Annotated in this window: 94 protein-coding genes, 1 tRNA gene and 2 pseudogenes (1 of these 97 running past the window's edge); 59 read left to right on the top strand and 38 right to left on the bottom strand. The window is 62.7% G+C overall.

Annotation, left to right across the window (positions count from 1 at the left end; genetic code table 11):
* The 4 genes from xdhA to IQ26_RS16145 form a co-directional block, all read left to right on the top strand.
* A protein-coding gene (gene xdhA / locus IQ26_RS16160) for a xanthine dehydrogenase small subunit (protein WP_145718929.1) crosses the window boundary here: on the top strand, positions 1–1,142 show its 3' portion. The gene continues 340 nt to the left of window position 1, outside the view; only the last 1,142 of its 1,482 coding nucleotides appear in the window; its start codon lies beyond the left edge, outside the window; its stop codon occupies positions 1,140–1,142.
* Complete coding sequence (gene xdhB / locus IQ26_RS16155; protein WP_145718927.1) at positions 1,142–3,490, top strand: xanthine dehydrogenase molybdopterin binding subunit; 2,349 nt, start codon at positions 1,142–1,144, stop codon at positions 3,488–3,490. Before xdhA ends, xdhB begins: the two co-directional genes overlap by 1 nt.
* A 62-nt stretch (positions 3,491–3,552) precedes the next feature.
* Entirely contained in the window at positions 3,553–4,542 is a 990-nt protein-coding gene (gene xdhC / locus IQ26_RS16150; protein ID WP_145718925.1) for a xanthine dehydrogenase accessory protein XdhC, read from the top strand.
* Between the two features lie 108 nt (positions 4,543–4,650).
* Positions 4,651–5,487, top strand: coding sequence for a PhzF family phenazine biosynthesis protein (locus tag IQ26_RS16145; protein WP_145718923.1), 837 nt, complete (start codon positions 4,651–4,653; stop codon positions 5,485–5,487).
* A 6-nt stretch (positions 5,488–5,493) separates the two neighbouring features.
* On the opposite strand, the gene IQ26_RS16140 is transcribed toward IQ26_RS16145, so the two are convergent.
* Genes IQ26_RS16140 through IQ26_RS16130 form a run of 3 tightly spaced genes read right to left on the bottom strand, consistent with a single transcriptional unit; the run spans position 5,494 to position 8,716 of the window.
* Entirely contained in the window at positions 5,494–6,759 is a 1,266-nt protein-coding gene (locus IQ26_RS16140; protein ID WP_145718920.1) for an LLM class flavin-dependent oxidoreductase, read from the bottom strand.
* The gene (locus tag IQ26_RS16135) at positions 6,756–7,760 is read right to left on the bottom strand and encodes an LLM class flavin-dependent oxidoreductase (protein ID WP_145718918.1); all 1,005 of its coding nucleotides are present in this window, start codon (positions 7,758–7,760) and stop codon (positions 6,756–6,758) included. Before IQ26_RS16135 ends, IQ26_RS16140 begins: the two co-directional genes overlap by 4 nt.
* A gap of 35 nt (positions 7,761–7,795) precedes the next feature.
* Positions 7,796–8,716 carry a LysR family transcriptional regulator gene (locus IQ26_RS16130; RefSeq protein WP_145718915.1) on the bottom strand — a complete coding sequence of 307 codons (921 nt, stop codon included), beginning with the start codon at positions 8,714–8,716 and terminating at the stop codon, positions 7,796–7,798.
* A 140-nt stretch (positions 8,717–8,856) separates the two neighbouring features.
* On the opposite strand from IQ26_RS16130, the gene IQ26_RS16125 reads away from it, so the two are divergent.
* The 4 genes from IQ26_RS16125 (at position 8,857) to IQ26_RS16110 (ending at position 13,231) form a co-directional block, all read left to right on the top strand.
* Positions 8,857–10,074, top strand: coding sequence for a urate hydroxylase PuuD (locus IQ26_RS16125; RefSeq protein WP_145718913.1), 1,218 nt, complete (start codon positions 8,857–8,859; stop codon positions 10,072–10,074).
* Between the two features lie 2 nt (positions 10,075–10,076).
* Positions 10,077–11,390: a guanine deaminase gene (gene guaD / locus IQ26_RS16120; RefSeq protein ID WP_145718909.1), complete on the top strand. Its 1,314-nt coding sequence runs from the start codon at positions 10,077–10,079 to the stop codon at positions 11,388–11,390.
* Positions 11,391–11,465: 75 nt separating this feature from the next.
* The gene (locus tag IQ26_RS16115) at positions 11,466–11,969 is read left to right on the top strand and encodes a heme-degrading domain-containing protein (protein WP_145718907.1); all 504 of its coding nucleotides are present in this window, start codon (positions 11,466–11,468) and stop codon (positions 11,967–11,969) included.
* Positions 11,966–13,231, top strand: a complete 1,266-nt coding sequence (locus IQ26_RS16110; protein ID WP_145718905.1) for a glycerate kinase type-2 family protein — start codon at positions 11,966–11,968, stop codon at positions 13,229–13,231. Before IQ26_RS16115 ends, IQ26_RS16110 begins: the two co-directional genes overlap by 4 nt.
* A gap of 2 nt (positions 13,232–13,233) precedes the next feature.
* On the opposite strand, the gene IQ26_RS16105 is transcribed toward IQ26_RS16110, so the two are convergent.
* The 4 genes from IQ26_RS16105 to IQ26_RS16090 form a co-directional block, all read right to left on the bottom strand.
* A complete protein-coding gene (locus IQ26_RS16105) occupies positions 13,234–13,959 on the bottom strand; it encodes a UdgX family uracil-DNA binding protein (RefSeq protein ID WP_276316428.1) in 726 nt (241 codons plus the stop codon).
* Between the two features lie 85 nt (positions 13,960–14,044).
* Positions 14,045–15,466 carry a glutamine synthetase family protein gene (locus tag IQ26_RS16100; RefSeq protein WP_145718901.1) on the bottom strand — a complete coding sequence of 474 codons (1,422 nt, stop codon included), beginning with the start codon at positions 15,464–15,466 and terminating at the stop codon, positions 14,045–14,047.
* 13 nt (positions 15,467–15,479) lie between these two features.
* Positions 15,480–16,862, bottom strand: coding sequence for an aspartate aminotransferase family protein (locus IQ26_RS16095; protein WP_145718899.1), 1,383 nt, complete (start codon positions 16,860–16,862; stop codon positions 15,480–15,482).
* Positions 16,863–16,970: 108 nt separating this feature from the next.
* Complete coding sequence (locus IQ26_RS16090; RefSeq protein ID WP_145718897.1) at positions 16,971–17,402, bottom strand: MarR family winged helix-turn-helix transcriptional regulator; 432 nt, start codon at positions 17,400–17,402, stop codon at positions 16,971–16,973.
* Positions 17,403–17,466: 64 nt separating this feature from the next.
* On the opposite strand from IQ26_RS16090, the gene IQ26_RS16085 reads away from it, so the two are divergent.
* Positions 17,467–17,922 carry a hypothetical protein gene (locus IQ26_RS16085; protein WP_145718895.1) on the top strand — a complete coding sequence of 152 codons (456 nt, stop codon included), beginning with the start codon at positions 17,467–17,469 and terminating at the stop codon, positions 17,920–17,922.
* 2 nt (positions 17,923–17,924) lie between these two features.
* Here the strand turns inward: IQ26_RS16085 and IQ26_RS16080 are convergent, their stop codons facing one another.
* Both IQ26_RS16080 and IQ26_RS16075 read right to left on the bottom strand, forming a co-directional pair.
* Entirely contained in the window at positions 17,925–18,899 is a 975-nt protein-coding gene (locus tag IQ26_RS16080; protein WP_145718893.1) for a WD40 repeat domain-containing protein, read from the bottom strand.
* A gap of 262 nt (positions 18,900–19,161) precedes the next feature.
* Positions 19,162–20,238, bottom strand: a complete 1,077-nt coding sequence (locus IQ26_RS16075; RefSeq protein ID WP_145718891.1) for a CobW family GTP-binding protein — start codon at positions 20,236–20,238, stop codon at positions 19,162–19,164.
* A 190-nt stretch (positions 20,239–20,428) separates the two neighbouring features.
* On the opposite strand from IQ26_RS16075, the gene IQ26_RS16070 reads away from it, so the two are divergent.
* Both IQ26_RS16070 and IQ26_RS16065 read left to right on the top strand, forming a co-directional pair.
* Positions 20,429–21,160 carry an intradiol ring-cleavage dioxygenase gene (locus IQ26_RS16070; RefSeq protein ID WP_145718889.1) on the top strand — a complete coding sequence of 244 codons (732 nt, stop codon included), beginning with the start codon at positions 20,429–20,431 and terminating at the stop codon, positions 21,158–21,160.
* A gap of 220 nt (positions 21,161–21,380) precedes the next feature.
* Positions 21,381–21,851 (top strand): MarR family winged helix-turn-helix transcriptional regulator, encoded by a 471-nt coding sequence (locus IQ26_RS16065; RefSeq protein ID WP_145718887.1) that lies wholly within the window; start codon positions 21,381–21,383, stop codon positions 21,849–21,851.
* Between the two features lie 16 nt (positions 21,852–21,867).
* On the opposite strand, the gene IQ26_RS16060 is transcribed toward IQ26_RS16065, so the two are convergent.
* The gene (locus tag IQ26_RS16060; protein ID WP_145718885.1) at positions 21,868–22,746 is read right to left on the bottom strand and encodes an AraC family transcriptional regulator; all 879 of its coding nucleotides are present in this window, start codon (positions 22,744–22,746) and stop codon (positions 21,868–21,870) included.
* Positions 22,747–22,781: 35 nt separating this feature from the next.
* Between IQ26_RS16060 and IQ26_RS16055 the strand changes: the two genes are divergently transcribed.
* From IQ26_RS16055 to IQ26_RS16040, 4 genes are all read left to right on the top strand, one after another.
* A complete protein-coding gene (locus tag IQ26_RS16055; protein ID WP_145718883.1) occupies positions 22,782–23,189 on the top strand; it encodes a DUF2000 family protein in 408 nt (135 codons plus the stop codon).
* A gap of 158 nt (positions 23,190–23,347) precedes the next feature.
* A complete protein-coding gene (locus IQ26_RS16050) occupies positions 23,348–24,232 on the top strand; it encodes a DMT family transporter (RefSeq protein ID WP_162457965.1) in 885 nt (294 codons plus the stop codon).
* A 123-nt stretch (positions 24,233–24,355) separates the two neighbouring features.
* Positions 24,356–25,378 carry a LacI family DNA-binding transcriptional regulator gene (locus IQ26_RS16045; protein ID WP_145718979.1) on the top strand — a complete coding sequence of 341 codons (1,023 nt, stop codon included), beginning with the start codon at positions 24,356–24,358 and terminating at the stop codon, positions 25,376–25,378.
* Positions 25,375–26,358, top strand: a complete 984-nt coding sequence (locus IQ26_RS16040) for a 2-hydroxyacid dehydrogenase (protein ID WP_145718880.1) — start codon at positions 25,375–25,377, stop codon at positions 26,356–26,358. The genes IQ26_RS16045 and IQ26_RS16040 overlap by 4 nt, the downstream gene beginning before the upstream one ends.
* Before the next feature lie 13 nt (positions 26,359–26,371).
* Here the strand turns inward: IQ26_RS16040 and IQ26_RS16035 are convergent, their stop codons facing one another.
* Positions 26,372–27,145, bottom strand: a complete 774-nt coding sequence (locus tag IQ26_RS16035; protein WP_145718878.1) for a gamma-glutamyl-gamma-aminobutyrate hydrolase family protein — start codon at positions 27,143–27,145, stop codon at positions 26,372–26,374.
* Between the two features lie 254 nt (positions 27,146–27,399).
* Between IQ26_RS16035 and IQ26_RS16030 the strand changes: the two genes are divergently transcribed.
* The gene (locus tag IQ26_RS16030) at positions 27,400–28,509 is read left to right on the top strand and encodes a TRAP transporter substrate-binding protein (protein ID WP_145718876.1); all 1,110 of its coding nucleotides are present in this window, start codon (positions 27,400–27,402) and stop codon (positions 28,507–28,509) included.
* 59 nt (positions 28,510–28,568) lie between these two features.
* Here the strand turns inward: IQ26_RS16030 and IQ26_RS16025 are convergent.
* The 4 genes and pseudogenes from IQ26_RS16025 to IQ26_RS16010 form a co-directional block, all read right to left on the bottom strand.
* Positions 28,569–29,590: pseudogene (locus tag IQ26_RS16025) on the bottom strand (zinc-dependent alcohol dehydrogenase family protein).
* 19 nt (positions 29,591–29,609) lie between these two features.
* The gene (locus IQ26_RS16020; RefSeq protein WP_208760168.1) at positions 29,610–31,388 is read right to left on the bottom strand and encodes a TRAP transporter large permease; all 1,779 of its coding nucleotides are present in this window, start codon (positions 31,386–31,388) and stop codon (positions 29,610–29,612) included.
* Positions 31,385–31,969 carry a TRAP transporter small permease subunit gene (locus IQ26_RS16015; RefSeq protein ID WP_145718874.1) on the bottom strand — a complete coding sequence of 195 codons (585 nt, stop codon included), beginning with the start codon at positions 31,967–31,969 and terminating at the stop codon, positions 31,385–31,387. Before IQ26_RS16015 ends, IQ26_RS16020 begins: the two co-directional genes overlap by 4 nt.
* A 198-nt stretch (positions 31,970–32,167) precedes the next feature.
* Positions 32,168–33,073, bottom strand: a complete 906-nt coding sequence (locus tag IQ26_RS16010; protein WP_145718872.1) for a branched-chain amino acid ABC transporter permease — start codon at positions 33,071–33,073, stop codon at positions 32,168–32,170.
* Between the two features lie 101 nt (positions 33,074–33,174).
* Here IQ26_RS16010 and IQ26_RS16005 point away from each other — a divergent pair, with 101 nt between their 5' ends.
* The 11 genes from IQ26_RS16005 to IQ26_RS15955 all read left to right on the top strand — a co-directional run bounded on the left by IQ26_RS16005 (position 33,175) and on the right by IQ26_RS15955 (position 46,942).
* Positions 33,175–33,786: a CGNR zinc finger domain-containing protein gene (locus IQ26_RS16005; RefSeq protein ID WP_145718870.1), complete on the top strand. Its 612-nt coding sequence runs from the start codon at positions 33,175–33,177 to the stop codon at positions 33,784–33,786.
* Positions 33,779–34,342, top strand: coding sequence for a hypothetical protein (locus IQ26_RS16000; RefSeq protein WP_145718868.1), 564 nt, complete (start codon positions 33,779–33,781; stop codon positions 34,340–34,342). The genes IQ26_RS16005 and IQ26_RS16000 overlap by 8 nt, the downstream gene beginning before the upstream one ends.
* A gap of 190 nt (positions 34,343–34,532) precedes the next feature.
* Positions 34,533–38,012, top strand: a complete 3,480-nt coding sequence (locus tag IQ26_RS15995) for an indolepyruvate ferredoxin oxidoreductase family protein (RefSeq protein ID WP_145718866.1) — start codon at positions 34,533–34,535, stop codon at positions 38,010–38,012.
* 134 nt (positions 38,013–38,146) lie between these two features.
* Positions 38,147–40,459 (top strand): putative bifunctional diguanylate cyclase/phosphodiesterase, encoded by a 2,313-nt coding sequence (locus IQ26_RS15990; RefSeq protein ID WP_145718864.1) that lies wholly within the window; start codon positions 38,147–38,149, stop codon positions 40,457–40,459.
* Between the two features lie 149 nt (positions 40,460–40,608).
* Positions 40,609–41,388 carry an N-acyl amino acid synthase FeeM domain-containing protein gene (locus tag IQ26_RS15985; RefSeq protein ID WP_145718862.1) on the top strand — a complete coding sequence of 260 codons (780 nt, stop codon included), beginning with the start codon at positions 40,609–40,611 and terminating at the stop codon, positions 41,386–41,388.
* Between the two features lie 127 nt (positions 41,389–41,515).
* A complete protein-coding gene (locus tag IQ26_RS15980) occupies positions 41,516–41,665 on the top strand; it encodes a DUF3096 domain-containing protein (RefSeq protein ID WP_065006071.1) in 150 nt (49 codons plus the stop codon).
* Positions 41,666–41,852: 187 nt separating this feature from the next.
* Positions 41,853–42,077, top strand: a complete 225-nt coding sequence (locus tag IQ26_RS15975) for an aa3-type cytochrome c oxidase subunit IV (RefSeq protein ID WP_126037163.1) — start codon at positions 41,853–41,855, stop codon at positions 42,075–42,077.
* A gap of 85 nt (positions 42,078–42,162) precedes the next feature.
* Positions 42,163–43,431 carry a Re/Si-specific NAD(P)(+) transhydrogenase subunit alpha gene (locus IQ26_RS15970; protein ID WP_145718860.1) on the top strand — a complete coding sequence of 423 codons (1,269 nt, stop codon included), beginning with the start codon at positions 42,163–42,165 and terminating at the stop codon, positions 43,429–43,431.
* On the top strand, positions 43,431–43,856 hold the full coding sequence (locus IQ26_RS15965; RefSeq protein WP_145718858.1) for an NAD(P) transhydrogenase subunit alpha part 2: 426 nt from the start codon (positions 43,431–43,433) through the stop codon (positions 43,854–43,856). The genes IQ26_RS15970 and IQ26_RS15965 overlap by 1 nt, the downstream gene beginning before the upstream one ends.
* A 6-nt stretch (positions 43,857–43,862) precedes the next feature.
* Positions 43,863–45,260 carry an NAD(P)(+) transhydrogenase (Re/Si-specific) subunit beta gene (locus IQ26_RS15960; protein ID WP_145718856.1) on the top strand — a complete coding sequence of 466 codons (1,398 nt, stop codon included), beginning with the start codon at positions 43,863–43,865 and terminating at the stop codon, positions 45,258–45,260.
* A 176-nt stretch (positions 45,261–45,436) separates the two neighbouring features.
* Positions 45,437–46,942: a hypothetical protein gene (locus IQ26_RS15955; RefSeq protein ID WP_145718854.1), complete on the top strand. Its 1,506-nt coding sequence runs from the start codon at positions 45,437–45,439 to the stop codon at positions 46,940–46,942.
* A 33-nt stretch (positions 46,943–46,975) separates the two neighbouring features.
* On the opposite strand, the gene gyrB is transcribed toward IQ26_RS15955, so the two are convergent.
* Complete coding sequence (gene gyrB, locus IQ26_RS15950; RefSeq protein ID WP_145718852.1) at positions 46,976–49,447, bottom strand: DNA topoisomerase (ATP-hydrolyzing) subunit B; 2,472 nt, start codon at positions 49,445–49,447, stop codon at positions 46,976–46,978.
* A 320-nt stretch (positions 49,448–49,767) separates the two neighbouring features.
* Here gyrB and IQ26_RS15945 point away from each other — a divergent pair, with 320 nt between their 5' ends.
* On the top strand, positions 49,768–51,138 hold the full coding sequence (locus IQ26_RS15945) for a cytochrome P450 (protein ID WP_145718850.1): 1,371 nt from the start codon (positions 49,768–49,770) through the stop codon (positions 51,136–51,138).
* Positions 51,139–51,160: 22 nt separating this feature from the next.
* Here IQ26_RS15945 and IQ26_RS15940 read toward each other — a convergent pair whose 3' ends face one another.
* The 7 genes from IQ26_RS15940 to IQ26_RS15910 form a co-directional block, all read right to left on the bottom strand.
* A complete protein-coding gene (locus tag IQ26_RS15940) occupies positions 51,161–52,135 on the bottom strand; it encodes a complex I NDUFA9 subunit family protein (RefSeq protein WP_145718847.1) in 975 nt (324 codons plus the stop codon).
* A 119-nt stretch (positions 52,136–52,254) separates the two neighbouring features.
* Complete coding sequence (locus IQ26_RS15935) at positions 52,255–52,707, bottom strand: DoxX family protein (protein WP_145718845.1); 453 nt, start codon at positions 52,705–52,707, stop codon at positions 52,255–52,257.
* Positions 52,708–53,092: 385 nt separating this feature from the next.
* Complete coding sequence (locus IQ26_RS15930) at positions 53,093–54,094, bottom strand: Ldh family oxidoreductase (RefSeq protein ID WP_145718843.1); 1,002 nt, start codon at positions 54,092–54,094, stop codon at positions 53,093–53,095.
* A gap of 35 nt (positions 54,095–54,129) precedes the next feature.
* Positions 54,130–54,942, bottom strand: coding sequence for an ABC transporter permease (locus tag IQ26_RS15925; RefSeq protein WP_145718841.1), 813 nt, complete (start codon positions 54,940–54,942; stop codon positions 54,130–54,132).
* The gene (locus IQ26_RS15920; RefSeq protein WP_208760171.1) at positions 54,942–55,607 is read right to left on the bottom strand and encodes an ABC transporter permease; all 666 of its coding nucleotides are present in this window, start codon (positions 55,605–55,607) and stop codon (positions 54,942–54,944) included. Before IQ26_RS15920 ends, IQ26_RS15925 begins: the two co-directional genes overlap by 1 nt.
* A gap of 190 nt (positions 55,608–55,797) precedes the next feature.
* Positions 55,798–56,592, bottom strand: a complete 795-nt coding sequence (locus tag IQ26_RS15915; RefSeq protein ID WP_145718834.1) for a transporter substrate-binding domain-containing protein — start codon at positions 56,590–56,592, stop codon at positions 55,798–55,800.
* Between the two features lie 54 nt (positions 56,593–56,646).
* Entirely contained in the window at positions 56,647–57,459 is an 813-nt protein-coding gene (locus tag IQ26_RS15910) for an ABC transporter ATP-binding protein (RefSeq protein ID WP_145718974.1), read from the bottom strand.
* Positions 57,460–57,678: 219 nt separating this feature from the next.
* Between IQ26_RS15910 and IQ26_RS15905 the strand changes: the two genes are divergently transcribed.
* From IQ26_RS15905 to IQ26_RS15895, 3 genes are all read left to right on the top strand, one after another.
* The gene (locus tag IQ26_RS15905; protein WP_145718972.1) at positions 57,679–58,527 is read left to right on the top strand and encodes a dimethylarginine dimethylaminohydrolase family protein; all 849 of its coding nucleotides are present in this window, start codon (positions 57,679–57,681) and stop codon (positions 58,525–58,527) included.
* On the top strand, positions 58,524–60,104 hold the full coding sequence (locus IQ26_RS15900; RefSeq protein WP_145718832.1) for a 5-guanidino-2-oxopentanoate decarboxylase: 1,581 nt from the start codon (positions 58,524–58,526) through the stop codon (positions 60,102–60,104). The genes IQ26_RS15905 and IQ26_RS15900 overlap by 4 nt, the downstream gene beginning before the upstream one ends.
* Before the next feature lie 181 nt (positions 60,105–60,285).
* Positions 60,286–60,993 carry an SDR family NAD(P)-dependent oxidoreductase gene (locus IQ26_RS15895; protein WP_145718830.1) on the top strand — a complete coding sequence of 236 codons (708 nt, stop codon included), beginning with the start codon at positions 60,286–60,288 and terminating at the stop codon, positions 60,991–60,993.
* A 139-nt stretch (positions 60,994–61,132) separates the two neighbouring features.
* Here the strand turns inward: IQ26_RS15895 and rpsA are convergent, their stop codons facing one another.
* From rpsA to aroA, 4 genes and pseudogenes are all read right to left on the bottom strand, one after another.
* The gene (rpsA, locus tag IQ26_RS15890) at positions 61,133–62,830 is read right to left on the bottom strand and encodes a 30S ribosomal protein S1 (RefSeq protein ID WP_145718828.1); all 1,698 of its coding nucleotides are present in this window, start codon (positions 62,828–62,830) and stop codon (positions 61,133–61,135) included.
* A 203-nt stretch (positions 62,831–63,033) separates the two neighbouring features.
* Positions 63,034–63,684 (bottom strand): (d)CMP kinase, encoded by a 651-nt coding sequence (gene cmk / locus IQ26_RS15885; RefSeq protein WP_145718826.1) that lies wholly within the window; start codon positions 63,682–63,684, stop codon positions 63,034–63,036.
* Positions 63,685–63,714: 30 nt separating this feature from the next.
* Positions 63,715–63,993 (bottom strand): annotated as a pseudogene (locus IQ26_RS41460) (DUF6881 domain-containing protein); the annotation flags it as partial.
* Positions 63,990–65,348, bottom strand: coding sequence for a 3-phosphoshikimate 1-carboxyvinyltransferase (aroA, locus tag IQ26_RS15880; RefSeq protein WP_145718824.1), 1,359 nt, complete (start codon positions 65,346–65,348; stop codon positions 63,990–63,992). The gene aroA and the pseudogene IQ26_RS41460, both read right to left, overlap by 4 nt.
* A gap of 194 nt (positions 65,349–65,542) precedes the next feature.
* Here aroA and IQ26_RS15875 point away from each other — a divergent pair, with 194 nt between their 5' ends.
* The 11 genes from IQ26_RS15875 to IQ26_RS15820 all read left to right on the top strand — a co-directional run bounded on the left by IQ26_RS15875 (position 65,543) and on the right by IQ26_RS15820 (position 79,752).
* Positions 65,543–65,932, top strand: a complete 390-nt coding sequence (locus IQ26_RS15875; RefSeq protein WP_145718822.1) for a TIGR02300 family protein — start codon at positions 65,543–65,545, stop codon at positions 65,930–65,932.
* 172 nt (positions 65,933–66,104) lie between these two features.
* Positions 66,105–66,180, top strand: a tRNA-Ala gene (locus IQ26_RS15870).
* Positions 66,181–67,033: 853 nt separating this feature from the next.
* Complete coding sequence (locus IQ26_RS15860; protein WP_145718818.1) at positions 67,034–67,633, top strand: ANTAR domain-containing response regulator; 600 nt, start codon at positions 67,034–67,036, stop codon at positions 67,631–67,633.
* A gap of 2 nt (positions 67,634–67,635) precedes the next feature.
* On the top strand, positions 67,636–68,874 hold the full coding sequence (locus IQ26_RS15855; protein WP_162457963.1) for a CmpA/NrtA family ABC transporter substrate-binding protein: 1,239 nt from the start codon (positions 67,636–67,638) through the stop codon (positions 68,872–68,874).
* 356 nt (positions 68,875–69,230) lie between these two features.
* Positions 69,231–70,631 carry a CmpA/NrtA family ABC transporter substrate-binding protein gene (locus IQ26_RS15850; protein ID WP_407660290.1) on the top strand — a complete coding sequence of 467 codons (1,401 nt, stop codon included), beginning with the start codon at positions 69,231–69,233 and terminating at the stop codon, positions 70,629–70,631.
* 74 nt (positions 70,632–70,705) lie between these two features.
* The gene (locus IQ26_RS15845) at positions 70,706–71,791 is read left to right on the top strand and encodes an ABC transporter permease (protein ID WP_145718814.1); all 1,086 of its coding nucleotides are present in this window, start codon (positions 70,706–70,708) and stop codon (positions 71,789–71,791) included.
* A gap of 12 nt (positions 71,792–71,803) precedes the next feature.
* A complete protein-coding gene (locus IQ26_RS15840) occupies positions 71,804–73,555 on the top strand; it encodes an ABC transporter ATP-binding protein (RefSeq protein WP_145718812.1) in 1,752 nt (583 codons plus the stop codon).
* A gap of 43 nt (positions 73,556–73,598) precedes the next feature.
* A complete protein-coding gene (gene nirB / locus IQ26_RS15835) occupies positions 73,599–76,052 on the top strand; it encodes a nitrite reductase large subunit NirB (RefSeq protein WP_145718967.1) in 2,454 nt (817 codons plus the stop codon).
* Between the two features lie 5 nt (positions 76,053–76,057).
* Positions 76,058–76,387 (top strand): nitrite reductase small subunit NirD, encoded by a 330-nt coding sequence (gene nirD / locus IQ26_RS15830; protein WP_145718810.1) that lies wholly within the window; start codon positions 76,058–76,060, stop codon positions 76,385–76,387.
* Between the two features lies 1 nt (position 76,388).
* A complete protein-coding gene (locus tag IQ26_RS15825) occupies positions 76,389–79,097 on the top strand; it encodes a nitrate reductase (RefSeq protein ID WP_145718808.1) in 2,709 nt (902 codons plus the stop codon).
* Positions 79,098–79,266: 169 nt separating this feature from the next.
* Positions 79,267–79,752, top strand: a complete 486-nt coding sequence (locus IQ26_RS15820) for a hypothetical protein (protein WP_145718805.1) — start codon at positions 79,267–79,269, stop codon at positions 79,750–79,752.
* A gap of 30 nt (positions 79,753–79,782) precedes the next feature.
* Here the strand turns inward: IQ26_RS15820 and IQ26_RS15815 are convergent, their stop codons facing one another.
* Positions 79,783–80,814: a hydroxyacid dehydrogenase gene (locus IQ26_RS15815; protein ID WP_145718803.1), complete on the bottom strand. Its 1,032-nt coding sequence runs from the start codon at positions 80,812–80,814 to the stop codon at positions 79,783–79,785.
* 178 nt (positions 80,815–80,992) lie between these two features.
* Between IQ26_RS15815 and IQ26_RS15810 the strand changes: the two genes are divergently transcribed.
* On the top strand, positions 80,993–82,429 hold the full coding sequence (locus IQ26_RS15810; RefSeq protein ID WP_208760169.1) for an aldehyde dehydrogenase family protein: 1,437 nt from the start codon (positions 80,993–80,995) through the stop codon (positions 82,427–82,429).
* A gap of 182 nt (positions 82,430–82,611) precedes the next feature.
* Positions 82,612–83,622: a hypothetical protein gene (locus IQ26_RS15805; RefSeq protein ID WP_240547135.1), complete on the top strand. Its 1,011-nt coding sequence runs from the start codon at positions 82,612–82,614 to the stop codon at positions 83,620–83,622.
* On the opposite strand, the gene IQ26_RS15800 is transcribed toward IQ26_RS15805, so the two are convergent.
* From IQ26_RS15800 to IQ26_RS15780, 5 genes are all read right to left on the bottom strand, one after another.
* Positions 83,573–85,147, bottom strand: coding sequence for a glycosyltransferase (locus tag IQ26_RS15800; RefSeq protein ID WP_145718799.1), 1,575 nt, complete (start codon positions 85,145–85,147; stop codon positions 83,573–83,575). The genes IQ26_RS15805 and IQ26_RS15800 overlap by 50 nt on opposite strands.
* Positions 85,148–85,186: 39 nt before the next feature.
* Positions 85,187–87,319, bottom strand: a complete 2,133-nt coding sequence (locus tag IQ26_RS15795; RefSeq protein WP_240547134.1) for a glycosyltransferase — start codon at positions 87,317–87,319, stop codon at positions 85,187–85,189.
* Positions 87,320–87,339: 20 nt separating this feature from the next.
* A complete protein-coding gene (locus IQ26_RS15790) occupies positions 87,340–87,990 on the bottom strand; it encodes a bifunctional DNA primase/polymerase (protein ID WP_240547133.1) in 651 nt (216 codons plus the stop codon).
* Positions 87,991–88,143: 153 nt separating this feature from the next.
* Positions 88,144–89,487: a glucoamylase family protein gene (locus IQ26_RS15785; RefSeq protein WP_240547132.1), complete on the bottom strand. Its 1,344-nt coding sequence runs from the start codon at positions 89,485–89,487 to the stop codon at positions 88,144–88,146.
* 47 nt (positions 89,488–89,534) lie between these two features.
* Complete coding sequence (locus IQ26_RS15780) at positions 89,535–90,287, bottom strand: SDR family NAD(P)-dependent oxidoreductase (RefSeq protein ID WP_145718790.1); 753 nt, start codon at positions 90,285–90,287, stop codon at positions 89,535–89,537.
* Between the two features lie 454 nt (positions 90,288–90,741).
* Here IQ26_RS15780 and IQ26_RS15770 point away from each other — a divergent pair, with 454 nt between their 5' ends.
* Positions 90,742–92,007, top strand: a complete 1,266-nt coding sequence (locus IQ26_RS15770; protein ID WP_145718786.1) for an O-antigen ligase family protein — start codon at positions 90,742–90,744, stop codon at positions 92,005–92,007.
* 259 nt (positions 92,008–92,266) lie between these two features.
* On the opposite strand, the gene IQ26_RS15765 is transcribed toward IQ26_RS15770, so the two are convergent.
* From IQ26_RS15765 to IQ26_RS15755, 3 genes are all read right to left on the bottom strand, one after another.
* Positions 92,267–93,025 carry a class I SAM-dependent methyltransferase gene (locus IQ26_RS15765; RefSeq protein WP_145718783.1) on the bottom strand — a complete coding sequence of 253 codons (759 nt, stop codon included), beginning with the start codon at positions 93,023–93,025 and terminating at the stop codon, positions 92,267–92,269.
* Positions 93,026–93,602: 577 nt separating this feature from the next.
* On the bottom strand, positions 93,603–94,811 hold the full coding sequence (locus tag IQ26_RS15760) for a polysaccharide biosynthesis/export family protein (RefSeq protein WP_145718781.1): 1,209 nt from the start codon (positions 94,809–94,811) through the stop codon (positions 93,603–93,605).
* Between the two features lie 160 nt (positions 94,812–94,971).
* Positions 94,972–95,646: a sugar transferase gene (locus tag IQ26_RS15755; RefSeq protein WP_145718779.1), complete on the bottom strand. Its 675-nt coding sequence runs from the start codon at positions 95,644–95,646 to the stop codon at positions 94,972–94,974.
* Positions 95,647–96,200: 554 nt separating this feature from the next.
* On the opposite strand from IQ26_RS15755, the gene IQ26_RS15750 reads away from it, so the two are divergent.
* The 8 genes from IQ26_RS15750 to IQ26_RS15715 all read left to right on the top strand — a co-directional run bounded on the left by IQ26_RS15750 (position 96,201) and on the right by IQ26_RS15715 (position 104,330).
* Positions 96,201–96,515 (top strand): exopolysaccharide production repressor exox, encoded by a 315-nt coding sequence (locus IQ26_RS15750; RefSeq protein WP_240547131.1) that lies wholly within the window; start codon positions 96,201–96,203, stop codon positions 96,513–96,515.
* 530 nt (positions 96,516–97,045) lie between these two features.
* Positions 97,046–98,059, top strand: a complete 1,014-nt coding sequence (locus IQ26_RS15745; RefSeq protein WP_145718777.1) for a glycosyltransferase family 2 protein — start codon at positions 97,046–97,048, stop codon at positions 98,057–98,059.
* A gap of 283 nt (positions 98,060–98,342) precedes the next feature.
* Entirely contained in the window at positions 98,343–98,744 is a 402-nt protein-coding gene (locus IQ26_RS15740) for a single stranded DNA-binding domain-containing protein (RefSeq protein ID WP_145718775.1), read from the top strand.
* 145 nt (positions 98,745–98,889) lie between these two features.
* On the top strand, positions 98,890–99,774 hold the full coding sequence (gene exoK, locus IQ26_RS15735) for an endo-1,3-1,4-beta-glycanase ExoK (protein ID WP_145718773.1): 885 nt from the start codon (positions 98,890–98,892) through the stop codon (positions 99,772–99,774).
* Positions 99,775–99,835: 61 nt separating this feature from the next.
* Entirely contained in the window at positions 99,836–101,167 is a 1,332-nt protein-coding gene (locus IQ26_RS15730; protein ID WP_145718771.1) for a UDP-glucose dehydrogenase family protein, read from the top strand.
* Between the two features lie 96 nt (positions 101,168–101,263).
* A complete protein-coding gene (locus IQ26_RS15725; protein ID WP_145718769.1) occupies positions 101,264–102,724 on the top strand; it encodes a GMC oxidoreductase in 1,461 nt (486 codons plus the stop codon).
* Positions 102,721–103,170: a hypothetical protein gene (locus tag IQ26_RS15720; protein WP_145718768.1), complete on the top strand. Its 450-nt coding sequence runs from the start codon at positions 102,721–102,723 to the stop codon at positions 103,168–103,170. The genes IQ26_RS15725 and IQ26_RS15720 overlap by 4 nt, the downstream gene beginning before the upstream one ends.
* An 80-nt stretch (positions 103,171–103,250) precedes the next feature.
* Positions 103,251–104,330 carry a glycosyltransferase gene (locus IQ26_RS15715; RefSeq protein WP_145718766.1) on the top strand — a complete coding sequence of 360 codons (1,080 nt, stop codon included), beginning with the start codon at positions 103,251–103,253 and terminating at the stop codon, positions 104,328–104,330.
* 144 nt (positions 104,331–104,474) lie between these two features.
* Here IQ26_RS15715 and IQ26_RS15710 read toward each other — a convergent pair whose 3' ends face one another.
* A complete protein-coding gene (locus tag IQ26_RS15710; RefSeq protein ID WP_145718764.1) occupies positions 104,475–105,497 on the bottom strand; it encodes a phosphoribosyltransferase in 1,023 nt (340 codons plus the stop codon).
* A 38-nt stretch (positions 105,498–105,535) separates the two neighbouring features.
* Positions 105,536–107,032, bottom strand: coding sequence for a lipopolysaccharide biosynthesis protein (locus IQ26_RS15705; protein ID WP_145718762.1), 1,497 nt, complete (start codon positions 107,030–107,032; stop codon positions 105,536–105,538).
* 190 nt (positions 107,033–107,222) lie between these two features.
* Here IQ26_RS15705 and IQ26_RS15700 point away from each other — a divergent pair, with 190 nt between their 5' ends.
* From IQ26_RS15700 to IQ26_RS15675, 6 genes are all read left to right on the top strand, one after another.
* On the top strand, positions 107,223–108,395 hold the full coding sequence (locus tag IQ26_RS15700; protein WP_145718760.1) for a glycosyltransferase family protein: 1,173 nt from the start codon (positions 107,223–107,225) through the stop codon (positions 108,393–108,395).
* A gap of 25 nt (positions 108,396–108,420) precedes the next feature.
* On the top strand, positions 108,421–109,416 hold the full coding sequence (locus IQ26_RS15695; RefSeq protein WP_145718758.1) for a glycosyltransferase family 2 protein: 996 nt from the start codon (positions 108,421–108,423) through the stop codon (positions 109,414–109,416).
* The gene (locus IQ26_RS15690) at positions 109,416–110,366 is read left to right on the top strand and encodes a glycosyltransferase family 2 protein (protein ID WP_145718756.1); all 951 of its coding nucleotides are present in this window, start codon (positions 109,416–109,418) and stop codon (positions 110,364–110,366) included. Before IQ26_RS15695 ends, IQ26_RS15690 begins: the two co-directional genes overlap by 1 nt.
* Positions 110,356–111,303 carry a glycosyltransferase family 2 protein gene (locus tag IQ26_RS15685; RefSeq protein WP_145718754.1) on the top strand — a complete coding sequence of 316 codons (948 nt, stop codon included), beginning with the start codon at positions 110,356–110,358 and terminating at the stop codon, positions 111,301–111,303. The genes IQ26_RS15690 and IQ26_RS15685 overlap by 11 nt, the downstream gene beginning before the upstream one ends.
* 72 nt (positions 111,304–111,375) lie before the next feature.
* The gene (locus tag IQ26_RS15680) at positions 111,376–112,272 is read left to right on the top strand and encodes a UTP--glucose-1-phosphate uridylyltransferase (RefSeq protein ID WP_145718751.1); all 897 of its coding nucleotides are present in this window, start codon (positions 111,376–111,378) and stop codon (positions 112,270–112,272) included.
* A gap of 270 nt (positions 112,273–112,542) precedes the next feature.
* Positions 112,543–114,924, top strand: coding sequence for a polysaccharide biosynthesis tyrosine autokinase (locus IQ26_RS15675; RefSeq protein WP_145718749.1), 2,382 nt, complete (start codon positions 112,543–112,545; stop codon positions 114,922–114,924).
* The last annotated feature ends 419 nt before the right edge of the window (positions 114,925–115,343 follow it).

The raw sequence follows: 115,343 nt of genomic DNA, 5'->3' as shown, positions 1-115,343 counted from the left end.
AATGCGGCTTCTGCACGCCGGGCTTCGTCATGTCGCTTTATGCCCTGTGGATGCGGTCACCTGAACCTTCAGGTGCAGCCGTCGAAAAAGCGCTGCAGGGCAATCTCTGCCGCTGCACCGGCTACGAGGCAATCGCCCGTGCCGCACGCGCCATTTCCAGCTACGGCGAGGCCGCAAAGGATCCGCTGGCGGCGGAGCGCAAGACGATTGCGACGAAGCTCGCGGCCATGAAAGACGGCGCGCGCATCGAGATCGGCTCGGGCAAGCAGCGGCTGGTTGTGCCGGCCGATGCCGATGATCTGGCCAGCGTGTTCGACAAAGAGCCAGGTGCCACCATCGTTGCCGGTTCGACCGATGTAGGCCTGTGGGTGACCAAACATATGCGCGATATTGCGCCGGCGATTTTCATCGGCAATCTCGACGGGCTAAGTACGATTTCTGAAGACAACGGCATCATCTCGATCGGCGCTGGCGTCACCTATACCGAAGCCTTCTCGACGCTAGCCAAGCGCATCCCGGCGCTAGGGCCGCTGTTCGATCGGATCGGCGGCGACCAGGTGCGCAATATGGGCACGATCGGCGGCAACATCGCCAACGGCTCGCCGATCGGCGACACGCCGCCGCCGCTGATCGCACTCGGTGCGCGGTTGACGCTGCGCCGGGGCAACAGGCGGCGGGCGATCCCGCTCGAAGATTTCTTCATCGCCTATGGCAAGCAGGACCGGCAGCCGGGCGAATTCGTCGAGGCCGTGCATGTCCCGGTGCCGGGCAGAGACATCAAATTCGCCGTCTACAAGATCACCAAGCGCCGTGACGAGGACATCACCGCGGCACTTGGCGCGTTCCTGCTGACCCTGGCCAGGGATGGCACGGCGGCGGAGGTGCGCATAGCCTATGGCGGCATGGCGGCGACGCCGAAGCGGGCTTTCAGCGTGGAAAATGCGTTGCTTGGCAAGCCTTGGACGGAAGAGACGGTGCAGGTGGCGATGGCCGAGTACGCCAGGGATTTCACCCCGCTGACCGACATGCGCGCTTCGGCCGAATACCGGGCGCTGGCGGCGCGTAACCTGCTGCTGCGCTTCTTTGCCGAAACCAGTGGTACCAAGGCGCCGATCCAGATGTCGCGGCACGAGGCGGCTTGATGACCAAGCACGCTCCTAACCTCAAGGCGCAAAAAATTTCCGGCGGCGTTGCCACCGACCAGCGCCATGATTCCGCGCACAAGCATGTCCGCGGAACGGCCGTCTATATCGACGACATGCCGGAACCGGCAGGCACGCTGCATGGCTGCCTCGGGCTTTCGACGGCCACCCACGCCATGATCGCCAGCATGGACCTGTCGGCGGTGCGCGCAGCACCTGGTGTGGTCGACGTGCTGACGGCCAGCGACGTGCCGGGCGAAAACGATATTTCGCCGACCGGCCGCCACGACGAGCCGGTGCTGGCCGACGGCAAGGTGCAGTTCTTCGGCCAGCCGATCTTCTGCGTCATTGCCGAAACGCGCGAGCAGGCGCGCCGCGCCACAAGGCTGGCCAAGGTCGAATACATGGAATTGCCTTTCGTCACCGACATCGGCGAACTCGATCCCCGCAAGGACAAGCTGGTCACCCCGCCGCTGACTCTGAAGCGCGGCGATGCCGCGGCTGTGATCAAAGCGGCGCCGCGCCGCCTCAAAGGCCAGATGCGGGTCGGCGGCCAGGACCATTTCTATCTCGAAGGCCAGATCGCCATGGCCATTCCCGGCGAGGATCAGGACGTCACGATTTATTCCTCGACCCAGCATCCGAGCGAAGTCCAGCACATGGTCAGCCACGCACTGGGCGTGCCGAGCCATGCCGTCACGGTCGAAATCCGCCGTATGGGCGGCGGCTTCGGCGGCAAGGAAACACAGGGCAATCAGTTTGCCGCGCTCGCGGCGATAGCTGCCAAGAAGCACCATCGCGCCGTGAAGATCCGGCCGGACCGCGACGACGACATGATCGCCACCGGCAAGCGCCACGACTTCCTCGTCGACTACGAGGTCGGCTTCGACGACGACGGCAATATCCTCGGCGTCGATTTCATGTTCGCGGCGCGCTGCGGCTTCTCGGCGGACCTGTCCGGCCCGGTCACCGACCGCGCGCTGTTCCACTGCGACAACACCTATTTCTGGCCGGCGGTGCATGCGCAATCGGCGCCGCTCTACACAAACACCGTGTCGAACACCGCCTTCCGTGGCTTCGGCGGGCCGCAAGGTATGGTCGGCGCCGAACGCGTCATCGACGAAGTCGCCTTTGCCGTCGGCAAGGACCCGCTCGAAATCCGCAAGAAGAACTTTTATGGCACCTCAGACCGCAACATCACGCCCTATCACCAGACGGTCGAGGACAACATCATCCACCGCATCGTTGCCGAGCTGGAGGCGAGTTGCGACTATGCGAGGCGCCGCCGCGTCATAGAGGCCTTCAACGCCAACAGCCGCTTCATCAAGCGCGGGCTGGCGCTGACGCCGGTCAAGTTCGGCATCTCGTTCACCGCCACGCACTACAATCAGGCCGGCGCGCTGGTCCATGTCTATACCGACGGTTCGGTGCATCTGAACCATGGCGGCACCGAGATGGGGCAGGGCCTCTATGTCAAGGTGGCGCAGGTCGTGGCCGAAGAATTCCAGATCGACCTCGACCAGGTGAAGATCACCGCGACGACAACCGACAAGGTGCCGAACACCTCGGCCACCGCCGCATCTTCCGGCTCCGACCTCAACGGCATGGCGGCGCAGAATGCAGCCCGGCAGATCAAGGAGCGCCTGACCAATTTCGCCGCCGAAAAATACCAGGTGCCGCGCGACCAGGTGCTGTTCCTGCCAAACCGGGTGCGCATCGGTAACCAGGAGATCGCCTTCGCCGACCTCGTCAAGCAAGCTTATATGGCGCGCATCCAGCTTTCGGCGGCTGGCTTCTACAAGACGCCGAAAATCCACTGGAACAGGGATAAGGGCGAGGGTCATCCCTTCTACTATTTCGCCTATGGCGCGGCTTGCTCGGAAGTCTCGGTCGACACGTTGACCGGCGAATACATGGTGGAGCGCACCGATATCCTGCACGAGACCGGCCGCTCGCTGAATCGCGCCATCGATCTCGGCCAGGTCGAGGGTGGCTTCATCCAGGGCATGGGCTGGCTGACGACGGAGGAATTGTGGTGGGACGACAAGGGCCGGCTGCGCACCCATGCGCCTTCGACCTACAAGATCCCCTTGGCTTCCGACCGGCCGAAGATATTCAACGTGACGCTGGCCGACTGGCCCGAGGCACACGAGCCGACGGTGCACCGCTCCAAGGCGGTTGGCGAGCCGCCATTTCCGCTCGGCATGTCGGTGCTGCATGCGCTGTCGGATGCGGTGGCGAGCGTTGCGGACCATCGGATCTGCCCGCGCCTCGACGCGCCGGCGACGCCGGAGCGGGTGCTGATGGCGATCGAACGGCTGAAGGGCGAGGTCAGGGCGGGGGTCTGAGTCGGACGAAAACGTGCAAATCGGGCTGAAAAACTCTATATTTCCCTTCGGGAATGCGAAAAATGAACTCGAAAGTGCAAAGCCTGAAAGCCTTTCTCGCCGGCGCCGGCCGGGTCGCCCTGGTCGAGGTGGCCGGGACAAAAGGTTCGACCCCGCGCGAGAAGGGCGCATTCATGCTCGTCTCGGGCGCGGCGATTTTTGGCACGATCGGCGGCGGCCAGCTCGAATATATGGCGATCGACAAGGCGCGGCAGCTGCTCTTCTCCCCCCTTGAGGGGGAGATGGCCGCGAAGCGGCCAGAGGGGGTCGGTAGAGGGAGCACGAGACCTAAGAAAATGTCGAGCACTGCCGCGGCGACCCTACCCGGCGGCTTCGCCGCCCCCTCCTCAAGGGGGAGGGGTGTCAGCGCCACGCTCGACGTCCCGCTCGGACCCGAGATCGGCCAATGCTGCGGTGGCAGAGTCGAGGTATCGATACGGCCGGTTGACGCGGCCCTCGAGGCCGAACTCATTCGCAATGCGGAAGCCGAGGAAGCGCAGCTGCCGCATGTCTACGTCTTCGGCGGCGGCCATGTCGGCCAGGCGCTGGCGTCGGCGGTGGCCTTGCTGCCGGTGCACCTCATCGTCGTCGAGACGCGGGCCGAGGCGCTGGAGGGCATGCCCGACACGGTCGAAACCATCCTGACGCCGATGCCCGAGGCGATGGTGCGCCAGGCCCCTGCCGGAACCGCCTTCGTCATTCTTACCCACGATCACGCGTTGGATTTCCTGATCCTCGCCGAGGCTCTGAAACGCCGCGATACCGCGTATGTCGGCATGATCGGCTCGAAGACCAAAAAGGCGACGTTCAGCAACTGGTTCCTGAAGTCGGCGGGCGGCAGCGAAGCGGAATTCGCCCGCCTCGTCTCGCCGATCGGCGGCGATGCGGTCAAGGACAAGCGCCCGCAGGTGATCGCGGCACTTGCCGCCGCCGAGATCATGACGGCGCTGGTTGGTCGTGCAACTGCCTCAGCGGCTCCGCCCAAATCCCATGGCAAGGTGTTGGCCGGCTAACGCCGCTTGACGGTGTGAACAACGGTCACAGCTGCTCCTCGCTTTCTTCGTTTCTCAAATCACCCGGGAAGGTGTTTCCTGTTTGCCTTGCAACGGAAGGCGGGCCAGATGGACGTACTGAGAATCGCGGCTTTTTCGGATGGAGACACCGGCGGCAATCCTGCTGGGGTTGTCATAGGAGACGTCTTGCCCGATGTCGCCGAAATGCAAAGCGCCGCAGCGGAGGTCGGATTTTCGGAAACCGCCTTTGCCGCACCCGAGGGTGACGGCTGGCGGGTCCGCTATTTTTCACCGGAGTCCGAAGTTCCCTTCTGCGGGCACGCCACGATCGCCTTGGGCGCGGCACTGGTCCGGCAATTTGGCGATGGTGTTTTCGCATTGATCCTTAACCGAGCGAGAATAACCGTCGAGGGTTTCCGTGACGGCGCTAACATTGCCGCCGCGTTGCAGTCTCCGTCGACGCATAGCAAACCTGCTCCGCAAAAGCTCATCGCAGAGGCGCTGGCGCTGTTCGGCTATTCGGCTGGCGATCTCGATGCGGCCATTCCGCCGGCGTTGATCCATGGCGGCGCTGACCACCTTGTGCTGGCGCTGAATTCGCGCAACGCACTGGCTGCCATGACCTATGATCTGAAAATCGGCCAGGCGCTGATGCGGCGCGAGCACCTGGTCACGATCCTGCTCGCCTATGCCGAAACGCCGCGCCTGTTCCACACCCGCAATCCGTTTGCATCCGGCGGCGTCTATGAAGATCCGGCAACAGGGGCTTCCACGGCAGCCTTCGCGGGCTATTTGCGCGACCTTGGCTGGCCGCATGGCGGCGCTATCGATGTCGTCCAAGGTGAGGACATGGGCATGCGTTCGCGCCTGCATGCCGACATTGCGCCTGCAGCGGGCAGCTCGATCAGAGTGTCCGGAACCGCCCGAATGATGGACGCCGGCTGAGGCGCGTCATGCCGGTCGTTTCAAGCCGAGATGATGGCGCAGCGTGCGGCCTTCATACTCCTTCCGAAACAGTCCGCGCCGCTGTAATTCCGGCACGACGAGCGCGGCGAAGGTATAGAGTTCGCCAGGAAAATAAGATGGCATGACGTTGAAGCCGTCTGCCGCACCGCCCTCGAACCGCGCTTCGAGTTCGTCGGCGATCTGCGCCGGCGTACCGACGACGCGCCAGTGGCCGCGAGCGCCGGCGAAGTGACGCGCAAGCTGCCGGATCGAGAGGTTGTCCCGGCGCGATTGCTCGATGACGAGCGCCTGCCGGCTCTGCATGCCTTCGCTGGCCGGCAGCTCCGGCAGCGGCCCATCGATGGGATAGCGCCACAGATCGGAAATGCTGAGATAGCTGGACAGCAGCGCCACGCCGACATCATCGGGGATCAGCTCCTGCAGCTCCTCATATTTCTCGCGGGCTTCCGATTCCGTTTCGGCCGCCACGGGCGCGACGCCGGGCATGATCTTGATGTCGTCCGGTTCGCGCCCGTAGGCCGGCAGGCGTCGCTTGAGATCGTCGTAGAAAGCTTTCGCCTCCTCGAAAGTCTGCGCCGCCGTGAACACGACGTCAGCGGTCCGGGCGGCAAGATCCCTGCCCTCGTCCGATGCTCCGGCCTGAACCATCACTGGTGCGCCCTGAGGCGAGCGCTGCAGATCGAGTGGGTCCCGCACCGAAAAGCTTCTGCCGTCGTGGCCAGGTCCGGAAACCCCGTCGAGCTTGCCTCGCCAAAGCGCGGTAACCACGGCAGCGAATTCACGCGCGCGTTCATAACGGTCGGCATGCGGACGCAGGCCGGTCGAGCCGAAATTGGCGGCTTCGATGGGACTGGCGGAGGTGACCAGGTTCCAGCCGGCTCGCCCGCCGCTCAGATGATCGAGCGACAAGAAGGTTCGCGCCAGCCCGTAAGGCTCGTTGTAGCTCGTCGATGCCGTGGAGACGAGGCCGATGCGGCTAGTCTGGACCGCGAGCGCCGCCAGCAGGCTGATGGGTTCGAAGCCGATCGAGCGGGACGTCTGGCTGGCGATATTGACATTGGCTTCGCGCACGCCGGCTGCATCCTCGCAGAAAATCATATCGAACTTCGCAGCTTCCGCCGTCCGCGCCAGCTGGATGTAATGATCGATGTCGACGCCCGCCGTGACATGCGCCTGTGGATGGCGCCAGGCGGCGATGTGATGGCCTGTCGCCCACAAAAACGCGCCGAGCTTCATCTGACGGCCGCTCATCGTCCCTCCTCCCCGGCCAGTCCGAGATGGGAGCGCAGCGCGGCGTTGCGATAATCCGGGTGAACAAGGCCGCGTCGGCGAAGCTTCGGCAGCACGAGGTCGACGAAATCGTCGAGCACAGACTCGAGCGGCGGCATGAGTATGTTGAAGCCGTCGCAGCAATTCGATCGGAAGGACTCTTCAAGCCTGTCCGCGATCACGTCCGGCCTGGCGGCCATTTCAGCCCCCGGCGCGACGTTCATCAGCACCTTTATCGCGCCCGGGTTGCGCCCGAACGCAACCGCGTGGCGCTTCAGATCGTCAGCCTTCGCGCCTGCGACCAACGGCTCGTCCAGCAGGATGACATCGGCGACGCGGGCGCCGATGTCCATGTCGGGTCCCGACAGGCCCGATAGGACGAGCACGGGCGTATCCTGCGGCGACCGCGCCACGTTCAGCGGCCCACGCACGGAGAAGAACTCGCCCTTGTGGTCGAGCAGGTGCATCTTTTCGGGATCGAAGAAGCGGCCGCCGTGTTGGTCGAACAGCAGGGCATCCGCATCCCAGCCTCGCCACAGGCCTTGCACGATGCCGATGAATTCCTCCGCGCGTCGGCGAAAATCGTCGCGGGAAAAGCCTTCCTGCCGGCTAAAATTGGCCGCCTCGGGCGGATCCGGGACCATGGTCGCGTGCCAGCCGGCACGGCCATGGCTGATGACATCGAGCGATGCGAAACGGCGCGCGAGATTGTAAGGCAGGTGGGCGACCGTCGACGCCGCGGCGACGAGACCGATCTTGCTGGTCACCGTCGCCAGCGCCGCCAGCAGGGTCGTCGATTCGAAGGGTACCTGGCTGTTTGATGGGCCGCCAGCAACCGGTGCTGAATCGGCAAGCAGCACCATGTCCAGCCCGGCCGCTTCGGCCTTTTGCACGAACCGAGCCAGAAGAGTGAAATCCGGACCGGCCGATGCTCGCACATCGGAAGGAGCCTCGCCCGGGCGTAACGAAACGGCTAGTTTCATTGCGGCACCGTTGCCTCGATCGTTCGAGCCACGCATCATTTGCCCGCCAGAATATCCTTGATCAGCCGCTGGCAACGCTCGGCCATGAAGTCGAGCAGCAGCCGCACCTTCGGGTCCTGCAGCTTCTTGTGCGGGTAGACGGCGGCGAACTGCACCGGCGTCGGCGGCGTGTCGGGCAGGATCACCTTCAGCCGCTGGTCGCGGATGAACGGCTCGACCTCGAAGCGTGGCTTGTTGATGATGCCGCGGCCCGACAGCGCCCAGCCGGTCAGCACGTCGCCGTCGTCCGTGTCATAGGGTCCGTGCACCTCGAATTTCCGCGGGCCGTCGGCTGTCTGCAGCGTCCAGACGTATTCGCGCGCGCCGGCATAGCGCAGCATCAGGCAGTCGTGCTTCTTGCCGATCAGTTCCTGTGGTTCGCTCGGTTCGCCGCGCGCCTCCAGATATTTCGGCGCCGCCACCAGCACCCGTTCGCACTCCATGATGCCGCGCATTCTGAGGCTAGAATCCTCGATGATGCCCAGCCGGAAGGCAACGTCGATGCCTTCCTTCATGATGTCGACATTGTGGTCCGAAAGCCTCAGCCGCACCTCGATATCAGGGTATTTGTCGTGGAAATCGGGGATGCCCGACGCCACCAGCCGGCGGCCGAGGCCGAGCGGGGCCGTCACCCTTATCGTGCCGCGCGGCTGGCCGGACAGTGCCGACACTGCGGCTTCCGCCTCGGTGACCGCCTCAAGCACCTGCTTGGCGCCGGAATAGAACACGGTGCCGTGCTCGGTCGGCATCAATTGCCGCGTCGTGCGGTTGAACAGCCGGACACCGAGGTGTTTCTCGAGCTCCTTGATGCGATTGGAGGCGACCGCCGGCGAGATGCGCATGTCGCGGCCAGCCGCCGACAGATTGCCGAGCTCGACGACACGAACGAAAACGGCGATGTTGTCGAGATAGGCCATGCGTATTTCGTGGCTCTCATGCGGCTGCGTATGAAGAGCCTAGTATTTTCCATTTTTTTTTGAAAGTCATCGTGCAGCTCGGCCCTTTCCGTTTGCGTCCCAGTCCGTAAAGTCACCCAATCGGCAGGGACGACCTTTCAATGATGGATTTCGCGATTTTCTGGGACTGGCTGAGTTTCGCTGTGCGCTGGCTGCATGTCGTCACCGGCATCGCCTGGATCGGCTCATCTTTCTATTTCGTCGCGCTCGATCTCGGCCTGCGCCAGCGCCCGGGAATGCCCGCCGGCGCCTTCGGCGAGGAATGGCAGGTGCATGGCGGCGGCTTCTACCACATCCAGAAATATCTGGTGGCGCCGGCCGAAATGCCCGAGCATCTGACCTGGTTCAAATGGGAATCCTACGCCACCTGGCTGTCGGGCTTCGCCATGCTGTGCGTGGTTTACTACGCCGGCGCCGATCTGTTCCTGATCGACCCCAATGTGCTGCCAATGTCGGTGCCGGTGGGCATCCTGCTGTCGCTGGCCACGATCGGCGTCGGCTGGGTGGTCTACGATCTCCTGTGCCGCTCGCCGCTCGGAAAAAGCGATCCCGGCCTGATGCTGGTGCTCTACGGCGTGCTGGTGTTCATCGCCTGGGGGCTCCCCCATCTGTTCACCGGCCGCGCCGCCTTCCTGCATCTGGGCGCCATCACCGCAACGATCATGTCGGCCAATGTCTTCATGGTCATCATCCCCAACCAGAAGATCGTCGTCGCCGACCTGATCGCCGGCAGGAAGCCCGACCCGAAATACGGCAAGATCGCCAAGCAGCGCTCGCTGCACAACAACTATCTGACGCTGCCCGTTCTGTTCCTGATGCTGTCGAACCACTATCCGCTGGCGTTTGCTACCCAGTTCAGCTGGGTGATCGCCTCGCTGGTGTTCATCATCGGCGTGCTGATCCGGCACTATTTCAACACCGTTCATGCGCGTAAGGGCAATCCCACCTGGGCCTGGCTGGCCGCCGGCGTCCTGTTCGTCGTAATCATCTGGCTGTCGACCGTGCCCAAGATACTGACCGGGGAGGTCAAGGCCTCATCGTCTGCACAGGTCTATGTCGCCTCGGCGCATTTTCCCGCGGTGCGCGACACGGTGCTTGGCCGTTGCTCGATGTGCCATGCGCAGGAGCCGTCCTACGAGGGCATCTATCACGCGCCGAAAGGTGTGATGCTCGACACGGACGCTGGTATCGCCGAGCAAGCCCGCGAGATCTACCTGCAGGCCGGCCGCAGCCACGCCATGCCGCCTGCCAACGTCACGGAGATTACCGACAAGGAGCGGGCGCTGCTGGTGGCATGGTTCGAGGAGGCGGGAAAATAAGCATGACCAGCACACTCTTGCGCGGCCGCACGCTGTCCTTCCTGCGCTGGCCCGAAAGCATCGACGATCATGCCGCCTGGCGTTACGAGGACGATGGCGGCCTGCTGCTCCGCGATGGTAGGATCGTTGCATCAGGCGCCTATGCCGATGTCGAGGGAAAGGCTGATGAAGGCGCGAAAAAGATCGACCACCGCCCGCATCTGCTGCTGCCGGGCTTCATCGATGCCCATGCGCATTTCCCGCAGATGCAGGTGATCGCGTCCTATGGCGCGGAACTGCTCGACTGGTTGAACACCTACACCTTCCCGGAGGAAACAAAATTCCACAACGCGCAGCATGGCCGCCGCATCGCCAGGCTGTTCCTCGACGAGGTTGTGCGCCACGGCACGACGACGGTCGCCGCCTATTGCTCTGTCCACAAGGAGTCTGCCGAAGCGTTTTTCGCCGAATCGGATGACCGCAACATGCTCAACATCGCCGGCAAGGTGATGATGGACCGTAACGCACCGGAGGGCGTGCTCGACACGCCGCAATCGGCCTATGACGACAGCAAGGCGCTGATTAGGGAGTGGCACGGCAAGGGGCGCCAGCACTATGCCATCACGCCGCGATTCGCCATCACCTCGTCACCTGAGCAGTTGGAGATGGCGCGCGCGCTCTGCCGCGAGTATCCTGATCTGCACATGCAGACGCATCTGTCGGAAAACCACGCCGAGATCGCCTTTACGCTGCAACTCTACCCGCAGGCACGCGACTATACCGACGTCTACGAGCACTATGGGCTGCTGGGACGCAAAAGCCTGTTCGGCCACTGCATCCATCTGTCGGACCGCGAGGCGAATGCGCTGTCGGATACGGGCTCGGTGGCGGTGTTCTGCCCGACCTCGAACCTGTTCCTCGGTTCGGGCCTGTTCAATTTTCAGCGCTACCGCACGCGTGACAAAGCCCTCCGGATCGCGGCCGCTACCGATGTCGGCGGCGGCACCAATTACTCGATGCTGAGGACCATGGATGAGGGCTACAAGGTGATCGCGCTGAACGGCGAGAAGCTGAACCCGTTCCAGTCCTTCTGGCAGCTCACCCGCGGAAATGCCGAGGCGCTGTCGGTCGTGGAAAAGATCGGCACGCTGGACGAGGGCAGCGATGCCGACATCGTCGTGCTCGACGCCCGCGCCACGCCAGCGATGCGGCTCAGGATGGAGACAGCCGACACGCTGGCGGAGGAGTTGTTTCTGCTGCAGACGCTCGGCGACGACCGCGCCGTGCGAGAGGTCTATGTCGCCGGGCGGGCGGCCAAGACGGATATGGCGGTTTAGTTCTCCCACAGGTTCCGGCTTGACCGGGCGGCAGCCATGAGTCAAAGCCTGCGGCGAAGTTGACAGGGGAACGACATGGCTGTTGCGGATGATATCGCTCTGATCAGGAAACAGGAAGCCACGCTGGTCTTCCCGGCCTTCGACGAGGCTGTCGCGTTCAAGATCGGCTCAGCGATCCGCGACCGGGCTCTGAAGGAAAACCTGCCGATCATCGTCGATATCAGGACCTTCGACCGGCCGCTGTTCTACGCTGCGATGCCGGGCTCCAACGCCTCCAACCCGGACTGGGCGCGGCGCAAGATCAATGTGGTGCGGCGGTTCTTGAAAAGCACCTATCGCATGGTGCTGGAGCAGCAGCGCCCCGACCGCAGCTTCAAGCCGGGCGAGGGGCTCGACATATCAGATTATGTGCTCGCCGGCGGCGGTTTTCCGGTAACGGTCAAGGGCGCCGGTGTGATCGGCGTGATCGCGGTTTCCGGCCTGCCGGAGCGCGAGGATCACGGCGTCGTCGTCGATGCGCTTTGTGAGCATCTGGGTGTCGACGGGCGCGAACTTGCATTGCCGCCGGAAGCAAAATGACAGAGATAGATCCCAAACCCTTCCTCATCTCGATCTTCAATGCCGCCGTCGCCGCTGCCGATCCGGAAAGGACGATCAGGGATCATTTGCCGGCAAAGCCAAAGGGACGCACCGTCGTCATCGGCGCCGGCAAGGGCTCGGCGCAGATGGCGGCGGCTTTCGAGAAGGTGTGGGACGGGCCGATCGAAGGGCTGGTCGTCACCCGCTACGGCTATGGCGCGAAGTGCGAGCGCATCGAGATCATCGAGGCGGCGCATCCGGTTCCGGACGCAGCAGGTCTCGAAGCCTCGCGCCGACTGCTGGCGAAGGTCCGGGGGCTGACCGCGGACGATCTGGTCGTGGCGTTCATCTCCGGCGGTGGCTCGGCGCTGCTGCCGTCGCCTGCCGATGGCCTGACGCTGGCCGACGAGATCGCCGTAAACGAGGCGCTGCTTGCCTCCGGCGCGCCGATCGCCACTATGAACACCGTTCGCAAGCATGTTTCCACGATCAAGGGCGGCAGGCTGGCCGCAGCCGCCTATCCCGCCAAGGTGGTCTCCCTGGTTGTATCAGACATTCCGGGCGACAATCCCGCGCTGGTTGCCTCCGGTCCGACCGTTTCCGATTCGGGCAGTCGCCAAGACGCGCTGGCGTCGATCGCCGCCTATGGCATGGAACTGCCGGCCCCGGTGATGGCGCATATCAATTCGTCGGCCGCAGATGCGCCGCGCGCCGACGATCCGCGTTTTTCGCGCAACGAGGTGCATCTGATCGCCTCGGCCGGCGTATCGCTTGAAGCCGCTGCAGCCGAAGCTAGGCGCCATGGCATCGAGGCGGTTATCCTCTCCGATTCCATCGAGGGCGAAGCACGCGAGGTCGGCGGTGTCCACGCCGCGATCGCCCGCGAAGTGGCCGCGCGCAACCGGCCTTTCCCAAAGCCGGTGCTGATCCTGTCGGGCGGCGAGACCACGGTGACCTTGCGGGCAAAAGGCAAGGGCGGCCGCAATTCGGAATTCCTGCTTGCCTTCGCCATCGGGATCAGCGGCGCGCAAGGCATCCATGCGCTGGCCGCCGACACCGACGGCATCGACGGTTCGCAAGACAATGCCGGCGCCTTTGCCGATGGTTCGACGGTTTCGCGGATGCGGGCGGCAGGCGTCGATGCCAAGGCGATGCTTGCCGGCAACAATGCCTGGACGGCGTTCAATGCCGTCGGAGACCTTTTCGTGCCCGGCCCGACCGGAACGAATGTCAATGATTTGAGAGCGATCCTGATCAGATAGGTTCAGGCCGCCATCAGCGTCTTCACCGCCTTCATGTCCTGCAGGAACCGCTCGCGTTCGGCCTGCTTGTCCGCCGGCTCGCGAATGCGCAGGATGAAGGACGGGTGGATGGTAACGAACACACGCAGTCCATCGTCCCGCTCCACGACCTGGCCGCGCATCTTCATGATCGGCACCACCTTGCCGAGCAGCGACTGCGCCGCCCTTGCGCCGAGCGCCACTGCCAGGTTGGGCTTGATCAGGTCGAACTCCTTGTCGAGCCACCAGCGGCAGGCCCGCACCTCGCCGGCATTCGGCTTTGAGTGGATGCGCCGCTTGCCGCGCGGCTCGAACTTGAAATGCTTGACCGCGTTGGTGACATAGACTTTCAGCCGGTCGACGCCGGCATCGTCAAGGATGGCGTCGAAAACCTTGCCGGCCGGACCGACGAAAGGCTTGCCCACCAGATCCTCTTGGTCGCCTGGCTGTTCACCGACGAAGATCACCTTGGCCCTATCGGGCCCTTCGCCGAACACGGTTTGCGTCGCGTTGCGCCACAGCGGACAGCGGCGGCAGGCTTTCGCCACGTCGCTGAGTTCGGGAATGGTGCTTGCGTCGTCACCTTCCGCCGTCTCAGGCGATTCACGCTTGGGCCAGCGTCTTGCCTGCACCTTGGCGCGGTGTGACGCGGGATTTGTCGACATCCTGGCGATCATGGCTGATGCGGCCTTGTCCGCTGCTGCGATCAGATGCGCAATGAGCGAAGCCCCGGAAAGGTTCCTTCAAATAGCCGCGGACCAGGCTTTCCGGGAGAATGGCGGCGGGGCGATGCCTTCACACCTCATGCAGATAGAGGTGGTAATCCAACTCGCCAACCGTGCGCGCCACCCGAAGATATTCGGATTGCTTGATCGCCACGAATGTCCGGTGCAGGTCTTCGCCCAGCGCTTCTTTGAGGAATGTCGAGGCCCTTGCCGCCTCTATCGCGGCGCGCCAATCCACCGGCATCGTCGTGCGCGTGATTGCCGATTCGTAGCCGTTGCCGGTGGTCTCAGGCCCAGGGTCGAGACCGTCGTCGAGGCCTCTGGTGATGCCGGCCAGCACCGTTGCAGCGACCAGATAGGGGTTGGCGTCGACGCCCGACGGCCGGTGCTCGATGCGCCGGTTTTTCGCATCGCCCGCCGGCACGCGCAGCGCCACCGAGCGGTTGTTGACGCCCCAGGTCGGCGCCACAGGCGCATAGGATTGCGAGACGAAGCGCCGCCACGAATTGGCATGCGGGGCAAACACCAGCATCGATTCCGCCATGGTCTGGATGAGGCCACCGAGACCGCGCAGCAACGGCAAGGACCAGGTCTCGCCGCTGGCCTCGGTGAAGACGTTCTTGCCGGCATCGTCCAGCAACGAGACATGGAAATGCATGCCGGAGCCGGCATATTTCTCGATCGGCTTGGCCATGAAGCAGGCGGTGACGCCATGGCGGCGCGCCTGCGCCCGCACCAGCCGCTTCAGCATGACGAGATCGTCGGCCGCCCGCATCACATCCTTGCGGTAGTTCAGCGTCAGTTCGTATTGGCCGGGCGCATATTCGGAAATGACCGTCTCGGCGGGGATGCCTTGCAGCCTGGCCGCGGCATAGATGTCGGAAAACAGCGGCTCCATGCCATGCAGATGGTCGACGGAATAGACCTCGGTCTTGGCCGAGCGGCGGCCGTCGAGCACGGCATTGGCCGGCTGCACCTTGCCATCTGCGTCGCGCTCGTTGGCGAGAAGAAAGAATTCGAGTTCGAAGGCGCCGGCCGGGTGCAGGCCTTTCGCGGCCAGGATGTCGACTTGCCTCGCCAGCGCCAGCCGCGGATCGGAAGACATCGCCTGACCGTCGAGATGGTACATCGCCATCAGCACCTGGCCGCGCGGCGGCTGCGTGCCGAACAGCGGCACCAGCGTACCGGGGATCGGCCATGCCCGCAGGTCGCCGTCGCCGGTCGTCCAGATCAGCCCGGTCTCATGCACGTCCTCGCCGGTGATGTCGAGGCCAAGGATCGAGATCGGCATATGCCGGCCGTTCTCGAAGATGCTCATCAATTCGTGCCGGCGCACGATCTTGCCGCGCCCGACGCCGTTGGCGTCGGTCAGCACGACATCGAAGGCCTCGATCTCGGGATGGGCGTCGAGAAAGGCTTGCGCCTCGGCGGGCGTCGAGCCGGAAGGGAAGGTGATGATGGCGTTCAAAGTGTGCTTGGGCGCTTCTCTCATGCGCAAGCTTGTCTCATGCCGCGAGCCTTGCCGCAACCGCGCCGAAGGCGGTGATCAGGCGGTTGACCTGGGCCGCACGGGTCGCCGGCGAGATCAGCATCATGTTGTGGAAGGGGGCGATCAGCACGCCACGATTGACCAGCGCGACATGGATCGTCGCTTCGAGCTCCGGCGCATGCGCTGCCTCCGCCTCGCCGCCATTCCTCAGCGGGCCGGGCGCGCAGATGAACTCGACGCGCGCGCCGACCCGGGCAACATGCCAGGGCAGGCGGCAGCGGTCGATGACGGCGGTCAGCCCCGCGTCGAGCCGTCGCGCCAGATGATCCATTCGCACATAGTTCTCATCGGTCATCACCTCTTCGAGCGTGGCGCGCATCGCCGCGAACTGCAGCGGATTGGCCGACAGCGTCGTGCCCATGCCGGAATAGCCGGGCTCTTTGCAGCTGTTGTAGGCGGCATAGCGCATGGCGGTGTCTTCGCTCATGCCCCAGACGCTGGCCGGCACACCGCCGGCAATCGGCTTGCCGAGCACGAACAGGTCCGGCTCCAACCCGTATGTCTTCGTATAGCCGCCGGGGCCGGTCGAGATCGTATGCGTCTCGTCGATCAGAAGCAGGGTGCCGGCCGCGCGGGTAAGGCCGCGCAGCGTGTCGTGGAAGCCAGGGTCAGGCAGCACCATGCAAGAATTGGTCAGCACCGGCTCGGTGATGACACAGGCGACATCCCTGTCTCGTAGTGCCGCCTCGAGCGCCGGCAGGTCATTGAATTCGACGATCTTGGTTGCCTGCGTCAGGTCGCGGAATTCGCCGGCCAGTCCCAACCGGTTGGCCGGTCTGCCATCGACGAGCCGCACCATCGTCTCGTCGACCGAGCCGTGATAGCAGCCGTTGAAGACCAGGATCTTTTCCCGGCCGGTGATGGCGCGGGCGACGCGCAGCGCAAAGCGGTTTGCATCGGTCGCCGTCGTCGCGATCTGCCAATATGGCAGGCCGAAGCGCTGTTGCAGCAGCGGGCCGATGGCAAGCGCATCTTCGGAAGGCAGCATATAGGTCAGCCCGCGTCCGGCCTGCCTGCGGATGGCGCGGGCGACCGGCGGCGGCGAGTGGCCGAACATCGAGCCGGTATCGCCCAGGCAGAAATCGTCGAGCCGGTTGCCATCGATGTCGGCGATGGTGGCGCCCTTTGCGCTGTCGACCAGGATCGGAAAGGGCGTCGGCCAGTCGTTCATCCAGTGCATCGGCACGCCGCCGAAGAAGCCGGGCAGACCATTGCCGACCTTGGCCGCCGACTTCGGCCGCGCCCTGCGGAAGATTGCGGCCTCGCTCTCGCGCAAGTCGGCGATGCGGGCAGTGCTGATGCCACCGATGGACGTCTTTGAATGGTCGATTGTATGCATGAAGGCCCCTCTCGTGCTCACTCTAGCCAATCGGCATCCGGAACCGCAATTGGCCGCGCGGCTGCCCTGCATTGGTTCAGCGGCTCATGGTGTTTCGATCGGGGCAGGTCAGTCCGCCTGCATCGAGGCGATGGCGCGCCGCATCAGGTCAAGAAACACCAGCCGTTCATCCTCACTGAAACCGGCCAGCGCAGTCTCGTTTTGTGACCGCGCCGCCTGTGTCGCCGGTTCGCGCAGGGCGATCGCTTTCGGGGTGAGATGAATCGACTGGGAGCGCCCGTCTTCGGGATGCAAGCGCCTTTCGATCAGCCCGTCCCGCTCCATGCGGATCAGCGTGTTGGCCATGGTCGCCTGTTCCACGTTGAGCCGCTGCACGAGTTCGCGCTGCGTCAGGCCGTCTTCCTCCCACAAAGCTAGCAGCGTCATGAACTGGGCCGGCGCCAGTCCAAGTGGCCGGATGCGCTGTTGCAGCCCGTTGGCGAACAGCCGCGCCATGTGGTTTGCCAGGAATCCGGCGGACCGTTCCTTCTGAAATTTCATGGCCTCAAAATAACAGTTGAATAGCATGCTATGCAACGATATATAGCTTGCTATGGAGATGAAGATGAAAACAAAGGTTCACGCAACCGCCGGCGCCATAGCGCTCATCACGGTATCGGCCTTCTGGCTGTCGACGGTAACGGCCGAGCTGTTCGGCGACGCGGCAACGATCGCAACGGTCAAAACCTGTGTGCTGGCCGGAATGGCCGTGCTCATCCCGGCAATGATCGGTGCCGGGGCGTCCGGTTTCTCGCTCGGCAAGGGCTGGAAGAGCCCGGTCGTCGCGCGCAAGAAGCGGCGCATGCGCATCATCACGGCAAATGGGCTGCTCGTGCTCGTGCCCTCGGCGTTCCTGCTCAGTAACTTTGCCGGTTCGGGACGCTTCGACACCGTGTTCATGATCGTCCAGGCGATCGAACTGGCGGCCGGCGCCGTGAACATCGCGCTCCTGTCGCTCAATATGCGCGATGGGCTGTCGCTGCGGCGAAAGGCCATTCCCGTCGCCGCGCGGGCGAGGTGAGCTCAGGCCGAGATATCGATGACGCCGCAGTCGCCTGCAGCGCTGCCGAAGGCGACGCGCCGCTCTTGCCCGTCCCACATCATCGATGTGATGGCGCCCTTGCCTGGTCGTCGCAACAGCACTTCCTTGGCGTCGGTGAAGCGCACCGCCATCACCATGCCGTCGTCATAGCCGACGGCCACGACATCCTGGCTCGGATGGCAGGCGACCGAGGTCACCATGGCGTTGCCGCGGGTGCCGAGCTCCAGCGGCGCCTTGCCCATCGGCCCGTCCTTGCCCGAAAACGGCCAGACGATCGCCGCCGGCGCGCCGGAACTCGCCAGCCATTTTCCCTTGGGCGCCCACGACAGGCTTTTGACCTTGCCGGGATAGCCGGTCATGCGCATGTGCTTGCCGTCGGCGAGTTTCCAGCCATGCAGCGCGTTCTCCTGCATGGTGGTGACGACAAAGGCGCCGTCCGGCGAGAAGGTGATGCCGGTGTGGGCGCCGGCCCATTCGAGATCGACCGGCTTGCCGTCGGCCGCCGGGAAATGCAACGTCGCGCCATTGTAGCGGGCGACGCCGAAGCGCATGCCCTTGGGCGAGAACGCCAGCCCCTCGACCGAACGCGGATGCGAGAATTCCCTGATCTTGCCGTCGGCGAAACGCACGAAGGCAGTCTTGCCCGAGGCATAGGCGATGGCGCCTTGCGGCCCGGCGGCAACGCTGGTGATCCATTTCTTGCCCGCACTCGCCAGTTCCGCCACCTCGCCGCCTGCTCTGACGGCAAACACCTTGCCGTCCTCGCCGCCGGTGATCAGCCGGTCTTTAGCCCCATCATGGAAGGCGGAGAGCAGCCCGTCATTGGCTTGCACCGTCTTGTGGCCATGATCGAGCCGGTGGACGGCGCCGTCGGCCAGCGCGAAGTGCGGCACGTCGTCGAGAAAGACGGCGGCGATGCAATGTCCCTGGAGATCAAGCGGGGCAACGGTCGGCATGAGAGACTGTTCCATTCGAGATCGTTGTGGTCGCCTTGCCGCCGCAGAGGAATCATTAGCGTGGTTAGGTGCAACGCGGCCTTCTCCCCTTGTGGGAGAAGGTGGATTGGCGCGCAGCGCCAAGACGGTTGAGGGGTGCTGGACGGAGCGCGGCCGGTGCCAAGCTGGAACATCCCTCATCCGACCGAGCGTCGCTCGGCCACCTTCTCCCATAAGGGGAGAAGGAAAGAAGGGGCAGCGCTAACGTTATAAGGTTTGGAAATCAAGCTGCCTGGCAGGCGTCGAAGCTCTTCTTCAGCCGCTCGGCGTCGAGCTCGCGGCCGATGAAGACCAGCCGGCTCTCGTGCTTCTCGCCGTCCTTCCAGGCACGCTGGTGGTCGCCCTCGATGATCATGTGCACGCCCTGGATGACGTAGCGGTCGGCATCGCCCTTGAAGGCGATGATGCCCTTCAGCCGCAGGATGTTCGGGCCTTCCATCTGGGTGATCTTCTCGATCCACGGGAAGAACTTTTTCGGGTCCATCTCGCCACCGCGCAACGACACCGACTGCACCGTCACGTCATGAATATCGGAAGGGTGTGCGTGATGATGGTGGTCATGCCCATCGTGATCATGGTGATGATGGCCGTCATGGTCATGATGGTCGTGGTCATGATGATCATGGTCGTCATGCGCCTCGAGGAAATGCGGATCGTTCTCCAGCGCCCGGGAAAGATCGAAGGCGCCGCGGTCCAGCACCTCGGATAGCGCCAGGCCGGCGCGTGTGGTGCGATGGATCCTGGCCGCCGGGTTGATCGCGCGAACCGTCGCCTCGACCTTGTTCAGTTCCTGCGGCGTAACGAGATCGGTCTTGTTGAGCACGATGACATCGGCGAATGCGATCTGGTCCTCGGCTTCGCGGGAATCCTTCAGCCGCAACGGCAGGTGCTTGGCGTCGACCAGCGCCACCACCGCGTCGAGCTTGGTCTTGGAGCGCACGTCGTCGTCCATGAAGAAGGTCTGCGCCACCGGCACTGGATCGGCCAGGCCGGTCGTCTCGACCACGATGGCGTCGAAGCGGCCCGGCCGGCGCATCAGGCCCTCGACGACGCGGATCAGGTCGCCGCGCACCGTGCAGCAGACGCAACCATTGTTCATTTCGTAGATTTCCTCGTCGGATTCCACGATCAGCTCGTTGTCGATGCCGATCTCGCCGAATTCATTGACGATGACGGCATAGCGCTTGCCATGGTTTTCCGAAAGGATGCGGTTGAGCAGCGTCGTCTTGCCGGCGCCGAGATAGCCGGTGAGAACGGTTACGGGAATCTGCGTCAGTGCGTCGCTTGTGGCATTGCTCATGTTTGGCCTCGAAATGGATTGTTGGCTCCATATAGGATGTGCGCCGTGCTTTTGCACGCGGCAAACCCGATGGGCCAAAACAGGTCGCCTACAGGTCGCCGGCATTGCCGAACTTTCATTGGCGCTGGCTGGTCTCACCGCCTAGATAAGAACAAGGCAGCTTGCTCGAAAGAACCAGAAGAGGCGCCGGATGTCCGACAAACCGTCCTCCTTGCCGTTGAGCCGACGTCAGGCGCTCAACTTCATCGCCGTAACCGCAGGCGGCGGCGTCTTTCTGCCGGGCATCGCGCTGGCCCAGCAGGCTTCGCCCTATGCGGGGCTTGCCCTGTTCGACGATGGCGCCGGTGTCTGCGCCATCACGCCGGAAGTGACCGAGGGGCCGTTCTATTTCGATCCGAAGCTCGAACGTGCCGATGTTACCGAAGGCAGAGCGGGCATTGCCCTCAATGTGCGGCTGCAGGTGGTTGACGCGGCCTGCCGGCCGCTTGCCGGCGCGCGCGTCGACATCTGGCATTGCGACGCGCAAGGGCATTATTCGGGCTATCCGGGACAAGGCGACGGCCAGGACGTTGACACCTCCGGCGAGAGTTTTCTGCGCGGCTGGCAGAAGACGGATGACACCGGCATCGTCTCCTTCGCCACCATCTATCCCGGCTGGTATCGCGGCCGCACCACCCACATCCACTTCAAGGTCTTCCCCGATGACAATTCCGTGATGACCGGCCAGCTGTTTTTCCCCGACAGCCTCAGCGAGCAGATATTCACCACTGTCGCACCCTACGCCGACCGGTCCGGCAGGCGGGATACGCTGAACGCCAGGGACGGTATTGCGAGGCGCGCCGGGCCATTGTCGCAGGCGGCGCTGCGCGAGGTGGCGGACGCCTACCAGGCCCTGATGATCGTCGCGGTGAAGGCCGATTGAGTCTCGTTTCGTGCGTGCGGCGCTCCTGCGGAAGGTTCCACCTGCACTGAAAAGTCTTTTGTCATCTAACTGAAATAAACATCTGGCATTCACCACGGCGGACATTGCATTGCTTGCCGGCAAAGCTGTTTTGCAAAGCCGGAATCTTTTTGATCGTCGATTGCCAACCGGGCGACGGCCTCTATGCTGTCCGTACCGGTTCGGCCGAAGAGGGATGACCATGGCCAAGGCGGACAAGACTGCGACAATGAGCCGGCTGCATTCGGCGGCGCGGCTGGCACGTACGGCACTCGCGGCGCGGCTTCTGGCGCACGGATTCTACGCCGGCCAGGACCAGATCATGCTGGCGCTCGATCGTGAGGACGGCCAGACCCCCGGCAATCTTGCCGGCCGCCTCGGTGTTCGCCCGCCGACCATCACCAAGACCATCAACCGGCTGCAGGCGCAGGGCTTCCTGGAAAAGCGCGCCTCGGCGGCCGATGCCCGCCAGGCCCATATCTTCCTCACCGACACTGGCCGCGACATCATTCACGCCATCGAGAAGTCGGTGAAGAAAACTGAGAAGCAGGCGCTGAAGGGTCTCGACAAAAAGGACCAGAAGGCGCTGTTCAAGCTGCTCGCCCGCGTCGAGGCGAACCTGTCGAACGGGGAGATGGTTCTCATCGATGATGAGATCGACGCCGACGAATGACCTGCGGCTGACGCCATCAGGCGGCAGTTTCTGACGACCCATGGACCAATGCCAACCAGCGGCCCGGCGTGACACCGAACGCCTTCTTGAAGTGCCTGATAAAATGGCTTTGGTCGCTGAAGCCGGCCGTTATCGCTATCTGCGCCATTGGCTCGCTCGCTTCGATCATCCGGCGTGCCCGTTGAAGCCGGCGCATCAAGAGAAAGCGATGCGGGCTGGTGGAGAAGGCGGCACGGAAATGCCGCGATAGGGCGTAGCGATCCAGCCCAGTGATCGCCTCCAACTCCTCGGAACGGACGATACGGAAAACATTTTCTTGGAGATAGTCGCGCGCTAGGCTGGCTGCCCGCCATGCTGTCCTTGGGATCGGTCTCGCCGGCAGGCTCGCGTGCCGCACCAGGCTTTGCATCAGTTGCGCAATGAAGTCGGTGACAAAGAGATCGTCCAGCTTCTGGTCCAGTGGCCCCAGTGCCGAAAGCAGCCTCGTGCGAAAGACGGGGTCCGTCACCACGGCGTCCCTGACGAAGGGCAGCGATGCGCCGACGGTGCCGAGGCAGTCGAGCACAAGCGACGGTTCCAGATAGAGCATCCTGTAACGCAAGCCGTCTTCGGTGCCGGCGCCCCCGTCATGCAATTCGTCGGGATGGAGCACGATGATCTGACCGGGCAGACTGTGATGCCTCGCGCCGCGATAACGGAAACTCTGCACGCCATGCAGCGTCACGCCGATGGCGTAGGTGTCGTGGCGATGGAGATCGAAGGCGCTGCCGCGGAACCGTGCCTCGATACGCTCCATGCCGGCGGAATCGGGAGCCGAGACGACGCAGTTTTCGGCCACGTCAGCGCACAAACGTCCAAGACCCTGGAAGGCCTCGCCATCTAGATCGTGTGACATCGCTTCATTCACAAACCTCGAATGGTAAATGTCTCATGTTTGACACGAAATTTGCAATCGTGCTGCAGGACGACCTTCCCGTCTGGCAAAAGCTCAATGTCACCGCCTTCCTGACCAGTGGCATCGTAGCACAGTATGCCGACATCATCGGCGAACCCTATCGCGACCGTGCCGGCAACATCTACAATCCGCTCTCGATCCAGCCGGTCATTGTGCTTTCGGCCGACCGCCCGACGCTCAGTGCGATCCACCAGCGGGCGCTGGAGCGCGGTGTAACAATCTCGCTTTACGTCGACGAAATGTTTTCGACCGGCCACGACGCGGCGAACCGCTCCGTCTTTGCCGAATTCGCACCCGATGACGCCAAGGTCGTCGGCATCGCGCTGCGCGCCGAGAAGAAGCTTGTCGACAAGATCACCAAGGGCGCCCGCATGCATCCCTAGTGCATGTCGTCAGCTCTGTTGTGTCAGCCTCTTTTGGCTTGCCGGCAGGGGACAATTGCCTCAAAAGTAGGGCTCTGTCCTGCTTCCCATCCGGCCTGAAATTGAATGCTCCCCCAAGACAAGACGAAAGCGCGACGCCTCCGGCGGCGATCCTTTGCATGCTTGCCGTCTATGTGTTTTTCACCTTCCTCGACACCAGCAGCAAATATCTTGTCCTGGCCGGCGTCTCGGCGCTGATCGTCGCCTGGGCTAGATTCGCCGTCCATGTTCTGCTCGTCGGTATTTTTCTGCGCGGCTGGCGCGCGCCATCGCGCTTTCGCGCCAACAACCTGCCGTCGCATATCCTGCGCGGCGCCTTCCTGTTCGGATCGACCATTTGCAACGTCATGGCGCTGCGGACCTTGCAACTGGCCGAAACCACTTCGATCTATTTCTTCGCGCCGATGGTGATCACGGCACTCGCCGGCCCTTTGCTCGGTGAATGGGCGGGCTGGCGGCGCTGGCTGGCGATCCTGAGCGGCTTCGTCGGCGTCCTCATCATCACCCGGCCGGGGGTCGGCGCCTTTGGCGTCGGCCACCTTTTCGCGCTCGGCTCGATGCTGTTGAATTGTCTCTACGTCATCATGACGCGGCGCATGTCGGCGACCGAAACCTCCGAGAGCCTTATCCTCTTTTCGGCGCTCGCGCCGGCCGTGCTGCTCCTGCCCATGCTGCCGTTTTCACTTTCCCTGCCGCAGGATGGCTGGCAGTGGTTCATCCTGCTGATGCTTGGCGTCTTCGGCTCCATCGGCCACTGGCTCCTGGTGCAGGCCTATCGGCTTGCGACCACCACGGCGCTGGCTCCCTATCCCTACTCGCAGATGATCTGGATGATCACTGCCGGGTGGCTGGTCTTCAACCAGTTTCCCGACCGCTGGACGCTCGTCGGCGCGGCCGTCATCGTTGCCAGCGGCCTTTATATCGTCCATCGCGAGCACCGGCTTCGCGTGCGCAACCGCGCGGCCCTCGATGTCGAGATGGAAGCGGTGGCAAAAAAACTTTGATTTGTCCCGGAAGGGTGGCATAAGGCCGCGTTTAAACTGTTTAGATCATGATCCCGAAAAGTGGAATCCGGTTTTCGGAAAAGATCATGGATCAGCTCTAGATCGTCGGGGGAGCGCAAGGCGCTGGCACAGAAGATCAAGCTTTCGACGATCGCGGATGCGCTCGGCGTGTCCACGGCCACGGTCTCGCTGGCCCTGCGCGACAGCCCGCTGGTCGCCGGAACCACTCGCGACCGCATCAAGGAACATGCCCGCGCCATCGGCTATATCTACAACCGCCGCGCCGCCAGCCTGCGCACCTCGCGCTCAGGCATCGTCGGCGTCGTCGTCCACGACATCATGAATCCCTTCTTCGCCGAGATATTGCGTTCGATCGAAAGCGAGCTCGACCGCAGCCGGCAGACCTTCATCCTGTCGAACCATTACGACCAGCTCGAAAAGCAACGCACCTTCATCGACACGCTTTTGCAGCTCGGCGCCGACGGCGTCATCATGTCGCCGGCCATCGGCACGCCGCCCGAAGACATCATCATGGCGGAGGAAAACGGCCTGCCGGCGGTACTGATCGCGCGCACGGTCGAAGGGGCTGACGTCCCCGTTTTTCGCGGCGACGACGCCTATGGCACCGGGCTCGCCACGAACCACCTGATCTCGCTCGGCCACAAGCGCATTGCCATGATCGGCGGCACCGACCAGACCTCGACCGGCCGCGACCGCTACCAGGGCTATGTCAATGCCATGGAGACGGCCGGGCTGGAGGTCAGGCCGTCCTGGCGCATTGCCGGCCCGCGCACCAAGCAGGCCGGTTTCGAAGCCGCCGGGCAGTTCCTGGCGCTGAAGGACAAGCCGACCGCGGCCTGCTGCTGGAACGACCTCGTCGCCATCGGCCTGATGAACGGCATTGCGCGCGCCGGCCTGGTGCCGGGCATTGACATCTCCGTCACCGGCTATGACGATCTCGAGGAGGCGGCGATCGCGACGCCGGCGCTGACCACCGTCTGGAATGGCCAGCGCGAGGTCGGCCGCCGGGCCGCCAGCGCACTGCTCGACAAGCTCAACGGCCAGATGGTGCGACCGTCGCAGGAACTTATCAAGCCGGAACTGCATGTGCGCCAGTCGACCGGCAAGCCGGTGGAACGAGCATGACAAAAGCCGAACAGCAGCAAGCGGTCGCCATTCTGGTGGCGGGCCAGTTCAACGATCATGCGGTCAGCCGCATCGACCGGACTTTCCGCCGCGTGTGGATCGAACGGCCTGATGCGTCGCAGGTCACCGACGAGCTGCGCCGGACGGTGCGCGGCATTGCCGCCTTCGGAGGTGTCGGCGCAGCGCTCATCGATGCGCTGCCGAACCTTGAGATCATCGCCAATTTCGGCGTCGGCTACGATTCGGTCGATGCCCGCCACGCGGCACAGCGCGGCGTCATGGTCACCAACACGCCCGACGTGCTGACCGAGGAGGTCGCCGACACGGCGATCGGGCTTTTGATCAACACCATCCGCGAATTGCCGCGCGCCGAGACCTGGCTGCGCGACGGCAGTTGGGCGCGCAACGGCAATTATCCGCTAAGCCGGCTGACCTTGCGCGGCCGCAGCATTGGCATTTTCGGCATGGGCCGCATCGGTCTCGCCATTGCCCGGCGGCTGGAGGCCTTCGGCCTGCCGATCGCGTATCACAACCGGCGCCGGGTCGAAGGCCTGTCCTACGACTATCACCGGACACTGAAAGGCCTTGCCGAGGCGGTCGATACGCTGATCTCGGTGGCGCCCGGCGGCGCCTCGACCGAAAAGGCTGTCAATGCCGAGATCCTGTCAGCCTTGGGCACCAATGGCGTCTTCGTCAACATCGGCCGCGGCAGCACGGTGGACGAGGCGGCACTTGCCGCAGCACTCGCCAACGGCACCATCGCCGCTGCCGGGCTCGACGTTTTCGCCAACGAGCCGAACGTGCCGCCGGCGCTGCTTGCCGCCCCCAACACCTCGCTTTTGCCGCATGTCGGCTCGGCTTCGGAGCATACCCGCCGCGCCATGGCCGATCTGTGTGTCGACAATCTGGTTTCCTGGTTTTCGCAGGGAAAGGCGCTGACGCCGGTGCCGGAGACGGAAAAGATCAAGGCGCGGAGCTGAGCGGCGGTGCCTCTTACTCAGCGGCGGCTCGCGCGCTGGATTTCGCGGCTGCGTGCAGGCGCGCCGCATCGCCGAAGGCGTGGAATATCCTTGCCGAGACGCTGTCCGACTTGACCCAGTATTCGGGATGCCATTGAACGCCCACGGCGAAGGCGCGGGCGTCCCGTACTGAGACAGCCTCGACCGTGCCGTCGGCGGCGACCGCCTCTATTTGCAGCTTCGAGCCGAGCCGGTCGATAGCCTGGCGATGCACCGAGTTGACCATGATCTCGCCCGCCCCGAACACGCCGGCGAGGCAGCTTCCGGGCTTGATCGAAATGGTCTGGCGGATAGCGAAGCGTTCGTCCTGATTGTCGCTTGCCGGCGCGCGATGGTCCAGCGCCCCCTCGCGCTCCTGGATTTCCGCGGCCAGCGTGCCGCCCAGCGCCACGTTCATCTCCTGGATGCCGCGGCAGATGGCGAGCAGCGGCACGCCGCGCTCCACCGCTTTGCGGATCAGCGGCAGCGTGGTGGCGTCGCGTGCCGGGTCGTAGGGACCGTTGGCCTCGCTGGCGTCGCCGCCGTAGAGCGAGGGATGCACATTGGACTTCGAGCCGGTGACCATGACGCCATCGACGGAGGAAAGCAGTTCGTCGAAATCGAGCCGGTCGCCGAAGGACGGCACCAGCACCGGGAACACGCCGGCGCCCGAGAGTGCCGCCTCCAGATATTGCTGCGGAGCGGCATGCCAAATGTAGTTGTCGAACTGGCGGACGTCGGTCGATATGGCGACGAGCGGCTGCTGCATTTTGGATACGGGTTCCATTGGTGTTAAGGAATTATTCTGCTTACAAAATAGGCGATCCGAAGACAACTTTCCATGACAAGTTTCAGCGTGTCGTGTGGGCCACGAAATCCGCATTAGACTATAGTTGCATGACGCGCGCTTGATCCGGCTGCCGTGCTGGACTCGACTTCTTGCCTGTGTATTGTTCCCCCCGAGCCGGCCGGGGCAGCGAGGATTCCCGAACGTCGGTCTGTTGATCCAATAGGGAGGACTTCATGGATCGTCGATCATTCATCCGCAAGGCCGGCGTGACCGGTGTGGGCGCCGCGGCGGCTGCCGCAACGCTTGCCGCGCCGGCTATTGCCCAATCCAATCCGAAAGTGACATGGCGCCTGGCGTCGTCCTTCCCGAAATCGCTCGACACGATCTATGGCGGCGCCGAGGTCTTTTCCAAGATGCTTTCGGATGCAACCGACGGCAACTTCCAGGTCCAGGTCTTCGCTGCCGGTGAACTGGTGCCCGGCCTGCAGGCCGCGGACGCCACCACCGCCGGCACCGTCGAGGCCTGCCATACGGTGGCATATTATTATTGGGGCAAGGATCCCACATGGGCATTGGGTGCCGCGGTCCCGTTCTCGCTCAACGCGCGCGGCATCAATGCCTGGCATTACCACGGCGGCGGCATTGACCTGTTCAACGAGTTTCTCGCCACGCAGGGTCTTTTTGGCTTGCCGGGCGGCAATACCGGCGTGCAGATGGGTGGCTGGTTCCGCAAGGAGATCAACACCGTCGCCGATCTCTCGGGCCTCAAGATGCGCATCGGCGGCTTTGCCGGCAAAGTGGTGGAAAGGCTCGGCGTCGTGCCGCAGCAGATCGCCGGCGGCGACGTCTATCCGGCGCTGGAAAAAGGCACCATCGACGCCGCCGAATGGGTCGGTCCCTATGACGACGAGAAGCTCGGCTTCTACAAGGTCGCGCCCAACTATTACTATCCCGGCTGGTGGGAAGGCGGGCCGACCGTCCATTTGATGTTCAACAAGGCGAAATACGAGGAACTTCCGCCTGCCTACAAGGCGCTGCTGCACACCGCCGCGCAGGCCACCGACGCCAACATGCTGCAGAAATACGACTATCTGAATCCGGCGGCGCTGAGGCGGCTGGTGGCCGCGGGCGCCAAATTGCGCCCGTTCAGCCAGGAGATCATGGCCGCCTGTTTCGAGAAGGCGAACGAGGTCTATGCAGAGATGGAAGCCTCGAACGCGCCGTTCAAGAAGATCTGGGACTCGATCAAGGCCTTCCGCAAGGAGCACTATCTCTGGGCGCAAGTGGCCGAGTACAATTACGACACCTTCATGATGGTCCAGCAGCGCAACGGCAAGCTCTGACAACAGTTACTGCGCCACGCGTTCTTTGCGCGTGGCGCCGTGAAGCTTCAATCTGCTGATCAGTTCGGCACCACCAGCACCTTGACTTCACCTGGCGCAGGCGGATTGGCGATCACTGTGGCCGCGTCTTCAAGCGTGACCTGCCGTGAAATGAGCTTGTCGATCTCGATCGCACCCGAGGCGACGAGATCGGCGGCCCGGCGATGCGTAAACGGATTGAGGAAGAGCCCAGAACCTTCAATTCCCGGAACAACAGATCGAAAGGTTCGAATTCCGCCTTCATGCCTTGAGGTGTCACGCCGACGACGATGATCGTGCCGCCGGCCTTGGCGAGCCGCATCGATTGCTCGACCGTCTCTCTTACGCCAGCACATTCGAACACCACATCGACACCGCCCGGCAGCAGAGCCGACGGACCGACAATTGCATCGATGATATCGTAAGCGCTGGGATCGACCGTCGCCGTCGCGCCCAATTCTTCGGCGAGCGCGCGCCGCGAGGCCTGGCGCGTCGACAGGATGATTGTTGTCGCGCCGGCAAGCCTTGCCAGTTGCACGGTGAGCAGGCCGATCACGCCGCCGCCAAGCACGGCGACCGAGGAGCCGGGCTTGATCTGCGCCAGATCCAAGCCATGCAGGCAGCAGCCAAGCGGCTCGCAGAACGCGCCATGCGTCGGCTTCAGGTCTTTCGGAAGGGGGAAGGCCTGCTTCTGAGGCAGCACGACATATTCGGCGAAGCCGCCGTCGCGACGGATGCCGATGGCAATCAGATTATGGCAGAGATTGATGCGACCGGCATGGCATTGCGGACAGCGCCCGCAGGCGATGTTGGGATCGCCGGTGACGCGATCGCCGACAGAAAAGCCAGACACAGCGGTTCCGGTCGCCTCGACGATCCCGGAGAATTCATGTCCGAGCGTCACCGGTGGCGTGCAGGGAAATTCGCCATGGAAAAGATGCCGGTCGGTGCCGCAGACGCCGCACGCCTCGATCCGCACCAGGAGGTCGTCAGGTCCGGCAGACGGTTTGTCCACCTCGCGCAGAACGATGCTGCCCACTCCTTCCAGTCGCACCGCTTTCATGTCTGTTGAGCCTCCAACGTCAATCGAAACTCGGTGGTTGGGACAGATCGGGTGCTGGCGCTGCTGGCTCGGCAGGCGGCGTTTCGCCGAAATTCGGCGGCTGCGACAGGTCCTGGTTGCCTGGAGCCGCAGGTGCCGTGCCATCTCCCGGCGGTGTCGCGAGGGGCGACAGGCCAAGGCCCTGCGTTTCCGGCACCTTGTAGTCGATCGTGCCCGGGTCGACCGCCGTGCCCTTGTAGTGCGTCACCATCTGCGGGAAGGCGATGGTCAGGCCGATCATGATGACCTGGATACAGACGAACGGCACTGCGCCCCAATAGATCTGCCCCGTGGTTACCGGCGCGATCTGCTTGCCGGTGAGGCGGTCGAGATAGGGCACGCGGGCGGCGACCGAGCGCAGGTAGAACAACGCGAAGCCGAAGGGCGGATGCATGAAGCTGGTCTGCATGTTGACGCCGAGCAGCACGCCGAACCAGATCAGGTCGATGCCGAGCTTGTCGGCGGCCGGCGCCAGCAGCGGCACGATGATGAAGGCGAGCTCGAAGAAATCGAGGAAGAAGGCCAGGAAGAACACCAGGATGTTTACGCCGATCAGGAAGCCTACTTCGCCGCCCGGCAGCGAAGTCAGGAGGTGCTCGACCCAGACCTGTCCATTGACACCGTAGAACGTCAGCGAGAAGACGCGCGCGCCGATCAGGATGAACAGCACGAAGGACGACAGCCGCGTCGTCGAGGCCAGTGCCTGCTTGACCACGTCGAGCGACAGTCGCCCTTTCACGGCCGCCATGATCAGCGCGCCGACCGCGCCCATGGCGCCGCCTTCGGTCGGGGTGGCGATGCCGAGGAAGATGGTGCCCAGCACCAGGAAGATCAGCGCCAGCGGCGGGATCAGCACGATGACCACCTGCTGTGCCAGTCGCGACATCATGTTGATGTTCAGGCGCTGGTCGGCGATCGCCACGACATAGATGAAGATCACGCCGATGGTGGCGCCAAGGATATCGGCATTCCCGCCATGCGATGGCGCGAGATAGCGATACGCCGCGTAGGAGGCCACAACTGCCGCCAGCACCGCCGCCAGCAGCGACAGCACGCCGTGGCCGAGCGTGCGGGCCTCCAGCGGAAGGGCTGGCATCGACTTCGGCCGGACGATCGACATGATCACGATGTACATTGTGTAAAGAGTGGTCAGAACCAGGCCGGGGATCAGCGCACCCGCATACATGTCGCCGACGGAGCGGCCGAGCTGGTCGGCGAGAATGATCAGCACCAGCGATGGTGGAATGATCTGGGCGAGCGTGCCAGATGCCGCGATAACACCGGATGCCATGCGCCGGTCATAGCCGTAGCGCAGCATGATCGGCAGCGAGATCAGCCCCATGGCGATAACGGAAGCCGCCACGACGCCGGTGGTTGCGGCAAGCAGCGCGCCGACGAAGATCACGGCATAGGCGAGGCCGCCGCGGATCGGCCCGAACAGCTGGCCGATCGTGTCGAGCAGGTCTTCGGCCATGCCCGACCGTTCCAGCACGATGCCCATGAAGGTGAAGAACGGGATTGCCAGCAGCGTGTCGTTCGACATCACCCTGCTTCCGTAGAAATTTTCCGGAAGCGCATAGAGAAGTGGCCAGGCGAGATTGATCGATCCGCCCGAATAGGGTGACAGCACGACGCCGATGAAGAAGAACACCAGGCCGTTGGCGGCGAGCGAGAAGGCGACCGGGTAGCCGATCAGCAGGAAGATGACCAGCGAAGCGAACATGATCGGCGCCATGTTCTGGGCGATGAACTCGATCACGAGCGCACCTCGTCGGCGAGCGCCTTCGCTTCGAGCTCGGCCTGCTCATGAACCGATATGAACGGAGTGGGATCGTCCATGTCGCCGCGCATGATGGCGATCTTCTTGATGATCTCCGAGATGCCCTGGAGCGCCAGCAGGAAAAAGCCGGTCAGCAGGATCGCCTTTGCTGGCCAGATGATCAGCCCGCCGGAATTGTTCGACATTTCGCCGATGCGAAACGACAGCGACACGTAGGGGACGAAATAGATCACCATCAGCGTCACGAACGGCATCAGGAAGAAGACATGGCCGAAAAGGTCGATCCAGTGCTGCACGCGGCGCGAGAACATCCCGTAGACGATGTCGATGCGGATATGGTCGTTCTGCTTCAGCGTGTACGCAGCGGCCAGCATGAAGGCGGCGCCGAACAAATACCACTGCAGTTCCAGCCAGGCGTTCGACGACATGTCGAACGTCTTGCGGATGACCGCATTGGCGGCGCTGACCAAGACTGCCAGCAGGATCAGCCACGACACCCATTTGCCGATGAATTCGTTCATGCGGTCAATGGTTCTGGATAGAGCGAGAAGCCCTGCCATGCATTCCTCCCTTACGTCAGAGGCGCGCCGATTCCCGCTTGTTCTCCGTCGCCTCGCTGTGGCCCAACCGTATGCCGTGCGTGGCCCGGCGGGTCAACACGCGAGAGAGCCGTCAACGTCGTTGTGAGGTGAGGAAGAGACGAAAACGGCGGTTGACCCCACGTCATGCAACCAAAGTCTATCCAGGTCTGGTGCGGCTCAGGCAATCTTGCCCTGGTCGCGGCCGGCGCCGACCAGCACCAGCATGGCGACGAGGAACAGGTACATCCAGGCGTCGCGCCACTCGACCGGGAAATAGCCGGCCCACAGCGATTCGGCCATGCCGAAGGCTGCGGCACCAAGCGCCGCCCGCAACGGCGAGAGATAGCCGCCCACCGCTGTCACGAACAGGATTTTCAATCCGTAGACCAGGCCGGAGCCGAAGCTGATGTTGCCATAGTAAAGGCCGGCAAGCACACCGGCCAGCGCTGCGCAAAGGCCGCCGGCGAGCACTGCGTGCCGAAACACAGCGCGCACGTCGACGCCGCACACGGCCGCGGCTTTGGGGTCGTCAGACACGGCGCGCCAGCGCCGGCCGAAGCTCGAGCGGGCGAGTGCCCAGGCGGCGAGCGCGATGGTTGCCGCGACGACCGCGCAGTCGAGCAACTGGATGAGCGTCAGCGTCACCTTGAAACGGGCGTCCTGCGCGAAGACGACGGGCTCGGCCAGCATCGGCGGCAGCCACAGGTCGTGGGTGTCGGCGGCGATTCGGCTTGCCTCCGACAGGAGCAGCAATATGCCCAGCGTCGTCACCACGATGGCGTTGGGCGTGCGATCGGCCAGCGGCTCGAAAATGCTGCGCGACAGGACATGGCTGATCAGCGCCGCATACACGAACGCCGCGACGATGCCGAGCGCGACGGCCGCGAACAGGGTCAGCCACAGGGCCTGATAGCCGAAAGCTGCGGTGAGGATCATCGTCTGTCCGCAAAAGGCGAACAGCGCGCCATAGGCGAGGTTCGTCCGGTGCAGAATGCCGTTGGTCAGCACATACCCGAAGGCGAGCAGCGCATAGAGCGCGCCGGAATGCAGCCCGTTCAGGACCTGCTGGAAGAAATAGAGCATGCGAATTTCCTTGGATCGCGGAAAACCGCGTCCATGCGCAGCAGATTTGCATCGAGCAATCTAACTTGTCAAATACCAGTTATCGGTTAGAAATAGCGCTCATGACGGTTTCCTGGACCCCGCACCGTTTCACCGGCGGCCTTCTTGCGCTCGACACGGCGAACACCGTCGTGCTGCGTGGCGATCCCCAAAAAACCTTCGACCGTTTCGACAGCCCGGCGGAGATTGCCCGTTTCGCCGATGCGGCAAGCGACTTTCGCGCCGCCGAGCTTGGCGGCAGGCGGCTCGAAGCGCCGTTGCCGGATAAAATCGCGCCGGTCGTGCTGGCGATCCGTGAGGCGACCGACCGGCTGTTTCGCGGCGCGGTGGCGAAAGGCGCGGTCGCCACAGGCGATCTGCCCCCGTTTCTGAAGGCCTGTGCCGAGGGTCTCGCGCACAGCCACACCGAGATCGGTGCGTCGGGACGGCCGTTCGGCGATCCGGCGACGCCCATCGCCTTCGAGGCGGCACTGGCGGTTTCCGCACTGTCTCTGCTGCAGGGCGACGCGTTCGCAAGGCTGAGGATCTGCCCCAATTGCACTTGGCTGTTCCTCGACAGAAGCCGCAATTCCAGCCGCCTTTGGTGCGACATGGCGGTGTGCGGCAACCGCCAGAAGGCAAGCCGCCATTATCGCCGCCGTCGAGCGGCCGCCAGAGGAACCACCAATGTCTAGGAAATCCTTACGCTTGATCGTTGTCGCGCTCGTGGCAGCGGCAACGCTTGGCGCCTGCCGTGATACCGGCACGGACGGCGAAGGCGGATTGTTCGAAATCTCCGGCAAGCTGTTCGTCTTCAACTACCGACTCGCAAGGGCGACCTATGTCGTCACGCTGAGACCCTTGCGGCCGATGCAGGAAGGACAGGTCGCGGTCGCCAGCTTCCAGGATCCGGCCGGCGGCGAGCCGCTGGTCGTTGAACAGAAAATTTGGCCGAAGCTCGGCAAGGTGTCGCTGGAGAGCCCGGCGCTTTTCTGCATCGTCAAGGACAAGCCCTATGCGATTGCGATCAGCATCAAGGATGCCGAGGGTGCGGTTCTCCAGACGATCGACACCACGCTGATGTCGACGCAGGACCAATCGGTCCTGCCCGATCGGCCGCTGGTCATCGATCAGCTTTATACACCCAATCCCGACCTTGTCGGTCATCCGGACGGCAAATTGCCGGGCGCGCACAAGCCCGACTGTTCGAATGCTACTGACGCACTAGCGCCAGTATCGGCTGCGGACTGAATTTTCATGCGCTGACGGAGCAGCCCATGTGCGGTTTCTTACGCCATCGGACGCGGGGCGGATCGTTTGTTGCGCTTCGCCTGGAGCCTTCGATTTTGTTTGACCTGCCCGGCAAGGGGAGAAACACTGCAGCATCCGACTCCGACGTTGGCTGCGCGTGAAGTTGCGGCCTCCGCAGAGGAAATGCCTGATGACGCTGCATGATGTCGCGCTCGACGACAAGTTCGACTTGGGAAAGGAGCGCATTTTCCTTTCCGGCGCGCAGGCGATCATCCGCATGCTTTTGATGCAGCGCGAGCGCGACCGCCGGGCTGGCCTGAACACCGCCGGCTTCGTCTCCGGCTATCGCGGCTCGCCGCTCGGCGGCCTCGACATGCAGCTTTGGAAGGCCAGGAAGCAACTCGCCCAGTCGGACATCGTCTTCCAGCCCGGCCTCAACGAGGAACTCGCGGCCACCGCCTGCTGGGGGTCGCAGCAGGCCGAATTGCTGGGTGAAGGCACGCATGACGGCGTCTTTTCGGTCTGGTACGGCAAGGGGCCGGGCGTCGATCGCTCCGGCGACGTGTTTCGCCATGCCAATCTCGCCGGCTCGTCCAGACATGGCGGCGTGCTCGCCCTGATGGGCGACGACCACATGGCCGAATCCTCGACCAACGCGCACGCCACCGAATTCCTGTTCGTCGACACCATGATCCCGATCCTCAATCCGGCCGGTGTCCAGGAGATCATCGACTACGGGCTCTACGGCTTTGCCATGTCGCGTTTCGCCGGCACCTGGGCGGCGATCAAATGCGTCAAGGACAACATCGAATCGACGGCTTCGGTCGATGCCGCGCTCGAACGGCTTGATATCGTCGTCCCGGACTTCGACATGCCGCCCGGCGGCCTCAACATCCGCAACGAGATCGACATGCTCGGTCAGGAGGAGCGGCTGCATGAATACAAGCGCGCCGCCGCTTCGGCCTTTATCCATGCCAACGGGCTGAACCGGATCGTCTATTCCGGTGGCAGCAGCCCGAAGCTTGGCATCGTCACCATCGGCAAGAGCTATCTCGATGTTCGCCAGGCACTGGAAGACATCGGCGTCGACGAGGCCGCCGCCAACCGCATCGGCATCAGGCTGTTCAAGGTCGGCTGCCCGTGGCCGCTCGACCTGCAGCACATCGCCGACTTCGCGCGCGGCCTCGACACCATCGTCGTCGTCGAGGAGAAACGCTCGCTGATCGAGGTGCAGCTGCGCGAGAACCTTTACGGCACCGCCACGCAGCCGGTCATCGTCGGCAAGAAGGACGAGCGCGGCGACGGGCTGTTCCTGGCCAAGGGCGCGCTCGATCCCAACGACATTGCCGTCGCGCTCGGCGAGAGGATCTTGCGAACGATCGGTCCGTCGGACGAGATTGCCGCGCGGGTGGCGAAACTGCGCCAGTTCCAGGCGATGCTCGCCGACACGTCGGACATCGCCTCGCGCACGCCCTTCTTCTGCTCCGGCTGCCCGCACAATTCCTCGACCAAGGTGCCGGACGGTTCGCTCGCCGCCGCCGGCATCGGCTGCCATTTCATGGCGCTATGGATGGATCGCAACACCGTTGGCTTCACCGCCATGGGCGGTGAGGGTGCGCAATGGGTCGGCCAGGCGCCGTTCTCGAAGCGCGACCACATCTTCCAGAATCTCGGCGACGGCACCTACAACCACTCCGGGGCGCTGGCGATCCGCTTCGCGCTGTCGACCGACGCCAACATCACCTACAAGATACTGTACAACGACGCCGTCGCCATGACCGGCGGCCAGCCGCACGAGGGTGGCCTGACCGTGGACATGATCGCCAGGCAGGTGCGGGCCGAGGGCGTCGAGCGTATAGCCATCGTCACCGACGAACCGCGCAAATATGCCGCCAAGGTCGAATTCCCCGCCGGCGCCACCATTCATCACCGCGACGACCTCGACCTCGTCCAACGCGAATTACGCGCGGTTAAGGGTGTATCCGTGCTGCTTTACGACCAGACCTGCGCCGCCGAAAAGCGTCGCCGCCGCAAGCGCGGCACCTTACCCGATCCCGACAAGCGCGTTTTCATCAACGAACTGGTCTGCGAAGGTTGCGGCGATTGCGGGGTACAGTCCAACTGTGTGTCGATTCAGCCGGTCGAGACCGAATTCGGCCGCAAGCGCAGGATCGACCAGTCGAGCTGCAACAAGGATTTCTCCTGCATCAACGGCTTCTGCCCGTCCTTCGTCACCGTGCATGGCGCCAAGATCAGGAAGGTCGAGGGTATTGCCGGCACGACCGATCCGCTCGACGGCGTGCCCGCGCCCGCCGAATTCCCGCTTGGCGAGCAAGGCTGGGCGGCGATCATCGACGGTGTCGGCGGCACCGGCGTCGTCACCATCGGCGCGGTGCTCGGCATGGCCGCCCACCTCGAAGACAAGGGCTGCGGCATGATCGACATGGCCGGCCTTGCCCAGAAGGGCGGCTCGGTGTTCACCCATGTCCGCATCTCCCGCAGCCCGGACGATATCCATGCCATCCGCGTTTCGGCCGGCAAGGCCGACCTCGTGCTTGGCTGCGACCTCGTCGTTTCTGGCGCCCAAAAGGTGCTTGCCGCGGTGCGCGAAGGCCACACGATCTTCCTCGCCAACACCGCCGAGATCATGCCCGGCGAGTTTACCCGTTCGGCGGACTTCTCGCTGCCTGTCGAGCGGCTGAAAAAGGCGATCCGCACCGCCGCCGGCGACGACAAGGCGCATTTCTTCGACGCCACCCGCACCGCCACCGCGCTGTTTGGCAGTTCGCTCGGCGCCAACATGTTCATGCTCGGCTTCGCCTTCCAGCATGGCGGCTTGCCGCTGTCGGCCGAGGCGGTGGAAAGGGCGATCGAGCTCAACGGCCAGGCCGTGGCAATGAACGTCGCCGCGTTCCGCTGGGGCCGCCGCGCCGCTCACCAGCCGGAGTTCGTGCGCGGCCTCGTCGCCCAGCCGGGCAAGGTTGCACAGACTGCCGCTGTCGCCGAAACGCTGGACGATATCATCGCCCGCCGCGTCGCTTTCCTCACCGCCTATCAGAACGCCGCCTATGGCAAGCGCTATGCCGACAGACTGGCCGCGCTGCGCAAGGCCGAAGCCAGGGCGGTGCCCGGTTCGACTGATGTGACCGAGGTTGCCGCGAGGAACCTCTTCAAGCTGATGGCGATCAAGGACGAATACGAGGTGGCAAGGCTCTACACCGACGGCTCCTTCGCCGCCGAACTGGGGAAGCAGTTTCAGAGCTACGACAAACTCGAATTCCATCTCGCGCCGCCGATCATGGGCAGGCGCGGCAGGGACGGCAAGCCGAGGAAATCGAGCTTCGGTCCTTGGATGATGGAGGGGTTCCGCCTGCTGGCGGCGATGAAGGGCTTGCGCGGGACGGTCTTCGATGTGTTCGGCTACAACGCCGAAAGGCGTATGGAACGGCGGCTTCTTGCGCAGTACGAAGCCGATCTGGAGCTTGTCGCCGGTGCGCTGGCGCCGGGTAGGGTCGAGGCCGCGGCAGCGCTTGCCTCGGTGCCGGCGCTCATTCGCGGCTATGGCCATGTCAGGCAGGCCAGTGCCGAAAAGGCCGACGGCGAACGCCAGAGGCTGCTCGATCGCCTGGCAAAGACGCCGGTGCGGCCGGATCTCCAGGCCGCTGAGTGATCGATATGCCTTGTTTACCTGAAGAAGAGTTCCCTTGCGTCAACCGGCTTGACGGTGAGGCCCGAAACGGCCTCTCTAAACCTTTCTTAAGGCGAATGTGACACAGCTTGGCTCCCCAGGGTTGGGATTCAGGCGTGAGTCTAAAAAGAAAAAACGAGATTCCGGTCGACGTCTATATCCCGTTCGTGGAAACGTTGTTTCGCGACGGCCTGACGCTTTCGATTGGATTCTTTGCCCAAACCCTGCTGGTCATGCTGGTCTACTGGAAGACCAGGGATCCGACCTACATTGCGGTGGCCGTCGGACTGCTGACCGTCGCCTTCCTTCGCCTGCGCAACATCAGGAAATATCGCAACGCCCCATCACCCAGAAATTGGGCGGAGGCCCGCCGCCGCGAAAATGATTATATTCTCTACGGCTCCATGCATGGTTTCATGCTGGGCGCCTTCTGTTTCGCCGGCATCTATCTGGCGCATGACAACTATGCCGAAATAGCCGCTGTCTGCGTTACGCTGGCGTCCGCCACTTCGATCGCCGGTCGCAATTACGGCTCCCCGAGGATGGTCGTGATCTTCATCATGACGATGACGTGGCCGATCTCGCTGGGCTTCATCCTGCGTGGTGATGTCTACCATGTGATACTCGGCCTGATGTCGGCTCCCTTCCTGTTCGCGATCAAACGCTTCGCCGATCTGGTCAGGGAGGTGCTCTTCACCGCATTGTCCGAGGAAAAGAAGGCGAACCGCATCGCCCAGCGCTTCAACCGGGCGCTGAACACCATGTCGCATGGCCTCGTCATGCTCGGCCCCGACGGCCGGGTAGCGGTGGCCAATGCCGAAGCCGCGCATTTGATGTCGCTCAAGTCGGCCGACGCGCTGCTCGGGCGGTCGATCCACGGTCTGCTGATGCGTGGCGTTGCCGGCGGCATGCTGGCGCCGAAGGACTGCCGCTATATCGAAGCCCAGCTTACGCGTGCTTTGCGCGAGGGCCGCGACCGCAAGGTCCTCGTCTCGCTCGCCAATGGCCAGCACTATGAGTTTTCGGCGCGTGAAGGCAGCCAGGAACTGGGCGTCGTTACGTTCGAGGATGTGACGGCCCGCGTCGAGGCGGAAGACAAGATCCGCTTCATGGCGCGTTACGACAGCCTCACCGGCCTGCCCAATCGGGCCTATTTCCACGAGCTGATCGGAGAGGCCATGGCCTCTGGCGATCTCGAGCGTCTTTGCGGGCTCGCCGTGCTCGACCTCGATGATTTCAAGAGCGTCAACGACACGCTTGGCCATCCGGTTGGCGACGGGTTGATCTACGCCGTCGCGGAGCGGCTGGCGGCGGTCGCTGGCCCAGGCATCACCGTCAGCCGTTTCGGCGGCGACGAGTTCATGATCTTCTTCGACCGCGTCGAGGACGAAAGCCATCTGATGGGCCAGCTCGACGAGATTTTCGTCGATCTGCAGGGCGAGGTCGACGTCGCCGGCCACGGATTGCGCATCCAGGCCAGCGGTGGCGCCGTGCTGTCGCGGGTCAAGGATACCGATGTCGATGCCATGATCGTCAAGGCGGATCTCGCGCTCTATAAGGCCAAGGAACTCGGCAAGAACACGTGGCGGCTGTTCGAGGCATCGATGGACGCCGCTTTCCGCAACCGCCAGCTGATGAAGGCGGATCTGCGCACCGCTGTGGAAAGCAAGGGGTTGCGGGTGGTCTACCAGCCGATCGTGTCGATGAGCACGATGCGCATCGCTAGTTGCGAGGCGCTTTGCCGGTGGGATCACCCCGATCTCGGGCCGATTTCGCCCGGCATCTTCATTCCGCTGGCTGAAGAAATGGGTATCATTTCCGAGATCAGCACCTTTGTCCTGCATGCGGCGTGCACTGAATGCGCCAAATGGCCCGTACAGACCAGTGTCTCGGTCAATCTCTCGGCCAAGGACTTCCGCAATCGCGACGTCGTCCAAAAGGTTAGCGATGCTCTCGCCAGTTCCGGTCTCGCCGCCGGCCGCCTGGAGATCGAGGTCACCGAGACGGCGCTGCTCGACGACAAGTCGCTGACGCGTCAGTATATCGAGGAATTGAAGCGGCTTGGCGTGCGCATCGCGCTCGACGATTTCGGCACCGGCTATTCGAGCTTGAGCTATCTTCACAAACTGCCGCTCGACAAGATCAAGATCGATCGTTCGTTCCTGATGGACGTCACCCAAAGCAGCCGCTCGCTCGAGCTGCTCAAGGGCATCGTCAATCTGTCTCGGCCGCTGGGGCTCTCGGTGACCGTCGAGGGCGTCGAGACCTTCGAACAACTCAAGATCCTGGCCTTGCAGGTCAAGCCGGACCTGGTTCAGGGGTTTCTGTTCGGCTCAGCGCTCAGCGCGTCCGGCATCGAGACCATGTCGAGCACAGTTTGGCCTTTCGCCAAGGACATCAAGACGGTCGGGAAGGCGGGGCGTCGCTGATTTCCGCGAAAATGTCTCGCATTTTAGTATAAGTTTACCGATTATTAACCTTAACACCTGGTAAATAACCTCTATCTTATTTTCATCTTTACATCTCACGACCCTGCCGTAGTGTCGATCGCGGCGGCAGTTTACGGGGATTGAGTTTCATGGGTGTTGAGTTGACTTCGCCTCGCCAGGCGGCGAGCGCGGGCGGGATTGACGCGTCCGATACCATGTCCAGCTTTGCCAGGAATGTCTCGGCAATGCTCGAACGGACGGAATATCGTCGCTGCGACAAGGGCGAAGACCTCGAAGACATTTACAGGTTGCGCTACAAATCTTATCGCTTGAGCGATATGGTCTCGGAGAATCCCGACCATAGTGTGCATGACGAGCTCGACGAAGCGGCCAATTGCTCCAAGTTCGGAATTTATATCGACGGCGTTCTGGTCAGCACGCTGCGCATTCACCATGCCTGCAGCGCTACGCCGCAGTCGCCTTCCACGACAGTCTATGGCGACATATTGCGCCCCATGCTGGCATCTGGTGCGCATTTTGCCGACCCCAGCCGCTTCGCCGCCGATCCGGACTGGTCGCGGGTCTATCCGCAGATTCCTTATCTGACGCTGCGCCTCGCTGGCATGGCATGCTTCTACTTCGACGCGCCCTACTGCCTCTCCACCATCCGCCCGGAACATGCAGGCTTCTACCGTCGCATTTACTGTTCCGAGCAGATTGGCGAGTTGCGCGATTATCCGGGCCTTAATTACAAGGTCGTGCTCTATCGCGCCAACGTCAGCGCCATCCGCGAACGGTCTTTCTCCCGTTTTCCGTTCTTCCGGTCGACGCCGATGGAGCAGCGCATGCTGTTCGAGGTGCCCAGTGCCGGTGAACTCGCGCCGCTGACCATCCTGCCCACCGCCAAATACTACCGCGAAGCCGCTTGACGGATCGCGATTTTAAAGCGCGGCCGGAGCTTTCTGGTCGCTTCGGCGTTTTGGCAAGGGCGCCGGTAGCGCTTGAACGACGTCGACCTGCATTGCGTTGACGGCAATCCCATCGAAAGGAACCGACATGACAATTTCCACGCTCGCGCTCACGCCGCTGATCTCGCTGATTGCCGGCGTGCTGATCCTGGTGATGCCGCGACTCCTGAACTATATCGTCGCGCTCTATCTGATCGTCGTCGGTCTGCTTGGGCTGTTTCCGCAGCTCGCCGGCTGATGTGCCAAGCCTCAGCCGGCGAGGAAGCGCAGGCGACAGCCACGATCGCCTTCGCAACATCCTCCTGCATCCGGCAGCTTCAACTTTCCCCTGAGGCTGTTGTCGGCAGCGATGCGGCAATAGCGCCATTGCCCTCGGCCCGGCTTTTCGCTATGTGCCTGAAAGATGTCTTCGAAGGGGTATTCCTATGGCTGATCACACGCCGACCGGTCCTGTCGAGCTGGGCGCGAAGATGGACTATGCCGAGCATGATCGAACCTATGCAGGCTTCCTCAGGCTCGCGAAATACGGATCGCTCTTCTGCCTCGCCGTGCTTCTGGCAATGGCTTTCGGCTTCTTCGCGGGCGGCTTCTTCTCGGCGTTCATCCTGTTCGTTCTGATCCTCGCCGTCGGCGCCTTCATTCTCCGGTAGATTGTTCAAAAACCCTTGCCCGTGACGTCGCCGGAAATCCGGCCGGCGTCTTGCGCAGACAGGTTCCAGCCGAAAGGATCATGCGGTGGGACAGACGGTTTTCATCCCTCGTGAGCTCGATGCGAACGAGCCGCGCGTTGCTGCCTCGCCCGATACGGTGAAGCGGCTGGCGGGGCTGGGGTTCGATGTGATCGTCGAAAGCGGCGCCGGCACCGCATCGCGCATTCCCGACGAGGAGTTCGCCAAGGCGGGTGCCGCGATCGGCAAGGTCGGCGATGTCGCCAAGGCCGATGTGGTGCTGAAGGTGCGCCGGCCTGATGAAGTGGAGCTGAAGGCCTACCGCCCGGGCACTGCCGTCATCGCCATCATGGATCCCTACGGCAACGATGCCGGCGTCGATGCTCTCGCCAGGGCAGGCGTCACCGCCTTCTCGATGGAATTCATGCCGCGCATCACCCGCGCGCAATCGATGGACGTGCTGTCCTCGCAGGCGAACCTCTCCGGCTACCAGGCGGTGATAGACGGCGCCGCGGAATATGACCGGGCACTGCCGATGATGATGACGGCGGCCGGCACCGTGCCGGCGGCGAAAGTCTTCGTCATGGGCGTCGGCGTCGCTGGTCTCCAGGCCATTGCAACGGCAAGGCGGCTCGGCGCTGTGGTCACCGCCACCGACGTGCGCCCCGCCGCCAAGGAACAGGTTGCTTCGCTGGGAGCAAAATTCCTGGCGGTCGAGGACGAGGAGTTCAAGGCGGCCGAGACGGCGGGCGGTTACGCTAAGGAAATGTCCAGGGAATACCAGGCCAAGCAGGCGGCGCTGACCGCCGAGCACATCGCCAGGCAGGACATCGTCATCACCACGGCGCTGATCCCCGGCCGTCCGGCGCCGAAACTGGTTTCGGCCGCGATGGTCGCGTCGATGAAGCCGGGCTCGGTGCTGGTCGACCTCGCGGTCGAGCGCGGCGGCAATGTCGAGGGCGCTGTGTTGGGCCAAGTGGTGACCACGGCCAATGGGGTAAAAATCGTCGGCCATCTCAACGTGCCGGGCCGCGTCGCGGCATCGGCCTCGCTGCTCTATGCCAGGAACCTGTTCGCGTTCCTCGAGACGCTGGTCGACAAGACCACCAAGACGCTTGCCATCAACCGCGACGACGATCTGGTCAAGGCGACCATGCTGACCGATGGCGGCCTGGTCGTGCATCCGGCCTTCGCCGGCAAGCCGGCGGTGATGATCGCCTCGGCTGAGCCTGCGAAGAAGCCGGCCGCTGCCAAGAAAGCTGCCGCACCCAAGCCGCCCTCGTCCAAGCCGCCCTCGTCCAAGTCGCCCTCGTCCAAGTCGAAAGGGATCGCGTGATGGACCAGACCTTGCAGAAAGCCCTCGACCAGCTCGACCAGGCGAGCGCCGCCGTCCGGCTCGCGGTGCAGGATCTGGCCACCGCTCCCGGCGGCACTGAGGCGGCCGGCGACGCCGCGCACGCGCTGTCGGGCGGGGCGATCGATCCCTTCGTCTTCCGCTTCGCCATTTTCGTCCTGGCGATCTTCGTCGGCTATTACGTCGTCTGGTCCGTCACGCCGGCGCTGCATACGCCGCTGATGGCCGTCACCAACGCGATTTCCTCGGTCATCGTCGCCGGCGCGCTGCTTGCAGTCGGCATCTCGGCGTCCGGCATCGCCACCGGCTTCGGCTTCGTCGCGCTGATGCTGGTCTCGGTCAACATCTTCGGCGGCTTCCTCGTCACCCAGCGCATGCTGGCCATGTACAAGAAGAAGGACAAGTAGAGCGACATGAACGCCAACTTCGCCTCCTTCCTCTATCTGGTCTCCGGCATCCTGTTCATCCTGGCATTGCGAGGCCTGTCGCACCCGACCACCAGCCGCCAGGGCAATATGTACGGCATGATCGGCATGGCCATCGCCATTGCCACCACGCTGGCGCTGGCGACCCCTTCGGCGGGAGGCTTCGGCCTCATCGTGCTCGGCCTTCTGATCGGCGGCTCCGTCGGTGCGGTCACCGCACGGCGCATCGCCATGACCTCGATGCCGCAGCTGGTCGCCGCCTTCCACTCGCTGGTCGGTCTTGCCGCCGTCATGGTGGCGGCTGCCGCCATCTATGCGCCGGAAAGCTTCGGCATCGGCACGGTCGCCGACATCCACGCCCAGGCGCTGGTCGAGATGAGCCTCGGCGTCGCCATCGGCGCCATCACCTTCACCGGGTCGGTCATCGCCTTCCTCAAGCTTGACGGCCGCATGTCGGGCAAGCCGATCATGATCGGTGGCCGCCATTTCATCAACGCGGCCCTCGGCATCGCCCTGATCGTGCTGATCGTGCTTCTGGTCACCAGCGAGTCCAAGCTGGTGTTCTGGCTGATCGTGGCGGCATCGCTTGTTCTTGGCGTCCTTCTCATCATCCCCATCGGCGGCGCCGACATGCCGGTGGTCGTTTCGATGCTGAATTCCTATTCGGGCTGGGCGGCTGCGGCACTTGGCTTCACGCTCGGCAATCTGGCGCTGATCATCACCGGCGCGCTGGTCGGTTCGTCCGGCGCGATCCTGTCCTACATCATGTGCAAGGGCATGAACCGGTCGTTCATCTCGGTCATCCTCGGCGGCTTCGGCGGCGAGACGTCCGCCGCTGCCGACGACGGCATCGAGCGCACGGTCAAGCAGGGCTCGGCCGACGATGCCGCCTACCTGATGATGAACGCGCAGAAGGTCATCATCGTGCCCGGCTACGGCATGGCGGTCGCCCAGGCGCAGCATGCGCTGCGCGAGATGGCCGACAAGCTCAAGGCCAATGGCGTCGACGTCAAATATGCCATCCACCCGGTCGCCGGCCGCATGCCCGGCCACATGAACGTGCTCTTGGCTGAAGCCAATGTGCCTTACGACGAAGTGTTCGAGCTGGAGGACATCAACTCCGAGTTCGCGCAGGCCGACGTCGCCTACGTCATCGGCGCCAACGACGTCACCAACCCGTCCGCGCGGGACGACAAGAGCTCCCCTATATTCGGCATGCCGATCCTCGATGTCGACAAGGCGCGCACCTGCCTGTTCGTCAAGCGCTCGCTCGGCTCCGGCTATGCCGGCATCGACAATACGCTGTTCTACAAGGACGGCACCATGATGCTGCTCGGCGACGCCAAGAAGATGACCGAGGAGATCGTCAAGGCCATGGATCACTGATCAGGGTCCGCGGCCCCAATACACCGCTAGTTGCTCGAAAAAGCCCGGCTCCGCGCCGGGTTTTTTCTTGGCGCTGAGCGTCCGGCCTTGAGCATCTTTGCCCTTATGCAGGTTTCAGAGCTACGATGGTCGAATTCTGTTCCGATGGACGGGATTTATCACCAACGGAGGCACTGGTGTCAGACCCTGTTGCGTCGCCGGCCAAGACAACTTCGCCAGGTTCCGGGAAGGCGCCACGCAAGCCAAGCCAGGCGGTGGTGATCGTGCACGGCATGGGTGAACAGCGGCCCATGGACACGCTGAGGGGATTTGTTCACGCTGTTTGGAGCCATGACCCCGCCCGCGCGCCGTTTTATGCCCATGTGGCCGATCCGGCCGACCCTGCCGGCGAGGAGATCAACCAGAGCTGGATCACGCCCGACAGCCGGACGAATTCGCACGAGCTTCGCCGGATCACCACCCCTTACGATGTCGATGGCCGCCGCACCGATTTCTACGAGCTTTACTGGGCCGACATCACGCAAGGCACGACGCGGGGCCGGCTTGCGGCCTGGGTGACAAATCTGCTCTGGCGCAGGCCTGCCGATATTCCGCGCGATGCCCGTGGGCTCTATGTCGTCACGCTTCTGGCCGTCATAGCAGTCCTGTGCGCGGCGCTCGTGCTCGCGACATCGGCCTCGCAAGGGTATATTTCCTGGACTACGGGCATGCTCGTCACGATCCTGGCTTCGTTCGTCATCTGGTTGGTGGACCGGTTTGGCCTTCCTTATTTCGGCGATGTGGCTGCCTATGTGCGTGCCGAAGCGGCAACGGTCGAGAAGCGCGCCCTTGTCCGTGACCGTGGCCTGACGCTGCTGAAGCGTCTTATGATGGACGATGCCTACGACCGCATCGTGCTGGTCTCGCACAGCCTAGGATCGATCATCGCCTATGATCTGCTGCAGATATTGTGGGCCGACTTCCGGCCTCGAAAGCTGGAAGCCGCGCGCGACAAGTCGCGGCTGAAAGCGATCCGCGCCGTCGACAAGGCTTCGCTCGGTTCCGATGGGTCTGCGTGGCCCGACAGGCTGGATGATTTTTCCGGATTCCGGCGCGCCCAATGGGAGCTCTATCGGCAGCTTCGCGTCAGGGACGCCGATCATCCATTACCGTGGAAGATCAGCGATTTCGTCACGCTTGGCAGCCCGCTGACCCACAGCGAGTTTCTGGTGACCTACAATCTCGCCGAATTCAGGCGCGGCATCGCTGAGCGGCTGTTCTCGGCATGTCCGCCGATCGCCGAGACGGCGGCCGGTGGAACCGTCCTCTATCAGGAAGGGCGCAGCCGTTCGGGCAAGCCGCAGCGGGCGGTGCATCATGGCGCGGTGTTTGCCGCTACGCGTTGGACCAACATCTTCGACAGGGGCAATGGCTGGCTGACGGGCGACCCGATCTCCGGGCCGATGGCGGAAAATTTCGGCCCCGGCGTCGAGAACATCCAGGTCGAACTGCGCGGTTCGCTCGGCCGCATCTTCACGCACACGCTCTACTGGTCGCTGAAGGCGGCCGGCGTCGAGGTCGCCGCGGCCGCCGGCACGCCGCCGCGCTCGCGCTCGCATCTTGCCGTGTTGCGCGACGCAGTCGATCTCGGCCGCAAACTGGAGCCAAGCCAGGCGATGCCGACGATAGGTCCGAAAGCTTAGAAACGAGTTGGCGCACCGGAGCACGCCAACACCTCAGATATCCAGATTGGCCACAGACAGCGCGTTCTCCTGGATGAATTCGCGCCTGGGCTCAACCTCGTCGCCCATCAGCCGCGAGAACAGCGAGTCGGCGTCCGTCGCGTCATTGACCTTGACCTGCAGGAGCGAGCGCACATTCGGGTCGAGCGTGGTCTCCCAGAGCTGCTCGGCGTTCATCTCGCCAAGGCCCTTGTAGCGCTGCATGGTCAGGCCCTTGCGGCCGGTGGCAAACACCGCGTTGAGCAGCGCCAGCGGTCCCGAGATCGTTTCGGACACATCCTTGCGGCGCAGCACCGGCGGCTCGCCATAGACTTCCGCGAGGCGCGGCCCATAGCGGTCGAGCTGGCGGGCGTCGGCCGAATTGATCAGCGCGAGATCGAGATGCGCGAATTCCTTAACGCTGCGCACCGTACGCTCGAACACATAGCCGCCGATACCTTCGTTCGAGGTCGACATGCGGCCGGTCCAGCCGCGTTCGGTGTCCTCGGCGATGATGTCGAGGCGCCCGGCGACACGCTCAGCCATGGCGTTGGCGCGGCCGAGGTCGGTGAAAACCTCCGGGTTGAGTGCGCCGGCGATCGCCGCCTGCTCGACCACGCCTCTGTTGTAGCGCGTATGCAGCCCGTTGATGAGCTGGCGCACCGCCAGCGCATCGTCAATGGCGCTGCGCAGGTCCTGTCCGGCCCGCACCTCGCCGGTGCTGAGCGCAAGCGACGCCTCCTCCAGCCCCGAGCCGATCAGGAATTCCTCGAAGGCACTTTCATCCTTGAGGTATTGCGAGCTCTTGCCGCGCGTCACCTTGTAGAGCGGCGGCTGGGCGATATAGAGATGGCCGCGCTCGATCAGTTCCGGCATCTGCCGGAAGAAGAAGGTGAGCAGCAAGGTGCGGATATGGGCACCGTCGACGTCGGCGTCGGTCATCAGGATGATCTTGTGGTAGCGCAGCTTGTCGGCGTTGAACTCGTCCTTGCCAATCGAGGTGCCGAGCGCCGTGATCAGCGTGCCGATCATGTCGGAACCGAGCATGCGGTCAAAACGCGCCCGCTCGACATTGAGGATCTTGCCGCGCAGGGGAAGGATGGCCTGGTTCTGACGTGAACGGCCGCCCTTGGCCGAGCCGCCGGCGCTGTCGCCCTCGACGATGAAGATCTCGGACTTGGCCGGGTCGCGTTCCTGGCAGTCTGCCAGCTTGCCGGGCAGCGAGGTGACGCCGAGCGAGCTCTTGCGTGTGATGTCGCGCGCCTTGCGCGCGGCTTCGCGCGCTGCTGCCGCCTGGATGACCTTGTCGATGACCACCTTGCCCTCGGCAGGATGCTCTTCGAGCCAGGTGCCGAGCGCCTCGTTGACGAGCCCTTCCACCACCGGACGAACTTCGGACGAGACCAGCTTGTCCTTGGTCTGCGAGGAGAATTTCGGGTCGGGAACCTTGACCGACAGCACCGCCGTCAGCCCCTCGCGGCAATCGTCGCCGATCAGCGCCACCTTCTCCTTCTTGGTGAGGCCCGAGGAGTCGCCATAGCCAGTTATCTGGCGCGTCAGCGCGCCGCGGAAACCGGCAAGATGCGTGCCGCCGTCGCGCTGCGGAATGTTGTTGGTGAAGGCCAGCACGTTCTCGTGGTAGCTGTCGTTCCACCACATGGCGACTTCGACGGTGATGCCGTCGCGCTCGGCCTTGATGGCAATCGGCTTGTCGATCAGCGGTTTCTTGACGCGGTCGAGATATTTGACGAATTCCTCGAGCCCGCCATCATAGTGCAGCTCATGGCGCACGACGTCGGCATGGCGGGCATCGGTCAAAAGAATGCGCACGCCGGAATTCAGGAAGGCAAGTTCGCGCAGCCGGTGCTCCAGCGTGCCGAAGTCGAACTCGACCATGGTGAACGTCTCGGTCGACGGGAAAAACGTGATCTCGCTGCCGCTGCGCCCCTCATAGGTGCCGGCAACCTTGTGCTGTTCATAACTGCCGGTGACTTTCAGCGGCGCGTCGGCGTTGCCATGCGTGAAGCTCATCTCGAAGATCTGGCCGTTGCGGCGGATTTTCAGCTTCAGCCAGGCCGACAGCGCGTTGACCACCGAGACGCCGACGCCGTGCAGGCCGCCGGACACCTTGTAGGAGTTCTGGTCGAACTTGCCGCCGGCATGCAGCTGCGTCATGATCACTTCGGCCGCCGAAATGCCTTCGCCGGTGTGGATATCGGTCGGAATGCCGCGGCCATTGTCGATGACCGTCACCGAACCGTCGGGGTTGAGGGTCACCGTGACGAGGTCGGCATGGCCAGCCAGCGCCTCGTCGATAGCGTTGTCGACCACCTCGTAGACCATGTGATGCAGGCCCGAACCGTCGTCGGTATCGCCGATATACATGCCCGGCCGCTTGCGGACGGCGTCCAACCCCTTCAAAACCTTGATGGAATCGGCGCCGTATTCGGCCTCAGCGCCGTTGGCGTTGTCGATCTGATCGCTCATGAAAACCTGTCTGATTGATGCCGCACATCCAGCGCGAAAAATCGGCTCCGAATCGCGCGTCCTTGATGTCCTAGATATAGGCGCAAAAGGCGGTTTTTCCAAGGTTTGCAAGCATTTCCGCATGGAAGAGGAACACGGCTGGCCGGCCAGCCCATCGGGCCCAAAAAATGGAACCGGTTTGGCAACATCCGATGCTCAAACAAAAGCCGAAGCGGCGGCAACAAGGGCAGGCCGGGAGGGTGCTTCGCCTTCGCCGTTCGGTTCCCACATGGACGCCCGCCTTGCCAGTCACTACATTGAGGTCGTTAGCGGAGCACGCCATGGACAGTCAGCCCGCCCCCTTCGTCCCGCCGGCGCCGAAGCCGCGTACGTCGCCGCCTTCGGCGCTGGAGATGATCCGCATCGTCTATCGCAACCCGCTCGAACTGTGGGGCGAGCCGACCTACAACGAACCCTGGATATCGGTGAACGGCATCGGCGGGCCGCTGGTCGTCGCCAATGATCCCGGCCTCATCCGCCACGTGCTGGTCGACAACGCCAAAAACTACAAGATGGCGACTGTGCGCCAGAAGATCCTGCGCCCGATCCTGCGTGACGGCCTGCTGACCGCCGAGGGCGAGGTGTGGAGGCGCTCGCGCAAGGCGATGGCGCCGGTGTTCACGCCGCGCCACATCTTCGGCTTCGCCGAGCCGATGCTGAGGCGCACGCAAGAGTTCGTCACGCGCTACGAAGAGGGCGGCACGTCGGACATCGCCCACGATATGACGCTGCTCACCTACGATATTCTGGCCGAGACGTTGTTTACCGGCGAGATATCAGGCGAGCCGGGCAGCTTCGCCAAGGAGATCGACCACCTGTTCGAGACCATGGGCCGCGTCGATCCGCTCGACCTGTTGCGGGCGCCCGACTGGCTGCCGCGCCTGACCCGCATCCGCGGCCGCAAGACCATGGCCTATTTCCGCAAGATCGTCACCGACACCGTCAAGATGCGCGAAGAGCGGCTCAAGCGCGATCCCGACAAGGTGCCACAGGATTTTCTCACGCTTTTGCTCAAGGCGGAGGGACCGGACGGGCTGACGCGGGCCGAGGTGGAGGACAACATCATCACCTTCATCGGCGCCGGCCATGAAACCACGGCGCGTGCGCTCGGCTGGACGCTCTATTGCCTGGCTGAAGCGCCTTGGGAGCGCGAAAAGGTTGAGCGCGAGATCGACGCTGTGCTGGCGCGAGAGCCCGATCCGACAAAGTGGCTCGACGCCATGCCGTTCACCCGCGCCGCCTTCGACGAGGGACTCAGGCTCTACCCGCCGGCGCCGTCGATCAACCGCGAGCCGATCGAGCCCGAAACCTGGAACGGCCTCTACATACCGAGGCGCGCCGCGGTGCTGGTCATGCCCTGGGTCGTCCACCGCCACCGCAAGCTGTGGGACAGGCCCGACGCCTTCATGCCGGAACGCTTCCATCCGGGGAATCGCGAAAAGATCGACCGCTTCCAGTATTTGCCGTTCGGCGCCGGTCCTCGTGTCTGCATCGGCGCCAGCTTTGCCATGCAGGAGGCGATCATCGCTTTGGCCATCATGCTGTCGCGCTTCCGCTTCGACACCACCGCCGAGACCAGGCCGTGGCCGGTGCAGAAACTGACGACGCAACCGCAGGGCGGCCTGCCGATGCAGGTCACGCAGCGCCGTTAGCAAGCGCCTGTTTTGGTTGGTGTCAGGCCGCCGTCTTGCGCTGGAACTGGCCCGCGGGGCGGTAGCTCCAGAGATAGCTCGGCAGGATGCTGCCGATCGACTGCGGCTGGATGCCGAGGCCGGCGAGCGTCCTGTTGTCCCTGGTGGCCGCGTCCGACACGATGTTGTGCGCGCGCAACTGCAGGACCTGATCCTTGGTCAGCAACGGATTGGGCAAAAGGCCGAGGATCGATGCCTGCATGTTGGCCAGCCACCACGGAACCGGCACCAAAAGCCGCTTGCGGTTGATGACGGCAAGCATTTTTTCCATGCATTCCTTGAAAGTGAACACCTTCGGCCCGCCGAGCTCGTAGATCTGGCCACCCCCGACCTTGCCCTCGACCGAGCGTGCCACCGCCTCGGCGACATCGCCGATATAGACCGGCTGGAATTTGGTCTGCCCGCCGCCGATCAGCGGCAGCACCGGCGAAAGGCGCGCCATGCCGGCGAAGCGGTTGAAGAAACTGTCCTCCGGTCCGAAAATGATCGATGGCCGGAAGATGACGGCATCCTCGATCGTCTCGAAAACCGCCTTTTCACCGAGCGCCTTGGTGCGCGCGTAGTCCGATTGCGCGTTCAGATCGGCGCCCAGTGCCGAGATATGGGTGAAGCCGGCGCCGACGGCACGCGCCGCTTCGGCGATGGCGCGCGCACCGAACTCATGGAGGGACGTGAATTTCTGGCGGCCGCTCTCATGCAGGATGGCCACCAGGTTGACGACATGGTCGGCACCCTGCACGGCGCGGTCGACCGACCAGCGCACCCGAACGTTGGCCTGCACCGGCTGGATCTGGCCGACATTGCCGAGCGGCTGCAGATGGCCGGCGAGGTCGGGCCGGCGGCAGGCGACCCTGATGCGGTAGCCGCGCCTGGCCAGCGCCCGCACGACGTGGCGGCCGACAAAGCCTGAGCCGCCGAACACGACGACGAGCTTTGGGGTCTGCAGGATTTCGGTCATTGCTGGCTCCGGCGCGCTTTCCAGATTTACTGGGGCTTGGCTGAAGCCGTTTCTTTAATCCGTTTCGCGTCAAAGGCAAAGGGTGACGATACGTCGCCGACTGCCTTATTGCGACCGCGTTAGAACGCTCTGCCGAGGCGCGCGTCGACCGAATGGCGGTTGCCGCCGCGGATGACGAAGAAGAACAGGATCGCCGCCCACAGCAGCGATTTTTCGGCGCCCGAAAAGCCCTGGGCCATGGTGATCCAGTGAAACCAGACCGTGACCAGAAGCACGAACATCCCGGCGAAGGCGGCTGGGCGGGTCAGCAGGCCGATAGCGATGAAAATGCCGCCGAAGAATTCGGTGCAGGCTAGCAGCAGCGACCAAAACGCGCCGGGATAGAAGCCGAGGCCCTCGACCATCTCGGCGGCACCGAAAGGATCGGTGATCTTACCCGAGCCGTGGATGGCGAGAAAGATGCCGGCCACGGCACGCAGGATGGTTTCCGCCGTTGTGTTCAGCGTCGCGTAGAGACCGCCAAGGACTGGGACGAAAAGGCTTCTGCTGGAATTGTCGGTGCTTGCGGACATGGTGGCTCCCCTTTTTGTTGCTCCGCGCAAACGCCTGACCAAGTCGATGAAAGTCAAATGAACAAAAGTTGACTAGAAAAGGCATATTTCTATTCGCTGTCGGCGAGACGCAGAAAACCCCGCCGAAGCGGGGTTTTCCGGGTGACACCCATATCCGGAATCAGGGTCCGACGAGGCGGCCTGACCTGAGACGGTATCAGCACGGCGTCAAACGCCCGCCTCAGCCCCGAGCAGACCGGACGTCACCGGCCGGGCAAACCCCACCCCGGCAGGCATTGGTCGCCGCAACGGGTAAAAAGGTTCAGCGAGCGCCGGAAAAAACGGCCCTTCGCCGCACTTTCGAGCGAGCGGGGATCAGCTGACTGTCTGAAAAGTGTGGATTTCTTCAGGAAGAGTAGCGTGAGGCGAATTCGGAAATGCGCTGCACCACGGCTTTGGGAGCCGTTATGCCCCGTGCTGCCGCCTTCTCCGCTGCTTCGGCTCGGGCGCGGCCGGGCACATGCACGCCGTAGCGCCGGCGCAACCTTTCGAGCTGGTCCTTCATGCGTTTCTCGAAATCCGGATCGAGCAGCTTGGGCTCGACGGCCAGCACGAAGAGGCCGGTTCCGGGACTGTCCGGCCCGCCGGTGAACCATGGTGCATCAAGCGACCAGTTGGCGCCCGACAGGCCCGCCGCCAGCACTTCGACCATCAGCGCAATGTTGGCGCCGCGCTGGCCGCCGAAGGCAAGCATCGCGCCTTTCATGGCGGCCGCGGGATCGGTGGTCGGGTTGCCGCTGGCGTCCAGCGCCCAGCCTTCTGGAATTTTCTTGCCGTCCTCGGCCGCCTTGCGGATGTTGACGAAGGCAGTGGCGCTCGACGACTGGTCGATCACCAGCGGCGCTCCGTCGGCGGCGGGCGCGGCAAAGGACATCGGGTTGGTGCAGTAGACCGGCTTGACCGAGCCCGAGCCGGCAAGCACGGCCGGCCCGTTGGTCGCGGCGAAGGACACCAGCCCTTGCGCGGCCAGCCGCCCGGTAAAATAGCCGAGCGCGCCGCATGTATAGGCGTTCTTCTGCGAAAAGATGGCGACGCCGAACAGGCGCGCCGCCTTGGCGAGATCGTCGATCGTGCGGTCGAAGCCGGTATGCGCCAGTCCGCCGCGCGCGTCGGAGAGATAGACCGCCAAGGCCGGCCTGGTGATGACCGGCTCGGCCTTGCCGTCGATTCGGCCGGCCTCCAGCGCTTCGAGATAGTCGATGAAATGCGATAGCCCGACCGTGGACAGTCCTTCCGCCTCGGCCGCGACGATGGAGGCTGCGAGCGACTGCGCCGCTTCTTCATTGGCGCCGGCGCCGAGCGCCGCCATCCGGCACAGCCCTGTCGCCTGGTCGAGACTGAGTTGCATTTCGTAAGTCCTGACTTCGTGAAACTGTCCCGGTATCAGCCGAGCCGGTTCGGAATCCGCGCCTCGAGCCGGCGGAAGCCGAAGACCAGGATACCGGTGATGGCCATATAGACCAACGCCAGAAGCAGCAAGGGTTCGTAGGTGACGAAGAGGTCCTGGCGCACCCGCGAGGCTACGGCATAGATGTCGACCATGGTTATGGTCGCCACCAGCGGTGTTGCCTTCAGCTGGAGAACGGTTTCGCCGGCCAGCGTCGGCAGCGCCCGTTGGATCGCCTGCGGCAGCCATATTCGCCTGAACATTTTCCAACGGCTCATGCCGAACGCGCGGGCCGCCTCGAGTTGACCACGCGGTACGCCGGCGAAGGCGCCACGCATGACTTCGCCTTCGTAGCCGGCATAGGAAATCGTCAGCGAAAGAACGGCGTAGGGCCATGCCTGCCTGAGAATGGGCCAGAGGAACGACTCGCGGATCCACGGAAATTGCGGAAACAGCGAGCCGAGTCCGAAGTAGAGTAGCCAGAGCTGGAGCAGCAGCGGCGTGCCGCGAATAACCGTGCAGAACGCCTTGGCTGGAACGCTCAAAATCGGCGGGCCGATCACCTGCGCGAGGCCGAGGGGGATCGCGAGCGCGATGCCCAGAGCCGACGTTACCGCCAGCAGCCATATGGTCCGCCATATGCCTTGCAAAGCCAGCGGCAGATAGGTGGGCAGCCAATCCCAGCGCATCAGGAAAATCGACGCCACGACGATAGCCAGCGCGATCAGGATCAGCGCTATCCGATGTGGCCGCATCCAGAGCGAGGCCCGGGCGGCGGCGTGAATGACAGGGGTTTCGGCAGCCGCCATCAGTGCGCCCCCGCGATCGAAGGCATGCCGCGCCGCGCCCAGCGCTCAATGCGCCCGATGACGACGTTGGAGACGAGGGTCAGGACAAGATAGAGCGCGCCCGCCGCCATGAAGAAGGTGAAATAGGCCTTCGTGGCGCCGGCTGCCGTCCGTGTGGTTTGCGTCAGCTCATTGACGCCGACGATTGCGAGAAGTGCGGTGTCCTTGGTGGCGATCAGCCACAGGTTCGCCAGCCCCGGGATGGCGAAGGGCAGCATCGCTGGTAGCGTGATACGCCTGAGCAGCAGGCCGGGGGGCATTCCATACGCCCGCGCGGCTTCGATCTGGCCCTGCGGAATGCCGAGAATCGCGCCGCGCAAGACTTCGGTGGAGTAGGCGCCCTGCACGACGCCGAGCACGCCTATGCCAGCGACAACTCCGTTGATATCGATTGCGGCATGGCCGAGCGCGGTGAGCAACTGGTTGATAAGGTCGGTACCAGCGAAATAAAGCAGCAGGATCAGCACCAGTTCGGGCACGGCGCGGACCACGGTGGTATAGACTTCCAGCAGGTCACGGACCACTGGCCCGCCATAGAGCTTGCCATAAGCGCCGCCGACGCCGATCACAAGACCGACTCCAAATGAACCGAAAGCAATTCCGACGGAGTTTGCCAGCCCATGCAGAAGGCTGAGACCCCTGCCGTTCGGCGGTTCGAAGGACAGCAATTCCAGCGAACTGGCTCCGAAGACCGTGACGAGAATGTCGCTCAGCTTATATCCCCTCGACTTCCGGGTTGAGGCGCTGATGGTCTATCAAGCCGGACATGCCGCGCGGCGATGGCCGCAAGGCATGCCTGACTCGATGCCGCTGCCGTCAGTTGGACTGCGACTCGTCGCCGAAGATGTCGAAGTCGAAGTACTTCTTGGTGATTTCGGCATACTTGCCATTGGCCCTGATGGCCTTGATGGCGGCATTGATCTTGTCCTTGAGCGCGGTGTCGCCTTGGCGTACGCCGGCGCCGACGCCAGGCCCCAGCACTTCAAGGTCCGGCTCCACATAACCTTTGAGGTCGCAGCACGCTTTGCCTTGATCCGACTTCAAGAATGCGTCGAGCGCGATCGAATCGGCCTGCGTGGCATCGATCCGGCCGGCGGCGAGGTCCTGATTTGCCTCGTCCTGCGTCTGGTATTCCTTGATCTCGGCCGCATCGGTGAAGTGCTTCTTGGCGTAGGCAGCGTGCACCGTTGAGGCCTGAACGCCCATTGTCTTGTCTTTCAGCCCCTCTGACGTCGCATCGAATTTCTGATCCTTGGCCCCGATCACCGCAGTCGGCGTGTTGTAGTATTTATCGGAGAAGTCGATTTCCTTCTTGCGTTCGTCGGTAATGGACATCGAATTCATGATCGCGTCGATCTTCTTGGTCTTGAGCGCCGGGATGAGGCCGTCCCACGGGATCGGTGTCAATACGCAATCCAGCTTGGCTTCGCCGCAGATGGCGTTGGCGATGTCGACTTCCCATCCACCCCAGTTGCCCGACGAATCCTGCGAGTAGAACGGCGGATAGGCTTCAGGCGAAAAACCGACCTTGATCTGCTCGGCGCTGGCCGAAAATGCGCCCGACAACCCGATCAGCGTGGCCACGAGGGCTGTTTTGAGAAAAGGTTTCATTTTTGAGTTCTCCCAGTTTTTTGGTTTGACGTTCCCGTCTGCTTTTCTCGCAAGTCATCCTACATTGCGCAGAAACTGCTTCAGCCTTTCGGACCTGGGTGCACCGAAGATCTGCTCCGGCGGCCCTTCTTCCTCGACCAGTCCGTTGTAGAGATAGACGACATGCGTCGCGACCTCGCGGGCGAACTTCATCTCGTGGGTGACCAGCACCATGGTGCGGCCTTCGCGCGCCAGATCGCCGATCACCTTCAGCACCTCGCCGATCAGTTCGGGGTCGAGCGCCGAGGTCGGCTCGTCGAACAGCATGACGCGCGGGTTGATGGCCAGCGCCCGGGCGATGGCCGCACGCTGCTGCTGGCCGCCCGACAGATAGGCAGGGTAGACATCGCGCTTTTCGGCGAGGCCGACGCGGGCGAGCAGCTTTTCGGCCCCGGCGATCGCTGTCTCGCGCTTGACGCCCAGAACATGCACCGGAACTTCGATGACGTTCTCGATAAGCGTCATGTGGCTCCACAAATTGAAGTTCTGGAACACCATGCCGAGCTTGGAGCGGATGCGCTCGATCTGCCTGCGGTCGGCGGGAACGGTGTGGCCGTGGCTGTCGGCCTTCATCCGGATCTCCTCGCCATTGACGCGGACGATGCCGCTGGTCGGGTTCTCCAGGCAATTGATGCAGCGCAGCAGCGTCGACTTGCCGGAGCCGCTGCCGCCGATGATGGCGATGACCTCGCCGTCGCGCGCCGACAGCGAAACGCCCTTCAGCACATGCAGTTCGCCAAATCTCTTGTGCAGGTTCTCGACATGGATGGCTTCGGCGGCGCCGTTCTGCGCCGTGTGCTTCAGGGCTGGTGCCGTGCCTTGCGTGATCACCTTTTCGGTGCCTCACGAAGCGGCCGGACCCGTCGCTGCTGGAATCTTTTACCCATTACCCATCACTGGACATGCTTCTCATTCCCAAGATGGACCGTTCCGCTTGCCTCCGTCAACCATGGTTTTTGGACCATTGATCACGGCTTGCCGAGTGGCTATTGGCTGGATAGGACATTGCAGGAGTACTTGGTGGGCAAAGCATACGGGTCGCAGTCCATGGCCGGGCCGCTGCAGCGCGTGCTGATGCGGTCAGCCGCGAGCGCCATGCGCCGCGCCGAAGCGTCGGAGTGGCACTATGGTCCGGGTTTCGATGCACAAAAGGCCGCTGCCCAGCATGAGGCGCTGACGACGCTGGTTTCGGCATCCGGCGCTGAGATCGAATGGCTGACCGACGCCGATGACGGGCTTGCGGACTCCGTCTTCACCCACGATCCTTCGCTGATGACCGACCACGGCGCCATCATCCTTGCCATGGGCAAGGCGCTGCGCCGGCCCGAGCCCGGCCTGCACGAGGCGGCCTACAAGCGCATGGGCGTGCCCATCCTCGGTCGCATCGAGCTTCCCGGCCAGGTCGAGGGTGGCGATTGCGTCTGGGTGGATGCAAGGACGCTGGCCGTCGGTCGCGGCGTGCGCACCAACCAGGACGGCATCCAGCAACTCGCCAACCTGCTCACACCCAAGGGTATCCAGGTCTATGGTTACGACCTGCCGCTCTGGCATGGCGAGGAGGCCTGCCTGCATCTGATGTCGGTGATCAGCCCGCTCGCCGACGATCTGGCGCTGGTCTATGCACCGCTTTTGCCGGCTCCGTTCTACCAGATGCTGCGGGCGCGAGGCATTCGCCTGGTCGAGGGCGATGCCGAGGAGTTCTTCGCCTCCAACGGCCTCAGCCTCAACGTGTTGCCAACCGCGCCGCGAGACGTGATCGCAGTCGCCGGCTTCCCGAAGACGGCGGCGGCCATGGCGGTCGCCGGCTGCAAGGTTTCCACCTTCGAGGCGGACGCGCTGTGCATCGCCTGCGAGGGCGGTCCGACCTGCCTCACACGTCCGGTGCTCAGACAATGACCACAGTCGGCGAAGCGCTCATCACTTTGCTCGAAGCCCATGATGTCGACACGGTCTTCGGCATTCCGGGTGTGCATACGGTCGAACTCTATCGTGGGCTGGCGCGCTCGAAGATCCGTCACGTCACGCCGCGCCATGAGCAGGGCGCCGGCTTCATGGCCGACGGTTATGCGCGTGCCAGTGGCAGGCCAGGCGTTGCTTTCGTCATCACCGGACCGGGACTGACCAACACCATCACCGCGATGGGCCAGGCCCGTGCCGATTCGGTTCCGATGCTGGTGATCTCAGGCGTCAACGCCACGCCGACACTGGGCAAGGGCCTCGGTCATCTGCACGAACTGCCCGACCAGCGCGGCATGATGGAGAAGGTCGCGTTGTTCTCCCACCGTGTCACCAACGCCGACGAACTGCCAGGCGTGCTCGCCCGCGCCTTTTCCCTGTTTTCATCGACGCGTCCCGGCCCGGTCCATATCGAGATCCCGACCGATGTTATGGTCAAGCCTGCGGGCGGCATCACGGCGTTGCTGAGGAATATCGCGCCGCCCGAGCCGGATGCGGCGGCGATAGCCGAGGCGGCAAAACTTTGCGCGGCTGCCCGCCGACCGCTTATCCTCGCCGGCGGCGGCGCCAAGAGGGCCGAAGCGCCGTTGCAACGCCTGGCCGAAAGGCTGGGAGCGCCGGTTGTCCAGACGGCCAATGCCCGCGGCCTGCTGCATCGCCATCCGCTTGGCGTGCCGGCGAGTCCCAGTCTGAAGGCGGTGCGCGCGCTGATAACCGACGCCGACCTGGTCATCGCCGCCGGCACCGAGTTCGGCCCAACCGACTATGACGGATATGGCGACGATGGCTTTGTCTTGCCGACCAATCTCATCCGCGTCGACATCGGCGCCGACCAGCTTGCCCGCTGGCCGGCCAGGATTTCGATCCATGCCGATTGCTCGGTAGCACTCGAGGCGCTGCTTTCAGAGATCGGTACGGGCCAGGCGCTATCGGACGACGGTCCGGCTCGCGCTGCCGCGACAAGGCAAGCGGCCTTTGCCGAGATCGGCCCGGCCCTCCAGGCGCAGACGCGCGCCGTCGAGGCGATCCGCGATGCATTGCCGGGCTCGATCATCGTCGGCGATTCGACGCAGCCGGTCTACGCCGCCAACCTCTGCTACGATCACGATCGCCCGGGCGGCTGGTTCAACGCCGCCACCGGCTTCGGCGCGCTGGGTTTTGGTCCGCCGGCGGCGATCGGCGCGGCCCTTGCAGTGCCTGATGCGCCGGTCGTTTGCCTCACCGGCGACGGTGGTTTCCAGTTCACGCTGCCGGAGTTGGGCGCGGCCCTCGATGCGGCGGCGCCGGTGATCTTCGTCGTCTGGAACAATCGCGGCTATCGCGAAATCGAGACCTCGATGCTCAATGTCGGCGTCGAGCCGGTCGGCGTCTCACCCGCGCCGCCGGATTTCTGCAAGCTGGCCGAGGCTTATGGCATTGCCGCCGAGCGGCTCGCCGACATCGCTGAGTTAGCCGGCGCACTCAAGCGCGCGCGGGCGACCGGACTGCCGCGCGTCATCGAAATCACTGTCGATTGAATTTTGGCAGCGCAACGTGCTTCCTGCCTCAGGTTGGCAAGGATCCTGGCTGGCCGACGGCCTGGAGCGATGCAAAGACGCGACCCTGTCATGTCGAGATTTCAGTTGAGTGATCGGGCGAAAGGCGCGACCTTCGCCACCGGCGCGGTATAAGAGTATAAGAACACTGGAGCGGTCGAATATGGCGGATACACTGGACGGCAGGCATATTGTGGTGACCGGCGGCACCGGAGCGCTCGGTGGCGCAGTTGTCGGCAAACTGCTGGGTGAGGGCGCGATCTGCCATGTGCCCAATGCCCATGCCGCCGCGCCTGCGCATTTTCCCTTCCCGGCGGATGAGCGCGTCAGGCTGGCGCACAATGTCGACCTCGCCGACTCCGCCAAGGTCGAGGCGTTCTACGCCAGCGTTCCGGATTTGTGGGCGTCCATCCAACTGGCCGGCGGCTTCACCGCCGCGCCGGTGGAGAAGATCGAGTCCGCGTCTTTTGCCGAAATGATGGACACCAATGCCCGTACCACCTTCCTGTGCTGCCGTGCGGCGATACGCTCGATGCTGGCGTCGGGCACGGCTGGTCGCATCGTCAATGTCACGGCGCGCGCCGGGCTCGACCTGCGGCGCGGTTCCGGCATGGTCGCCTATGCCGCCAGCAAGGCGGCGGTCGCGGCAATGACGGTGGCGATGGCGGAGGAGCTCAAGGGCAAGGGCATCCTGGTCAATGCGGTCGCGCCTTCGACCCTCGACACGCCGGCTAACCGGGCTGGCATGCCGGCCGCCGATTTCGGCAAATGGGTCAGCCTCGAAGCGGCCGCGGAGGCGATTGCCTATCTCGCTTCGCCGGCCAATCTGGCGATGAGCGGCACGCTGGTGCCGCTCTACGGCAAGGCCTGATCTAACTCTTTGTCTGAGCGCGGTTTCCTAAGTTCCCACTCTCGGGTCCGATGCTTGCCATGGTCAAACAGAAACCCCGCCGGATCGCGCCGGCGGGGTTTTTGTTACAGGCCGCGCGTGAGGCGCGGTGTTTGCAGATTTAGCTGCCCTGCTTCTTCAGCGCGGCACCCAGGATGTCGCCCAGCGAAGCGCCGGAGTCGGTCGAGCCATACTGGGCGACCGCTTCCTTCTCCTCGGCGATTTCCAGCGCCTTGATCGAAACCTGCAGCTTGCGGGTCTTCTTGTCGAAGGCGATGACGCGGGCGTCGACCTTCTGGCCGACCGTGAAGCGCTCGGGGCGCTGCTCGTCGCGGTCACGGCTGAGATCGGAGCGCTTGATGAAGGTCTCGATACCGCTCTCGACCAGCCGCACTTCCAGACCGCCATCCTTGACGCCGGTGACCTCGCAGGTGACGACCGCGTTCTTGCGCAGTTCGCCTGAAGTTGCCGCCTCGCCGACCGTGTCCTTGGCCAGCTGCTTGATGCCGAGCGAGATGCGCTCCTTGTCGATGTCGACGTCGAGCACCTGCGCCTTGACCATGTCGCCGCGATTGTACTCCTCGATCACCTGCTCGCCCGGACGGGTCCAGTCGAGGTCGGAAAGATGGACCATGCCGTCGACATCGCCTTCGAGGCCGATGAACAGGCCGAACTCGGTCTTGTTCTTGACCTCGCCCTCGACCTGGCTGCCGACCGGATGGTCGCTGGCGAAAGCCTGCCACGGATTCTCGAGCGTCTGCTTGAGGCCGAGCGAAATGCGGCGCTTGGTCGGATCGACCTCGAGCACCACCACGTCGACTTCCTGCGTCGTCGACAGGATCTTGCCGGGATGCACGTTCTTCTTCGTCCACGACATTTCCGAAACGTGGATGAGGCCCTCGATGCCCGGCTCCAGCTCGACGAACGCACCGTAGTCGGTGATGTTGGTGACGGTGCCCTTGATCTTCTTGCCGATCGGGAATTTCGTTCCGATCTCGGACCACGGATCGCTCTCGAGCTGCTTCATGCCGAGCGAGATGCGGTGGGTCTCCTGGTTGATGCGGATGATCTGCACCTTGACCGTCTGGCCGATGTTGAGGATCTCGGTCGGATGGTTGACGCGGCGCCATGCCATGTCGGTGACATGCAGCAGGCCGTCGATGCCGCCGAGGTCGACGAACGCACCATAGTCGGTGATGTTCTTGACGACGCCTTCGACCACCTGGCCTTCTTCGAGGTTCTGCACAATTTCCGAACGCTGTTCGGCGCGGCTTTCCTCGAGCACCGTGCGGCGCGACACCACGATGTTGCCGCGACGGCGATCCATCTTGAGGATCTCGAAGGGCTGCGGATTGTGCATCAGCGGGGAGACGTCGCGGATCGGGCGGATGTCGACCTGGCTGCGCGGCAGGAAGGCCACGGCGCCGTCGAGGTCGACGGTGAAGCCGCCCTTGACCTGGTTGAAGATGACGCCTTCGACGCGTTCGCCTTTGGTGAACTTCTCTTCGAGACGGACCCAGCTCTCTTCGCGGCGGGCCTTTTCACGGGAAAGCATCGCTTCGCCAAGCGCGTTCTCGATGCGCTCGACATAGACCTCGACCGTGTCGCCGACCTTGAGCGTCGTATCCTTGCCCTTGACGCCGAATTCCTTCAGCGGCACGCGGCCTTCGACCTTGAGGCCGACATCGATGATCGCCATGTCCTTTTCAATGGCGGTGATGATGCCCTTGACGACCTGGCCTTCGCCGGAATGGCCGGCGGAAAATGATTCTTCGAGCAGGCTCGCGAAATCATCGCGAGTGGGATTTGCAACTGACATAGTTTCTCCTGGAATGCCCCGCATCTGTCGCGGGGCGGGCGCCGTGGGTTAGCGTTGCGTTGGCCTGCCGGCGTTCCGGGCTCAAAAGCCCTTGGCCGCCTGAGCGGCAATTCCGGCGCATGAAGAATGCTGGCAGGCTGGTTCGTGCCCGATATGGGTATCTTTTTCGCCGCCGGCAATCGGCAGCGGGACCAAAACCCGGCTCAGGCTTCGTTTCTCTTGGCCAAGACGTCGTCGACGATCGCCTCCGCCGCCAGGAACGCGGCCTCTATAGCCATTTCCGACGTATCGAGCAAGTGCGCGTCGGCGGCAGGCTTCAGCGGCGAGTCGGCGCGACCCATGTCGCGCTCGTCGCGGCGCAGGATATCGGCAAGGATTTCGGCGAAATTGGCGCTGCCGCCGATGCTCTCGATTTCATCTAGCCGCCGCTTTGCCCGCACTTCGGCGCTGGCCGTCACATAGAGTTTTATGTCGGCGTCCGGGCAGACGACGGTGCCGATGTCACGGCCGTCGAGCACGGCACCCGGCGGCGCCTTGGCGAAATCGCGCTGCTTTTCGACCAGTATGCGCCGCACCGACGGGAACACCGCGACTTTCGAAGCCGCCTCGCCGACCGCATGCGCCGACAGGACCGACCGGTCGAGCTTGGCCAGGTCGACCTGCCGGGCTGCGGTTTCGGCCGCAGAGACATTGTCGAGCGGCAGGCCGAGTTGAAGCAGCGCATAGGCCACCGCGCGATAGGTGAGGCCGGTGTCGAGCAGGTTCAGCCGGTAATGGTCGGCGAGCCGCCGGGCCAGCGTGCCTTTGCCCGCGCCCGCGGGGCCGTCGATGGCGATGGTGAAGGGCGTTGTCATTCGCCGCCGCGACGCAAGCGCCTGCCGCCAATGTTTTTCAAACTCTGCCGGTGTGACTTCCACCGCGTCAAATTCTGAATCAGCATTGATCTCGTCGAGTTCCGGAAAAGGCTGGTCTGAATTCGCTGTCCCGCCAACTTCGAGGTCCTTTGATCCATCTGTCGCGCTGCCGCGTGACGCAAACCCGACTGAACCGTCCCGATAGAACTCTATTGTTCTCGACTGATAATTGTCGTCCGCAATCTCATACCAAAGATGCACCGGATCGTCGGCAAAGTGGCGTTTCCAGTGGACGTGGACATACTTCATTCGATTTCCGCGCCCAGCCCTTTCATCAGCCCCATGAACTCCGGGAAGCTCGTTGCGATCATCGCCTGGTCATCGATAGTCACCGGCTTTTCGGTGGCCAGCCCCATCACCAGGAAGCTCATGGCGATGCGGTGGTCGAGATGCGTCTTCACAGGCGTGTCCTGCCCATTGGGGTGGCTGCCGAGGCCCTTGCCGCCGGGTCTTCCGCGCACGGCCAGTGTGGCCTCTCCCTCGGTGCAGTCGACGCCGTTGAGCTTGAGCCCATTGGCGACCGCCGACAGTCGGTCGGATTCTTTCACGCGCAACTCCTCCAGCCCTTGCATCAGCGTCTCGCCCTCGGCGAAGCTGGCCGCGACGGCAAGCACCGGATATTCGTCGATCATCGTCGGTGCCCGCTCAGGCGGCACGGTCACGCCTTTCAGTTCCGAATGACGCACGCGCAGATCGGCGACATCCTCGCCGCCTTCCTTGCGCGGGTTGACGATGTCGATCCGGGCGCCCATTTCCTGTAGCGTCAAAAGAAGTCCGGTGCGGGTCGGGTTCATCAGCACGTTTTCGATTGTAACGTCCGAGCCCGGCACGATCAGCGCCGCCACCAGCGGGAAGCCGGCCGAGGAGGGATCGCCTGGCACAGCGATCGTCTGGCCGGTGAGCTTGCCCTGGCCCTCGATGAAGATATGGCGCACGCCGCGCTCGTCGGTCTCGACCGACAGATTGGCGCCAAATCCCCTAAGCATCTTTTCGGTGTGGTCGCGCGTCATCACCGGCTCGATCACGGTGGTGATACCCGGCGTGTTCAACCCGGCGATCAGCACCGCCGACTTCACCTGTGCCGATGCCATCGGCACGCGGTACGTGATGGGCGCGGCGTGCTTGGGGCCGCGCAGCGTGATCGGCATGCGGTCGCCGGGTGTCGCCTTCAGCACCTGCACGCCCATCTGGCGCAGTGGCTCGAGCACGCGACCCATCGGCCGGCCGGACAGCGAGGCGTCGCCGATGAAGGTCGTCTCCATGTCGTAGGTGCCGACCAGGCCCATGGTGAGGCGCGCGCCGGTGCCGGCATTGCCGAAATCGAGCGGACCTTCCGGCTGCAGCAGCGCGCCGTTGCCGGTGCCGCGGATTACCCATTCGGCGCCGTGCTTCTCGATATGCGCGCCCATCGCCTTCATGGCGGTGCCCGTACGCATCACATCCTCGCCTTCCAGCAGCCCGGTGATGCGGGTCTCGCCCGAGGCGAGGCCGCCGAACATGAACGAGCGATGCGAGATCGACTTGTCACCGGGTACCCGCGCCGCGCCTGAAAGCGCTGGCGATTTGCGTGCGGTGGCCGGTTTCGGGGCGGCAGTGTGCGACATGGTTTTTCCCTGGATGAAAACGCCGGTGGCCGGCCTTTTTCTTTTGGTTTGGGCGGTCTCGTATCACGGCGCACCGAAATGGTCATCCCCTTGCAAGAGGCCCTCAACGCAGGGATTTATGACCTTGGCTTTAGGCTTTGACAGCGCCGTAAACTGTGGTTATGGGGACCAAACTTTTATCGACGAGGCTTGCTGTGGCAAAACCCGAACTTGGCACCAAACGCATCGACCCGGAAACGGGTCAGAAATTCTACGACCTGAACAAGGATCCGATCGTCTCGCCCTATACCGGCAAGACCTATCCTCGCTCTTACTTCGAGGAAGGCAAGACAGCCGTCGTTGAGGAGGAAGAGGAAGTTGCCGAGAAGGAAGTCGACGCCGAGGACGAAGAGGGCGTCGAGGTCGTCTCGCTCGAAGAGGCGGACGATGACAGCAAGTCCGACGATCTTCCCGATCTCGGCGACGACGACGATGATGTGGATCTCGGCGACGACGACGACGATACTTTCCTCGCCGACGAAGAGGAAGAAGACGATGATGTCGCCGACATGATCGGCGTTGGCGACGACGACGACGAAGTCTGATCTGGCCTCTGCCGCAAGCGCTTGCCGGATTTCGCGGCGTCTTGAGAAAAAGCGGTTGTTGAAGGCTTGATATTGACTGAAGGCGGGGTTAGAAGCCGCTGCACTAACGGCACGGTCTAGAACTCGCGCCGGATCTCTTCGCCGGCAACGGCGCCGGTCGACTGCCGGAAGTGGGGCCATAGCTCAGTTGGGAGAGCGCTTGAATGGCATTCAAGAGGTCGTCGGTTCGATTCCGATTGGCTCCACCAGTTTTCTCCTAGGAAAATCAGTCGCTTGTAGGCCTGCCGATCACTGGCGGGCCCTTACAAACCGGTCGGTCCTCCTGAAAATGAATTTCGTCATCTCTATTGGAGCATTTTGCAGCCAAAGTGGAATCACTTGGCGTCGCGGAAATGCGGCTAAAACAAATAAATGGAGCGGGATGCCCGGTTCAATTTGAATGCATCCCGCTCTAGTCGGCACCTTGCGGTACGCCGCCGCAGATCGATGTCGCGGATTCCTGACAGTCACCTGAAGCGAAAACCCCTGAACCACCGAGGTTTTCAGCACGCTAACTGCTAATAATGCCAATACCAGACCCAGACACGTCTGCGACGGCACCGGGTGCGCAGACGGCCATTTCGCCAGTAACGACGACAGACCCTTCTCCAAACGCGCCGCCTCCGCCGCCGCCTGCGGTGCCAATGCCGATGGCGGACCGGTTGCAGTTCTGCTTGAGTATCTTCATTCTCGAAGGCTTCCGTATCCAGCGCGTCCAGTTCATCGAGAATGCCGCCTCTGACGCCTGGGACACCAGCCACTGCGTTGATAGGCCGAACTGCGCTCGCAAGGGCTGCGGCCCCAGCAATGCCAAACATTCCTGTCAAAAATGATCGCCGATCCATGGAAACCTCCAATCTTCTAGCCAGCGACACAAAGTTCGCAACTGGAAGATAGCGCAGCGGATACAAAAGCAAAGTCAGTCCCTAGTAATGGTATTTAAAGAACCTTAACGGGTCGGCTCCGCGAACGTATGGCGGCCCCCTCTCAATGCGAAGAGATGACTGCGCCAATTGTCGTCGTCCCGCATTGCACAATCGCGTGGCGTGCGCAAAATGCGGCATGACCCGAAAATCCCTCGCCGTCCTGGTGATCGATGAAAACCACATCCGCGCTTCGATCATCGAGGCTGGGTTGCGGGAGGCCGGGCATGAGCAGGTCACGGTCGTTCACGACGTTGCCGGCATTGCACGGCGCATCGCCGAGATCGAACCGGACGTGATCGTCATCGATCTCGAAAACCCCAACCGCGACATGCTTGAAAACATGTTCCAGCTTTCGCGCGTGGTGAAGCGGCCGATCGCCATGTTCGTCGACCGGTCGGATCAGGCTTCGATCGAAGCTGCGGTGGAAGCGGGGGTCTCCGCCTATGTCGTCGACGGGCTGCGCCAGGAGCGCGTCAAACCGATCCTCGACATGGCGATCAGCCGCTTCAACGCGTTCTCGCGCATGGCGCGCGAACTGGAAGAAGCCCGCAGTGAATTGGAGAACCGCAAGGTCATCGACCGCGCCAAGGGCATCTTGATGAGATCGCGCGGCCTGTCGGAGGACGCGGCCTATACGCTTCTGCGCAAGACCGCCATGAGCCAGAACCGCAAGATTAGCGAAATCGCGCAGAGCCTGGTGACCGCGGCAGGCCTTCTGGATCCCGGAGAGAGTTGAGCATGGCGGCCGAACACCAGATCAATGCGGGTTTCATACCGCTCTTCGACAGCGCCGTTCTTGTCGCAGCGAGCGAGATCGGCTTTGCCGCGCGCGAAGGCATCGACCTGATGCTCAGCCGCGAAACATCCTGGGCCAACATCCGCGACCGTATCGCGATCGGGCATTTCGACCTTGCGCATATGCTGGGACCGATGCCGATCGCCTGCAATCTGGGGCTAACCCCGCTCGCCTCTGACACGATCGTGCCGTTCTCGCTTGGACTGGGCGGCAACTGCGTAACGGTTTCGAACGCGCTCTGGGCGGGCATGGCCGCGCACGGTGCCTTGCCGGACCTCGATCCGGCGCGAACGGGCAGGGCCTTGGGCGCGCTGATCCATGAACGCGCGCATGCCGGTCGTGATCCGCTGCGCTTTGCGGTCGTGCATCCGCACTCGGGACACAATTACGAACTGCGTTACTGGCTCGCGGCCTGCGGCATCGATCCGTCGCGCGAAATAGAAATCGTCATCGTGCCGCCGCCCTTCATGGCCGACGCACTCGCCGCCGGCAGGATCGACGGCTACTGCGTCGGCGAACCCTGGAACAGCGCCTCGGTCGTCGTCGGCACCGGCCATATCGCGACGGTCAAGGCCACCATCTGGAAGACCAGCCCCGAGAAAGTCGTCGGCGTGCGCAAGGTTTGGGCCGAGAAACACCCGGACGCCCTTTCGGCCCTGCTGCGCGCGCTTCATCACGCCGCGCGCTGGTGCCAGGATCCGGCAAACCGTGGCGAACTTGCCGCGATGATGGCGCAGCCCTCCTTCCTCGACCTTTCGCCGGCAATGCAGATGCCGATCCTGACCGGACACCTTGCGCTGGGCGGCGGCGCGGAACTGGCCGTCGAAGACTTCTTTCTTCCTTTCGGCAAGGCGGCGAATTTTCCGTGGAAGAGCCATGCGCTGTGGTTCTATACGCAAATGGTCCGTTGGGGGCAGGTCAAGCACAGCTCTGCCCACATGGCCCTCGCCCGCGATACCTACCGGCCCGACCTCTATCGCGCAGCGCTGAAGCCGCTCGGCGTCGCCCTGCCGGGAGCTAATGCCAAGGTCGAGGGGGCTCTGACCGCTGCCACCCCGGTCGGCTCGGCCGGCGCCAGCCTCGTCCTTGGTCCGGATGGTTTTTTCGACGGCCGCATCTTCGATCCGGACAGGATCGACGACTATCTGGCCATCCGCGACTGGGCCATGCCGACAGGCTGAGCATTTCTTGCGCACCATCGTGCACTGCACAATTTTTGTGCGACTGCACAATGAACGTGACTGCCGCGTGAGCATCGACAATCCGGCGCTCCAGCCTTCACGTCCACCCTCTCGATTGTTTTCATTGCAGAATCTGCAGGTCCGTCAAACTGGCACGGTTCCTGCATAGTAATCCGCAGGCCTTCCGGCCATGGAATACGGCGTCCAATGGCGGGCGCCACAGGCAAAGCTGCCGCTCAGGTTCAATACGCGATTCCGTATGCACGGACGCGGCGACCTGGCCGGCGGCTTTTTTGTTTTGGTCGAACACGCAATCGACGGCGCAGGTCCCAAGCCGCGCCCAACCGGAGATAACGATGACGAAACGGATCGCCTTCAATCCCATGCGCAGGCTGCTGCTGGTGGCCGGCGTCGCCGCGCTCAGCCTGCACCTGTCGCCGCTGGCCGCCCGCGCTGAAATGCTTGCCGTCGAAAAGGATGAGCTGAAGTTAGGCTTCATCAAGCTGACGGACATGGCGCCGCTCGCCGTCGCCAAGGAGCTCGGCTACTTCGAGGACGAGGGGCTCTACGTGACGCTCGAGCCGCAAGCCAACTGGAAGGTGCTGCTTGACGGTGTGATCACCGGCCAGCTCGACGGCGCCCATATGCTGGCTGGCCAGCCGCTTGCCGCGACCATCGGCTACGGCACCAAGGCCGATCTGGTGACGCCGTTCTCAATGGATCTGAATGGCAACGGCATCACCGTTTCCAATGCGGTCTGGGAGATGATGAAGGCCAACATTCCGGTTGAGAACGGCAAGCCCGTCCATCCGATCAAGGCCGACGCCCTGAAGCCCGTCGTCGATCAGTTCAAGGCCGAAGGTAAGCCGTTCAACATGGGTATGGTCTTCCCGGTTTCGACGCACAATTACGAGCTGCGCTACTGGCTGGCCTCGGGCGGCATCAATCCCGGCTACTATTCGCCGGGCGACACCTCCGGTCAGATCAAGGCGGACGCGCTGCTTTCGGTCACCCCGCCGCCGCAGATGCCGGCCACGCTCGAGGCCGGAACCATCGTCGGCTATAGTGTTGGCGAGCCGTGGAACCAGGCTGCCGTGTTCAAGGGCATCGGTGTTCCGGTCATCACCGACTACGAAATCTGGAAGAACAATCCGGAAAAAGTGTTCGGCATGACCAAGCAGTTCACGCAAGAATATCCAAACACCACGCTTGCGATCACCAAGGCGCTCATCCGCGCCGCGATCTGGCTGGACGAGAACAACAATGCCAACCGGCTCGAAGCGGTGAAGATACTCGCCAAGCCGGAATATGTCGGCGCCGATGAGGCGGTCATCGCGAATTCGATGACCGGGACGTTCGAATACGAAAAAGGCGACAAGCGCGACGTTCCCGACTTCAACGTCTTCTTCCGCCATTTCGCGACCTATCCCTATTATTCCGACGCCGTCTGGTATCTGACCCAGATGCGGCGCTGGGGCCAGATCCCGGCAGGCAAGGACGACCAGTGGTACGCAGACACCGCAAAATCCGTCTACCTGCCCGACATCTATCTCAAGGCCGCCAAGATGCTGGTCGACGAGGGCAAGGCCGACAAGGCCGACTTTCCCTGGGATAGCGACGGCTACCGTGCGCCGACGGCGGAGTTCATCGACGGCGTCCCCTACGACGGCAAGAAGCCCAACGCCTATATCGACAGCCTGCCGATCGGGCTGAAGGGCGAGCAGATCATCGAAGGCACCGAAATCGCTGGCGGATAGGCCCGTCAACCCGGGCAGCCGGTTCTATCCGGCTGCCATCCCCGGCCTACCAGGAAGACAAGGAACCGCTACCGATGACATTCGCAACCGAAACAAGCACCCGGCTGGACACGGCCCGCGGCAAGCGCAGGGAGCAGCACCTCGCCCGCATCAACAGGGCGGCGAAGTGGCTTGAGGTATTCGGCCTTGCCTGGCTGGCGCCGATACTCAGGATCGCCGCCGGTGACAGCCTCTCCGAGCAGCTCGGCGAACTCAAGCGTGTCCTTGTCATCCCGTTGCTTGGAATCGTAATTTTCCTGACGGCGTGGGGCGTGCTCGCACCGCGCGTGCAGACGTCGCTTGGCGCCATACCCGGCCCGGTCCAGGTATGGGAGCAGGCCGGCGTTCTGTGGGCCGACCATTGGGCTGAACGCGAAAAGGAAGCAGCATTCTACCAGCGGCTCGACGCGCGCAATGCGCAATTGGTGGCCGAGAACAAGGCAGACCAGGTCAAGCACCGCGCCTATACGGGCAAGCCGACCTACTTCGACCAGATCGTCACGTCGCTTAAGACGGTTGGCCTGGGATTCGTCATCGCCACGATCATCGCGGTGCCGCTCGGCATTGCGTCCGGACTTTCCAAGACATTCAACGGCGCCATCAATCCGCTGGTCCAGATATTCAAGCCCGTCTCGCCGCTTGCGTGGCTGCCGATCGTGACGATGATCGTTTCGGCGGTCTATGTCGACACGAGCGCCGCGCTGCCGAAATCGCTCGTCATTTCTGCCGTCACCGTCACGCTGTGTTCGTTGTGGCCGACGCTGATCAACACCGCGCTCGGCGTCGCCTCGATCGACAAGGACCTCGTCAATGTCGGCAAGGTGCTTCAGCTTTCGACGGCCACCACGATCCGCAAGCTCGTCCTGCCTTCGGCGCTTCCGCTGATCTTCACCGGGCTCCGCCTGTCGCTCGGCGTCGGCTGGATGGTGCTCATCGCCGCCGAAATGCTGGCCCAGAATCCGGGTCTGGGCAAATTCGTCTGGGACGAGTTCCAGAACGGCTCGTCCTCGTCGCTGGCGCGCATCATGGTCGCGGTGCTCACCATCGGCATCATCGGCTTCGTGCTCGACCGCATCATGTTTGCGCTGCAGTCGGCGCTGACCTTCTCGGCCAATAGGTAGAGGGCGGGCGCGATGGCTATTCTTGAAGTTACCGGCCTGTCGAAGGCCTATGGCGAGGGAGCCAGCCGGACCGACGTCCTCTCCGACATCAACCTCAAGGTCGAGGAAGGCGAGTTCATCGCCATCGTCGGTTTTTCGGGATCCGGCAAGACGACGCTGATTTCGGCGATCGCCGGCCTCGTCCGGCCTGACAGCGGCGGCGTGCTGTTGCGCGGCAAGGAGATCGATGGTCCCGGGCCTGATCGCGGGGTGGTCTTCCAGTCCTATTCGCTGATGCCATGGCTTTCGGTATACGGCAATGTCGCCCTGGCGGTCGACGCCGTGCTGAACGCCAAGCCGAAGGCCGAGCGGCGGGCGATCACGCGACGATACATCGACCTGGTAGGCCTTTCGCACGCCATCGATCGCAAGCCGGCCGAGCTTTCGGGGGGTATGCGACAGCGCGTGTCGGTCGCCCGGGCGCTTGCCACGCGGCCGGACATTCTTCTCCTCGACGAGCCCTTGTCGGCGCTCGACGCCCTGACCCGCGCGAAGCTGCAGGACGAACTGGCTGACATCTGCGGCAAGGAGAAGAAGACCATCATCCTCATCACCAACGATGTCGATGAAGCGATCCTGCTCGCTGATCGAATCATCCCCTTGAAGCCGGGGCCGAAAGCGACGCTCGGACCATCGTTTCGCGTCAACATCGAACGGCCACGCAGCCGCGCGGCGATGAACCATGACGAGGAATTTATCCGGCTGCGTGCTGCGGTGACCCAATATCTCATCGACGCCGGCGCCGAAGGCGGCGACCTCGAAAGCGGGATTGAGCTGCCGAAAATCGTGCCGATCACGCAGAAGAGCGAGCCGCCAAAAGCCTATCGCGATGCGGCGGCCTCGCCGGCCCAAGGCCGCTATGTCGAGTTCTACGAGGTGCGCAAGGTCTATCCGACGCCGAAGGGCCCGATCACTGTTGTCGACGGGTTCGACCTCAAGATCAAGAAGGGCGAATTCATCACGCTCATCGGCCATTCAGGCTGCGGTAAGTCCACGGTGCTGTCGATGGCGGCCGGCCTGAACGGCATTTCCGGCGGCGGCATCGTCCTTGACGGCAAGGAGGTGACAGGCGCCGGACCCGAACGCGCGGTCGTCTTTCAGGCGCCGTCGCTGATGCCGTGGCTCACCGCGCGCGAGAATGTCGCGCTCGGGGTCGACCGGGTCTACCCCGATGCGACGCCGGCCGAGCGCAAGGACGTCATCGAATACTACCTGCATCGCGTCGGGCTCGGCGATTCGATGCACAGGCTTGCCGCCGAGCTCTCCAACGGCATGAAGCAGCGTGTTGGCATCGCCCGCGCCTTCTCGCTGTCGCCCAAGCTACTGTTGCTCGACGAGCCGTTCGGCATGCTGGATTCGCTGACCCGCTGGGAGCTCCAGGACGTCCTCATGGACGTATGGAAGCGGACGCAGGTGACGGCCATCTGCGTCACCCACGATGTCGATGAGGCGATCCTGCTGGCGGACCGCGTGGTGATGATGTCGAACGGCCCCAACGCCCGGATCGGCAACATCATGGAGGTGGATTTGCCGCGTCCGCGCTCCCGCAAGGCGCTGCTCGCCCATCCCGATTACTACGCCTACCGGGAAGAGCTGCTCGATTTTCTCGAAGCCTATGAAGGCGGCGCCAATCCCGACCCGGCGCTGCTGGAACAGATCAAACAAAAACGCGCCGACCGTACGCGCCGCGGCGACGGCGCGCTTTGCGTCGCGGCGGCGGAATAGGAGGCCAAGAATGACGCCCAGCGACATTGAAATGGCTCAATCGATGAAAAAACAGAAGATCGTCATCATCGGCAACGGCATGGCGCCCGGGCGGATGCTGGAGCACCTGCTCGAACAGGCACCGGACCGCTACGTCGTCACCATCTTCAACGCCGAGCCGCGGGTCAATTACGACCGCATCATGCTGTCGCCGGTGCTGTCCGGCGAGAAGGCCTTCGAGGAGATCATCATCCATGGCGACGGCTGGTACATCGCCAACGGCATCACCCTCTACAAGGGCCACAAGATCGTCGCCATCGACCGGTCGGCAAAGACCGTCACCTCCGATCACGGCGTCACCGAGCCCTACGACAAGCTCGTCATCGCCACCGGCTCGGTGCCGTTCATCATTCCGGTGCCCGGCCACGATCTGCCGGGCGTGCTCACCTATCGCGATCTCGACGACGTCCAGGCCATGCTGCTTGCCGCGCAGTCGCGGGCCAAGGCCGTGGTCATCGGCGGCGGCCTGCTCGGGCTGGAGGCGGCAGCGGGCTTGAACGCGCAAGGCATGGACGTCACCGTGCTGCATGTCATGCCGACGCTGATGGAGCGCCAGCTCGATCCGGCCGCCGGCTACCTCTTGCAGCGCGCCGTCGAGCAGCGCGGCATCAAAGTCATCACCAAGGCCAACACCCAGGCGATCACAGGCAAAGGCAAGGTCGAACAGGTGGAACTCGCCGACGGAACCGTCATCCCGGCGACGCTGGTCGTCATGGCGGTGGGCATCAGGCCGAATGCGGCGCTGGCGAAAGAGGCAGGCATTGCCGTCAATCGCGGCATCGTCGTCGATGCCGGCATGCGCAGCAACGATCCCGACATCTATGCGCTTGGTGAATGCGCCGAGGTCAACGGCCAGGTCTACGGGCTGGTAGCACCCCTCTACGAGATGGCGCGCGTCGCGGCCAGCCATCTCGCCGGCAACGAGACGGCGGCCTTCGTCCATATGGACACGCCGACCAAGCTGAAGGTCACCGGTATCGAGCTGTTCTCGCTCGGCGACTTCGCCGAGGGCGAGGACCGCCAGGAGATCGTGCTGCGCGATGCCGCGGCCGGCGTCTACAAGCGGCTGGTGCTTAGGGATGACCGCATCATCGGCACCGTCCTCTATGGCGAGACGGCCGACGGCGCCTGGTTCAACGACCTCAAGAAGAAGCAGACCGACATATCGCAAATGCGCGATACGCTTATCTTCGGCCAGTCATATCAGGGAGGCGCCTCCCTGGACCCTATGGCGGCCGTTGCAGCCTTGCCGGATGATGCGGAAATCTGCGGCTGCAACGGCGTTTGCAAGGGAAAGATCACCGGCGCGATCACGGCTAAGGGCCTGACCTCGCTCGACGACGTGCGTGCCCACACCAAGGCGTCCGCCTCCTGCGGCTCCTGCACAGGTCTGGTCGAGAAGCTGATGGTGCTGACCATCGGCGACAAATACAATCCGGCGGCCGTGCAACCGATGTGCGGCTGCACCACGCTCGGCCACGACGAGGTTCGCCGGCTGATCAAGGCCAAGAGCCTGAAGACCATTCCCGCCGTCATGCAGGAACTGGAATGGACGACCTCCTGCGGCTGCGCCAAATGCCGGCCGGCGCTCAACTACTATCTCGTCTGCGACTGGCCGGACGAATATGCCGACGACTACCAGTCGCGCTACATCAACGAGCGCGTCCACGCCAACATCCAAAAGGACGGCACCTATTCGGTGGTGCCGCGCATGTGGGGCGGCGTCACCAATGCCGCCGAACTGCGCGCCATCGCCGATGTCGTCGACAAGTTCGAGATCCCGATGGTCAAGGTCACCGGCGGCCAGCGCATAGACATGCTCGGCATCCGCAAGGAGGACCTGCCGGCCGTGTGGGCCGATCTCGGCCAGGCCGGCTTCGTCTCCGGCCAGGCCTATGCCAAGGGGCTGCGCACCGTGAAGACTTGCGTCGGTTCGGACTGGTGCCGCTTCGGCACGCAGGATTCGACCGGCTTGGGCATCCGCATCGAGAAATTCATGTGGGGATCGTGGACACCGGCCAAGGTCAAGATGGCGGTCTCGGGCTGCCCTAGGAACTGTGCGGAAGCAACCTGCAAGGATGTCGGCGTGATCTGCGTCGATAGCGGCTACGAGATCCACTTCGCCGGCGCCGCCGGCCTCGACATCAAGGGCACCGAGGTGCTCGGCCTGGTGAAGACCGAGGACGAGGCGCTGGAGCATATCGTGGCGCTGACGCAGATGTATCGCGAGCAGGGCCGCTATCTCGAACGCATCTACAAATGGGCCAAGCGCGTCGGCATCGCCGAGATCAAGCGCCAGATCATGGACGATGGCGAGAAGCGCGAGGCCTATTTCGACCGCTTCGTCTTTTCGCAAAAATTCGCGCAGGTCGACCCGTGGTCGGAACGCGTTTCCGGCAAGGACAAGCACGAGTTCCGGCCGATGGCTTCGGTCGGTTTCGCGCAGGCGGCGGAGTGACCATGATGAACTGGATATCAATCGGCTCCATATCGGACATCCCTCGCCGCGGCGCCCGCTGCGTCGCCACGCCGCAAGGCAAGATCGCCGTTTTCCGCACGGCGGACGACCAGGTCTTCGCCATCGACGACCATTGTCCGCACAAAGGTGGGCCGCTGAGCCAGGGCATCGTGCATGGCGCGGCCGTGACCTGTCCCCTGCACAATTGGGTGATTTCGCTGGAAACCGGCAAGGCACTTGGCGCTGACGAAGGTGCGGTGCGGACCATTCCGGTGCGGATCGAGGGCGAGCGTCTGTTCATCGCGCTGGAAGCGCTGGCCAGCCGCGCGGCCTGAGATGGAGATCGACGAAGCGCGCGAGGTGAGGACCACCTGCCCCTATTGCGGGGTGGGCTGCGGCGTGCTGGCGAAGGTCGCCGCGGACGGCGGAGTGACCGTCCGCGGCGATCCCGACCATCCGGCGAATTTCGGCCGGCTCTGTTCCAAGGGCTCGGCACTGGCCGAGACGATCGACCTCGACGGCAGGCTGCTCTACCCGGAAATCCACGGTCGCCGCACCGGCTGGGACGAAGCGCTCGACGTCATCGCCTCGACCTTCTCGCGGACCATCGCCGAGCACGGACCCGACGCGGTCGCCTTCTACGTCTCGGGACAGTTGCTGACCGAGGACTATTACGTCGCCAACAAGCTGATGAAGGGCTTCATCGGCACGGCCAATATCGACACCAATTCACGCCTGTGCATGGCCTCGTCGGTCGCCGGCCACCGCCGCGCCTTCGGCTCCGACACGGTACCGGGCAGCTATGAGGATCTGGAGCTTGCCGACCTGATCGTGCTGGTCGGCTCCAATCTCGCCTGGTGCCATCCCGTGCTCTACCAGCGCATCGCCGCTGCCCGGGAAAAGCGGCCCGACATGAAGGTGGTGCTGATCGACCCGCGCCGCACCATGACCTCAGATCTCGCCGACATGCATCTGGCGATCGCGCCCGATGGCGACGTCGCGCTGTTCACCGGCCTGCTCGCCTATCTTGGCAAGAATGACGTACTGGACCGCGCCTATATCGCAGCGCACACGACGGGCTTTGATGACGCGATTGCCGCCGCCTCGGCGCTAGATCCTGCCGGCATCGCTGCCGCCACGGGCCTTGGCGAGGACGAGCTTGCCCGCTTCTACGGCCTGTTTGCCGCGACGGCGAAGACGGTGACCGTCTACAGCCAGGGGGTGAACCAGTCGTCCTCGGGCACCAACAAGGTCAACGCCATCATCAACTGCCATCTCGCCACCGGCCGCATCGGCAGGCCAGGTGGCGGGCCGTTTTCGGTGACCGGCCAGCCCAACGCGATGGGCGGCCGCGAGGTTGGCGGCATGGCCAACATGCTGGCTGCCCATATGGAAATCGAAAACCCCGGGCATCGCGACCGCGTGCAGCGCTTCTGGAGCGCGCCGGCCGTTGCCGAAAAACCCGGCCTGAAGGCGGTCGAGATGTTCCAGGCGGTAGCCGACGGCCGCATCAAGGCGCTGTGGATCATGGCGACCAATCCGGTCGATTCGATGCCGGATGCCGATGCCGTCGAAGCGGCGATCAAGGCCTGCCCGTTTGTCGTGGTGTCAGACGTAATGGCCAAGACCGACACGGTCCGCCACGCCCATGTCCGGCTGCCTGCCACTGCATGGGGCGAGAAGGACGGCACCGTCACCAATTCGGAGCGCCGGATCTCGCGTCAGCGCGCCTTTTTGCCGGCGCCTGGCGAGGCGCGGCCGGATTGGCGGATGATCGCGGAAGTGGCCAGGCGGATGGGTTTTGGCGAGGCATTTTCGCATGCGTCGCCAGCGGAGATTTTCGCCGAGCATGCCGCACTCTCGGCATTCGAGAATGACGGAGTTCGGGATTTTGATATCGGCGCTTATGCCGGGATCGATACGGCGGGATACGATGTGCTGGCTCCATTCCAGTGGCCAGCGTCGAGCCTGATGGAGGGGGATGTTCAAGCGCAGAAGGGCATCCAAACTGGACGCACCCCACCTGCCACGCGCTTCTTCGCCAACGGCAATTTCTACACGCCCGACCGCAAGGCGCGCTTCATCGCCATCCGTCCAACGGCGCAAACCCGCATCAGTCCCGACTTCCCGCTGGTCCTCAACACCGGGCGGGTTCGCGACCACTGGCACACCATGACGCGGACGGGAAAAAGCCCGCGACTGTCCCAGCACATGGCCGAGCCCTTCGTCGAAATCCACCCAGCGGATGCGCAGCATTTCGGTATCGGCGACGCCGACATCGTGCGCGTCTCGACCGCGCATGGTGATGTGCTGCTTCGCGCGCTGGTGACAGCGCGGCAGCGGCCAGGCTCGGTCTTCGTGCCGATGCACTGGACGGACCAGTTTTCCGCGCGCGCTCGCGTCGATGCGCTAGTGGCGCCCATCACCGATGCGATTTCAGGCCAGCCGGCCTCGAAGAACGGTGCCGCCGGCGTGGAGCGCTTCACTGCCGTCGCTTTCGGCTTCGCGGTCCTTGCCGAACGGCCGGCCTCGATCGACGCCGACTATTGGAGCCTCGCCCGCTGCGCCGCCGGCTGGCGCCTTGAGCTTGCATTGAAGGCTGGCCGGGACTGGCCGGCTTTCGCGGCTTCGCTTCTCGGGGCGGACGCGCTAGGCGAGACACTCGCCTATCATGACGTCGCCGGCGGGCACTATCGCTTCGCCCGCTTTGCCGGCAGCCACCTGGCTGGCGCGCTGTATCTTGCGCCCAAGCCGGTCGCCGTGTCGCGTAGCTGGGCGGTGGAGCAGTTGAACATGGACCATGCCGATCGGCGCGGGCGGCTGGCGATCGTGGCCGGGCGGCCGAGCGGCAATCGCGTCGACCGTGGCGCCATCGTATGCTCCTGCTTCGGGGTTGGCGCCAATCAGATCGCGGAAGCGGTGCGCGGCGGCTGCACCAGCGTCGAAGCGATCGGCGCCACCCTGCATGCCGGCACCAATTGCGGCTCCTGCCGCGCGGAGATCAGGACCATCATCGATGGACGAAATCTTCAAGCGGCAGAATGAGTGCGCGGCCGCTGTTGAATTTCCTGCCGCCGGAACGGTTCTGCCGCAAAGGCCATCCCACAAAGCTGTCGCCGCGCTGCTTTGACGCTTACCAGCAATTTACAACCGTGGGCTACCAACGTCCTTGGTCGATTCGCCAAGAACAAGGAACGGTGGGACAGGAAACGGTATGAGCAAGGCCTTCACTTCATTCGGACTGGTCGCCGTGCTGACAGCTTTGCTGATGGCGCTGAGCCTGGCGGTGGCCAAGCATGGCTACCCATTCGGCGCGGTCGGCGCCAAACGCCTGGACAGCATTGCCGATGCCGGGACGTTCATCCCGCTTGCGTCAGTCTATTTCTTCAGTGCGCTGCTGATGATGGTCTTGCCGATCAGGGCTGCTGGCATCGTCCTGACACATGCCGCCGATGCCATCTTTTGGGCGATGATCGTATTGTTCGCGACCATCATTGGCTGCCTCGCCGCCAGATGGGCTTCCGGTCAGGGCGGCATTTTGCCGGCACTGCTGAACTGGCGTTTCCTGTTTGTCGCAGCCGTCGTCGGATGCCATCTCTTCATGAACGAACTGCGCCGCAACATCCTGCTGAGAAGCCTGTTCTTCGTCGTCTTCGCCGCAGCGACGCTGGCCTGCCTGTTCTGGTCGTTCACCATCTGAGAAATTCGCACAGGCGCTGGGTCTGGCGGCTCAGTTCTTGTCGACCGGCTTTGAACGCATGCGCGAAACGGTCTCGCGTTCGGCCCGCTTCGAACGCATCGGCGGCAGGCCGCGGTCGATCAGATCCATGTCCTCCAGCACCATGTCGCCCATGCGCTTGAAGGCGACGTCGAGCGCGCCGGCCCGATGGGCGGAGCGCAGGAAGCCGGGCAGCGAGCGCACGGGATGGTCCTGCGCCAGCGGCTCTTCCGGAAACACGTCGCTGGCGGCGACGATGTGACCGCTGCGAACGGCGTCCATCAGCGCCGGAAAATCGACCACGCCGGCACGGCTGAGCAGGATGAAGGCGGCTCCCTTGCGCATTCTGGCAAAGGCCTCGGCGCCGAGAAAACCCTGATTTTCGCTGGTCACCGAGGCGACGACGAAGATGAAGTCGCTGGTCGACAAAACCGTGTCGAGCGAGGCCGGCTCGACGCCGTTTTCGATAAGGATCGATGGCGGCAGCCACGGATCGAAGACCTTGGTCCGCGTGCGAAAGCCTGACAGCAGCCGGTTGAGCGCGCGGCCGAGATCGCCGAAGCCGATGATGCCGACATCAGCGCCGGAGAGAATCCGCGCCGTCTGGTTGCCGTCGCCGCCCCAAAGTTCCCTGCCCTGCCGGAAGGCGAGATCGGCATCGACGATGTCGCGGGCGAGGTTGAGCGCCATGGCAAGACCGAGTTCGGCGACGGGCTCGGCGAAGACCATGCCCGTGGTGACGACATGGATGCCGCGCGAGAACAGCGTTTCATACGGCATGTTGTTGATGAGGTTGCTCTCGACATTGAAGACGCAGCGCAGCGCCGTCATCCTTTCCAGCGTCTCCGGCGCGATCGGCGGCTGGCCGACGATGTAGCGCGCCTCGGCGAGCACGTCGGCTGGGAGGGCCGCGACGCCTTCAGGCGTCGTTTCGACGATGCGGTATTTGGCGCGGAATCTCGCCAGCACCTGCGGCGTGAAGATCAGGTCGAGGGTGCGCGGTTCGGGCGCGCTGATCACCAGCGGCAAGGCGCTGTCGGACATGGCAGTTCCTCCCGGCGCGATCCGTATCGCGCCTTTCAAGAATCATGTTTTTCCACCTCGACATCTAGCACATGCCGACGGAGCCGAAGAACTTTGCCGTCGCCGGCGGCCTTGCGATGTGGCGGCTGGTGGTCCAGATAGACGGCAATCGAACGACGACAAGGAAGATAGCGACATGATCCCGTTTCGAAAGAACCTCATCGATGGCGAGTGGGTAGGCGACGCCGCCTCCCGCAACATCAATCCATCCAATCTCGACGACGTGGTTGGCGAGTATGCGTCGGCAGGCGCGGATCAGGCTCGGCAGGCGATCACAGCAGCGAAACAAGCGTTTCCGGCGTGGTCCCGATCAGGTCCGCTGGCCCGCCATGCGGTGCTGAAGAAGGCGTCGGACGAGATTATGGCGCGCAAGGACGAATTGGGCCGCAATCTGGCACGCGAGGAAGGCAAGACGCTGGTCGAGGGCGTTGGCGAGACCGTGCGGGCCGCCCAGATATTCGACTTCTTTGCCGGCGAGACGCTGCGCCTGTCGGGTGAGATGGTTCCGAGCGTGCGGCCCGGCGTCGGTGTCGAGATCACGCGGGAGGCTGTCGGCGTCGTCGGCATCATCACGCCGTGGAACTTCCCGATCGCCATCCCGGCCTGGAAGATCGCCCCGGCCCTGGCCTACGGCAACACCATTGTCTTCAAGCCGGCCGACCTGGTTCCGGAGAGCGCCTGGGCCATTGTCGACATCCTGCACCGCGCCGGCCTGCCGAAGGGTGTGCTCAATCTCGTCATGGGCAAGGGTTCGGTGGTCGGCCAGGCCATGCTCGACAGCCCCGACCTCAATGCCATTACCTTCACCGGCTCGGTCGGCACTGGCAAGCGCGTGGCTGCAGCGAGCGTGGAGCACATGCGCAAGTTCCAGCTCGAAATGGGTGGCAAGAACCCACTTGTCGTGCTCGACGATGCAGATCTCGGCACGGCCGTCGACTGCGCAATCAATGGCGCATACTTCTCGACCGGCCAGCGCTGCACGGCATCGTCCCGCCTGGTCGTGACGGAGGGCATCCATGATCGCTTCGTCGACGCGATGAAAGATCGCCTGGGCAAGCTGGTCGTCGGCGACGCTCTCGATGCGAAAACCCAGATCGGACCGGTCGTCGACCAGAGCCAGTTGAAGCAGGACGAAGACTATATCGCTATCGGCCGCCAGGAAGGCGCCGACCTGGCCTTCGGCGGCGAGCTGCTCGATCGCGAAACCCGTGGTTTCTACCTGCAGCCGGCGCTGTTTACCGAAGCCACCAACGCCATGCGCATCTCACGCGAGGAGATCTTCGGGCCCGTGGCCAACGTCATCCGCGTCAAGGACTACGACGAGGCGCTGGTGGTGGCCAACGATACGCCTTTCGGCCTGACGTCGGGCATCTGCACGTCGAGCCTCAAGCACGCCACGCATTTCAAGCGCAATTCGGAGGCCGGCATGGTGATGGTCAATCTGCCGACGGCAGGCGTCGACTTCCATGTGCCTTTCGGCGGACGCAAGGGATCGAGCTATGGACCGCGCGAGCAGGGCCGCTACGCTGCGGAATTCTACACGACGGTGAAAACCGCCTACACATTCGCCGGCTAAGCAAGTCGACGCTACGCGAGCCCAGGCAGGCGGAGTCGGCTGCATCGCTGGCGGAAAAACCATGGCCCGAGGCAAAAATTACGGGAATGCGGTGGCGGGGAACATCTTCGTACCCGACATTGCAACGTCGCCGGTGCCTGGGTTAGTCCTCGCAGATGGGCAAGTTTCGTCGGCGAGAGCTTTTGCAAAAGGCGGTTCATTCCGCCGCGCTGCGCTTTCTCCACGTTCCTCCGCTGTTATGGTCCAAGGGAATCGGCTCCTTCTGCGATTTTGCCGGTCCACGCTGGTATCGATACGCGCCGACCGAATCGGCACAGACGGAGGCATTCTTCCGCAGGCACTATAGCGGTGCGCATGGCGTGGTCTGGCTGCGCCTGAGCACCCGTGCCAGGGAATTGCGTGTCTGCGATCTCGACACTTTCGTCGAAGTGGTCCTGCCGACCATCAAGGCGCCGTTCACGCTGGTGACGACGGACGGCGATGCGTCGGTGCCGTCAAATCTCGCGAAGGATACCGCCGAGCGGCTTCTTGCCAATCCTTTCCTGGTGTCCTGGTACACCCAGAACTGCGATGGCGATCACCCCAAGCTCAAACCTTTCCCGATCGGGCTCGATCTCCACACGCTGCGCAGTTTCAGCACGCCCGGACAGCTTGCGAGGCTCCTCGAAACCATTCGCCGTCGGCAGGACGCGCCGGAGCGCCGCCCGCTCAGAATATTCTGTGATCTCAACTTGAGCAGGGGACCCACGGGGCGACGGGACTTGGTCGATGCCCTGAAGGGATGCCCGCATGTCGATTTTCTTGACAAGCGGCTATCGCAACGCTCCATCTGGGAGCGCTATGCACAGTACCCGCTGGTCCTTTCGACGGCTGGAAGTGGCCTCGACTGCCACAGGACGTGGGAACTGCTGTATCTGGGCTGCATCGTCGTGACAAAGACGTCGCCGCTCGATCCTCTCTATGAAGGGTTGCCCGTCATCATAGTCGATGATTGGCATCAGGTCCGGAATCCCGAAATGATGGAGCGATGGGTCGGCCAGGTCGCGCATCTGACCGACCGCGATTTCCTTTGGCAACGGCTGCGGCCGCAAGCCTATCTGGAACCCATCCGGCAAGAGCTCGAGCAGCGCCGGTCAGTCCCGATCACCACGGAACATGGAGTATCTCAAGCTTGGGAAGACCGACGGGCCTGATGCCCAGATCGTTGGCGAGAGCGCCAAAGCCTTCGGTTTCGATCAGATCGCGATAGGGAATCTCCGGGAACCGAAGACCGCCGCGATGCAATGCGGCGTCGACAAGAAGCATCGTTCCACCGACCCCATCGAGACCGATGCTTTCGAGATGGCGAACGTCGCTGAGGTGAAGGCGGCCTATGAAATAGGCAGGCGGCTGGTAAAGGCCGCCGCGTATTTCACGATAGTAGCGATAGTTCTTTTCAGGCTGAGTGGTGACGAAGCTGTTGAGGTCGAAGCTGTCGCCGCCGGCGATCTTCACGCAGTTGGGAACCGCTATGCGATGCCCGCTTACTATCAGCCGGTTCAAGACATCGCTTGGAAATCGCCACACATCGATATCGATCCACAGCGCCCAGGCATCGTCGGCATCCAGTCCATGATCGATCAGGTGGTTGCGTACCTTGGCGATGGCGCCCCGTCTCTTGCGCTGCTGTCGCGGTTTCGTTCGCTTGGCCCGGTCGAGGCGTGTGCCCACATGCTTTTGCAGCAGGACGACGCCACGATAGGCGCCGGCAAGCGGCGCCACTGCCGCCTGCAGCCTTTCCCAACTCCCGTCCGAACTGTCGCCCTCGCAGAAGACCAGCTTGATCCTGTCCTTGGGGTAGTCGAGCACCTGCAACGCATCGAGGAACGGCTGGATATGGTCGGCCGCATCGCGCAGCGGCACCAGAATGGCGACATTCGAGCCTGACGGCGGCGCTGCCGAAAGCGCCGCCTGGCTGACGCTCGCCTTCGCCGCGGCCTCGTCCAGATGCGCGCCGCGTGTCAGATGGTGCCAGAACCGATAGGCGTGACTGCGGATCGTGTCCCGCCACCGCGCCGCGGGCCGCGGTGTCCACCATGTGCCGGCCCAATGATGGATCGACAGCGTCTGCGCTCCATTGCCAACCGGCATGTCCGTGCGCCCGGCCGAGTCCATAGGCGCAAACAGGGTGGAAGCGTGTATGGCGAAGGCCGCCTGGTCGCCATAGCCGAGCTGCGCGGAGGTCAGCACACAGGGGCCGGTCGCGTCGAGCGCTTCCTTGGCATGGACCAGCCCCGGCAACAGGGACAGGACCTCCAGCCAGAACGGATGCCGGGGCGGGCTCGCCATCGTGCCGTTGAACAGCAAATAGGGCAGGCCGCGAAACTTTGCCTGGACGAGCGCGTGCGTATCCGGCTCCTTGCAGAGCACGACCCGGTCCTCGCTCATGATCGCATCGAAAGGGGCGACGCATTCGCAGTCGATGTCGGCGTAGACCCCGCCAAAATGATGGAGCAGCAGGTAGCGTGCGGCATCGGCGCGCATCACACCGTTCGAATAGCTGCAAAAGATCGGCAGGAAATCCGGATAATGCTCGGCGACGAGCTCGAGCAGCATCCGGTCGCTCCAGAACATTGTTGTCCAGCCGGGATGGTGCCGTTTCCAGCTTTCGACATAGCCCTGAAAGCGGGCAGGGACGCTGTCGGTCTTCCAAGTCTGGTGCAGGATGGTGGGGATCATCGGCAGCTCATCGATCGGTGTTTGGAAAAAGCGTGGATATCATGCGCCGGCATCGTCCAGCCCAAAGCCGCCGCGGACGGCCTTGCGGATGGCTTCAGGACCGAACCTGGACCATACGGCTTCATGCGCCCGGGCACGCTGGCTCGCCATGCGCGTGCGGTCCAGACAAAGCTCGATGGCCATGTCGGCAAGCCGTTCATCCGAATCCGATAGAAGCACCTCTTCATTTTCGACCAGGTCCAGGCCCTCGACCGCCAGCGGCGTCGCAACCACCGGAATGCCCCAGGCCATCGCTTCGAGAACCTTGATGCGCGTGCCGCCGCCTGCCGAAAGCGGAATGATGCTGAGATGCGCGCGCGACAGCAATGGCCGCATATCGTCCGGATTTTCTACGAGGTCCACGCCTTGCAGTCCGGTTAGCGCTTTCACGGCCGGCTTTGGATATCGGCCGGCAAGAACCAGTCTCGCGGTCGGCAATCGCTGCCGGATGCGGGGCAGGATGGTGCCGGCCAGTCGTTCAGCGGCATCGATGTTTGGCTTGTATCCGAGATGGCCGACAAACAGGATGACCGGAAAGCCGTCGGACGTCGCAGCCGCCGCCGGCAGGTCCACGGGAATGTCCTCGAAACGAGGGATGCCGTTCGGCACGATATCGATCGGCACCTTGTGCGGCGAAAGAGCCGCCAGCCTTTCGTAATCCTGCCTCGAGCAGACCCAGGCCCTGTCGACGATGGCGAGCGCCTTTCTTTCGAGGCGCCTGACGCCAAGGGCGGCGGCGATGGTCGGCGTCGACCTTGTGTCATCAGCGCGATGCAACTGTCCCGCTAGGTCGGACTCGACATTGTGCATGTCGAGGATGAGCTGTCCGGCCAAGGGCCGCAAGGGTCGCAGCAGTTTGAACAGCGCAATGCCCTCGACCACGACGCTGTCCGGGGCAAATTCGCGGACAATCGCCTCGAGACGCGTCAGCGCGGCGCGTGGAATTCGTTTCTCGGCACTGATCCTCCACCAGCCGATCGAGGCCGTACGGGCTTCCCCCTCGATCGTCAAAGAAGCCGTTTGAATGCGGGGATCGGCCGGTTTCGATGGATCGGTCTGCGGCCGGATCGAGACAAGGCAGACCGGCCCGATTTCCGCCGCGACCACGGCGTTGCGATAGTTCCTGAGATCGGCGCCCGAGGTAGGAGGGAAGGCCGGATCGTAGGACAGCACCAGCGTGCGCCGCTCCTTGCCGTGGTTGGAGGTGGTAGCCTTTGCATCCGGCCTGTGCTTTTCAGTCATTGCTCCGACGTGGATCCGGGCGCTGTACTGCAAGGCCTTCCAGCTCCGGCCGGATGCTTGATGGGCGCGAACGGCCCGCATCATGCCTGCCGCGTCGGCGTATCTTTTGTGCTTGATGAGCTGCCGTGAAATCCGCTGCGCGATCCAGGACTTTCGCCATTGAACGGCCTCCCATTCGACGCCAAAGTCAGTCAGCCTGTCCAGTTCGAGCGCAATGGCAAGAAACGTCCTGCGCGGCGCAAGGATGAAGCGCTGCGCCATTCGTGTCTCGTCGTGATGATAGAGCAGCACCGGAGCCGAGACGACTGCCACCTCGAAGCGCGCGAGCAGGGTCACCCAGTAGCACGTGTCTTCGTCGAGGCCGATCGCTTCCGGAAAGCGAATTGCGGCCGTCGCTGATGTCGCGACCAGCGCGCTTCCCATGGCGATCGGCCAGAGCTCGTTGAGAAGATATCGCCTGGTGTTTTGAGCTCTGTCGCTGGTGTATCCGTGCGGGGTCTTGAGCTTGTCCGGCCGCCCGTTCGTGCGGCGGATGCTGGCCCCGATCGACAGGCCCGCCTCGGGATTGCGCAGGAGGGCGTCATGCAGAAGCGACAGGCCTCCCCCTATCAACTCGTCATCCGCATCGAGGAAGAATATGGATTTGCCCCTAGCCCGCGCAATTCCGACATTTCGCGCGGCGCCGGCGCTGCCGAGGCGGACGGTCACGACCTCCAGCGGCAATCCGTACCGCTGCGCGCTTGCGATCGCGGCAGAAGCGGTCTGATCGTCGGAACCGTCGTCGACCAGAAGGATTTCGCCGATCAGATTCCTGTCGGACATCAGGCTGCGCAATGTGGCATCGATCGTCGCGGCAGCATTCCTTGCCGGGATGACGACCGTGACGTCCAATCGCGTTTCTCCCGATTTACTCACTGCCGCTCGAAAAAGCCTCGGTTTCGCACACGATCGTAATAATGCTTGAGCGGCGAGACTGGGCGCAGCGAAAGATCGGCGAGGCTCTCGACCAGCTGCGGTTCGACATCGAACGGCGACTGGTTCTCCAACCAGCTATAGGAGGAGCCGTCCTTCAGCACCGAGGGGCTGCCCACCACGTAACCGCCAAGCGCCTTGACGTGGCCGACACGGCGCATACCGAAATGCAGGCTGGATGACACCATCGGTTCGCGTGTCCTCAGATAGACATGGAAGCCGTTCGGGGACCTTGCGACCGGCGTGCGGTCTGCAATTTCGCCATGGAGGCTGAACCAGCCCCGATATGCGGCGGCTTTGTCGAAATCCAGGATCAGCAGGTTGGAAAATCCTCCCAATATGCCGACATTTCCGGCGAAGTCGTGAAACCAGCGCTCGATGTCTTCGCCGGTCGGTGGTTTCTGCGACAGCTGGAACGCAATGGAACAGAAGGCGAGCTCCTTCAGGTCCTTGCGGCAGGTTTGCAAATGCAGCGGATCATATCCCATGGCCTCGAGGTCGAGATGCTTGCCGCCGGCACGAAGCGGCAGGCATACGTAACCCCGCGCCAGCAGCCGGGCCGCATAGTCGGTTCTTATTTTGGGCAACATCCAGAAATGTTCCGCGGCCATGCCATTGCACGTCAATCTTCTTTAGCCGAATAGCGCTTTCGTCAAGCGTTGGATGCGGCGAGGCGGCCGTGCAAGTGCCAGGTCGCGTCGATCCTTGATCAGGTCGCTGTGGTTTCCGGTTCGATGGATCCGTCATCCGACGCAGGCAGCCTCGCGAGGGCTCGCCGGCTGCGACAGCCAACCGCCGCTGAACCCGGCCTTTTGCAGGCCATGACGGATATGCTGACTTGACCGCATCAGGTTCCAGATCAGGCGCGAGCGGTGGTTTTCGATCATCAGCACGACGATACCCTGGTCCAGTCCGTAGTGCCCTTCCGATACCCAGCCGCTCGGCCCGAACTTTCGCCGGTTCGCCAGCGTCGGGTTGAAGCCGCTCGGCATCCTGAACCTGTCGATCACCTCGGGGTGGCGTTCTCTGAGATGACGCAGCGCCGGCAGGCAGATTTCCGGCGCGAAGGGCAGCGATGCGAGATACGACCACGGCGCTACTGTTCCGTCGTCGGGGCCGAACGGCGCACCGCGAGCTGCGTAGCCGGAAAATTTGCGCGGCTGCCGCTCGATCCGCGCGCGGAAATTGCCGGGTCCGTCACCCGCCGAAAGACCCCAAAGTCCTTCGCTGTAGCCGTCGTGGCCGGAGGGGTTGTGCCGTGCATAGTCCCGGTGAAGGAAAGTCGAGCGGCGGCTGTTTTCAAAATAGTCCGAGTTCTTCTCCCGCATGAACGCATCGCGGATGCCGTCGAAATCGATCCAGGCATGCGAGAACTGGTGCATGAACAGCGGACCGCCATAGAGCACGTCGTAACCATAGATGTTCTCCCACCGATATGTCGCCGTCCAGCCCGCATAGCAGTCGTCCGAGGCTGGCTTGTCCGGGGCGGCCATTGCCAGAACGTAGAGCAGCATCGCTTCGTTGAAGCCTTCCCAGCCATAACGCAGAAAGCCGCTCTTCGGCTTCCAGCCCTGTCGCAGAGTCGGACTGCCGCCTTGCGCCCATCGCCAGTCGACGCGCCGGTAGAGCACCTCCGCCAGGTCGCGGATTTCGGTTTCATCGTCATTGTCGCCTGTGAAATAGGCACCAGCCACGAGCACGCCGGCCATCAAAAGCGCCGTGTCGACCATCGACAATTCGCATCGCCAGGCACGCTGGCCGGTCTGCATATCGAGGAAATGATAGTAGAACCCCTTGTGGCCGGTGGCGTCGTCGCCATTGCCCTGCCGGCTGTTCCAGAAGAAGCGCAGTGCGGCAAGCGCCAGCTTCGCGGCTGCGTCTCGTGTCATCCAGCAGCGCTCGACCCCGACCGGATAGCACGACAGGGCGAAGCCGACGACCGCGATGCTTGCCGGCCAGTTTGGCCGCGACGTGTCGGCGACCAGCCCGTTCTGCGGGTTCACGGTTTCCAGGAAATAGCCGAAGGCCGCGCGTTGGAAGCGGTCGAGCAGGTCTTCGTCGGACAGTGGCGGTTCGACGCTGAGCAAACGAAGTGAACTCCGATCTGGCGACGGTAAATCGCGCCTGACTTGCTTCAATAGGTCGCCCGGCCGCCGGAAACGTCGAAGACGGCGGCCGTCGTGAAGGAGCATTCCTCGGAAGCGATCCATGAGATCAGCGCCGCCACCTCCTCGACCTCGCCAAACCGCGCCATCGGAATTTTCGACAGCATGAAATCGATGTGCTCCTGGCTCATCTGCTGGAAGATCGCGGTGCGCACGGCTGCCGGCGTGACGCAGTTGACCGTCACCTTGGTCTTGGCCAGTTCCTTGCCCAGCGACTTTGTCATGCCGATCACCGCCGCCTTGGAGGTGCTGTAGGCCGACGCGTTGGGATTTCCCTCCTTGCCGGCAATCGAGGCGATGTTGACGATCCTGCCGTAGTTGCGCTCGATCATGTGCGGAACCAGCGCCTTGTTGCAGTAGAAGACGCCGTTGATGTTGATCTCGATGACCCGGCGCCAATCCTCCACCGAATAGTCCCAGGTCGTCATGTTCGGTCCGGTGATGGCCGCGCTGGTGACCAGGATATCGACCGCGCCAAACGCGTCGATCGTACTGAGAGCGGCATGCTCGACCGCTGCCGCATCAGCGACATCGACGGTCACGCCGTGCAGGCCGGCAATGACAGCCTTGACCTGTTCGATCTGGGCGGGATCGCGATCCCAGACGCAAACGCGCCCGCCTTCTTCGACGATCCTTCGCGCGACGGCCAGGCCGATGCCCGAGGCGCCACCGGTGATCACAGCCGACCGTCCTGCAAACCGTCCCGCAAAACTCATCGGCATATGGTTTTCCCTTGTTGCCACCCCCGACGGGCGCTGGGCGGCACCGTCGGCGGCGAATGTGAAGTCAACGGCAGACAAGTTCAAGCCAGGATTGGAACCTCCGAACAGGTTCATGGTGGGCCAGGAGCAGGCCGCTGAGAGGCCCTAGTCTTCTGGCAACACTTTCTCCCGGCGATGGTCGCGGTCAGATGGCCGGCGAGGAGGAGCAGGACGAGTTCCCGCTCCCTCGGCGAGAGTTCCGGCCATAGGATGGCGAGGGGTCGTTGGTTATAGCGGCACCGCCTTGTCGTGGTCCTTTTACCGCCCTCCTCAAGGCGTCCGCACAGGTGTTTTTGCCTCATTTGGGTGACAGGCTGCGGGGGATGGGTTATATTGCACTGCACAATGAGAGCGTCCGCAGTTGGCGCGGCGGCGAATCGGCATTGAACTGGATGGACGGGATTCCGCTACCGAGATGAAGATTCCGAAATCTCTGTTGGTCGACCCGGAGAAGAACACGGTCTACGGCGCATTCGCCGTTGCCATTTCCATCTGGGCGTTCTCCTACTCCTCCGTTTTCGGCCAAATCCTGATCCTGGCCTATTATGCGGTCTGGCTTCCCCTCATCCTGGTGGACTACCGACGGCTGTTGCGGCATGCCTCCAGTGCGTGGCTCCCGTTGGCGTTTGCAATCTACATCTGCCTCTCGGTGTTCTGGTCGGATGCTCCCGGCATCACGTTGAGGACGGCGATCCAATACTGCTCTCATATTGCCTGCGCCTACATTGCAGCGCGCACCGTCAGTGTCCGGACGTTGACGATCGGCTCACTGGTCGGGATTTTTCTCGTCCTGCTCTATTCGCTCAAGGTCGGGGCTTATTCCTATGATATTCTCGACGGGACGTACAATTTCGTCGGCGCATTCAGCTCCAAAAACCAGATTGGCTTTGTCGCATCGCTCGGGATCTATTTTTGCATTGTCTTCCTGGCCTTTCTCAGACGCGGCCGGATAAGCCTTTTCCTGACGGCGCCGGCCGTCGTTCTGTCGGCCTATATGCTGTTCAGTGCGCATTCCGCCACCTCGACGGCTTCGATACCGGCGGTTCTCGCTCTGGTGGCTCTGCTTGCCATGACCAAGAAGCTTTCGCTCCGCTATCGACGGGTGATTTTCCTGGTCGGCGCGGGCGGGCTGGTCGTGGTCACCGTGGTTGCCTTCGCGGGACTTCTGGATTTTGTCCTTGGCGCTTTCGGAAAGGATTCCACGCTCACCGGACGGACCTATCTCTGGGATCAGGGCTGGAATGCGGCACAGCAAGCGCCGATCCTCGGCGTTGGCTACGCGGCCTATTGGGTACAGGGTTTCGCCGAGGCGGAGCGGCTTTGGAACGAATTCTACATCACGACCCGAGCCGGCTTCCACTTCCACAACACCTACATAGAAGCCCTCGTCGAGCTTGGCTATGTCGGGGCGACGCTGATTTCGCTAATCATCCTGCGCACGCTCTGGGGCCACATATCGGCATTGGTGTTCAGGACGTGGCAAGCCGAGTCCGTGATTCTCGCCGGCGTGATGGTGCTTCTGTTCATCCGGTCCTTCGTCGAGATCGATACCTTCAACCCCTACATCATGGGCTCCTTCCTCCTGTATTACAGCTACTTCAAGCTGGCGAAGGTGCCTGTCGCCCGTCCCCGATGGACCGCGGTCAGCGATTTCGAGGAAGCGAAAGCCGCAAGGGGCTAAGCAAAAAATGACTGTGATCTTGGGGCAGCTTCGCGAACTATTCGGGCATGATTTCCTGCAATCAGGCTTGGTGGGGCACCTTGGGTGACCCAAGGGTCCAACCCCAATACGCCATGATCCCCCGACTTCGACGCCAAGGCGGTCTATGATCTTCTACGCCCAAACGAAGACGCCGCCCCGCCAGCACTAAGGCCGAACGATTGTCTCGCGGGCAACTTCTGAAGCGGTGGCGAGAGGCAGTTGCTCCGCCGCCTGTTGATCAGGCCCTAAGGGTCAGGAGCGCATACCATGCGAACCGCTTCACAAACGGCAGCGTCAGAACGACTGAATCGACAGCTTTGCCAATTGTGTAGACGGTCTCCGAGATGCTTCGCGGCATCAGCGCGCTTCCTACGGAGCACAGGCCGAAATATTCCACCTGGACATCGCGGAAATAGCGGCGAGCCAACGCGAAGTCCGAAACTAACAATGGATGTTCGTCAGCGGTGCGGATGAGAGGTGTCCGCCTTCTGTAGGCATTCAGGAGAGGATTGTGTCCCATCGGCTCGTAGAAGGACGCCACGCCGTTCGGCTTCAAGACACGGACCACCTCGGAAAAGCACCGATCCAGGTCCAGGTGATGGATGATCCCGCGTCCATACACCAGGTCGAACTTGTTGTCCTCGAAGGACATGGCTTCCGCATTCATCGCCAGGAATGTGGCGTTCATGTTTCCAAGCGTTCTCGCCCGTTCATTCGCCTTGTTTACTGCTACTTCCGAAATATCGATCCCCGTCAGCGATCGGCAAAGATCGGGCAGGTGCAGGGAATGCAGGGACCACCCGCCATCGGAGCAACCGTACTCGAGCACGTCTGCATTTTTCGAAAGGCGTTTTATTTCCTCGTCTTGACGTTTGGCACCGTGACGGATTGTTCGATACCACTTGTCCAGACTTTCTCTTGGATCCTCCTCCTGACTAAATCTGAGATTGTGAAATTCTCTTTCTCGATTGACGATTTCGTCCCTTTCACCGTGCATGACAAGGTCCTCTCCGGATTTAGCTGCAACTAAAGCACAACTTCTGCTTGCGCTGTAATTACTCACGTCCCGAGTTGGCGGTAGGCTGGCTTGTCGGTCGGCGAGCACAGTGTTGGCGAGTTCAAGGCGAACTCGTCCGGTCGAACTCTTCGCCGATTCAGTCGATCTGTTCGGCGTGGTCGGGATCGGCCAGAATGGCCCAGCAACGCCACCGCCGCAATCTTCCGAGCGGACAGTTGCGCTTTCCAGTGGTGCGGACGGGATAGGATACGCCCCCCGACCACCGGTTCGCGTTTTCGAATGCGACCGTATGCTCCCAGTGTCCCCCAACTTTCGAGTGTAGGCGAAGCGGGCGACTTGTCAACGGCGGAGCAGTTCCAGGCCAGCGCGACGGGAATGCCCTTTCCTGACTATGTCTGCCGGCCTGGCATACCGTGCCAGGCACTAGGTCGACAACAGGAGGCGCATCGACATGGTCCGGATGTCGAACTGGTCGAGCGGCACGGCGATGAGCTGATCGCTGGTATCGTCGGTGGTGCCGGCTACGGCCCTTTGTCGACGCAGCTGGTCGAAAACCCTATTGGACGGCCACGGGCGCCAGCTTGACCTTGATCACGTCTCCGGGCAGCACGGGCGTGTCCTCGCTGGCGCTGATTTCGCTGGTCTTGCCGTCGACCACCCGAACCAGGCTGAACGACATTATTGGCTCTTCGCCGTCGCGATAGCGGCGCGACGCGGGATTCGCCGACACGACTTCAGCCATCAGGCCCGTTTGCATGTTCATCTTGAGCATCGTTGCACTGAGATCGGATTCTACCTGTTGTCGGTCGGCGGCAAGGCTCGCATTCTGGGTGTTTTCCAGATCGATGGCGTCCTGGGTGGCCTTGCTGATCGCCTGCTTGGCGGTGAGGATGGCCGTGTCGTAATCTAGAATCTTGCCTTCCAGGTCGGCGATCGTTTGTTGCGAATTCAGAACCCGCGTGTTGACGACAAGGCCTTTCTGCGCCAGCGAACCGATGCCGCTGAGCTGTTCCTTTGCAAGGTCGACCTGCCGTTGCTGGTTGACCATCTTTTTCTGCAGCGAATCGATCTCGCTCTGCAGCAGCTTCTTCAAATCGTCGAGCGCCTGAAGGCGCAGTTTGAGCTTCTGTTGATCGGCCGTCAGGATCGCCATTTCGTCGGCAACGATGCTCTCCAGCTTCGGATCGTCGGCCACCTCCTTCGGCACGTCGAATGCCGGCTTGTCCGCTATCTCCGCTTCGATGCGCGCGCGCCTGACGATCAGTCGGACCCGTTGGTCTTGGAGAACGTCAAAATCGCCCTTGGCATTGATCATGTCGCGGTCGTACCGCTGTCCTTCGGGGCTCCGCCGGACACCGCCGGCGATGCTCATCGCCCTCAGGACGGTCAGCTCGGGCACGTAAGGATACTGGCCGGGGGTCTGGACCTCCCCGGAAATGTAGAACGGCCTGTACTGCGCCATTTCGACGGAGGCCTCCGGCCGGTCCGCCAGAGCGAGCTTGCGCTGGAGCGCCTGGGCGATCGCCGCCGCGACCTCGGACGTGGTCTTGCCGGATGCCGGCATTTCGCCGACGAACGGCACGGACAATGTTCCGGCCGGGCCGACTGTGTATTCTCCGTTGACGGCCGTCCAGTCGCGGAACGTGCCTTCAACGGTCTGCCATTCGGCCACCCGGATGGTCAGCTTGTCCTGCGATCCAAGACGGTACTCGTCGGCGGCGGCGAGTTGGGGAACGGCGAATGCCAGCGCAAGGCAGGTCGTCATAACCCGCATCCGCCGCATGCGATTGCCAACAATGCCGGCGCAGGATATTTCGAAGATGTCTGTTTTCAACTCGACGTTTTCCGTTCCGCTTGACCCCACCCGATGAAGCTTGCCGCAGAATGCTTGGACAGCCACTCCTCGACACAGGGCTCCCCGCCGGTCAGTAGCAGCCCCGCGACATCCAGACGGCAGGCACAGTTTTGATGATAATACGAATATCTTCAAAGAGCGACCAGTTCTCGACATAGTGGCGATCGAATGCAACGCGGCTGTCGTAGGAAACGTCGTTGCGGCCGCTGACCTGCCAAAGCCCGGTCAGGCCGGGGCGCGATTTCAGGTAATACACGGCCGAACTGCCGTAAATCTCGAGTTCGTCGCGCACCACGGGACGAGGACCGACAAGGCTCATGTCGCCCTGAAGGATGTTTATGATCTGCGGCAGTTCATCGAGGCTGAGCTTCCTCAGCACGGCTCCGACGCGCGTGACGCGTGGATCGTTCTTGAGCTTGCGGGTCGCTATCCATTCGGCGTTGGCGTCCGGGTTGGCGGCAAGATATGCGGCCAGCACCCTTTCGCCGTCCTGAACCATGGTGCGAAACTTGAGGCACGGGAAAATCCGTCCTCCCCGACCGATCCGGCTGTGACCGTAGAAAATCGGCCCGCCGTCGGAAAACTTAACCAGCAGCGCGACCATCACAAACAGCGGACTGAGAGCAACCAGGCCAATCAGTGAACCGGCGATGTCGAAGCTGCGTTTGAGCAGGCCGCCGATCGGTGGAAAATCAATGCCGGCCTGCGAAAAATCCGCATTAGCCGGCTTGGCTACGTCCCTCATGCGTAAACTCCATACGTTGAACGGATGGTTTGCCGCACGATATCAAAAAAATGCTGCATCGCAACACACAATTTCTCGATCGCTTGAAATAATCACGTCATGAATTGACTAAATAATAAACCGAACCTGCACAAATTTTGACCTGTATGGCAAGTTTATGACTGTTTATAGGCAAATTTGAAAAATCTAGTGCCTTTTTGAGGCTGCTTTTGGGCGAATCGCTCTTTGTGCGGTGGTTTGGAGCATTATCGTGAGGTAGTTTCGCAAAATATAGAGAGGTATTAAAGTAAAATAATAATTAATATTAGAGCTCTTACTGAAATAGGCCCATATCGGGTGGTTGGTCGTGATGCCGATGTGTGCATCGCAGCATGGCAGAGTCAATCCCGCAAACTCGGTCAAAATTATTTGTGGTTGGCCTTGCCGGCTATTGCACGTCCTAATAGAGTTGCAAATTGTTTCTGTCAGAATATGGACAGCGTGGAAAGGCCGGAAGCAACCGGCCAAAAAAGCGGGCGGCCTCAACAAGCTCGCATGGCGAAGGGAGGCTCGGGGTGGGTCAATCATCGATTTTGCCCGAGCAGGTTGACGGGCTGTCGGGTATGTCGCTACCAAAATTCATTGTCGGCATGATTTTCGCTCTGGCGATCGTGGTCGCCTGGTCTTTTCTGGGCGGCGCTTCGCTCGGCACGACGCTTTTTCGTGTTATAGCCTGCGCCATTGTCATCCAGTTGGGCTACTTTTTGCTGGTTTTTGCCATGGTTGTCAGAAACGCCCCGACATCGGCTGACAGGATTCGCGATGTCGAGCGAACGCTGGGTTCGACCGAAGATGGCGAGAAGTTCAGTGCCAGGAGAAGCCTTCGCTAACCTAGCGTCGGGGCCGGATTCCTGTCGGACTGCTCGCCCATGACGGCATTCTGAACAACCGTTTTCCGATTTCCTTCAGCCTCTGGTTCAGCCTCCAGACTTGCCGACCTTGACGGGGCGGCCGTTCTCATCGTGACCAGCCCAGTCGGCGAGAGCGATCACCGCCAGCCAGCGCGATGATCAGGGCCGTCATCGCGCCGCAATCCGTCGGTCGCCTTGGCGATCAGCGATTCGAGTGCGCAGACGGCTTCATGCATAATGAGCAGGGACGGTTTGCGAAGCAGCGCGTCTATCTGCTGGCATTTGCCGCCCGCCGATTTGCGCCATGACGACACCGAAAGGAAAGACTGGACGGCGCGAGCGATTTTGGCGATGCTTTGCTTCGCACTCGCAGCATAAGCGCCGACTGACGCTTTTTCGAACGCTGGACGATTGGCGAGCTGGGCAGTCGATGAGCTAGACAGAGCTGCTTCGAACATTGAACGGGGCGAGGAAATTCGGAGCTACGTGAGCAGTCGAGAGGCGAATTGATGACAGAACCCCAGGTCTGCGTGATCATCGCTGCCCGCAACGCGGCGCGTACAATCCCGAACGCCATCGCATCGGCATTGCGCGAGCCGGAGGTGGCGGAAGTCGTGGTCGTTGATGACGCGTCCACCGACGACACCGCGAAAGTCGCACAGGCGGGCGATGACGGCAACGGCAGGCTTTCCGTCATCCGCCACGATGTCAATCGCGGCCCTTCCTTCGCCCGCAATGCCGCGATCGCCAGGTCCAAATCGCCGTTCATCAGCATTCTGGACGCCGACGATTTTTTTCTAGAGGGCAGATTTCGTGAATTGTTCGCCAGCGCCGATTGGGATTTCGCTGCCGACAACATCATGTTGATCCGGGACGATGCGGTGACCGATGTCTCGAAAATCGTCGCTCCGCGGTTTTCGGCCGATCCGGAGTTCCTCGATTTCGAGCGTTTCATAGAAGGCAACATATCCAGGCGCCGTGTGCAGAGAGGTGAGTTGGGCTTCCTCAAGCCGGTGATCAGCCGCGCTTTTCTCGACCGGCATGGGCTGCGCTACGACGAAAACCTGCGTCTGGGCGAAGATTATGAACTCTATGCGCGCGGGGTCGCCTGCGGGGCGCGGTTCAAGGTTATCAGGTCCTGCGGTTATGGCGCGATCGTTCGGGCGGATTCGCTGAGCGGCCGGCACAAGACGCAGGATCTCAAGCGTCTGGCCGACGCGGATTTGGCGCTGCTGGCGATCGACAGTCTGCCGGAAGGCTCGAAGGCCGTGCTCAGAAGGCACGAACGGCAAGTACGCGACAAGTATCGGTTGCGGAACTTCCTCGACATGAAGAACGAGCAGGGACTGACATCGGCTGCGGCCTACGCCCTGGCCAGCCAATCCAACTTTATCCCCATCGTTCGCGGCGTGGCCGCCGACAAGCTGGATGCGCTGTTTCGCCGCGTCGGCTTTGCTTCGAGGCAACCAGTGCCGCCGCTGCGCTTTCTCATGGCCGCAACCCGCCCGGTCGGCGAGACCTGAGCTTGTCCGCAGCCAGCACCCATGCCGGTCACGTCAACAGGTCCTTACCCTGCTCCAAATGATGCGAATTTCCGATTCGCCACACTAGGTGGTTGCCTACTGGCTCTGGGGATGGCATGTATGTTGCGGTGCAGCAATTTTGGTTTGCCAATAGAATTGGCCCATAGTCTCCCTGTCATAGGAGCTGGACGATGCGACAAGATCTTTTTGACCCGCACGGGTGCGGGGGCCGGCCATAGGTCCGGTCACCACAGGACCCCGACCACAACAGGACTCTGAGCGTATGGCCTCGATATTCGGCTTCAGATCAAGGGATCCGGCTCGCGACAGGCAGACCGACATTTCGCGCCTTGACCGTCTGGCAAAGCTGCTTGACCAGATTGCCGCCGAGGTCGAGGCGGAGAAAAACGGACTTGAGAATCGCTACCGGACAAAGGCCACGAACGCGGCCTTCCTGGTCGAGGCGATGGAGAATGGGGCGGCCTCCGCCAGCAGATCCTCCGAGGTCAGCGAACTGACGAAGTCGATCCTGAATTACGAGCGGCGCATCGCGGCGCTCTCGCGTCAGAACGAGCTTATGAAGGAACTCAGTCATTCGTTGGCTGCAATCTTCGACGAGAATGAGCCGCGCGGCACGGCGGCCAAGGCCGATGTCGCTAAGCCGGCTGGCACCGGCACGGATTGAGCGCAAAACCCCGCAGGCAAGAGGTTTGGCGCCAGGGCAAGAGGCAACGCAAGGAGGGACTAGAGAAGGTCAAGATCAGGTCGTTTCGTCACGGTTCGAACATCGACTTTGGGTTGGGGGCGCACAGCACAAAGGTGAGTTTGTTATGAAGGCGGATCCGAAAAGCACGTCCACCCCGACAACCGGCGCCCCTGCAACCGGCGGCAGGCCGTTCGCGCGCTCGATCGGGCAAGGGAACCTGAGGCAGCTATGTTCGGGCGGCGCGTTTCTGCTGGTCGCACTCGGCAGCCTGATCGCAGGCCCGACCCCTTCCCGTTCGCAGGATATCCCGACTGCGCCATCCTTCGTCGATGATTTCACCAGCTTCGATCGTGCGCGCTGGTACGTATCCGACGGCTGGACGAACGGCAGTCATCAGAACTGCACCTGGTCCAAAAAGCTGGTTAAGCTTTCCGACGGTGTGCTGACGCTCGGTTTTGAAAAGCGGAAGCTGAAGGATCGCGACTTTGCCTGCGCCGAGATCCAGACCAAGAAGCGCTTCGGCTATGGCACCTATGAGGCGCGGATGAAAACCGATGTGGGCTCCGGCATCAACGCCGCCTTCTTCTCCTACATCGGCCCCTCCGACAAGCAGCCGTGGGATGAAATCGACTTCGAGGTGCTGACCAAGGACACCTCCAAAGTGCAGGTCAATGCCTACATAGCCGGCAAGGGCAACAACGAGAAACTGGTGGATGTAGCGGGCGGCACCGACAAGGCTTTCAACGACTACGCCTTCGTCTGGGAGAAGGATCGGCTGCGCTGGTACGTCAATGGCCAGCTCGTGAATACGATCACCGATCCGGCAAAGCTGCCCAGCCATGCGCAAAAGATATTCTTCAGCCTTTGGGGCAGCGATACGATGAAGGGCTGGCTCGGCACGTTTTCGGATCCGGGCCGCAAGCTCACCCTGCAAGTGGACCGCCTCGCATTCACGGCGCTAGGCGAGCCTTGCCAGTTCCCGGAATCGTTGGCATGCGGCATAAAGTAAAAGCTAATTTGAACCGGCTCGACCGAAAGCGGTCCGAAGCCTTGAACAGGAATGAAACCGAATGAATTTGACGGTCTTTGGAATTGGCTATGTCGGTCTCGTGCAGGCGGCGGTGCTTGCCGAAGTCGGCCACCAGGTGGTGTGCGTCGACGTCGACGTGAAAAAGGTCGAGCGGCTCAATCAGGGCCTCATCCCGATTTTCGAGCCCGGGCTCGAAAGCCTTGTCAAGGAGAACCATGCGGCCGGCCGCATCAAGTTCACCACCGACGCTGCCGCCGCGGTCAGGCATGGCGAGATCCAGATGATCGCTGTCGGCACGCCTCCGGGAGAGGACGGTTCGGCCGACCTCAAATATGTGCTGGCCGTCGCCGAGGCCATCGGCCGGGAGATGGACGCGCCCAAGATCGTTGTCGGCAAATCGACCGTGCCGGTCGGCACCTGCGAAAAGGTAAAGGCCAGGATCGCCGCGACGCTGAAGGCGCGGGGCCGCGAGGATCTGGCTTTCGATGTTGCCTCCAATCCGGAATTTCTCAAGGAAGGCTCCGCGGTGGCCGACTGCATGAAGCCCGATCGCATCATCGTCGGCACCAGCAGCGAGAGCACCGAGGCGGTGATGCGTGAACTTTACGCCCCGTTCAACCGCAACCACGAGAAGATGATCGTGATGGATGTGCGCAGCGCCGAATTCACCAAATACGCGGCCAATTGCATGCTGGCGACCAAGATCAGCTTCATGAACGAAATGGCCAATCTGGCCGAGGAGCTGGGCGCCGACATCGAGGAGGTCCGCAAGGGCATCGGCAGCGATCCCCGCATCGGCTACCACTTCATCTATCCAGGCCTCGGCTATGGCGGCTCGTGCTTCCCCAAGGATGTGCGCGCCTTAATCAAGGCGGCGGAAGGCGTCAAGTTCGACGCCAAGCTGCTGCGCGCGGTCGAGGAGCGCAACAACGAGCAGAAGTCGGTTCTGTTCGAAAAGGTGAATCGCCATTTCAAGGGCAATCTCAAGGGCAAGACCTTTGCGCTGTGGGGCTTGGCCTTCAAGCCCGACACCGACGACATGCGCGAGGCGCCGGCGCGTGTCTTGATGGAAGCGCTCTGGAACGCCGGTGCCAAAGTGCAGGCTTACGATCCCGAGGCGATGCAGGAATGCCAGGCCATCTATGGGCAGCGCGAGGATCTGCTCTTGTGCGGAACCAAGGAGGCAGCGCTGCGTGGCGCCGACGCACTCCTGATCGCCACCGAGTGGAAGAGCTTCCGCGCGCCTTCTTTCGACGCGATGAAGGATGCGCTGACCACGCCGATCATCTTCGATGGCCGAAACCTCTACGACCCGAAGGTCATCGCTCGCCACGGCATCGAGTACCACAGCATCGGCAGGTTGGCGGCGTGAGACCATGCGGGAAAGCCTGGCAAAACCGGCTCGGACACCAAGGACGGTTACGAGGGCTTCGATGAACGCGCTCGTATCAACAAAGGGTTTTATCTGATGGTGCTGGGTATCAGGCCGGAACAGACCGCAAACGACCATTTCGATCTTGTCGCCATCGGCTCCGGATTCGGCTCGGCCTTCTTCCTGCATGCGTTCGCCAAGCGGCGAAAGGCCCGCATTCTGGTTCTGGAATGGGGCCGGCACAACACGCATGAATGGCAGCTCGAGCAGAACGCCAACACCGACATCGAAGACGAGACAACCTACAGGACCAACTCGGACAAGCCGTGGAACTATACCATCGGATTGGGTGGCGGAACGAATTGCTGGTTCGCGCAGACGCCGCGCTTTCATCCGAACGACTTCAGGTTGAAAAGCCTCTACGGCGTCGGCAACGACTGGCCGATCAGCTATGACGAGCTCGAACCGTTCTACTGCGATGCAGAGGAGGTTATGTCGATTTCAGGCGATCCCGACATGGCCGCGATGATGCCGCGTTCCAGGCCGTTTCCACAACCACCGCATCACATGTCGACGCCGGACCGGATGATGAAAGCGGCGCAGCCGGACCAGCATTTTGTGGTGCCGACTGCGAGGGCGCGCGTGCCGACCGCGCAGCGGGCCTCGTGCTGCGCCAACTTGCGATGCGGCCTATGCCCGGTCGACGCGAAATTCACTGCCAACAATGGCCTGATGCACGTCTTCGAGCATCCCGACGTTTCGGTCTGCCTTGGCGCCGAAGTGCGTCGGCTCGACCATGTCGGCGGATCGGTCCGTTCGGTGACATTCGTGCATGACGGCAAGGAATATTCGGTCGGCGGCGATCTCTTCATTCTGGGCGCCAATGCCATCCATAGCCCGGCGATCATGTTGCGGTCCGGCCTGTCGGGCGAATTCGTCGGGCGCGGCCTGCACGAATCCTACGGATGGAATTTCGAGGCCTATCTCGACGGTGTCGACAATTTCGACGGGAGCACCATCACCACAGGCCTGAATTTCGGCCTTTATGACGGCTCCCATAGATCGCAGCATGCGGCGGCGCTGGTCTATTTCGAAAACCGCTGGCAGCACGGGATGCGCCCCGAAAAGGGTCGTGTCCGTCAGACGCTTCCCCTCATCATCGTCACCGAAGATCTGCTCGATCCAGAAAATCTCGTGATCCTCGACGAGGATGAAAACGCCTTCGTCAGTTTCAAGGGAGCATCCGACTATGCCGTCGAGGGCATGGCGCGGGCAAAGGAGAAATTGCCGGCGCTTCTGGCTCCGCTGCCGGTCGAAGAGATTTTCGATCGCGGCATCCGGCCGACCGAGTCGCATGTCCAGGGCACTTTGAGAATGGGCTCAAGCCCGGCGGATTCCGTCGTCGACCGGGACATGATCCATCATCAGCTCAGGAACCTGGTTGTGGTCGGCTCGAGCACATATCCAAGCTGCTCATGCGCCAACCCGAGCCTGACCGCGGCAGCCCTTTCCTTGCGGGCGGCGAGCCGGATAGCGGGAAAGGAAATGGCCGGATGATCAAGGTTTCGCGGCGCGCGGCACTGGCCATCATGGCTGGCGGAGTTGCTTCGACCGGCATCGCCTACGCCGCCGTTTCCTCGCTTTCCGACGAGGACCTGGTGCGCGTCACGCTCGAAAGATATTTCGGCAGGCTGAACATGCGTATCGAACATTTGCAGCAGTTCGTTCTGGAATTCCAGAAGCGGAATCCCTGGATGTTTCCAAACGAAAAGCTGAGCGATGCGGTCACCTTGCTTGAGACGCTGAAATTGGGCGCCGCACGCCGGTTTCTGCCCGAACAGAAAAAAGAGGATCTGAGGCAGTTCGACCGCTGGGTCATTGCCGAGTTCCATATGCTGACCGACTACGCCCGGCGCAGTTCGCCAACCGATCCGATCCGGTTCACCGGGTGGCAGCCATGCACCAATCCGTTCGCCAATATCGAGATGCAACAGGATGCCTGAGGCGGAACGCAAGCCATCATCCGTAAACAAGCAATGCGTCATCGCCCGTAAACGTGAGAATGCGACAAGGAGCCGAAACCATGAAAGTGCTTTTTGCAGGTGGCAACGGTTACACGCCCCAGTTTAGCGGCGGTGTCCAGTCCAGCACCCATCATCTTGCCGAGCAGTTGCTCGAGCAGGGCCATGAGGCGTCGGTGCTCGCCGCCCTGTTCGGCCAGGGCGTCTTCGGCTACAAGGCGCGCGCCAAGATGAAGCTTCTGAGGCAGCGCGCGGTCATCGACAGCTATCCGGGCTACCCGGTCGTGCGGGCCTGGTTTCCCTGGGAGGCGGCGGCTTTTGCCGTCCAAAAGCTGAGGCCGGATGTCGCCGTGGTCCAGTGCCACAAGTCGGTTCCGATCGGCAAGGCGCTGCAGGCCGAAGGCGTGCCGCTGGTCGTCTATCTCAGGAATGTCGAATTTCACGAATTGGGCGGCGATCTGCGCGAGCTGCATTCGGCGCTCTACATCGCCAATTCCGAGTTCACCGCGCGCACTTACAAGGCAAAATTCGATATCGATTCGACGGTAATACCGCCGACCATCAATCCCGCGCTCTACAGCACGCCGACGACAGGCGAGTTTGTCACGCTGATCAATCCTTATGAGGAAAAAGGCTTCGAGCTTGCAGTGCGCATTGCCGCCGCCTGCTCCGAAATCCCGTTCCTGTTCGTCGAAAGCTGGAAGCTCGACGACGACCATCGGGCCCGGATCGAGCAGACGATCGCGCCGCTTGGCAACGTCACGCTGGAGAATCGGACCAGCGACATGAAGACGGTCTATGGCCGCACGAGAATCCTGCTCGCCCCCAGCAAGTGGGAAGAGGCCTGGGGTCGGGTTGCGTCGGAAGCCCACTGCAGCGGCATTCCCGTCGTAGGCTCACGTCGTGGTGGGCTGCCCGAAGCGATCGGCTCCGGTGGCGTGGTGCTGGATTACGACGCCCCGCTCGCCGATTGGGTGGCCGTGGTCAGGCGCCTGTGGACCGACAGGCAGGAATATGAGCGGCTTTCTGCGGCGGCGCGTGCATTCTCCGAGCGCCCGGAACTCGATCCCGGGCGCCAGTTCGCGACCTTCTTCTCGATGCTCGAGAGGGCGGTACGACAGCCTTCGCGGCAGGCCGCCTAATGCATGTCGCCCAAAAGCATGCCCTCGGTCTTGAACCGAGGATGCACAGCGGTTTTGGGGCAACGACATGCAAAAATAAGAACTTAAAGCGCGTTGCATGAATCCCATCAGACGCGACGCGCTTTAAGTTCTCTAAAGCCAGGTTCAGGCCGGTCGTTTGACCCGGCTCTTCAGCGTTTCATAGCCGCGTTCGCCAAGCAGCGTGCGCGCGACGGTCTTGATCGCCGTCTTGCGCCCGTCAGGCGAATTGATCTCCCGCAATCTGCCCGGAAGGTTGCGCGCCGCCTGTCCAAGTGAGGGAAGCGACAGCGCATCGGGATAACTTATCAGATGCGTTTCCACGCACAGCACCGGCTTGCCAGAAAGCTCGGCGATCTTGAGCGCCTGCTGGTGCTCGCTTTCGATGAACAGGATGGCATCGGATTTGCGGTAGAAATCGGCTTTGAAACTGCCATGCACGCCAAGCCGCTGCCGTTCCGCCTTGCTCGGCAGATCAAGCATGATCAGTCTGTCGTATTCTATGCCGTGCTTTGCGAGCCATGCTTCGGTAAGCGCGCGGTATTTCTCCAGCCGGCTGGTGACGAGCCAGCCGATTTTGCGGGTCGGGCCAAACAGGGGCAGCGCTTCGCTGAGGAATTTCTCATAAGCGGGACCGTCGTCGTTTTCGGCTTCGGTCGGGTCCAGACAAAGCACGCCGTCAATGTCGACGCAGCATTGCGCCAGGAATTTGTGGTGCATGAAGTTCCACTGGAACATCCTTGGATGCGGCACGACTTCCAGGACGATATCGGTTTCTTCGTGCTGCGCCAACAGGCCGAACACTGCGGCAAAGGTGAAGTCCGCCTTGATGCCGGAAGCCTCTACACGGTTGCGCGCCTCGCGCATGGCGGCGCCGCCGCTGACGCTGTCGTCGAGCACCAGAACCTTGCGCATGTCGGAGGCCTGCCGGTCGAGCGCGGCGCGGCGCTTGGTGACCCCTGACGTATAAATCTTTCCGGCGAGGAAACTGTCCAGGTCAGTCATAGGGATGTTCGCCGTCAGGCTGAACAGCGTGGCGGCGAGAATGCCGCTTCGGGGAACGCCGACCACCAGGTCGATGTCTCGCGGCAGCCGGTGAAGGTTCCTGACAATCGCGTCGTTCATGTCGGAGATCGATCGGTAGTGCATGGGATCAGACCTGGTCCTCGTATGAATGTCCGTGCAAGTTACTTCGCCTCGCTTGGTGCTGCCGTGGGCGGCCGTGCCGGCAGGAGTTTCAGGGCCTCCCGCAACGCCTCGCGGCCAGAAGCAAACGCCAGCGCGACTACAACGGTGATAATGTAGGACAGCACCGCCGCAATCGCCATGGCGATGACGTGCTGTTGCGGCAGCAGCGGCTTGGCGAACCAGATGGTGGCAAGCGCCAGATGCCCGCCAAGCACGAAGGGCGTTGCCGCGCGAAGGATATGGCTTGCGCGCAGCGGCCCGGTCTTGCCGATATACAGCCACAGGAAGGGTGTTCTGAGATATTCGCTGATCGCATAGGCGATCGCCACGCCCAAAGCGCCATAAGGCAGGCCGGCGATGAACGCCACCACCGACGTCAACGCTGTTACGATGCCCCAGCGCATGAAATCGCCCGAGCGGCCCTGGCTGATGAAAAGCCATCCCGCCGGGTTGTTGAGCGGCTGCAGCAGTCCGGCAAAACCGAGCGCCAGGAAGATGCTGGAACTCTGCCGCCACTGCTCGCCGAGCACGAACGGTATCAGCACGTCGGACATGGCGGTGGCGAAGGCGACGCCGGGAAGTGCGACCAGCAAGATCAGAGGCATGACGCGAAGATAGGCGCTGCGGTAGCGATCCGGTTCGTCCTTCAGCCTGGAAAGAGCCGGCACCATGACCTTCGTCAGCGGATTGGTGATCTGGCTCAATGGGAACAGAAGCAGTTTGTAGGCCCGGTCATAAAGCCCGAGCTGCGCTTCGCCCCAATATTTTCCGATCAGCACATTGTCGAGATTGCGGGCAAAGAAGTTGGCGAAATTGAACCCGGTGATGCCTGCGCCAAAATTGATCAGTTCGCTGATCCCATCGACCCTGCGCGGCAGGCTAGGGCGCCATCGCGAGTTTGCCCAGAAGCAAAGCGTGGGCAGCACGGCTGCTGTCAGCGTGCCGGCAAAAAGCGCCCAGTAGGAACGGTCGATGAAAGTCCAGGCGATCGATACGACGAGGCCGGCGACGGCACTTACGACATCGATGATGGCCAGGCGGGCGAACTGCATGCGGCGTGTCAGCAGCGCCAGATGCTGGGCGCCCAGCCCGTAGGCTATGATCTGCAGCCCCAACGCGGCCACCAGACCTGTCACCCGCGGCTCGCTGTAGAAGGCGGCGACCAGCGGTGCCGCGCCGGCAAGCACGCAGGCAAGTAACACGCTGACCGCGACATTGACCCAGAACAGGTAGTTGATCTCTTCATGCCTGATTCCGCTTTTCTGGATCGTCGCCTGGGTCAGGCCGAAATCCTGGAACAGCGCGATGAAGGCAAGCACCGGCGCACACATCGCCACGACACCGAAGTCCTGCGGCGACAGCAGGCGCGACAGCACGATGACGGAGGCGACCTGCGTCGCAACCCGTACCGATTGCGCCAAAGCCGTGATGATAGCGCCGCGTCCGACCGATCTGCGGAGAGAGCCCTCTGGCGGATCGAATGCATTGGCTTGCAAATTCAGGATTCCTGATTTTTGTGCCGGTCCCTATGACAGGCCCGCGCCCTATGCCATCATCAAACTACGGCAATAATTTTGCAGTGCAACAAAAAACGTGGATCTTTGTCACGCCGCGCCAAAAATGTTGCGATGCAGCAAAAGCTGTACTAGGTTTCTTGGTGGGCGGGCCAACAGCGGTCGATTTTTCATGCTGCATGTCTTGTACTTGGTACACGACGTCTCCGACCCGGCAGTGCGCCGGCGGATCATAATGCTCAAGGCAGGCGGCGCCCAGGTCACACTGGCGGGCTTCCGTCGGACGGCAAGCCCGATCGCCGACGTCGATGGTTTGCAGCCGATCGATCTTGGCGCGACGCGCGACGGCCGATTCGCCCAGCGGCTGGCAGCGGTCGCGAAGGCGGCGGTCTCAATCGGCTCGAAACTCGGTTCCATGCCAAGACCCGACCTCATCATCGCGCGCAATCTGGAAATGCTGGCGCTTGCCCGGCGTGCCAGGTCGGCTTTCCAGGTGGCGGTGCCGATTGTCTACGAGTGTCTCGACATCCACCGCCTGGTGCTTCGCGACGACCTTCTGGGCAAGGCCATGCGCGGCGCGGAACGCTATCTGGCCAGAGATATAAAACTCCTTGTGACCAGTTCGCCGGCCTTCATAGCCAACTATTTCAAACCGTTCGGGCAGATCGCCGCGCCGATCGAATTGCTCGAAAACAAATATTTCGAGCCTGCCGCCGTTTCGCTGGATGATCGCATCGTGGCAGAGAATCCCATCGCTCCGCCTTGGCGGATCGGCTGGTTCGGCGCACTCCGGTGCCGCCGCTCCCTGGAGCTTCTGGCCGAATTTTCCCGCCGGCTCGACGGTCGCTTCGAAATCATCCTCAGGGGCCGTCCGGCGCTTTCCGAATTTCCGGATTTTCACGCTTTCGTCGAATCTGAGCCTTGGCTCTCGTTTGGCGGACCCTATCGGAATCCCGAGGATATGGCTATGATCTACCGGGAGGTTCATTTTTCCTGGGCCATAGATTTTTTCGAGCAGGGGCTGAATTCCGAATGGCTGCTGCCTAACCGCCTCTATGAGGGCTGCCGCTTCGGCGCCGTGCCGATCTCGATGCGCCGCACCGAAACCGGCAGGTTCCTCGACCGGCAGGGCATCGGCGTTCTTTTGCCCCAAGCCACGCCCGAGGCGCTTGAAGCCGCTTTGGGCGACATGGAGGAGCATCGTTTCGGGAATTTGCGGGCACGTGTTCTTGCCCGCAATCCGCGAACCTGGAGCCATGACCGCAGCGATTGCCGGGCGCTCGTCGAGAAGCTTCGTGGGTTGACGGCCGCGCCCGATGCATATGCTGCCGAGGCTCTGGCATAGGATGGGTAGGGATGGACATGGGTCGATGACGCAAACTGGAATGCTTCCGTCCAGCCTGATCGTGATTCCGTGCCTGAATGAAGCGGCTCACATCGGGGCGCTTGTTCATGAGCTTCGACCGGCGGCCGAGAGGCTTGGCGCCAGGATCGTCGTTGCCGATGGCGGCAGCACTGACGGCACAAGGGCGATCGTCGAGGAGATCGCCGTGGAGGATCCGCGGATCATCCTTCTTGACAATGAAAAGCGCCTCCAGAGCGCGGCGATCAATCTTGCGGTCGCCAGTTACGGCGCAGGGGCCGAATATCTCATTCGCATCGACGCGCATGGCGGCTATCCCCCGGACTATTGCGATCGGCTGATCGAGGAGGCGCTGGCCACTGGCGCGGATTCGGTCGTCGTCTCGATGCTGACCAGCGGCAGCGGCATGGTGCAGAAAGCGGTGGCGGCTGCGCAGAATTCCAAGCTCGGCACGGGTGGCTCCAAGCACCGGCATGTTTCGGCGGGAGAGTGGGTCGATCACGGCCATCATGCGTTGATGCGAATATCAGCCTTCAAGGCAGTGGGCGGCTATGACGAGACGTTCAGTCATAACGAGGATGCGGAGCTCGACTACCGGCTCCGTCGGTCCGGTTACCGGATCTGGATGACCGGTAAGACGCAAATGACCTATTACCCGCGCTCGTCGCTCGCCGGCCTCTATTTCCAGTATCTCGGCTATGGCCGCGGCAGGGCAAAGAACGTTCTCAAGCACCGCATGATACCGAAAGTCCGGCAGATGGTGCCGCTTCTGGTGGTTCCCATCGTCGTTCTCGCGGCTTTTTCCTTCGTGCATTGGCTGGCGATCGTGCCGCTCCTGATATGGGCGTCGGTCTGCCTCGGCTATGGCGTGTGGACCGCCATCAGCCAGCGCAATCCGGACAGTGCCCTTGCCGGGATTTCGGCGATGGTCATGCATTTCGGCTGGTCCGTCGGCTTTTGGCTGCAACTGCTTGGACCGCGGTCACAGCGCAGGGTGGCGTGATGGGCGTGGCCGAAGAAAACCGCAGCATCGACATCTGCGTCTGCACGTTTCGGCGGCCGGAGCTTGCCGACACGCTTCGCTCGATTGCCGCCTTGGACGTACCTCCGGGATTCGACGTCCGCGTCATCGTCGCCGACAATGATGACGGCCCGACGGCCGAACTGCTGGTGGCGACGCTGGCGGAGACGCTGAAGCTGCCGATCAGCTACCATCATTGCCCGGCCCGCAACATCTCGATCGCCCGCAACGCCTGCCTCGACGCCAGCACGTCGGATTTCGTCGCCTTCATCGACGATGACGAAATGGCAACCGCCGGCTGGCTCGCCGAACTGGTTGCGACGGCGCAAGTGAGCGGCGCCGCCGCCGTGCTCGGGCCGGTGCGGGCACGCTATCGGCCTGATGCGCCCGACTGGATGCGCCGTGGCGATTTCCACTCCACCTTGCCCGTCTGGGTGCGCGGCGAGATCCGCACCGGCTACACCTGCAACGTTCTGCTCAGGATGGGCGCCGACAGCCTGCGCGGCCGGCGGTTCAGCCTCGCGCGCGGCCAGACCGGCGGCGAGGACACCGAATTCTTCGACCATATGGTCAAGGCCGGCGGCCGCATCGCCTTTTCGCCGCAGGCCCGGGTCGACGAAGTGGTGCCGCGCGCCAGGGCCGCATTCGACTGGCTCCGCCGCCGTCGGTTCCGTGTCGGGCAGACGCATGGGCACCTCCTGGGACGCGACGCGCGTGGTCTCGCGCTGGTCAGGCAAGTCGGCCTCGCCTCGGCAAAGGCGCTCTATTGTTTCGCATCGGCAATCCCGGTCGCCATCAATCCCGTGCGCAGGAACCGCAGCGTGCTTCGCGGCATCATGCATGTCGGCGTCGTGAGCGGTCTCGTCGGTGTGCGTGAAATTCGTCAATACGGCCTGCCCTCGCCGCAGGAAGGGGGCAAGCGTGCAGCCTGACGTCACCTTTGTCATTGCCGCTTACAATGCGGAACTGACCATCGAGCGGGCGATCGCCAGCGCCATCGCCCAGCGCAATGTCAGCGTCGAAATCATCATCGTCGACGACCAGTCGCGCGACCGGACGCTCGATCTGGCGAAATCCTATCCGCAAGATGTCGTACGTGTCGTCGCCCTTGCGCAGAACCGTGGTCCCGGCGGCGCCAGGAATGCCGGCCTCGAGCTTGCCCGCGGCAGATGGGTCGCGGTGCTCGATTCCGACGATGCGGTCTATCCAGGGCGGATATGCGCCATGATCGACCGCGCGGAGAAAGCAGGCGCCGAGATCGTCGTCGACAATCTCCAGGTCGTTCGCGAGGACGGCGTTGCCGAAGAGACGATGTTCCCGGCCGACTATCTGGAGGGCTTGGGTGAAATCTCGCTGGCGGACTATATCGCCGGCAATGTGGTCTTCGAATCCAGGTTCAACCTTGGCTATCTCAAGCCGATCTTCCAGCGCCGGTTCCTGAACGAAAACGGCCTTCGCTATGACGAAAGCCTGATCATCGGCGAAGACTATATCTTGCTGGCCAGTGCTCTGGCCAAGGGCGGAAAATGCGTGGTCGAGCCGACGACCGGCTATGTCTATCATATCCGGACCGGCTCCATTTCCCGCGTGCTCGAACTTCATCACGTCGAGGCGATGCGCAAGGCTGATCTCGTCTTCGCCAGAACCCATTCGATGGACGCGGCCGCCCAGGCCGCTTTCGCAAGGCGCACGCGCAGCCTGCGCAAGGCGGCGTCGTTCCTGTCGCTGGTCCAGCATATCAAGGCGCGGTCCCCGCTCAAGGCGGTGTGGACGGCGCTCAGCGATCCGGCGGCGGTTCGGCATATGAGCATGCCGATCGCCATCCGGCTGCGAAGGGTAGCGGCACAGCTTGCCGTGGGTGGGAGGTGAAGAGTGCGGGTGAATGAAAATGGTTGCAGGCCCCGCAATAATTGAAGTCGATCCCCTCAGAAGGAATATGCAATGAAGAAAGTCAGGAAGGCAGTCATACCGGTGGCGGGGCTTGGGACGCGATTCCTGCCGGCGACCAAATCCATGCCGAAGGAAATGCTGCCGGTCGTCGACAGGCCCGTCGTGCAATATGCGGTGGACGAGGCGTTCGAAGCCGGCATCGAGCACATTGTCTTCGTGACGGGCCGCAACAAGGCGGTCATCGAGGATTATTTCGACCTGCATCCCGAATTGATTGGGACTTTGGAGCAGAGCGGCAAGACGGCGCAACTTCAAGCGCTCGAAAGCCTGCTGCCCGTGGCCGGCGCCACGAGTTTCATCCGGCAGCAGTCGCCGCAAGGTCTCGGCCATGCGGTATGGTGCGCCCGGGAGGTCATCGGCGATGAGCCCTTCGCATTGCTGTTGCCGGACATGGTGTCTTTCGGCGGGCGCGGATGTCTCGCCGAAATTGCCGACCTCTATGCACAGACCGGCGGAAACGTGATCGCCGTCGAACGCTGCGATCCGACCGAAACCAGCAAATACGGCATTGTCGGCTGCGGCGCGGACGTCGGCACGGGCTTCGAGGTGACCGCCATGGTCGAAAAGCCGGCTCCGGCCAATGCGCCGTCGAACTACTACATCAACGGCCGCTACATCCTGCAGCCCGAGATTTTCTCGTTGCTCGGCAATCAGCAACGCGGTGCCGGCAACGAAATCCAGCTGACCGACGCCATGGTCCGCCTTGCGCAAAACCAGGCTTTCTTCGCCCAGCCCTTTAACGGCTGCATGTTCGACTGCGGCTCGAAGGAGGGGTTCATCCAGGCCAACGTCGCCTTCGCGCTGTCGCGCGACGATATGAAAGAGGCCGTCTTCGACATGCTTCAGGAGTTCGTCCGGACGCATGAGCGCCGGGTAGAAGCCGCATAATGCCCATTTTTTGGTAGCATTAGCATATGAGGGTGGCGCAAGACACGCCGATGCGGTTGGTCGCCCGGATCTCGCGGTATCTGGCATGAAGCTTGCGTCCCATATATGCTGGTGCTCCTGATCTTGCTCTAGCGCCTGCAAACGAGAGCATCGACCCAAAAATGGAGACCGGTTTTGGGAAAATCCGATGCTCGCACAAAGAGATAGAGCGGCGGAACAGTTCGACTTGAAGGACCGCCGCTCTAGACGCAAACTAGAATTGGATCGAAGATGAATTATGCCAATTTTCCTCTCGACAAGAGGAAGCCATTGCCGAGTTCAGACGCAGTAAGCGCCGAAGACTTCATCGATGTCGAGCGCCTGCTCGGCATGGCAGCAAGGCAGGCAAAGGTGGTCGCGGCATGCGCCGCCATCGGTCTTTTTCTGGGCGTGCTCTATTTGCAGACCACGCCTCCCACCTACATGGCGATGAGCCGCGTGCTGATCGACGAAGGCTTGAACAAGGTCGTCGACGAGGTCTCGGCGGCGTCGGTCAGCATGCAGACCGATTCCGCCATTCTGAGCCAGATCGAAATTCTCCACTCGGCCAGGCTGGCGGCGGTGGTCGTCGACAAGCAGAAGCTCGATCAGAACGACGCTTTCATGAATCCCCCCACATCGGCCGTGTCGAAGGCTGCCGGTTTCGTGCGCGGCATGGTCCGGTATTTCCGCCCCAACCCTGCCGTGGGCGTCACCGACGTCACCCAGCTTGATGAGGCGGCGCGCGAGGCGATGATGGCTTCGTCACGCCGCGATTACGCAATCCTCAAATTGCAGAACGAGGTGCAAGCCGAGCGCCTCGGTCGAAGCTATGTGATCTCCATCGCCTATCAGGCGACGGATCCCGTACTTGCGACCGCGATCACCAAGGCCTATGCCGACGCCTATCTCGCGGATCAGCTCGATGCGAGCTTCGATGCGACCGAGCGGGCGGCGGTCTGGCTGCAGGGCCGGCTGACCGAGCTTCGCGAAAGTTCCCAGGCAGCGTCGCTCGCCGTCGAGAGATTCAGGGCCGAACATGGGTTGGCCGTCGATGATGGTCAGTTGATCAGCGACAAGCAACTGTCCGACCTCAATGGCCAGCTCATCGAGGCGCAGGCCGATACCGCCCGCGCCAGCGCCCGATACCAGCAATACAAGTCGATCGTCGAAAGCGGTTCGGACAACGCATTCAGGGATGCCGCCATATCCGCCGACCAGCCGAGCAACTCAGTCATTTCAACGCTCAAGACCCGCTATCTCGCTGTCGCCAAGCGGCTGCAGGATATCGAAGCCAACTTCGGCGCCGAGCATCCCCAGGCGGTCGCACTTACCAAGGAAAAGGCCGACATATCGGCGCAGATTTTCGGCGAGCTGAAGCAACTGACCGAAAGCTACCGCAACGAATACGAAGTCGCTCTCGCACGCGAGACAGCGCTCCGCGCAAATGTCGCGTTGGCGGCTGGCAAGAGTTCCATCGACAACCAGTCGCAGGTCAAGCTGCGCGAACTGGAGCAGAAGGCTACGGCGCTCTCGACGCTCTATCAGACGTTCCTTGGCCGCTACGAGGAAGCCTCCCAGCAGCAATCGTTCCCGGTCGGCAAGATCCGCGTCATCTCGGACGCGAAGCTGCCGCAGTCCGCCGCAACCCCACGCACGTCCATTGTACTGGGACTTTCGCTTGTGCTTGGCGTGATGCTGGGGGCCGGGGTTGGCGGCTTGAATGAATTCAGGGAGCGGTTCTTCAGGACAGGCGAGGACGTTCGCGATCGCGTCGGCCTCAAATTCCTTGGCTACCTGCCGATCATTGGCAGCAAGATCGGCAAAGACGACAAGCGCGATGACGGTCAGGCGGATGTCAGGACCGCCCAATCACCGTCAGCCGCCGAAAAGCGCGCGCGTATGCGTGTGAGCATCGACGCACCGGCATCGATGTTTTCCGAAACGCTCCGCAGCACCAAGATTGCCTTCGACGTCGTGATGGAAGGGCAAGGCAGCCGTGTCATTGGCATAGTCTCGGTCCTTCCCGGCGAGGGCAAGTCGACCGTGGCGGCAAATCTGGCCGGACTGCTTGCCGCCAACGGGTCCAAAACGCTGCTGGTGGACGGTGACCTGCGCAACCCCGGCCTCAGCCGCAGCCTTGGCATGGAGACCGAGCAAGGCCTGATGGAAGCGGTGGTGAGCGGGCAGACGTGGCAGTCCGTCGGCAAGATCGACCGGCAGACGAAGCTGGCGATCATCCCGGCCGTCCCGCGCGGTCATTTCTCGCACACAAGCGAGCTTCTGTCGTCGGCCGGAATGCGGCGTTTCATCGACAACGCCAAGGAAACCTTCGAATACATCATCGTCGATCTGCCGCCGCTCGGCCCCGTGGTCGATGCCAAGGCTTTTGCTCCGCTTGTCGATGGTTTCGTGCTGGTAACCGAGTGGGGGCGCACGCCGCGTGCGATGGTGCAATCCATACTGAGTTCGGAAACTTATATCGCCAACAAGATCGTCGGCGTGGTCCTGAACAAGGTCGATTTGAAGAAGCTGGCGAAGTATGGATCGATCGGCGGCTCGGAAAAATTCTTCGACCGATATTCGACCTACTATCTGGAAAAATCGGAAGCGCGGACGAAGGCAAACACCTGAGGCCGGCATTGCCGCGCCGCGCGTCTGTTTGTTCCACCAAAAGACGCTTGGAGCCTTTTGCAGCCAAGTGGAATCACTCGGCGCTGCAGAGATGCGGCTAGTCTCTCATGTTCCCTGTCAAGGCTGAGCGCAAGACGGATGGTCTGCTGCGGCGTGGGCGAAGCAGTTGGATCGGCTGAAGCTGCACAGGGCTGGGGGTGGAGCTCAGAGACGACGGTTGATCAGACTCTCATCCGCGGGTTGGATACCGCCTTCCGTGTCTTCGTCTCGGGGCTGTCCTCTGTCTAGAGGGCGGGCGTCGAGCGGGTTGGCTCGGCCACATAACTAGCGACGGGAGTTCCCCACCGTGGCCCCACCCCCAACGCTGTGCAGCGGGTCGGGTCGAGACCTGTCTATGACGGTGCGACCTCCCGACCGAT

Origin of the sequence: Mesorhizobium tianshanense, assembly GCF_007830515.1 — a bacterium.
In the GTDB taxonomy this organism is placed as follows: Bacteria; Pseudomonadota; Alphaproteobacteria; order Rhizobiales; family Rhizobiaceae; genus Mesorhizobium; species Mesorhizobium tianshanense.
This window is presented reverse-complemented; position numbering and strand designations above follow the sequence as displayed.

What these genes read in the sequence shown, in the direction of transcription:
- xdhB (WP_145718927.1), top strand. Translation starts at nt 1,142, where the DNA reads ATGACCAAGCACGCTCCTAACCTCAAGGCGCAAAAAATTTCCGGCGGC.
- xdhC (WP_145718925.1), top strand. Translation starts at nt 3,553, where the DNA reads ATGAACTCGAAAGTGCAAAGCCTGAAAGCCTTTCTCGCCGGCGCCGGC.
- IQ26_RS16145 (WP_145718923.1), top strand. Translation starts at nt 4,651, where the DNA reads ATGGACGTACTGAGAATCGCGGCTTTTTCGGATGGAGACACCGGCGGC.
- IQ26_RS16140 (WP_145718920.1), bottom strand. Translation starts at nt 6,759, where the DNA reads ATGAGCGGCCGTCAGATGAAGCTCGGCGCGTTTTTGTGGGCGACAGGC.
- IQ26_RS16135 (WP_145718918.1), bottom strand. Translation starts at nt 7,760, where the DNA reads ATGAAACTAGCCGTTTCGTTACGCCCGGGCGAGGCTCCTTCCGATGTG.
- IQ26_RS16130 (WP_145718915.1), bottom strand. Translation starts at nt 8,716, where the DNA reads ATGGCCTATCTCGACAACATCGCCGTTTTCGTTCGTGTCGTCGAGCTC.
- IQ26_RS16125 (WP_145718913.1), top strand. Translation starts at nt 8,857, where the DNA reads ATGATGGATTTCGCGATTTTCTGGGACTGGCTGAGTTTCGCTGTGCGC.
- guaD (WP_145718909.1), top strand. Translation starts at nt 10,077, where the DNA reads ATGACCAGCACACTCTTGCGCGGCCGCACGCTGTCCTTCCTGCGCTGG.
- IQ26_RS16115 (WP_145718907.1), top strand. Translation starts at nt 11,466, where the DNA reads ATGGCTGTTGCGGATGATATCGCTCTGATCAGGAAACAGGAAGCCACG.
- IQ26_RS16110 (WP_145718905.1), top strand. Translation starts at nt 11,966, where the DNA reads ATGACAGAGATAGATCCCAAACCCTTCCTCATCTCGATCTTCAATGCC.
- IQ26_RS16100 (WP_145718901.1), bottom strand. Translation starts at nt 15,466, where the DNA reads ATGAGAGAAGCGCCCAAGCACACTTTGAACGCCATCATCACCTTCCCT.
- IQ26_RS16095 (WP_145718899.1), bottom strand. Translation starts at nt 16,862, where the DNA reads ATGCATACAATCGACCATTCAAAGACGTCCATCGGTGGCATCAGCACT.
- IQ26_RS16090 (WP_145718897.1), bottom strand. Translation starts at nt 17,402, where the DNA reads ATGAAATTTCAGAAGGAACGGTCCGCCGGATTCCTGGCAAACCACATG.
- IQ26_RS16085 (WP_145718895.1), top strand. Translation starts at nt 17,467, where the DNA reads ATGAAAACAAAGGTTCACGCAACCGCCGGCGCCATAGCGCTCATCACG.
- IQ26_RS16080 (WP_145718893.1), bottom strand. Translation starts at nt 18,899, where the DNA reads ATGCCGACCGTTGCCCCGCTTGATCTCCAGGGACATTGCATCGCCGCC.
- IQ26_RS16075 (WP_145718891.1), bottom strand. Translation starts at nt 20,238, where the DNA reads ATGAGCAATGCCACAAGCGACGCACTGACGCAGATTCCCGTAACCGTT.
- IQ26_RS16070 (WP_145718889.1), top strand. Translation starts at nt 20,429, where the DNA reads ATGTCCGACAAACCGTCCTCCTTGCCGTTGAGCCGACGTCAGGCGCTC.
- IQ26_RS16065 (WP_145718887.1), top strand. Translation starts at nt 21,381, where the DNA reads ATGGCCAAGGCGGACAAGACTGCGACAATGAGCCGGCTGCATTCGGCG.
- IQ26_RS16060 (WP_145718885.1), bottom strand. Translation starts at nt 22,746, where the DNA reads ATGTCACACGATCTAGATGGCGAGGCCTTCCAGGGTCTTGGACGTTTG.
- IQ26_RS16055 (WP_145718883.1), top strand. Translation starts at nt 22,782, where the DNA reads ATGTTTGACACGAAATTTGCAATCGTGCTGCAGGACGACCTTCCCGTC.
- IQ26_RS16050 (WP_162457965.1), top strand. Translation starts at nt 23,348, where the DNA reads ATGCTTGCCGTCTATGTGTTTTTCACCTTCCTCGACACCAGCAGCAAA.
- IQ26_RS16040 (WP_145718880.1), top strand. Translation starts at nt 25,375, where the DNA reads ATGACAAAAGCCGAACAGCAGCAAGCGGTCGCCATTCTGGTGGCGGGC.
- IQ26_RS16035 (WP_145718878.1), bottom strand. Translation starts at nt 27,145, where the DNA reads ATGCAGCAGCCGCTCGTCGCCATATCGACCGACGTCCGCCAGTTCGAC.
- IQ26_RS16030 (WP_145718876.1), top strand. Translation starts at nt 27,400, where the DNA reads ATGGATCGTCGATCATTCATCCGCAAGGCCGGCGTGACCGGTGTGGGC.
- IQ26_RS16015 (WP_145718874.1), bottom strand. Translation starts at nt 31,969, where the DNA reads ATGGCAGGGCTTCTCGCTCTATCCAGAACCATTGACCGCATGAACGAA.
- IQ26_RS16010 (WP_145718872.1), bottom strand. Translation starts at nt 33,073, where the DNA reads ATGCTCTATTTCTTCCAGCAGGTCCTGAACGGGCTGCATTCCGGCGCG.
- IQ26_RS16005 (WP_145718870.1), top strand. Translation starts at nt 33,175, where the DNA reads ATGACGGTTTCCTGGACCCCGCACCGTTTCACCGGCGGCCTTCTTGCG.
- IQ26_RS16000 (WP_145718868.1), top strand. Translation starts at nt 33,779, where the DNA reads ATGTCTAGGAAATCCTTACGCTTGATCGTTGTCGCGCTCGTGGCAGCG.
- IQ26_RS15995 (WP_145718866.1), top strand. Translation starts at nt 34,533, where the DNA reads ATGACGCTGCATGATGTCGCGCTCGACGACAAGTTCGACTTGGGAAAG.
- IQ26_RS15985 (WP_145718862.1), top strand. Translation starts at nt 40,609, where the DNA reads ATGGGTGTTGAGTTGACTTCGCCTCGCCAGGCGGCGAGCGCGGGCGGG.
- IQ26_RS15980 (WP_065006071.1), top strand. Translation starts at nt 41,516, where the DNA reads ATGACAATTTCCACGCTCGCGCTCACGCCGCTGATCTCGCTGATTGCC.
- IQ26_RS15975 (WP_126037163.1), top strand. Translation starts at nt 41,853, where the DNA reads ATGGCTGATCACACGCCGACCGGTCCTGTCGAGCTGGGCGCGAAGATG.
- IQ26_RS15965 (WP_145718858.1), top strand. Translation starts at nt 43,431, where the DNA reads ATGGACCAGACCTTGCAGAAAGCCCTCGACCAGCTCGACCAGGCGAGC.
- IQ26_RS15960 (WP_145718856.1), top strand. Translation starts at nt 43,863, where the DNA reads ATGAACGCCAACTTCGCCTCCTTCCTCTATCTGGTCTCCGGCATCCTG.
- gyrB (WP_145718852.1), bottom strand. Translation starts at nt 49,447, where the DNA reads ATGAGCGATCAGATCGACAACGCCAACGGCGCTGAGGCCGAATACGGC.
- IQ26_RS15945 (WP_145718850.1), top strand. Translation starts at nt 49,768, where the DNA reads ATGGACAGTCAGCCCGCCCCCTTCGTCCCGCCGGCGCCGAAGCCGCGT.
- IQ26_RS15940 (WP_145718847.1), bottom strand. Translation starts at nt 52,135, where the DNA reads ATGACCGAAATCCTGCAGACCCCAAAGCTCGTCGTCGTGTTCGGCGGC.
- IQ26_RS15935 (WP_145718845.1), bottom strand. Translation starts at nt 52,707, where the DNA reads ATGTCCGCAAGCACCGACAATTCCAGCAGAAGCCTTTTCGTCCCAGTC.
- IQ26_RS15930 (WP_145718843.1), bottom strand. Translation starts at nt 54,094, where the DNA reads ATGCAACTCAGTCTCGACCAGGCGACAGGGCTGTGCCGGATGGCGGCG.
- IQ26_RS15925 (WP_145718841.1), bottom strand. Translation starts at nt 54,942, where the DNA reads ATGGCGGCTGCCGAAACCCCTGTCATTCACGCCGCCGCCCGGGCCTCG.
- IQ26_RS15915 (WP_145718834.1), bottom strand. Translation starts at nt 56,592, where the DNA reads ATGAAACCTTTTCTCAAAACAGCCCTCGTGGCCACGCTGATCGGGTTG.
- IQ26_RS15905 (WP_145718972.1), top strand. Translation starts at nt 57,679, where the DNA reads ATGGCCGGGCCGCTGCAGCGCGTGCTGATGCGGTCAGCCGCGAGCGCC.
- IQ26_RS15900 (WP_145718832.1), top strand. Translation starts at nt 58,524, where the DNA reads ATGACCACAGTCGGCGAAGCGCTCATCACTTTGCTCGAAGCCCATGAT.
- IQ26_RS15895 (WP_145718830.1), top strand. Translation starts at nt 60,286, where the DNA reads ATGGCGGATACACTGGACGGCAGGCATATTGTGGTGACCGGCGGCACC.
- rpsA (WP_145718828.1), bottom strand. Translation starts at nt 62,830, where the DNA reads ATGTCAGTTGCAAATCCCACTCGCGATGATTTCGCGAGCCTGCTCGAA.
- cmk (WP_145718826.1), bottom strand. Translation starts at nt 63,684, where the DNA reads ATGACAACGCCCTTCACCATCGCCATCGACGGCCCCGCGGGCGCGGGC.
- aroA (WP_145718824.1), bottom strand. Translation starts at nt 65,348, where the DNA reads ATGTCGCACACTGCCGCCCCGAAACCGGCCACCGCACGCAAATCGCCA.
- IQ26_RS15860 (WP_145718818.1), top strand. Translation starts at nt 67,034, where the DNA reads ATGACCCGAAAATCCCTCGCCGTCCTGGTGATCGATGAAAACCACATC.
- IQ26_RS15855 (WP_162457963.1), top strand. Translation starts at nt 67,636, where the DNA reads ATGGCGGCCGAACACCAGATCAATGCGGGTTTCATACCGCTCTTCGAC.
- IQ26_RS15850 (WP_407660290.1), top strand. Translation starts at nt 69,231, where the DNA reads ATGACGAAACGGATCGCCTTCAATCCCATGCGCAGGCTGCTGCTGGTG.
- IQ26_RS15845 (WP_145718814.1), top strand. Translation starts at nt 70,706, where the DNA reads ATGACATTCGCAACCGAAACAAGCACCCGGCTGGACACGGCCCGCGGC.
- IQ26_RS15840 (WP_145718812.1), top strand. Translation starts at nt 71,804, where the DNA reads ATGGCTATTCTTGAAGTTACCGGCCTGTCGAAGGCCTATGGCGAGGGA.
- nirB (WP_145718967.1), top strand. Translation starts at nt 73,599, where the DNA reads ATGAAAAAACAGAAGATCGTCATCATCGGCAACGGCATGGCGCCCGGG.
- nirD (WP_145718810.1), top strand. Translation starts at nt 76,058, where the DNA reads ATGAACTGGATATCAATCGGCTCCATATCGGACATCCCTCGCCGCGGC.
- IQ26_RS15825 (WP_145718808.1), top strand. Translation starts at nt 76,389, where the DNA reads ATGGAGATCGACGAAGCGCGCGAGGTGAGGACCACCTGCCCCTATTGC.
- IQ26_RS15820 (WP_145718805.1), top strand. Translation starts at nt 79,267, where the DNA reads ATGAGCAAGGCCTTCACTTCATTCGGACTGGTCGCCGTGCTGACAGCT.
- IQ26_RS15815 (WP_145718803.1), bottom strand. Translation starts at nt 80,814, where the DNA reads ATGTCCGACAGCGCCTTGCCGCTGGTGATCAGCGCGCCCGAACCGCGC.
- IQ26_RS15800 (WP_145718799.1), bottom strand. Translation starts at nt 85,147, where the DNA reads ATGATCCCCACCATCCTGCACCAGACTTGGAAGACCGACAGCGTCCCT.
- IQ26_RS15790 (WP_240547133.1), bottom strand. Translation starts at nt 87,990, where the DNA reads ATGTTGCCCAAAATAAGAACCGACTATGCGGCCCGGCTGCTGGCGCGG.
- IQ26_RS15780 (WP_145718790.1), bottom strand. Translation starts at nt 90,287, where the DNA reads ATGCCGATGAGTTTTGCGGGACGGTTTGCAGGACGGTCGGCTGTGATC.
- IQ26_RS15770 (WP_145718786.1), top strand. Translation starts at nt 90,742, where the DNA reads ATGAAGATTCCGAAATCTCTGTTGGTCGACCCGGAGAAGAACACGGTC.
- IQ26_RS15765 (WP_145718783.1), bottom strand. Translation starts at nt 93,025, where the DNA reads ATGCACGGTGAAAGGGACGAAATCGTCAATCGAGAAAGAGAATTTCAC.
- IQ26_RS15760 (WP_145718781.1), bottom strand. Translation starts at nt 94,811, where the DNA reads ATGACGACCTGCCTTGCGCTGGCATTCGCCGTTCCCCAACTCGCCGCC.
- IQ26_RS15755 (WP_145718779.1), bottom strand. Translation starts at nt 95,646, where the DNA reads ATGAGGGACGTAGCCAAGCCGGCTAATGCGGATTTTTCGCAGGCCGGC.
- IQ26_RS15745 (WP_145718777.1), top strand. Translation starts at nt 97,046, where the DNA reads ATGACAGAACCCCAGGTCTGCGTGATCATCGCTGCCCGCAACGCGGCG.
- IQ26_RS15740 (WP_145718775.1), top strand. Translation starts at nt 98,343, where the DNA reads ATGGCCTCGATATTCGGCTTCAGATCAAGGGATCCGGCTCGCGACAGG.
- exoK (WP_145718773.1), top strand. Translation starts at nt 98,890, where the DNA reads ATGAAGGCGGATCCGAAAAGCACGTCCACCCCGACAACCGGCGCCCCT.
- IQ26_RS15730 (WP_145718771.1), top strand. Translation starts at nt 99,836, where the DNA reads ATGAATTTGACGGTCTTTGGAATTGGCTATGTCGGTCTCGTGCAGGCG.
- IQ26_RS15725 (WP_145718769.1), top strand. Translation starts at nt 101,264, where the DNA reads ATGGTGCTGGGTATCAGGCCGGAACAGACCGCAAACGACCATTTCGAT.
- IQ26_RS15720 (WP_145718768.1), top strand. Translation starts at nt 102,721, where the DNA reads ATGATCAAGGTTTCGCGGCGCGCGGCACTGGCCATCATGGCTGGCGGA.
- IQ26_RS15715 (WP_145718766.1), top strand. Translation starts at nt 103,251, where the DNA reads ATGAAAGTGCTTTTTGCAGGTGGCAACGGTTACACGCCCCAGTTTAGC.
- IQ26_RS15710 (WP_145718764.1), bottom strand. Translation starts at nt 105,497, where the DNA reads ATGCACTACCGATCGATCTCCGACATGAACGACGCGATTGTCAGGAAC.
- IQ26_RS15700 (WP_145718760.1), top strand. Translation starts at nt 107,223, where the DNA reads ATGCTGCATGTCTTGTACTTGGTACACGACGTCTCCGACCCGGCAGTG.
- IQ26_RS15695 (WP_145718758.1), top strand. Translation starts at nt 108,421, where the DNA reads ATGACGCAAACTGGAATGCTTCCGTCCAGCCTGATCGTGATTCCGTGC.
- IQ26_RS15690 (WP_145718756.1), top strand. Translation starts at nt 109,416, where the DNA reads ATGGGCGTGGCCGAAGAAAACCGCAGCATCGACATCTGCGTCTGCACG.
- IQ26_RS15680 (WP_145718751.1), top strand. Translation starts at nt 111,376, where the DNA reads ATGAAGAAAGTCAGGAAGGCAGTCATACCGGTGGCGGGGCTTGGGACG.
- IQ26_RS15675 (WP_145718749.1), top strand. Translation starts at nt 112,543, where the DNA reads ATGAATTATGCCAATTTTCCTCTCGACAAGAGGAAGCCATTGCCGAGT.